Annotated in this window: 107 protein-coding genes; 59 read left to right on the top strand and 48 right to left on the bottom strand. The window is 72.4% G+C overall.

Annotation, left to right across the window (positions count from 1 at the left end):
- The first annotated feature begins 109 nt into the window (after window positions 1-109).
- The 3 genes from ispG (at window position 110) to AB0B72_RS27630 (ending at window position 3,924) form a co-directional block, all read left to right on the top strand.
- A complete protein-coding gene (gene ispG / locus AB0B72_RS27640; RefSeq protein WP_367741948.1) occupies window positions 110-1,276 on the top strand; it encodes a flavodoxin-dependent (E)-4-hydroxy-3-methylbut-2-enyl-diphosphate synthase in 1,167 nt (388 codons plus the stop codon).
- Window positions 1,277-1,408: 132 nt separating this feature from the next.
- Entirely contained in the window at window positions 1,409-3,043 is a 1,635-nt protein-coding gene (locus tag AB0B72_RS27635) for an alpha/beta hydrolase (protein WP_367741947.1), read from the top strand.
- A 38-nt stretch (window positions 3,044-3,081) separates the two neighbouring features.
- Window positions 3,082-3,924 (top strand): GNAT family N-acetyltransferase, encoded by an 843-nt coding sequence (locus AB0B72_RS27630; protein WP_367741963.1) that lies wholly within the window; start codon window positions 3,082-3,084, stop codon window positions 3,922-3,924.
- Here the strand turns inward: AB0B72_RS27630 and AB0B72_RS27625 are convergent.
- The 4 genes from AB0B72_RS27625 to AB0B72_RS27610 all read right to left on the bottom strand — a co-directional run bounded on the left by AB0B72_RS27625 (window position 3,905) and on the right by AB0B72_RS27610 (window position 9,179).
- Window positions 3,905-4,294: a DUF3037 domain-containing protein gene (locus tag AB0B72_RS27625; RefSeq protein ID WP_367741945.1), complete on the bottom strand. Its 390-nt coding sequence runs from the start codon at window positions 4,292-4,294 to the stop codon at window positions 3,905-3,907. The genes AB0B72_RS27630 and AB0B72_RS27625 overlap by 20 nt on opposite strands.
- Before the next feature lie 2 nt (window positions 4,295-4,296).
- The gene (locus AB0B72_RS27620; RefSeq protein ID WP_367741944.1) at window positions 4,297-5,121 is read right to left on the bottom strand and encodes a HipA family kinase; all 825 of its coding nucleotides are present in this window, start codon (window positions 5,119-5,121) and stop codon (window positions 4,297-4,299) included.
- A gap of 57 nt (window positions 5,122-5,178) precedes the next feature.
- Window positions 5,179-6,501: an alkyl sulfatase dimerization domain-containing protein gene (locus AB0B72_RS27615; protein WP_367741943.1), complete on the bottom strand. Its 1,323-nt coding sequence runs from the start codon at window positions 6,499-6,501 to the stop codon at window positions 5,179-5,181.
- Between the two features lie 71 nt (window positions 6,502-6,572).
- Window positions 6,573-9,179: an AAA family ATPase gene (locus AB0B72_RS27610; RefSeq protein WP_367741942.1), complete on the bottom strand. Its 2,607-nt coding sequence runs from the start codon at window positions 9,177-9,179 to the stop codon at window positions 6,573-6,575.
- Between the two features lie 281 nt (window positions 9,180-9,460).
- Between AB0B72_RS27610 and AB0B72_RS27605 the strand changes: the two genes are divergently transcribed.
- Window positions 9,461-10,375: an SDR family oxidoreductase gene (locus AB0B72_RS27605; protein ID WP_367741941.1), complete on the top strand. Its 915-nt coding sequence runs from the start codon at window positions 9,461-9,463 to the stop codon at window positions 10,373-10,375.
- On the opposite strand, the gene AB0B72_RS27600 is transcribed toward AB0B72_RS27605, so the two are convergent.
- Both AB0B72_RS27600 and AB0B72_RS27595 read right to left on the bottom strand, forming a co-directional pair.
- Entirely contained in the window at window positions 10,366-11,352 is a 987-nt protein-coding gene (locus tag AB0B72_RS27600; protein ID WP_367741940.1) for a helix-turn-helix transcriptional regulator, read from the bottom strand. The two genes, AB0B72_RS27605 and AB0B72_RS27600, sit on opposite strands and share 10 nt — an antisense overlap.
- A gap of 88 nt (window positions 11,353-11,440) precedes the next feature.
- Window positions 11,441-11,788 carry a hypothetical protein gene (locus AB0B72_RS27595; RefSeq protein WP_367741939.1) on the bottom strand — a complete coding sequence of 116 codons (348 nt, stop codon included), beginning with the start codon at window positions 11,786-11,788 and terminating at the stop codon, window positions 11,441-11,443.
- Between the two features lie 65 nt (window positions 11,789-11,853).
- Between AB0B72_RS27595 and AB0B72_RS27590 the strand changes: the two genes are divergently transcribed.
- Window positions 11,854-12,450, top strand: coding sequence for a PaaI family thioesterase (locus AB0B72_RS27590; protein WP_367741937.1), 597 nt, complete (start codon window positions 11,854-11,856; stop codon window positions 12,448-12,450).
- Window positions 12,451-12,484: 34 nt separating this feature from the next.
- On the opposite strand, the gene AB0B72_RS27585 is transcribed toward AB0B72_RS27590, so the two are convergent.
- Complete coding sequence (locus tag AB0B72_RS27585) at window positions 12,485-14,806, bottom strand: protein kinase (protein ID WP_367741936.1); 2,322 nt, start codon at window positions 14,804-14,806, stop codon at window positions 12,485-12,487.
- A gap of 172 nt (window positions 14,807-14,978) precedes the next feature.
- Window positions 14,979-16,298 carry an amidohydrolase family protein gene (locus AB0B72_RS27580; protein WP_367741934.1) on the bottom strand — a complete coding sequence of 440 codons (1,320 nt, stop codon included), beginning with the start codon at window positions 16,296-16,298 and terminating at the stop codon, window positions 14,979-14,981.
- A 73-nt stretch (window positions 16,299-16,371) separates the two neighbouring features.
- Here AB0B72_RS27580 and AB0B72_RS27575 point away from each other — a divergent pair, with 73 nt between their 5' ends.
- The gene (locus tag AB0B72_RS27575; RefSeq protein WP_367741931.1) at window positions 16,372-16,878 is read left to right on the top strand and encodes a MarR family winged helix-turn-helix transcriptional regulator; all 507 of its coding nucleotides are present in this window, start codon (window positions 16,372-16,374) and stop codon (window positions 16,876-16,878) included.
- A gap of 30 nt (window positions 16,879-16,908) precedes the next feature.
- Here the strand turns inward: AB0B72_RS27575 and AB0B72_RS27570 are convergent, their stop codons facing one another.
- From AB0B72_RS27570 to AB0B72_RS27550, 5 genes are read right to left on the bottom strand one after another with little or no spacing between them, the layout of a single operon-like run.
- Window positions 16,909-17,541, bottom strand: coding sequence for a MerR family transcriptional regulator (locus AB0B72_RS27570; RefSeq protein ID WP_367741929.1), 633 nt, complete (start codon window positions 17,539-17,541; stop codon window positions 16,909-16,911).
- Window positions 17,542-17,563: 22 nt separating this feature from the next.
- Window positions 17,564-18,358 carry an SIS domain-containing protein gene (locus tag AB0B72_RS27565; protein WP_367741962.1) on the bottom strand — a complete coding sequence of 265 codons (795 nt, stop codon included), beginning with the start codon at window positions 18,356-18,358 and terminating at the stop codon, window positions 17,564-17,566.
- Between the two features lie 3 nt (window positions 18,359-18,361).
- Window positions 18,362-18,532, bottom strand: a complete 171-nt coding sequence (locus AB0B72_RS27560; protein ID WP_367741927.1) for a hypothetical protein — start codon at window positions 18,530-18,532, stop codon at window positions 18,362-18,364.
- Between the two features lie 18 nt (window positions 18,533-18,550).
- Window positions 18,551-19,660, bottom strand: coding sequence for a hypothetical protein (locus AB0B72_RS27555; RefSeq protein ID WP_367741926.1), 1,110 nt, complete (start codon window positions 19,658-19,660; stop codon window positions 18,551-18,553).
- On the bottom strand, window positions 19,657-20,268 hold the full coding sequence (locus tag AB0B72_RS27550) for a TetR/AcrR family transcriptional regulator (RefSeq protein WP_367741924.1): 612 nt from the start codon (window positions 20,266-20,268) through the stop codon (window positions 19,657-19,659). The genes AB0B72_RS27555 and AB0B72_RS27550 overlap by 4 nt, the downstream gene beginning before the upstream one ends.
- A gap of 104 nt (window positions 20,269-20,372) precedes the next feature.
- Here AB0B72_RS27550 and AB0B72_RS27545 point away from each other — a divergent pair, with 104 nt between their 5' ends.
- Window positions 20,373-21,647, top strand: a complete 1,275-nt coding sequence (locus AB0B72_RS27545) for a glycosyltransferase (RefSeq protein WP_367741922.1) — start codon at window positions 20,373-20,375, stop codon at window positions 21,645-21,647.
- Window positions 21,644-23,041 (top strand): aldehyde dehydrogenase family protein, encoded by a 1,398-nt coding sequence (locus AB0B72_RS27540; RefSeq protein WP_367741920.1) that lies wholly within the window; start codon window positions 21,644-21,646, stop codon window positions 23,039-23,041. Before AB0B72_RS27545 ends, AB0B72_RS27540 begins: the two co-directional genes overlap by 4 nt.
- A gap of 7 nt (window positions 23,042-23,048) precedes the next feature.
- Here AB0B72_RS27540 and AB0B72_RS27535 read toward each other — a convergent pair whose 3' ends face one another.
- On the bottom strand, window positions 23,049-23,729 hold the full coding sequence (locus AB0B72_RS27535) for a DNA alkylation repair protein (protein ID WP_367741919.1): 681 nt from the start codon (window positions 23,727-23,729) through the stop codon (window positions 23,049-23,051).
- Entirely contained in the window at window positions 23,726-24,391 is a 666-nt protein-coding gene (locus tag AB0B72_RS27530; protein ID WP_367741918.1) for a TetR/AcrR family transcriptional regulator, read from the bottom strand. The genes AB0B72_RS27535 and AB0B72_RS27530 overlap by 4 nt, the downstream gene beginning before the upstream one ends.
- A gap of 73 nt (window positions 24,392-24,464) precedes the next feature.
- Here AB0B72_RS27530 and AB0B72_RS27525 point away from each other — a divergent pair, with 73 nt between their 5' ends.
- The 3 genes from AB0B72_RS27525 (at window position 24,465) to AB0B72_RS27515 (ending at window position 28,327) form a co-directional block, all read left to right on the top strand.
- Entirely contained in the window at window positions 24,465-25,841 is a 1,377-nt protein-coding gene (locus AB0B72_RS27525) for an alkaline phosphatase (RefSeq protein ID WP_367741915.1), read from the top strand.
- Between the two features lie 98 nt (window positions 25,842-25,939).
- Window positions 25,940-27,433 (top strand): glycoside hydrolase family 3 protein, encoded by a 1,494-nt coding sequence (locus AB0B72_RS27520; protein WP_367741913.1) that lies wholly within the window; start codon window positions 25,940-25,942, stop codon window positions 27,431-27,433.
- 75 nt (window positions 27,434-27,508) lie between these two features.
- Window positions 27,509-28,327, top strand: coding sequence for a RimK family alpha-L-glutamate ligase (locus AB0B72_RS27515; RefSeq protein WP_367741911.1), 819 nt, complete (start codon window positions 27,509-27,511; stop codon window positions 28,325-28,327).
- Window positions 28,328-28,336: 9 nt separating this feature from the next.
- Here the strand turns inward: AB0B72_RS27515 and AB0B72_RS27510 are convergent, their stop codons facing one another.
- From AB0B72_RS27510 to AB0B72_RS27495, 4 genes are all read right to left on the bottom strand, one after another.
- Entirely contained in the window at window positions 28,337-28,822 is a 486-nt protein-coding gene (locus AB0B72_RS27510) for a TIGR00725 family protein (RefSeq protein ID WP_367741909.1), read from the bottom strand.
- Between the two features lie 49 nt (window positions 28,823-28,871).
- Window positions 28,872-29,633 (bottom strand): SDR family oxidoreductase, encoded by a 762-nt coding sequence (locus AB0B72_RS27505; RefSeq protein ID WP_367741908.1) that lies wholly within the window; start codon window positions 29,631-29,633, stop codon window positions 28,872-28,874.
- A 91-nt stretch (window positions 29,634-29,724) separates the two neighbouring features.
- A complete protein-coding gene (locus AB0B72_RS27500; RefSeq protein ID WP_367741906.1) occupies window positions 29,725-30,258 on the bottom strand; it encodes a flavin reductase family protein in 534 nt (177 codons plus the stop codon).
- Between the two features lie 389 nt (window positions 30,259-30,647).
- The gene (locus AB0B72_RS27495) at window positions 30,648-30,971 is read right to left on the bottom strand and encodes a hypothetical protein (RefSeq protein ID WP_367741904.1); all 324 of its coding nucleotides are present in this window, start codon (window positions 30,969-30,971) and stop codon (window positions 30,648-30,650) included.
- 136 nt (window positions 30,972-31,107) lie between these two features.
- Between AB0B72_RS27495 and AB0B72_RS27490 the strand changes: the two genes are divergently transcribed.
- The 3 genes from AB0B72_RS27490 to AB0B72_RS27480 all read left to right on the top strand — a co-directional run bounded on the left by AB0B72_RS27490 (window position 31,108) and on the right by AB0B72_RS27480 (window position 33,585).
- Entirely contained in the window at window positions 31,108-31,860 is a 753-nt protein-coding gene (locus AB0B72_RS27490; RefSeq protein ID WP_367741902.1) for a GntR family transcriptional regulator, read from the top strand.
- A 327-nt stretch (window positions 31,861-32,187) separates the two neighbouring features.
- Window positions 32,188-32,853, top strand: coding sequence for a GNAT family N-acetyltransferase (locus tag AB0B72_RS27485; protein WP_367741900.1), 666 nt, complete (start codon window positions 32,188-32,190; stop codon window positions 32,851-32,853).
- Between the two features lie 51 nt (window positions 32,854-32,904).
- Complete coding sequence (locus tag AB0B72_RS27480; RefSeq protein ID WP_367741899.1) at window positions 32,905-33,585, top strand: copper homeostasis protein CutC; 681 nt, start codon at window positions 32,905-32,907, stop codon at window positions 33,583-33,585.
- Window positions 33,586-33,617: 32 nt separating this feature from the next.
- On the opposite strand, the gene AB0B72_RS27475 is transcribed toward AB0B72_RS27480, so the two are convergent.
- The gene (locus tag AB0B72_RS27475) at window positions 33,618-34,796 is read right to left on the bottom strand and encodes an aldolase (RefSeq protein ID WP_367741897.1); all 1,179 of its coding nucleotides are present in this window, start codon (window positions 34,794-34,796) and stop codon (window positions 33,618-33,620) included.
- Window positions 34,797-34,989: 193 nt separating this feature from the next.
- Between AB0B72_RS27475 and AB0B72_RS27470 the strand changes: the two genes are divergently transcribed.
- Complete coding sequence (locus AB0B72_RS27470) at window positions 34,990-35,634, top strand: NYN domain-containing protein (RefSeq protein ID WP_367741896.1); 645 nt, start codon at window positions 34,990-34,992, stop codon at window positions 35,632-35,634.
- 51 nt (window positions 35,635-35,685) lie between these two features.
- Here AB0B72_RS27470 and AB0B72_RS27465 read toward each other — a convergent pair whose 3' ends face one another.
- Window positions 35,686-37,023 carry an FAD-dependent oxidoreductase gene (locus AB0B72_RS27465; protein ID WP_367741895.1) on the bottom strand — a complete coding sequence of 446 codons (1,338 nt, stop codon included), beginning with the start codon at window positions 37,021-37,023 and terminating at the stop codon, window positions 35,686-35,688.
- 218 nt (window positions 37,024-37,241) lie between these two features.
- On the opposite strand from AB0B72_RS27465, the gene AB0B72_RS27460 reads away from it, so the two are divergent.
- The 3 genes from AB0B72_RS27460 to AB0B72_RS27450 all read left to right on the top strand — a co-directional run bounded on the left by AB0B72_RS27460 (window position 37,242) and on the right by AB0B72_RS27450 (window position 40,693).
- Window positions 37,242-37,907: a hypothetical protein gene (locus AB0B72_RS27460; protein WP_367741893.1), complete on the top strand. Its 666-nt coding sequence runs from the start codon at window positions 37,242-37,244 to the stop codon at window positions 37,905-37,907.
- Between the two features lie 269 nt (window positions 37,908-38,176).
- Complete coding sequence (locus AB0B72_RS27455) at window positions 38,177-38,800, top strand: hypothetical protein (RefSeq protein ID WP_367741892.1); 624 nt, start codon at window positions 38,177-38,179, stop codon at window positions 38,798-38,800.
- 150 nt (window positions 38,801-38,950) lie between these two features.
- The gene (locus tag AB0B72_RS27450) at window positions 38,951-40,693 is read left to right on the top strand and encodes a proline--tRNA ligase (protein ID WP_367741890.1); all 1,743 of its coding nucleotides are present in this window, start codon (window positions 38,951-38,953) and stop codon (window positions 40,691-40,693) included.
- Between the two features lie 102 nt (window positions 40,694-40,795).
- Here the strand turns inward: AB0B72_RS27450 and AB0B72_RS27445 are convergent, their stop codons facing one another.
- Window positions 40,796-41,380 carry a ferritin-like domain-containing protein gene (locus tag AB0B72_RS27445; RefSeq protein ID WP_367741889.1) on the bottom strand — a complete coding sequence of 195 codons (585 nt, stop codon included), beginning with the start codon at window positions 41,378-41,380 and terminating at the stop codon, window positions 40,796-40,798.
- On the bottom strand, window positions 41,373-41,915 hold the full coding sequence (locus AB0B72_RS27440) for a hypothetical protein (protein WP_367741888.1): 543 nt from the start codon (window positions 41,913-41,915) through the stop codon (window positions 41,373-41,375). Before AB0B72_RS27440 ends, AB0B72_RS27445 begins: the two co-directional genes overlap by 8 nt.
- 158 nt (window positions 41,916-42,073) lie before the next feature.
- Between AB0B72_RS27440 and rimP the strand changes: the two genes are divergently transcribed.
- The 14 genes from rimP (at window position 42,074) to AB0B72_RS27370 (ending at window position 57,149) form a co-directional block, all read left to right on the top strand.
- Window positions 42,074-42,613 carry a ribosome maturation factor RimP gene (gene rimP / locus AB0B72_RS27435; protein ID WP_367741887.1) on the top strand — a complete coding sequence of 180 codons (540 nt, stop codon included), beginning with the start codon at window positions 42,074-42,076 and terminating at the stop codon, window positions 42,611-42,613.
- A 23-nt stretch (window positions 42,614-42,636) separates the two neighbouring features.
- A complete protein-coding gene (nusA, locus tag AB0B72_RS27430; protein WP_367741961.1) occupies window positions 42,637-43,626 on the top strand; it encodes a transcription termination factor NusA in 990 nt (329 codons plus the stop codon).
- Entirely contained in the window at window positions 43,610-43,912 is a 303-nt protein-coding gene (locus AB0B72_RS27425; protein ID WP_367741885.1) for a YlxR family protein, read from the top strand. The genes nusA and AB0B72_RS27425 overlap by 17 nt, the downstream gene beginning before the upstream one ends.
- Before the next feature lie 177 nt (window positions 43,913-44,089).
- Window positions 44,090-47,290 (top strand): translation initiation factor IF-2, encoded by a 3,201-nt coding sequence (infB, locus tag AB0B72_RS27420; protein WP_367741884.1) that lies wholly within the window; start codon window positions 44,090-44,092, stop codon window positions 47,288-47,290.
- Window positions 47,291-47,354: 64 nt separating this feature from the next.
- Window positions 47,355-47,654: a DUF503 domain-containing protein gene (locus AB0B72_RS27415; RefSeq protein WP_367741960.1), complete on the top strand. Its 300-nt coding sequence runs from the start codon at window positions 47,355-47,357 to the stop codon at window positions 47,652-47,654.
- A gap of 48 nt (window positions 47,655-47,702) precedes the next feature.
- Window positions 47,703-48,203, top strand: a complete 501-nt coding sequence (gene rbfA / locus AB0B72_RS27410; RefSeq protein ID WP_367741883.1) for a 30S ribosome-binding factor RbfA — start codon at window positions 47,703-47,705, stop codon at window positions 48,201-48,203.
- Entirely contained in the window at window positions 48,200-49,210 is a 1,011-nt protein-coding gene (locus tag AB0B72_RS27405) for a bifunctional oligoribonuclease/PAP phosphatase NrnA (RefSeq protein ID WP_367741882.1), read from the top strand. Before rbfA ends, AB0B72_RS27405 begins: the two co-directional genes overlap by 4 nt.
- A 42-nt stretch (window positions 49,211-49,252) precedes the next feature.
- Window positions 49,253-50,149, top strand: a complete 897-nt coding sequence (truB, locus tag AB0B72_RS27400; protein WP_367741881.1) for a tRNA pseudouridine(55) synthase TruB — start codon at window positions 49,253-49,255, stop codon at window positions 50,147-50,149.
- An 88-nt stretch (window positions 50,150-50,237) separates the two neighbouring features.
- The gene (locus AB0B72_RS27395) at window positions 50,238-51,182 is read left to right on the top strand and encodes a bifunctional riboflavin kinase/FAD synthetase (protein WP_367741880.1); all 945 of its coding nucleotides are present in this window, start codon (window positions 50,238-50,240) and stop codon (window positions 51,180-51,182) included.
- A 190-nt stretch (window positions 51,183-51,372) separates the two neighbouring features.
- A complete protein-coding gene (gene rpsO / locus AB0B72_RS27390; RefSeq protein WP_367741879.1) occupies window positions 51,373-51,642 on the top strand; it encodes a 30S ribosomal protein S15 in 270 nt (89 codons plus the stop codon).
- 363 nt (window positions 51,643-52,005) lie between these two features.
- The gene (locus AB0B72_RS27385; RefSeq protein ID WP_367741878.1) at window positions 52,006-54,342 is read left to right on the top strand and encodes a polyribonucleotide nucleotidyltransferase; all 2,337 of its coding nucleotides are present in this window, start codon (window positions 52,006-52,008) and stop codon (window positions 54,340-54,342) included.
- Window positions 54,339-55,649, top strand: coding sequence for a M16 family metallopeptidase (locus tag AB0B72_RS27380; RefSeq protein ID WP_367741877.1), 1,311 nt, complete (start codon window positions 54,339-54,341; stop codon window positions 55,647-55,649). The genes AB0B72_RS27385 and AB0B72_RS27380 overlap by 4 nt, the downstream gene beginning before the upstream one ends.
- A gap of 107 nt (window positions 55,650-55,756) precedes the next feature.
- Window positions 55,757-56,494 (top strand): 4-hydroxy-tetrahydrodipicolinate reductase, encoded by a 738-nt coding sequence (dapB, locus tag AB0B72_RS27375; protein ID WP_367741876.1) that lies wholly within the window; start codon window positions 55,757-55,759, stop codon window positions 56,492-56,494.
- 133 nt (window positions 56,495-56,627) lie between these two features.
- Window positions 56,628-57,149 (top strand): hypothetical protein, encoded by a 522-nt coding sequence (locus AB0B72_RS27370; RefSeq protein ID WP_367741874.1) that lies wholly within the window; start codon window positions 56,628-56,630, stop codon window positions 57,147-57,149.
- An 82-nt stretch (window positions 57,150-57,231) separates the two neighbouring features.
- Here the strand turns inward: AB0B72_RS27370 and AB0B72_RS27365 are convergent, their stop codons facing one another.
- From AB0B72_RS27365 to AB0B72_RS27350, 4 genes are all read right to left on the bottom strand, one after another.
- Window positions 57,232-58,101 carry a 1,4-dihydroxy-2-naphthoate polyprenyltransferase gene (locus AB0B72_RS27365; protein WP_367741872.1) on the bottom strand — a complete coding sequence of 290 codons (870 nt, stop codon included), beginning with the start codon at window positions 58,099-58,101 and terminating at the stop codon, window positions 57,232-57,234.
- A gap of 238 nt (window positions 58,102-58,339) precedes the next feature.
- Window positions 58,340-58,942 (bottom strand): N-acetyltransferase family protein, encoded by a 603-nt coding sequence (locus AB0B72_RS27360; protein WP_367741871.1) that lies wholly within the window; start codon window positions 58,940-58,942, stop codon window positions 58,340-58,342.
- A 38-nt stretch (window positions 58,943-58,980) separates the two neighbouring features.
- The gene (locus AB0B72_RS27355; protein WP_367741870.1) at window positions 58,981-59,526 is read right to left on the bottom strand and encodes a CGNR zinc finger domain-containing protein; all 546 of its coding nucleotides are present in this window, start codon (window positions 59,524-59,526) and stop codon (window positions 58,981-58,983) included.
- A gap of 230 nt (window positions 59,527-59,756) precedes the next feature.
- On the bottom strand, window positions 59,757-61,151 hold the full coding sequence (locus AB0B72_RS27350; RefSeq protein ID WP_367741869.1) for a PLP-dependent aminotransferase family protein: 1,395 nt from the start codon (window positions 61,149-61,151) through the stop codon (window positions 59,757-59,759).
- Here AB0B72_RS27350 and AB0B72_RS27345 point away from each other — a divergent pair.
- On the top strand, window positions 61,150-62,127 hold the full coding sequence (locus AB0B72_RS27345) for a DMT family transporter (RefSeq protein ID WP_367741867.1): 978 nt from the start codon (window positions 61,150-61,152) through the stop codon (window positions 62,125-62,127). The genes AB0B72_RS27350 and AB0B72_RS27345 overlap by 2 nt on opposite strands.
- 10 nt (window positions 62,128-62,137) lie before the next feature.
- On the opposite strand, the gene AB0B72_RS27340 is transcribed toward AB0B72_RS27345, so the two are convergent.
- Window positions 62,138-63,106 carry a zinc-binding alcohol dehydrogenase family protein gene (locus tag AB0B72_RS27340; protein WP_367741866.1) on the bottom strand — a complete coding sequence of 323 codons (969 nt, stop codon included), beginning with the start codon at window positions 63,104-63,106 and terminating at the stop codon, window positions 62,138-62,140.
- A gap of 97 nt (window positions 63,107-63,203) precedes the next feature.
- Here AB0B72_RS27340 and AB0B72_RS27335 point away from each other — a divergent pair, with 97 nt between their 5' ends.
- Together AB0B72_RS27335 and AB0B72_RS27330 are read left to right on the top strand one after the other, a co-directional pair.
- Window positions 63,204-63,806, top strand: a complete 603-nt coding sequence (locus AB0B72_RS27335; protein ID WP_367741865.1) for a TetR/AcrR family transcriptional regulator — start codon at window positions 63,204-63,206, stop codon at window positions 63,804-63,806.
- Between the two features lie 35 nt (window positions 63,807-63,841).
- Window positions 63,842-64,897 carry a hypothetical protein gene (locus AB0B72_RS27330; protein WP_367741864.1) on the top strand — a complete coding sequence of 352 codons (1,056 nt, stop codon included), beginning with the start codon at window positions 63,842-63,844 and terminating at the stop codon, window positions 64,895-64,897.
- A gap of 61 nt (window positions 64,898-64,958) precedes the next feature.
- Here the strand turns inward: AB0B72_RS27330 and AB0B72_RS27325 are convergent, their stop codons facing one another.
- The 8 genes from AB0B72_RS27325 to AB0B72_RS27290 form a co-directional block, all read right to left on the bottom strand.
- The gene (locus tag AB0B72_RS27325; RefSeq protein WP_367741863.1) at window positions 64,959-66,611 is read right to left on the bottom strand and encodes a pyruvate, phosphate dikinase; all 1,653 of its coding nucleotides are present in this window, start codon (window positions 66,609-66,611) and stop codon (window positions 64,959-64,961) included.
- 10 nt (window positions 66,612-66,621) lie between these two features.
- Window positions 66,622-67,269 carry a transcriptional regulator gene (locus AB0B72_RS27320; RefSeq protein WP_367741862.1) on the bottom strand — a complete coding sequence of 216 codons (648 nt, stop codon included), beginning with the start codon at window positions 67,267-67,269 and terminating at the stop codon, window positions 66,622-66,624.
- A 23-nt stretch (window positions 67,270-67,292) separates the two neighbouring features.
- Window positions 67,293-68,387 (bottom strand): TetR/AcrR family transcriptional regulator, encoded by a 1,095-nt coding sequence (locus AB0B72_RS27315; RefSeq protein WP_367741861.1) that lies wholly within the window; start codon window positions 68,385-68,387, stop codon window positions 67,293-67,295.
- Window positions 68,388-68,527: 140 nt separating this feature from the next.
- Window positions 68,528-69,031 carry an NUDIX domain-containing protein gene (locus AB0B72_RS27310; RefSeq protein WP_367741860.1) on the bottom strand — a complete coding sequence of 168 codons (504 nt, stop codon included), beginning with the start codon at window positions 69,029-69,031 and terminating at the stop codon, window positions 68,528-68,530.
- Between the two features lie 64 nt (window positions 69,032-69,095).
- Complete coding sequence (locus tag AB0B72_RS27305; protein ID WP_367741859.1) at window positions 69,096-69,575, bottom strand: GntR family transcriptional regulator; 480 nt, start codon at window positions 69,573-69,575, stop codon at window positions 69,096-69,098.
- A gap of 43 nt (window positions 69,576-69,618) precedes the next feature.
- Window positions 69,619-70,101, bottom strand: a complete 483-nt coding sequence (locus tag AB0B72_RS27300; RefSeq protein WP_367741858.1) for a GntR family transcriptional regulator — start codon at window positions 70,099-70,101, stop codon at window positions 69,619-69,621.
- A gap of 103 nt (window positions 70,102-70,204) precedes the next feature.
- Window positions 70,205-70,879 carry a RadC family protein gene (locus tag AB0B72_RS27295; RefSeq protein WP_367741856.1) on the bottom strand — a complete coding sequence of 225 codons (675 nt, stop codon included), beginning with the start codon at window positions 70,877-70,879 and terminating at the stop codon, window positions 70,205-70,207.
- A 52-nt stretch (window positions 70,880-70,931) separates the two neighbouring features.
- Window positions 70,932-71,669 carry a GntR family transcriptional regulator gene (locus tag AB0B72_RS27290; RefSeq protein ID WP_367741855.1) on the bottom strand — a complete coding sequence of 246 codons (738 nt, stop codon included), beginning with the start codon at window positions 71,667-71,669 and terminating at the stop codon, window positions 70,932-70,934.
- Window positions 71,670-71,807: 138 nt separating this feature from the next.
- Between AB0B72_RS27290 and AB0B72_RS27285 the strand changes: the two genes are divergently transcribed.
- The 4 genes from AB0B72_RS27285 (at window position 71,808) to AB0B72_RS27270 (ending at window position 75,657) form a co-directional block, all read left to right on the top strand.
- Window positions 71,808-72,107, top strand: coding sequence for a hypothetical protein (locus AB0B72_RS27285; protein WP_367741854.1), 300 nt, complete (start codon window positions 71,808-71,810; stop codon window positions 72,105-72,107).
- A 271-nt stretch (window positions 72,108-72,378) separates the two neighbouring features.
- Entirely contained in the window at window positions 72,379-73,296 is a 918-nt protein-coding gene (gene dapA / locus AB0B72_RS27280) for a 4-hydroxy-tetrahydrodipicolinate synthase (RefSeq protein ID WP_367741853.1), read from the top strand.
- A 76-nt stretch (window positions 73,297-73,372) separates the two neighbouring features.
- Window positions 73,373-75,058 carry a ribonuclease J gene (locus AB0B72_RS27275; RefSeq protein WP_367741851.1) on the top strand — a complete coding sequence of 562 codons (1,686 nt, stop codon included), beginning with the start codon at window positions 73,373-73,375 and terminating at the stop codon, window positions 75,056-75,058.
- 56 nt (window positions 75,059-75,114) lie between these two features.
- Complete coding sequence (locus AB0B72_RS27270) at window positions 75,115-75,657, top strand: DUF402 domain-containing protein (RefSeq protein WP_367741850.1); 543 nt, start codon at window positions 75,115-75,117, stop codon at window positions 75,655-75,657.
- A gap of 35 nt (window positions 75,658-75,692) precedes the next feature.
- Here AB0B72_RS27270 and AB0B72_RS27265 read toward each other — a convergent pair whose 3' ends face one another.
- From AB0B72_RS27265 to AB0B72_RS27245, 5 genes are read right to left on the bottom strand one after another with little or no spacing between them, the layout of a single operon-like run.
- The gene (locus AB0B72_RS27265; RefSeq protein WP_367741849.1) at window positions 75,693-77,255 is read right to left on the bottom strand and encodes a DHA2 family efflux MFS transporter permease subunit; all 1,563 of its coding nucleotides are present in this window, start codon (window positions 77,253-77,255) and stop codon (window positions 75,693-75,695) included.
- Between the two features lie 30 nt (window positions 77,256-77,285).
- Entirely contained in the window at window positions 77,286-80,492 is a 3,207-nt protein-coding gene (locus tag AB0B72_RS27260; RefSeq protein ID WP_367741847.1) for a BTAD domain-containing putative transcriptional regulator, read from the bottom strand.
- Between the two features lie 47 nt (window positions 80,493-80,539).
- A complete protein-coding gene (locus AB0B72_RS27255; protein WP_367741846.1) occupies window positions 80,540-81,661 on the bottom strand; it encodes a hypothetical protein in 1,122 nt (373 codons plus the stop codon).
- The gene (locus AB0B72_RS27250; protein WP_367741845.1) at window positions 81,658-82,917 is read right to left on the bottom strand and encodes a glucarate dehydratase family protein; all 1,260 of its coding nucleotides are present in this window, start codon (window positions 82,915-82,917) and stop codon (window positions 81,658-81,660) included. The genes AB0B72_RS27255 and AB0B72_RS27250 overlap by 4 nt, the downstream gene beginning before the upstream one ends.
- Window positions 82,911-83,816, bottom strand: a complete 906-nt coding sequence (locus AB0B72_RS27245; RefSeq protein ID WP_367741844.1) for a 5-dehydro-4-deoxyglucarate dehydratase — start codon at window positions 83,814-83,816, stop codon at window positions 82,911-82,913. Before AB0B72_RS27245 ends, AB0B72_RS27250 begins: the two co-directional genes overlap by 7 nt.
- 251 nt (window positions 83,817-84,067) lie before the next feature.
- Here AB0B72_RS27245 and AB0B72_RS27240 point away from each other — a divergent pair, with 251 nt between their 5' ends.
- The 4 genes from AB0B72_RS27240 (at window position 84,068) to AB0B72_RS27225 (ending at window position 88,060) form a co-directional block, all read left to right on the top strand.
- A complete protein-coding gene (locus AB0B72_RS27240; protein ID WP_367741843.1) occupies window positions 84,068-84,868 on the top strand; it encodes an NAD-dependent epimerase/dehydratase family protein in 801 nt (266 codons plus the stop codon).
- Window positions 84,869-86,332 (top strand): aldehyde dehydrogenase (NADP(+)), encoded by a 1,464-nt coding sequence (locus AB0B72_RS27235; RefSeq protein WP_367741842.1) that lies wholly within the window; start codon window positions 84,869-84,871, stop codon window positions 86,330-86,332.
- A gap of 115 nt (window positions 86,333-86,447) precedes the next feature.
- Window positions 86,448-86,915 (top strand): hypothetical protein, encoded by a 468-nt coding sequence (locus AB0B72_RS27230; RefSeq protein WP_367741839.1) that lies wholly within the window; start codon window positions 86,448-86,450, stop codon window positions 86,913-86,915.
- Window positions 86,912-88,060: an epoxide hydrolase family protein gene (locus AB0B72_RS27225; protein WP_367741838.1), complete on the top strand. Its 1,149-nt coding sequence runs from the start codon at window positions 86,912-86,914 to the stop codon at window positions 88,058-88,060. The genes AB0B72_RS27230 and AB0B72_RS27225 overlap by 4 nt, the downstream gene beginning before the upstream one ends.
- Before the next feature lie 56 nt (window positions 88,061-88,116).
- Here AB0B72_RS27225 and AB0B72_RS27220 read toward each other — a convergent pair whose 3' ends face one another.
- On the bottom strand, window positions 88,117-89,406 hold the full coding sequence (locus AB0B72_RS27220; RefSeq protein WP_367741837.1) for a polysaccharide lyase family 1 protein: 1,290 nt from the start codon (window positions 89,404-89,406) through the stop codon (window positions 88,117-88,119).
- 75 nt (window positions 89,407-89,481) lie between these two features.
- The gene (locus AB0B72_RS27215) at window positions 89,482-89,637 is read right to left on the bottom strand and encodes a hypothetical protein (protein WP_367741836.1); all 156 of its coding nucleotides are present in this window, start codon (window positions 89,635-89,637) and stop codon (window positions 89,482-89,484) included.
- A 277-nt stretch (window positions 89,638-89,914) separates the two neighbouring features.
- Between AB0B72_RS27215 and AB0B72_RS27210 the strand changes: the two genes are divergently transcribed.
- The 6 genes from AB0B72_RS27210 (at window position 89,915) to AB0B72_RS27185 (ending at window position 97,794) form a co-directional block, all read left to right on the top strand.
- Window positions 89,915-90,772: a carbohydrate ABC transporter permease gene (locus tag AB0B72_RS27210; protein ID WP_367741959.1), complete on the top strand. Its 858-nt coding sequence runs from the start codon at window positions 89,915-89,917 to the stop codon at window positions 90,770-90,772.
- A gap of 40 nt (window positions 90,773-90,812) precedes the next feature.
- A complete protein-coding gene (locus tag AB0B72_RS27205; protein WP_367741835.1) occupies window positions 90,813-91,691 on the top strand; it encodes a carbohydrate ABC transporter permease in 879 nt (292 codons plus the stop codon).
- 19 nt (window positions 91,692-91,710) lie between these two features.
- Complete coding sequence (locus tag AB0B72_RS27200) at window positions 91,711-92,997, top strand: sugar ABC transporter substrate-binding protein (protein WP_367741834.1); 1,287 nt, start codon at window positions 91,711-91,713, stop codon at window positions 92,995-92,997.
- Window positions 92,973-94,253 carry an enolase C-terminal domain-like protein gene (locus tag AB0B72_RS27195; protein WP_367741833.1) on the top strand — a complete coding sequence of 427 codons (1,281 nt, stop codon included), beginning with the start codon at window positions 92,973-92,975 and terminating at the stop codon, window positions 94,251-94,253. Before AB0B72_RS27200 ends, AB0B72_RS27195 begins: the two co-directional genes overlap by 25 nt.
- Before the next feature lie 68 nt (window positions 94,254-94,321).
- On the top strand, window positions 94,322-95,095 hold the full coding sequence (locus tag AB0B72_RS27190; protein ID WP_367741832.1) for an IclR family transcriptional regulator: 774 nt from the start codon (window positions 94,322-94,324) through the stop codon (window positions 95,093-95,095).
- Window positions 95,096-95,214: 119 nt separating this feature from the next.
- The gene (locus tag AB0B72_RS27185) at window positions 95,215-97,794 is read left to right on the top strand and encodes a DNA translocase FtsK 4TM domain-containing protein (RefSeq protein WP_367741831.1); all 2,580 of its coding nucleotides are present in this window, start codon (window positions 95,215-95,217) and stop codon (window positions 97,792-97,794) included.
- Window positions 97,795-97,806: 12 nt separating this feature from the next.
- Here AB0B72_RS27185 and AB0B72_RS27180 read toward each other — a convergent pair whose 3' ends face one another.
- Window positions 97,807-99,312, bottom strand: coding sequence for a PucR family transcriptional regulator (locus AB0B72_RS27180; protein ID WP_367741830.1), 1,506 nt, complete (start codon window positions 99,310-99,312; stop codon window positions 97,807-97,809).
- A 94-nt stretch (window positions 99,313-99,406) separates the two neighbouring features.
- Here AB0B72_RS27180 and AB0B72_RS27175 point away from each other — a divergent pair, with 94 nt between their 5' ends.
- The 8 genes from AB0B72_RS27175 to AB0B72_RS27140 all read left to right on the top strand — a co-directional run bounded on the left by AB0B72_RS27175 (window position 99,407) and on the right by AB0B72_RS27140 (window position 106,344).
- A complete protein-coding gene (locus AB0B72_RS27175; RefSeq protein ID WP_367741829.1) occupies window positions 99,407-99,871 on the top strand; it encodes a nucleoside deaminase in 465 nt (154 codons plus the stop codon).
- Window positions 99,868-100,824 carry an isopenicillin N synthase family dioxygenase gene (locus tag AB0B72_RS27170; RefSeq protein WP_367741828.1) on the top strand — a complete coding sequence of 319 codons (957 nt, stop codon included), beginning with the start codon at window positions 99,868-99,870 and terminating at the stop codon, window positions 100,822-100,824. The genes AB0B72_RS27175 and AB0B72_RS27170 overlap by 4 nt, the downstream gene beginning before the upstream one ends.
- Entirely contained in the window at window positions 100,821-102,209 is a 1,389-nt protein-coding gene (locus AB0B72_RS27165) for a cytosine permease (RefSeq protein ID WP_367741827.1), read from the top strand. The genes AB0B72_RS27170 and AB0B72_RS27165 overlap by 4 nt, the downstream gene beginning before the upstream one ends.
- Window positions 102,210-102,333: 124 nt before the next feature.
- Entirely contained in the window at window positions 102,334-103,065 is a 732-nt protein-coding gene (locus AB0B72_RS27160; protein ID WP_367741826.1) for a helix-turn-helix domain-containing protein, read from the top strand.
- A gap of 29 nt (window positions 103,066-103,094) precedes the next feature.
- Entirely contained in the window at window positions 103,095-104,507 is a 1,413-nt protein-coding gene (gene rimO / locus AB0B72_RS27155; protein ID WP_367741825.1) for a 30S ribosomal protein S12 methylthiotransferase RimO, read from the top strand.
- Window positions 104,504-105,232 carry a CDP-diacylglycerol--glycerol-3-phosphate 3-phosphatidyltransferase gene (pgsA, locus tag AB0B72_RS27150; RefSeq protein WP_367741824.1) on the top strand — a complete coding sequence of 243 codons (729 nt, stop codon included), beginning with the start codon at window positions 104,504-104,506 and terminating at the stop codon, window positions 105,230-105,232. Before rimO ends, pgsA begins: the two co-directional genes overlap by 4 nt.
- A 7-nt stretch (window positions 105,233-105,239) precedes the next feature.
- A complete protein-coding gene (locus AB0B72_RS27145) occupies window positions 105,240-105,734 on the top strand; it encodes a CinA family protein (protein WP_367741823.1) in 495 nt (164 codons plus the stop codon).
- Window positions 105,735-105,987: 253 nt separating this feature from the next.
- A complete protein-coding gene (locus AB0B72_RS27140; RefSeq protein WP_367741822.1) occupies window positions 105,988-106,344 on the top strand; it encodes a helix-turn-helix domain-containing protein in 357 nt (118 codons plus the stop codon).
- Here AB0B72_RS27140 and AB0B72_RS27135 read toward each other — a convergent pair.
- Together AB0B72_RS27135 and AB0B72_RS27130 are read right to left on the bottom strand one after the other, a co-directional pair.
- Entirely contained in the window at window positions 106,341-107,171 is an 831-nt protein-coding gene (locus AB0B72_RS27135; protein ID WP_367741821.1) for a DNA-formamidopyrimidine glycosylase family protein, read from the bottom strand. The two genes, AB0B72_RS27140 and AB0B72_RS27135, sit on opposite strands and share 4 nt — an antisense overlap.
- Before the next feature lie 7 nt (window positions 107,172-107,178).
- Window positions 107,179-107,643, bottom strand: coding sequence for an Rrf2 family transcriptional regulator (locus tag AB0B72_RS27130; RefSeq protein WP_367741819.1), 465 nt, complete (start codon window positions 107,641-107,643; stop codon window positions 107,179-107,181).
- Between the two features lie 99 nt (window positions 107,644-107,742).
- On the opposite strand from AB0B72_RS27130, the gene AB0B72_RS27125 reads away from it, so the two are divergent.
- On the top strand, window positions 107,743-109,218 hold the full coding sequence (locus tag AB0B72_RS27125) for a cryptochrome/photolyase family protein (RefSeq protein WP_367741817.1): 1,476 nt from the start codon (window positions 107,743-107,745) through the stop codon (window positions 109,216-109,218).
- 193 nt (window positions 109,219-109,411) lie between these two features.
- Window positions 109,412-110,590, top strand: a complete 1,179-nt coding sequence (locus tag AB0B72_RS27120; protein WP_367741958.1) for an ROK family protein — start codon at window positions 109,412-109,414, stop codon at window positions 110,588-110,590.
- 49 nt (window positions 110,591-110,639) lie between these two features.
- Here AB0B72_RS27120 and AB0B72_RS27115 read toward each other — a convergent pair whose 3' ends face one another.
- Window positions 110,640-111,665: a multicopper oxidase domain-containing protein gene (locus AB0B72_RS27115; protein WP_367741815.1), complete on the bottom strand. Its 1,026-nt coding sequence runs from the start codon at window positions 111,663-111,665 to the stop codon at window positions 110,640-110,642.
- A gap of 160 nt (window positions 111,666-111,825) precedes the next feature.
- Window positions 111,826-112,027 (bottom strand): hypothetical protein (locus AB0B72_RS27110; RefSeq protein ID WP_367741813.1); only part of this gene is annotated, 202 nt, incomplete at its 5' end.

Genomic DNA, 112,027 nt, shown 5'->3' with positions numbered 1-112,027 from the left:
GACGGCGTGTGCGAGGCGGCTGAAACCTTCATCGCCCGGGAGTTCCGGGCGGGGTGGTATCCGCACTGCCTAGACTGGGGACGTCCTCTCGCCACCACTAAGGACCGCAATGCCTGTTGATCTCGGGATCCCCTCCGTCAAGTCTCAGCCGATCGCCCGCCGGCGGGTGTCGCGGCAGATCATGGTGGGCTCGGTCCCCGTCGGAGGGGACGCGCCGGTCTCGGTGCAGTCCATGACCACCACGCTGACCGCCGACGTCAACGCCACGCTGCAGCAGATCGCCGAGCTCACCGCCACCGGCTGCCAGATCGTCCGCGTCGCCGTCCCCTCGCAGGACGACGCCGACGCGCTGCCGGCCATCGCCAGGAAGTCGCAGATCCCGGTGATCGCCGACATCCATTTCCAGCCCAAGTACGTCTTCGCGGCCATCGACGCCGGCTGCGCGGCGGTCCGGGTGAACCCCGGCAACATCAAGAAGTTCGACGACAAGGTCGGCGAGATCGCCCGCGCCGCCTCCGCCGCCGGGGTCCCGATCCGCATCGGCGTCAACGCCGGCTCGCTCGACCCCCGCCTGCTGCAGAAGTACGGCAAGGCCACCCCCGAGGCGCTGGTCGAGTCGGCCCTGTGGGAGTGCTCGCTGTTCGAGGAGCACGGCTTCCGCGACATCAAGATCTCGGTCAAGCACAACGACCCGGTCGTGATGGTGCAGGCCTACCGGCTGCTGGCCCAGCGCTGCGACTACCCCCTGCACCTCGGCGTCACCGAGGCAGGCCCCGCCTTCCAGGGCACGATCAAGTCGGCGGTCGCGTTCGGCGCGCTGCTGGCCGAGGGCATCGGCGACACGATCCGCGTCTCGCTGTCCGCGCCTCCCGTGGAGGAGGTCAAGGTCGGCACCGCCATCCTGGAGTCGCTCGGCCTGCGCGAGCGCGGCCTGGAGATCGTCTCCTGCCCCTCCTGCGGCCGCGCCCAGGTGGACGTCTACACCCTCGCCGAGCAGGTCCAGGCCGGCCTCGAAGGGCTGAAGGTGCCGCTGCGCGTCGCGGTCATGGGCTGCGTCGTCAACGGTCCCGGCGAGGCCAGGGAGGCCGACCTCGGCGTCGCCTCCGGCAACGGCAAGGGCCAGATCTTCGTCAAGGGCGAGGTCGTCAAGACCGTCCCCGAGTCGCAGATCGTGGAGACCCTCATCGAGGAGGCGCTGCGCATCGCCGAGGAGATGGGCGTCGACGTGGACCTGGACGACGACGAGGCCGCCGGCCCGCAGGTCGTCGTCTCCTGACCGGCCCCGGACGCCGCTTACACAAAGCAATGGTGTGACTACACAATGGCAATGAACGGGTCGAGCGTGCGGTAGCCGCACGATCACCCGGCGAAGCTTGCCTCTGCCGTTTGAAAGCAGAGGAGCGTGCCGGTGAAGCGGGTCGTCGGGGTCGTCGCGAGCGTCGTGATGCTGGGTGCCGGGCTGGTCGGGCCCGGAGGGGCGCAGGCCGCCCCCAGGCGCGGCGTCGCCTGGGGGCCGTGCGAGGGATCGCAGAGCTCGGCGGGATCCCTCCTCGCTCCCGCGCAGGCCGAGACCTCCGCGCAGGCCGCGGCCCACGCCTCGGCGCAGGGGCAGGCCCGCCGCCGGGGGAGCGCGCGGGAGCCGGGCACGGTGGAGTGCGCGAGCGTCCGGGTGCCGCTCGACCCGGCCGAGCCGTACGGCCAGCAGATCACGCTGGCGCTGAACCGGGTGCGCGGGACGACGGCCCGGGACGCCGACCACCTCGGCGTTCTGCTGGTCAACCCGGGCGGTCCCGGCGGCTCGGGGCTGGGCCTGGCGCGCTACGTCGCCGCCACCCTGCCCCCGGACGTCGCCGCCCGGTTCGACGTGGTGGGCTTCGCCCCGCGCGGGGTCGCCCCCAGCCGGCCGGCCGTCTCGTGCGTCGACCCGGCGCGCTTCTACGCCCCGCCCCGGCCCGACAACGTGCCGCACGGCCAGGCCGAGGAGGACCGGCTCGTCGAGCGGGCCCGCGAGTACGCCGACGGCTGCGGCAACCGGTGGTCGTGGTTCCTGCCGTACCTCAACACGGAGAACACGGCCAGGGACATGGACGCCATCCGCGCCGCACTGGGCGAGGACAAGATCAGCTACCTGGGCTACTCGTACGGCACCTACCTGGGGGCCGTCTACGCCACGCTGTTCCCCAAGCGGGTGCGCCGGCTCGTCCTCGACAGCGTCGTCGACCCCGACGGGATCTGGTACGACGTGAACATCGCCCAGGACCACAGCTTCGACCGCCGCCACCGCGACTTCCTCGCCTGGGTGGCCAGGCACGACGACGTGTACCGGCTGGGCGGCACGCAGGCGGCCGTGTCGTTCGCGTGGTACTCCATGCGCTCCCGCCTTCGCGGCCGGCCGGCCGGGGGGATCGTCGGCCCCAGCGAGCTGGACGACGTCTACTCCAACGGCGCCTACTCCAACCGGCTGTGGCCGGAGCTCGGCGCGGCCTTCTCCTCCTACGTGCGCCGCGGCGACGTGGCCGGCCTGGTGCGGCTGTACGCCACCCAGGCCAAGGTCGACGCCAAGGAGGAGAACGCCTACGCCGTCTACCTGGGCGTGGAGTGCCGGGACGCCGCCTGGCCGCGGTCCTGGGCCCGGTGGCACGCCGACACCGTCAAGGCGCACGCCGACGCGCCGTTCATGGCGTGGCCGAACGCCGTCTACAACGCGCCCTGCGCGTTCTGGCCGGAGCGCGGCGGGACGCCCGTCAAGGTCGGGTCCGCCGCCCTGCCGCCGGTGCTGCTGATCCAGGCGGAGCGTGACGCCGCCACGCCGTACGTGGGGGCGCTGCACCTGCGCCGGCTGTTCCCGACGGCGCGCATGATCAGCGAGGGGGGCGGCAACCACGGGGTGTCGCTCGCCGGCAACCCCTGCGTGGACCGCCATCTGGCCGCCTACCTGCGGGACGCGACCCTGCTGCCGCAGCGCCGGTCGCGCCGGGGGGCGGACGCGAGCTGCCCGGCCCAGCCGGATCCGCGGCCGGCCTCGCCCACGCCGGGGCGGTAACTCCAAAAAACGAGGTGTTCGCGTAGGCTTGGCGCGTGATGCTGCGTACATCGGCGTCGCGCGTGCTCGACGACAGTGATCGTGACGAGGTCCTCGCGCTCCTCGACTCCGATCCGGTCGCCAACGTATTCGTCGCCTCCCGCGTCAGGGCCGTCGGGCTCAGCCCTTCACGGCTGGGCGGCCAGATGTGGGGATACGGCCCGCGCGGCGGCCTCATGTCCCTCTGCTACGCCGGCGCGAACCTGGTGCCGGTCAACGCCTCGCGCGAGGCCGTGCACGTGTTCGCCGACCGGGCGCGCAAGCAGGGCCGCCGGTGCTCCTCCATCGTCGGCCCCGCCGGCGCGGTCGAGCAGTTGTGGGAGCGGCTCCAGCCGCACTGGGGGAACGCCCGCGCGATCCGCTGGGCGCAGCCCGTCATGGCGACCGGGACCGCCCCCGCCGTCGACCCCGACCCGCTCGTACGGAGGGTCCGCCCCGAGGAGTTCGGCATCGTGCTGCCCGCCTGCGTGGCGATGTTCACCGAGGAGGTGGGCGTCTCCCCGGACAACGGGGACGGCGGCGCGCTCTACCGGTCACGGGTCGCCGAGCTCATCCGCATCGGGCGGTCCTACGCCCGCATCGACGACGGCCAGGTCGTCTTCAAGGCCGAGATCGGCGCGGTGACCCCGCAGGCGTGCCAGATCCAGGGCGTCTGGGTGCATCCGGACCTGCGGGGCCGGGGCCACGCCGCCGCGGGGATGGCCGCGGTCGTCGAGCAGGCGCTGAAGTACTTCGCGCCCCTGGTCACCCTCTACGTGAACGACTTCAACCTCCCGGCCAGGGCCGCCTACCGCAAGGTGGGATTCGAGGAGGTCGACACGTTCATGTCCGTGCTGTTCTGACCAGCCGCTCCAGCAGGCGCTCCACCTCGGCCGCCGGGTCGAGGGTGAGCCCCGCGTGGACCGGGCCCGTCCGCACGACCGTGCTTCTCGGGGCGGTCAGCCACCGGAACCGGCTGCCGGGCGATTCCGCGCCCAGCGGCCCCGCCTCCTCGCCGCAGGCCAGCTCGTAGGCGGTCAGCGCGTGGCGGACACCGGGCAGGTCGACGGGGCAGCCCAGCGCGAGCAGCCGCCCCTCGTCCAGCTCCACCCGTGCGCACAGATAGCCGCGGGGCTGGCAGTAGACGATGACCCCGGCGTTGACCAGCTCACCCCGCTCGACGCTCGGCATCACCAGGATGACCGCGTACTCATAGACGTCCCTGCCGGTCATGCTCATCCCGCCTCACCCCGGCCCGCGCGCCAGAAGCCGCCGATCGTGCCGCCCTCCCGGCGCGGCGCGGGGGAGACCTCGGCGGGGCCGGGAAGCCAGTCCCGCGGCCCGGCCGCCCGGGCGAGCAGGTGCTCGACGTAGGCCAGCCGTACGGCCGCCGCGCCGTCGAAGCCCGGCTCGCCGTCGAGCCACTCGTCGGGCACGAGGGCCGTCACCTCCTCGAGCAGCTCGCGGGTGACCCGCCCGGCCAGCTCGGCGTCGGCCCGCGCCAGCTCCGTCGCGTACGGCCCGAGCACGTGGTCACGGCCGTCGAACCGGCGCCGGGGGTCGGCCGTGGGCCAGTTGTGGTGGAACCACAGGGCCGCCCCGTGGTCGATCAGCCACACCCCGCCGTGCCAGACGAGCAGGTTGGGGTTGCGCCAGCTGCGGTCCACGTTGTGGATGAGCGCGTCGAACCACAGCACCCGGGAGGCGAACCCGGCGTCGGGCTCCCAGCCCAGCGGGTCGAAGCCGAGCGCGCCGGGGAGGAAGTCGATCGCCAGGTTGAGGCCGGCACTGGCGGCGAGCAGGTCCTGGATCTCCTCGTCCGGCTCGCGCGCGCCGAGCTGGGGGTCGAGGTCGATCACCTTGAGCTCGGGGGTGGCGAAGCCCAGCCGCCGGGCGAGCTCCGCGCAGACGATCTCCGCGACGAGCACCCGGCGCCCCTGCCCCGCACCACGAAATTTCACGACATAGGTGCCGAGGTCGTCGGCTTCGAGGACGCCGGGCAACGACCCCCCTTCGCGGAGGGGCGCGACGTACCGCGTGGCCGTGATCTGTTCCAGCACGACAGGAAGGCTACCGGGGTCCGGCGGGCGCTCCCCTCCTCGCGTCCGCCGGACCGCTCAGCGGGTGGAGCTGGGTAGCCACCACATCCGGCCGCCCGCGACCTCGTGGTAGACGTCGAGGAGGTCCAGCCCGGTGATCTTGCTTCGAGACTCCGCCGCGGCCCAGGCGAACACCCCTCGCGCGATCGCGCCGGGCTCCTGCTGCACGCGCATCGCGTAGACCAGCGCCCTGATCTCGTGGACCTTGTGGTCTTCGGGGTCGGCCTGCGCCGCAAGCTCGGCGAGCTGGCAGGCCAGCCGGAGGTCGCCGTCGGCGGCTGCGGTCACCGCCTTCCCGGATATCGACGCCGGGCCCGCCGTCAGCTCGGCCACCGCGCGGGCGAAGACCGCGTCCGGAGCGGGCTTGAGGTGCGCCGGGTTGCCGTCGTGCCAGCCGCCGTGCAGCCGCCAGATGTTGCGGACGATGAACTCCGGCTCGTCGTAGTGGGGGCGCAGGTAGGCCCGGCCGGCCAGCTCCGGCGGCGCCTGCACGGCCTGAAGGACCTCGTCGAGGCGCGCCCCCGCGTTCATCAGGTCGAGCGTCTGCTCCACCAGGCTGTCGAGGTAGTCGGCGGTGTCGGTGAGGGCCTGCCGTACGCGGCCGGGTCCCACGACGGGCAGCCCGTGACCCGGCAGGAGCAGCTCCGCGTCGAGCGCCGCCATCGCGCGCAGCGCGACGGCCCACTCGTCGGGATAGCGCTGGACCTTGTGCGGGCCGCCGGCGCCCGGGGCCGTCCAGGCGAACAGGTCGCCGGTCAGCAGCACCCCCCGCTCGGGCAGGAAGGCCCAGGTGGCGTCGTCGGTCTCGCCCCGCGCGTGGCTGAGCTGGAAGGTGACGTCCCCGAGCGACAGCTCCAGATCGTCCCGGTAGGTCAGGTCCGCCCGCCGGGGGGAGGCCGGCCATCCCATGCAGAGGAAGCCCAGCTCCCGCAGGCCGTTCACCGAGTTGTGCCCGGCCATCCTGGCGTAACGGGCGAACCTGCGGGACATGGCCTCGTGCGCGACCACGACCGGCCGCGGGCCGGGCTCGCCGTCGAACGCGTCCATGCCCGCGATGTGGTCGAGGTGGCCGTGGGAGAAAACGGCGTACCTGACCTGCTCGTCGGACCAGTGCCTGACAGCCCGGTACATGGCGGGGGCGTCGGCGGCGTTGCCGGTGTCGAACAGCGCCAGGCCGTCCGCGCTCCGGATGGCGTAGACGTTGCCGCACGCGGGCCACATCGCCACGCCGTAGGCGATCTCCTGGGCACCGTCGCGGCGCAGCTCCCCGAAGGGCACGTCGCCAGGGAGCACGGAGCCGCGCCACAGGCTGTCGGCGCATTCCAGGATCGGTGACTGCATGGTGTCGAGCTTGTACGCGAGCGGTCCCCGCGCCCAGTAGGGAGGTCCCTAAACCGGGGGCGCGGGGCGCGTCACAGCTCGCCCCGCTCCACGGCGAGGGCCAGCTCGACGCGGGACCGCAGCCCTGTCTTGGCGTAGACCCTGGTGAGATAGACCTCGACGGTCTTGCGGCTGTAGTGCAGCTCCTCGGCGATCTGCGGGTTGCTGAGCCCGCCGGCGACGAGCCGGATCACCCGCCGCTCGCTGGGCGTGAGCCCGCCCGTCTGCTCCACCGCGCGGCCCGCCGCGCGCAGGTGGCGCTCGGCCGACGCCCGCCACGGCTCGGCCCCCAGCCGGGTGAAGATCGCATGGGCGCGGTCGAGCTGCGCGCCGTCGCCGGCGACGCCGAGGACGAGCCGGGCCCTGGCCTCCTCGAACGGCAGGCCGTCGGCCCGTGCCCGTTCCAGTGCCGCCCCCGCCCGGGAGCGGTCGCGGAACGTCCACCCCATCACCAGGTCCGCGACGAGCAGGGCACGCGGCGTGCCGCCCCGCGACCGCTCGTCCAGCGCGACGGCGGCTGTGCGGCACGCCTCCGTGTCGCCGATCGCGGCGTGCATCATCACCTGTACGGCGAGGGCCCGGAGTATCACCTCGGGCACGTCGCACATGAGCGCCGTCTCCAGCGCCCGCCGGGTCGCCCCGCGGTCGCCGAGGCTGAGGGCGAGGCGGGCCCGCGCGACGGCCCGCAGCCCGATCTGCAGGGCGCAGCCGGGAGGTGGATCGGAGATGACCCGGGCGGCCTCCTTGAACTTGCCCTGGTCGATCAGGATGTCGAGCTGGATGTTGCGCAGCAGTGCGAGGTTCTCCAGAAGACCGGCCTCGGCCAGCGCACCGGCGTCGCTGTCGATGTCGAGCAGCGCCTGATCCCATTCCCCGCCGAGCCGCCGGACGACCGACATGGTCCGCACGTGCTGCCCGGCGATGTCGTGCCAGCCCAGCCCGCGGTGGATCTGCTCGGCCTGGGCGAGCAGCTCCACCGGCTGCGAGCGCTGGCCCGCGATCGACAGCACGTGGGCGGCCGTCTCCAGGGAGGCCAGCCGGGCGCCGGGCGGCAGGGCCGCGGCGAAGCCCAGCATGTCGTCCACGGCGCGCCGGGTCTCCTCCCAGTCGCCCTGGATGAGGGCGTGGACCGCCAGGGAGCCCAGGGTGATGACGCGGTCCTCCGGCGGGCATCCGGCCAGCCCGGCCCACGCGCGGCGGGCCAGCTCGCCCGTCGGGTGCCCCATCGCCGCGTTGATCAGCGCCTGCTGCGCGAGCAGCGCCGCGGGGTCGTCGGCCTCGGGCATCCGGCGGCGGGCGATGTCGAGCGCCACCTCGTACCACCCCATCGCGTGCGCGGCGCCGACGGCGGTGTACGCGCTGCGCGTGGCCCGGCGGCCGGGAGGCAGCACGGCCAGAGCCCGCTGCGCGCTGTTCAGCGCCAACGCCGGCCGGGAGCCCTTCCAGTAGGCCATCGCCTGCCTGGCCAGCAGCTCGCCGTTGTCGGGGCAGATCTCGGCCGCCTTGCCGTACCAGTGGGCTGCCGACAGCGGCGCCGTCCAGCGGGTCAGCTCCGCGGCGCGCAGCACGGCGGGCAGCGCCTGGCCGGGCGAGCCGCCCTCGGCCATGTGCGTGGCCCACTCCAGGATGCGCTGCGTGCCGGTCAGCCCCTCCCGCTCCAGCAGCCCGCCGATCCGGGCGTGCACCTCCCGCCGCCCCTCCTGGCCCAGGTCCTCGTAGAGCGCCTCCGCGACGAGTGGGTGCGTCAGGGCGTATCCGTCACCGGATCGGGTGACGATGCCGTCGCGCACCAGGCCGTCGAAGGCGCGATCGGCCTCCGGCAGGCCGAGGCCGGCCAGCTCGGCGAGGACCGGCAGCCGGGCCGTCTCCCTGGTCCGCGACAGGGCGGCGAGCACCCGCGCGAGGTCGCGCCCGCCCTGGTCGCGCTGGAACAGCCGGCTCAGGATCGCGCCGCGCCGTGCGCCGGGGTCGGCCGACCGGACGGCGCCGCCCTGCACCAGCGTCAGCACGGCCTCCTGCACGAACCAGGGGTTGCCGCGGCTCACCGCGTGGATGCGCTGCAACACCGCGTCGCTGGGCGTGCGGCCCAGCAGGGCCGTCACGAGCCCCTCCACCTCGTCCAGGGTCAGCGGCTCCAGCCGGACGGCCAGGTCCACGTCGAGGGCGGGCGGGTGGCGGGCCGTACCGAGGATCGCGATGTGCGGGAAGCGGCGCGACACGGAGCGCAGCACGCTGAGGGTGTCGGCGTCCGCGAGATGCAGGTCGTCCAGGGCGATCAGCGTGGGGCCGGGCAGCGACTCCAGGAGCTGGGCCGCGAGCCCGGCCGCCGACCGCCCGAGCCCTGTGACCGGAGCCTGTTCGAAGGCGTCTTCCAGCTCTTTCAGCGCGCCGGCGCGATCCTCCCGCAGCGCCATGAACACGGCGTTCAACGGTGCGTAGGCGCGGCCGCCGTCGAGCTCGCGTGCCTGCCCGCGCAGCACCCGGAAGCCGGGCAGCCGGGCCGCCACCTCGCCGAGCAGGTGGGTCTTCCCGATGCCGGGCTCGCCGCAGACCAGCACGGTTCGCGGTGGCCCGGAAAGGGCCGCGATCACCCGATCGAGGATTTCGGCCCGTCCGATCGTGACCGCCGAGGATTCCACGGCTGGCGGTCACCCCCTTCTCATCCGTCCCGACGATGTGACATAAGGACGCGGCACAAAGGTTGAACGTTCACACGGAATGTGACGCGGTATGCGGGCGAGCGCAAGGGATTCGGAAATGTTCTCACAGGGCGGTCCTCCGCCGGCCCCCGTCTTCCGCGCCGCGCCCCGGCGGCGGCCGCGCCGAGACGGCCACGACGTCCCCTTGCCGGGCGAGCAGATCCTGATCCGCCGGGAAAAGCCGACGCCGATTGTCAGCCTTCGCTGCGAGCATGGCCGGCATGACGAACTCACTGGCAGGAAAGGTCGCGCTGGTCGCCGGGGCGACGCGGGGAGCCGGCCGAGGCATCGCGGTGGAGCTGGGCGCGGCGGGGGCCACGGTGTACGTGACAGGTCGCAGCACCCGGGAGCGGCGGTCGGAGATGAACCGCCCGGAGACGATCGAGGAGACGGCCCGGCTGGTCACGGCCGCGGGCGGGCGGGGGATCGCCGTACCCGCCGACCACCTCGACCCCGCCCAGGTCAGCGCGCTGGTCGACCGGATCGACGCCGAGCAGGGCCGCCTCGACGTGCTGGTCAACGACATCTGGGGCGGCGAGCTGCTGTTCAGCTGGACCGACCGGCTGTGGGAGCACTCGCTCGACGACGGCCTGCGGATCCTGCGGCTCGCCGTGGACACGCACATCATCACGAGTCATTTCGCGCTGCCGCTGCTGATCCGGCGGCCCGGCGGCGTGGTTGTCGAGGTGACCGACGGCACGGCCGAGTACAACGCGGCCAACTACCGCGTCTCGTTCTTCTACGACCTGGCGAAGGTCTCGGTGAACCGGATCGCGTTCAGTCAGGCCAAGGAGCTCGCGCCGTACGGGGCGACGGCCGTGTCGCTCACGCCCGGCTGGCTCCGCTCGGAGATCATGCTGGGGCACTTCGGCGTGACGGAGGCCACCTGGCGGGACGCTCTGGCGGTACAGCCGCACTTCGCGATCTCCGAGACGCCGGCGTTCACGGGGCGGGCGGTCGCGGCCCTGGCCGCCGATCCGGAGGTGAGCCGCTGGAACGGGCGGTCCCTGTCGAGCGGGCAGCTCGCCCAGGTTTACGGCTTCACCGACGTCGACGGCAGCCGGCCGGACGCCTGGCGGTATCTCGTCGAGGTCCAGGACGCCGGTAAGCCCGCCGACGTCACCGGCTACCGCTGATCTCCGCGCCTGTCCGGGCCGTACATCCCCGCCAGCCGGCCGGCGGCCTCGGCCATCCGCGCGCGCAGCGACGGGGGACCGAGCACCTCCACCTCGGGCCCGAGACGCAGCATCTGGCCGAAGGCCACCTCCAGCGACTCGACCGGCAGGCGGGTCACCACCCAGCCGTCGCCGTCAGAGCCCCCGGCCGCCTCCCCGGCCCGCCGTACGGCCGGCGGTTCCGCGACGAACCGCAGCGCGCGCAGGCCGGTCGGGCTCAGCCGTACCGAGACGGACTCGGTGAGCAGCGACTCCACGAAGCCGGCCGCCGTCTCCGCCCAGAACGCCGGCAGGTCGAAGGCCTCGTCGCGGGTGAACGTCGCGCCATCGGGGTCGGCGGCGACCACCCGGTCCACACGGTAGGTCCGGTAGTCGCCGTGGACGCGCCCCACCAGGTACCAGACGCCCGCCTTCAGGACCAGTCCGTACGGCTCCACCGTGCGGACGACCTCCTCCCGCCGCCGGTAGCGCAGCCGTACGGTCCGGTCCTCCCAGGCGGCGCCGGCCAGGGCCGCCAGCATGGGCGGCGGATCGGTCGTGGCGAACCAGCCGGGCACGTCGAGATGGAAACGCCGCCCGGTCCTCGTGGCGGCGTCCCGGAGACCGGGTGGCAGGGCGGCGATCAGCTTCAGCCGGGCCGAGGCGGCGACGTCGGCGAGGCCGAGCTGCCCGGCCGGACCGTCCAGCCCGGCCAGGAAGAGCGCCTCGGCCTCGGCCCGGCTCAGGCCGGTGAGCCGGGTCCGGTAGCCGTCCATCAACCGGTAGCCGCCCCGCCGGCCGCGGTCGGCGTACACGGGGATGCCCGCGGCCGACAGGGCCAGGACGTCTCGGTAGACGGTCCGGTCCGACACCTCCAGCTCGCGGGCGAGATCCGCGGCGGTCATCGTCCCGCGCGACTGGAGCAGCAGCACCAAGGAGATCAGTCGAGAGGCACGCATCCCTTCGATCATGGCCTTTGAGGGCCGCCTCCGGAAACCGGGTCCGGATCCGGATCCGGATTCGCCTCGCCGGGATCGCCGGCGGTCGTCAGCGCCTGCCCGGTGACGGCGGGAGAAGGGCGACCTGGTACCGGTCGCGATAGGCCACCCGGGAGCCGGAGGCGTTCTTGATGCGGATCACCCGTACGGTGTGGCCTGCCTCACGCAGCTCGGCCCGGTGGGCCCGGCCGTACACGCGCCAGCCCTCCTCGGTGTACCAGAACCGGACGCGGCGGTTACTCAACGGCGGCATGCGAAGCCCGTCCAGCGAGGAGCACGGACCGCCCGACGCCCACGCCCCGCGCAGGCGCGTGCCCGAGGGCCGGTCGCCGTCGTGTCGGGGGATGTCCGCGTCCACCTGGCTCGTGATCGCGTCCGCCAGGATCCGATAGAGCATGCCGCCATTGTCGTCCACGTCCTGCTCGGCGATCGAGAGTTAGAACTTGTTCTAGGATTCGCGTCATGACGACCGACCTCGAGGCGCGGCTCGCGGCGCAGGCCGTCCTGTCGCAGCAGGCCAGGGAACTGGTGGACGCCGTCGTGCTGACAGATGTGGACGAGGGCGAGATGGCGGCGGTGGCCGCCGAGCTCGTGGCCCTCACCGAGCGGCTCGGGGCGGTGCGCCGCGACGGGCCGCGGCCGCACGAGCTCGGGCCCGACGGAATGTTCCGCCACCTCGGCAACGCGGTCGTCGGCGCGTGCAACCCGCACGCCCTGCCGCTGGTGGTGCGCCGGACCGCCGACGGAGTGAAGGCCGACGTGATGTTCCGCCCGTCACACGAGGGGCCGCCGGCGTCGGTGCACGGAGGCGTCAGCGCGATGATCCTCGACCACCTGCTCGGAGAGGCCGTGGCCGCGTCGGGCCGGGCCGGCATGACCGGCACGCTCACCCTCCGCTACCTGCGTCCGGTGCCGTACGGCGAGCCGCTCGCCGGGACGGCCGCCGTCACCCGGACCGAGGGACGCAAGACCTGGGCCGAGGGGGCGATCACCCTCCCGGACGGCACGCGGCTGGCCGAGGCCACCGGCCTGTTCGTCACCCCCGCCCTGTGGCGGTGAGCCGCGCCGGCACGGGCCCGGCCGGTCGAGGCGGTCAGCGGACCTTCGTATCCCCCGGGGGAGGGCTCGTGGAGGGGTCGTCGTCCGGCTCAGGACAGGGCGGCCCCTGGACGGTCACGGTGTCGGAGGCCGACGCGCCTCCCGGCGAGGCGGTGACGGTCACCGTGCGCACGTCGGTGAAGCCGCACTTGGGCTGCCTGAACTCGGCGCCGAACGACCGGGTGTAGTCCTTGGCGCCCGACAGGGTGTCCTTGCCGGAGTCCTCGAACGTCAGCGTCTGCTCGGCGTACGTCAGCCGCTGGGTGAAGGCGACCGAGAGGCTGACCGGGGCGGTCGAGCCGGTCTTCACACCGACCGTGACCGTGGTGCCGTTCCACGAGCCGATGGAGACCGTCGGGGGCGGGCACCGCGGCCCCGGCACGCGGATCTCCCGGGTCTGCGGGCCGCCGGGGGCGGCCGGGTCGGTGGAGACGCGGACGCCGAGGACGGCGACCTCGCCGCAGGCGACCGGGCCGATGCCGCTCTTCACGGTGAAGGCGTAGGACCGCTTGCCCGTCAGCGTGCGCGTGTCGTCCCCGGCGGCCTCGCCGTCCCGGGTGAAACGGGTGGACACCTTCACCGGGCCGGTGCCGCCGGCCCCGACGGCGACCGCGGCGGACGCTCCGTCCCAGCGCGAGATGGCCAGGGACTCCACGGCGGGCGGCGGGCAGGGCGGACCGGCGACCTTGACCAGCTTCCCGCGGGCGCCGCCGGCCGCCGCGGGGACCGTCTCGATCCGGACCTCGCGGTAGACGGTCGTGCCGCAGGCCGGTGTGGCGAAGCCGTACTGCAGGCCCGTGTTGTAGGTTCGCGCGCCTTCCAGGGCGATCGTCTCCGGCGGGCGGGCGGTGAGGCTGCCGGGTGACGGCCCGTCGGAGAACCGGGCGGTGAGCAGGACCCTGGCCGTGGTGCTGGCCGCGACCCGGAACTCCGCCGCCCGGCCGTCGAACCGCGTGATGCCGAGAGCGGTGACCGCGAGCGGCCGGGGAGAGGGCGGCGGAGGAGAGGGCGGCGGGGTGTGCGGCGGGGTGTGCGGGGGCGGGGTGGTGACCGTGCCAGACGTCGCTCCGGTCGTGGGACTGGTGGGCCCGGCACCTGTCCCGCCTCCGTGCCCGTCGGTGGGCTCGCTCGTGGGATCGGTGACGGGCTCGTCGGTGGGATCGGTTGTCGCCTCATCGGGAGGCCGTACCGTGCTCGGCTCCGCGGAGTCGCCGGGATCGGTGCCGGACGGCGTGCCGGCCGTCGGGGCGGCGCTCTGGCTGTGCGGCGGCGGGGTGAGCAGCGTGTTCTGGGCGACCGGGGTCTGCCGGTTGGCGGCGATCAGCGCGGCGACGACCACGGCGGACAGCACGACCCCGCCCAGGGCGAACCGGGGGGCGAAGTGCGCCATCCGGTCGGCCAGCACCGTCCTGGCGAGCGACGTGGAGACCTCGACCGGCTCGGCCGGGGTCGCCAGGGGAAACGTGAGCGCGAGCAGGGTGGCCAGCTCCGCCAGGTGGCGGCGGCCGCGCTGCTCCCAGTCGGGGCCGTGGGCCGCGACCGCCGCGGCCTCCAGATCGGCGATGAAGGCCCGTGCCGTCGGCGGCCGGTCGGCCGGGTTCTTGGCCAGCCCCCGCAGCACCAGCCCCCGCACCGAGCCCGGCACCTCCAGCGCGGGGATCGGCGCGCTCTGGTGCTGGTGCCGCAGCCCCGCCGGGTGGTCCGCGCGGTACGGCCGGTGCCCGGTGAGGCACTCGAAGAACACGCAGGTGGCAGCGTAGACGTCGGTGGCGGGGCCGGCGGGGCTGCCGGTCCACTGCTCGGGCGCCATGTACGGCGGGGTGCCCGCGGGCGTGTCCGGGCTGCCGCTGGGAGTCGCGATGCCGAAGTCGGACAGCTTGCTCGCGCCGTCCGCCTGGATCAGCACGTTCTCCGGCTTGTAGTCCCGGTGGACGATTCCGGAGGCGTGCGCGCTCGACAGCCCGGCGAGGGAGCCCTTCAGCACGACCAGGGCCGCCTCCGGGCTGGTCGAGCCGTGCTCGGTGAGGATCCGGCGCAGCGGGACCCCGTCGACCAGCTCCATGACGATCGCCGCGCCGTCGCGGGCCTCGACGTACTCGTAGAGCCGCACCACGTTGGGGTCGTTGAGCTCCACCATGACGCGGGCCTCGCGCCGGAACCCGGCCAGGAAGCGAGGGTCGCGCCGCAGCTCCTCACGCAGGTACTTGATCGCGACGTAGGCGCCGGTGGTCGAGTAGGTCGCCAGCACGACGCGTCCGGCGCCGCCCGCGCCGAGCTCGCGCACCTCCCGGTATCCCGGAACCGACCAGGCGTTCATGACGCCGCCCCCTCGGATAGCCCTGAACCAAGGTCTCACCCGAAAGGGCGGTTGTCACCGGAAGAAAATGTCACCTCAGGGATGTAATCCGGCCGTGCGCCCGCCACGTCCGACCCGCGTCCGACTCGCGCCGGGCCCCTGGGGCGGCCCCCGCATCGAAGCCGGACGCGCGTCAGAGGCGCGCCAGGCGCTCCGCCGACCGCGCCGCGAGCTCCCGCGCCCGGCCCGTGCCCGTATTTGGGCCCGTATTTGGGCCCGTACTTGTGCCCGTACTTGTGCCCGTTCCCAGGAGCCGGCCGCCGCGCTTGACGGCGCGCCCGGCGACGAACACGGTGTCCACGGCGGCCGGGCCCGCTCCCACCACCGCCGCGACCGGGTCGTGCACCGGCGCCAGACCGGCCGCCTCCCCGTCGAGCAGGACGATGTCGGCCTGCTTACCCGGCCGCAGCGAGCCGATCCGGTCGTCCATCCCGATCGCCGCGGCGCCCTCGATCGTGGCCATCCGCAGCACGTCCGCCGTCGTGAGCCGGGGTGCGTCCCCCCGCCCGGGCCGGGAGTTCTCGGCGGCGAGGGCGGCACGCATGGCGGAGAACAGGTCGCCCGGCACGACCGTCACCGTGTCGGCCCCGAGCCCGGTGGCGACGCCGGCTGCCCGCAGCCGGCCCGTCTCGGGCAGGCCGTGCCCCATCCGGCACTCGACCTCCGGGGTCACCGACGCCGTCCCGCCGGTGCCGGCGATGAGCTTCAGCCCGTCGTCCGGGACGCCGTTGACGTGGACGAACAGCACGTCGGGGCCGAGCAGCCCCATCTCGTGCAACCGTTCCACCGGGCCCTCGCCCATGGCGTGCAGGCTGATCCGCAGGTCCAGCTCCCGGGCCAGCAGCCAGTCCTCCCGCGCCGCCTCCGGCGGCCCGAAGACCGGCCCCCAGGCGGCGAAGGCGGGGGTGACCAGGCCCGGCTCTCCGGCGGGGAAATGCTTCTCCCGCATCCGCCGCACCGCGCCCGGGTCGCGCCCGGCGTCGTCCGTCCCCGGGTGGCCGTACGCGAAGACCGCGCGGACTCCCGACTCGCGCAGGGCCGCCACCTCCGCGTCGGTGTGGTCCGGCGTGAGCTGGACGTGGGACCAGTCGAAGACGGTGGTGACGCCCGCGTCGAGCGCCTCCAGCGCCCCCCACAGGACGCCCGCGTACACGTCGCCGGGGTCGTACGCGGGGGCGAGCCGCCCGAGGACCAGCGTCAGGTACTCGCCGAGGGTCCGGTCGGCGCAGACTCCGCGCAGGACGGCCTGCCAGAGGTGCCGGTGAGTGTCGACGAGGCCGGGCATGACGATGCGGCCGGTCGCGTCGACGACCTCTGCCCCGGGCTCGGGCGGGCCGGGGTCCGGGCCGACGGAGACGATCACGCCGTCCTCGATGACGACGACCGCTCCCGGGAGGGCGTGCGGCTCCGGCTCGGTGTCGACCACGGTGCCGCCGGTGATGTACGTACGCATGTGTTTTCCTTCCAAGAAAGCTTTAGCAAAAGCTTTTCGAAAAGCTATCAGGGAAGCGAGCTAGGCTCAAGCCATGAGTGACCGGGACCGCGTGGACGAGCTGATGGACGGATGGCGTGCGGAGCTGCCCGCGGCGGCGACCGTCCAGCTTGAGATCGTCAAGCGGGTGGGCCGGTTGAAGGGCCGGATCGAGGAGACCACCCAGGCCGTCCTCGGCCGGCGCGGCCTGACGTACGCCGAGTTCGACGTGCTGACCACTCTGCGGCGGTCCGGCGCCCCCTACCGGCTCAAGCCCAGTGCGCTGGCCTCCCGGGCGATGCTGACCAGCGGGGGGACGAGCAACATCCTCCAGCGGCTCACGGGAGCCGGGCTCGTCGAGCGGGAGCCCGACCCCGCCGACGGGCGCAGCTCCTGGGTCCGGCTCACCCCGCTCGGCGTGGCGAGGTGCGAGGAGATGTCGCTGGCGACGACGGAGGCCCACCGTGCCCTGTTCGCGGGCGTCTCGGAGCCGGCCGCGCGGGCCCTCGCCGACCTGCTGCGCGAGACCCTGCTCGCGCTCGGGGACCGGGCCGAGGACTGACCCGCGGGCCCTGCGCCGGTGCGATGGCCCTCAGGCGCCGAGGATCCGGGCGGACTCCGACTCCTCGGCGAGCCGGCGGAAGACGTCGAGCACCCTGCCGTAGAGCACCGTGCAGACGACCAGCGTCTCGACGGCGACCTCCCTGGGCCCGTCGAACGGGATCTTGCTCATCTCGTGCTCGGTGGCGAGCCGCATCGCGGCCGTGGCGTACGGCAGGAGGTCGGAACGCTCGGCGGCCATGCCCAGGCGCTTGAGCGTGACCAGCGTCTGGGCGAGCTCGTCGCGGGTGGGCGCGAACGGGGTCACCTGCCAGCCGAGCTCGGCCAGCAGCTCGTCGACCGTCTCCCGGGCCTCGCGCCAGTCCTCGTCGCCGGGTTGCGGCTCCACCTGTGCGCCGATGGCGTAGTGGGCGGTCCCGAGCATCTCGTGCACGCCCCGGTCCTCGTCCTCGACGGCCTCGATGACCTTCCGGATCGAGGCCACCGGCAGCCGCCCGACCTCAAGCAGCGCCCGGATGAGGCGCAGACGGCGCAGGTGCGCCGGGCCGTACTCCGCCCGGGTCGCCGAGGTCTGCTGGCCCTGTGGGAGCAGGCCCTCGCGCAGGTAGTACTTGATCGTGGGGATGGAGACCCCGGATTCGGCGCTGAGCTCGGAGATCCGCATACGGGCGATGTTACTGGATAGCTCAGCTATCCAGGTGTCGGCGCGCCCACAGGGTCGCGGCGACGAGCTCGGCCACCAGCGTCTCGGTGAGCAGTGCGACGCCCGGGTCGTCGTCGTGCCGGTACCGGATCGCCCCGGCCTGGCCCTCGGCCTCGCCGCCGACCGTCACGAGGGTCGAGCCGCGCCGCCTGATCCATTCCATGGCCTGGTCGTCGTAGCGCGACCCGGGGAACAGCAGCGCGCGGTAGTCGCGGGTCTTCGTCAGGTACACGTCCACGTGGGCCCAGTCGCCCGTCTCGCAGGCGTCCGCCTGGCGGCGCGGCCCCTCGCGGAACATCAGCGCCGACTGCTCGGCCGACGACAGCCGCTCCACGGGAGCGATCGCGTACACGCCGTCGGGCCCGTCGAGCAGGCCGGCCGTCTCCGCCAGCCACTCGCCGCGCCGGTCGAGCAGGTCGGCGCTCGCCTCCGCCGCCCGTCGCACAAGGGCCGCGACGCCATCGGGTGCCGCGCCGCCGGGGGCCCCGAGGGTGAGGAGCAGGGCGAGGGTGTGCTGGAAGGTGCGGCACGCCACGCCGCCGCGCTCCTCGCCCGCCGCCATCGGCACGACGAGGTCGGCCCCTTCGGCGACCGGCGACTCGGGCCGGTTGGTCAGCGCCACGACGAACGACCTGCCCCTGTGACGGGCCAGCGCGTCGAGCGTCTCCCGGCTGCCGCCCGAGGCCGAGATGGCCACCGCGACCGTGCCGGGGCCGGGCGGCGTGCCGTACGCGGCCGAGGCGTATTCGGCGACCGCGTCGACCCCGGCCGCCCGCAGCCGCTAGGCCGCCACGCCCGCCGCGTACCGCGAGCTGCCCATGCCGAGGAAGACGATCCGCTCGAAGCCGTCCGGCAGCCCCTCGAACGGGTCGCCCCGCTCCAGCAGCAGGGCGAGCCCCTCCAGCGCCTCCGGCTTGGCCTCGAGATCCGCCAGGAACAGCTCGGCGTCCACGTCCACCCCTCGTTCAGGTCAGTCGTACCAAGACCGCAGCACGCCCATCGGGGCGTACCGCCAGCGCGGCAGGTGCCGCGCCGCGTAGATCAGCTCGCGGCACTCCTGCTCGACCTCGAACGGCCGCAGCAGCGACCGGTCGAGCAGCTCCGGCCGGCCCGCCCGGGACAGCGCGTCCGCGTAGGCGCCGTCCAGCGCGGCCCGGGCGGCCCCCGCCCACGCGGCCATGGCGGCGGGGTCGGCCGACCGCCTCCGCACCGCGATCCGTCCCACGTGATCGAGGCTGGTGGCGAGCTGCGCCAGGTCGCGGGCCGCCGGCTGGAAGGCGTCCGCCTCGGCGACCGTGGGGTTGCCGTCGAAGTCGACCACGGCGTAGCCGCCCGTCCACCGCAGGATCTGGCCGACATGCAGGTCGCCGTGCACGCGGATCAACGGCGTGGGCGCGGAAGAGGCGAGCGGCGCGAGCTCCCGCCGCAGGTCCTCCTCGTGCCCGGCGAGCCATCGGCCGTCCTCGCCGCCGGTCAGCTCCAGCGCCTCCCGCAGCGCCTCGCCGGCCCGCGCCGCCCAGGCGCCGGGGGGCGACAGCCGTACGGGATCGGGGAAGCCGGCGGACGGCGCCGCCATCGCGAGGTGGAGCTCCGCGGCGAGGCGGCCGATCTCGCCGGCGAACGCCGTGCGGCCGGCGACCGCCTCGTCCACGCACCACTCCCAGCCGTCGCGCGCGCCCGGCAGGTACGCCGTCACCAGAGCGACGAGCGCGTCCTCCCAGAAGATCGCGGCGTACGGCCTGGCTGTGCGGGGGAAAGCGGCGAGATGGGAGAGCAGGGCGGGGGCCGGATGCGGCGCACGCGACGGCCGGGGGAACCACTTCACCACCACCGTCTCGCCGGCGATGACCGAGTGGTTGGTCTGGTCTGCCGTGATGGCCCGCTCCCCGGGAGGCACGGCGGGCAGCGGCGCCCAGGAGCGCACCGAGAACGGCGGCGGAGGGGCGGCCCCCTCGGCGAGAGCGCGCACGACGGCGGAGGTGACGCCCTCCCCGGCCTTCACCGCGAGCGCGCCGTCCGGTGCGCAGGACACGCGGGGCCACTCCCCGGCACCCGCGCCTGCGCCCACCCGGTCGTTCATGGGGCGTCCTGTGAGAGCGGGTTGCCGGTGGCGAGGCGGGCGTAGTCGAGGATCAGCCCGGCCGCCGTCTCGGGGTCGATCGAATGGTGCCGGGCGACGATGCGGTAGCCGTACGCGTCTTCGAGGGCGACGAGGGTGCGGCCGATCGTCTCGCAGTCCTGCGCGGGCGTGAAGACGCCCTGGGCCGAGCCGGTCTCGAGGATCGCCTGGTACATCGCCACCTGCCGGTCGAACAGCGTGGTGAGCAGCGTGGCGTACACGCGGTTGCGGCCGGCCGCGCCCCCGAGCTCGCACAGCAGCCGCACACCCGGGTCGTCGGGCCCGTCGGGCAGCCCCGAGCGGATGGTGACGACGAGCTTGCGGGCCGGGTCGGCGATGCCGCCGACCTTCTTGACCCGCTGCTCGTAGAACCGCTCCATCCCCGCGTGGTGCGCCTCCATGAGCAGCTCGCGCAGGTCCGGGTAGTGGTAGAGCACCGCGCCGGAGGTGAGGCCGGCCTCCTCGGCCACCTGGTTGAGGTGGACGCCCTCCCCGTGCTGGAGCATGGCCCGCCGCGCGGCCGCGATGAGGTCGGCGCGCCGGGCCGCCCTGTTCTTGCGCTGAGTCATTGCACCCCGCTTCATCTCACGCCGCCTCATGATGTCGCAGCTATTGACGGGTTCGCCAGTCAAGCATTTGAATCGCGATTCAACTAGTTTCCGAGGAGCCCCCGATGCCGGACAAACCGCTGACGATCCTGTTCATGCCGGAGAGCGCCTATGGGCCGACCAACAACTGCGTCGGCATCGGGGACGTCCTGCGCCGCCGGGGCCACCGCGTGGTGTTCGCCGCGGAGGCGTCCTGGAAGGGGAAGCTGGAGGCGCTGGGCTTCGAGGAGGAGCTGGTCGACCTGGCGCCGCCCGCCGAGGAGGAGCAGGACCCCGGGCAGTTCTGGAAGGACTTCATCCGCGACACGGCGCCGGAATACCGCAAGAGCACGCTTGAGCAGCTGGAGACGGTGACCAAGCCCATCTGGGAGGCGCTGATCGACGGCGCCAGGCACTGCGAGCCCCAGCTCAGGTCGATCATCGAGCGGGTCGGGCCCGACGTGATCGTGGAGGACAACGTCATCGCGTTCCCCGCTCTGGTGACGGCCGGGGTCCCGTTCGTGCGGATCGTGTCGTGCAACCCGCTGGAGGTGAAGGGCCCGGGCGTCGCGCCGCCGTTCTCCGGGCTGGCCGCCGACGGGGCCGGCTGGGCCGAGTTCCGCGCGGAGTACGACCGGACGCACCGCGAGGTGTGGAGCGCCTTCAACGCGTGGGTGACCGAGCAGGGCGCTCCCGCGCTGCCCGACCTGGAGTTCATCCACGAGGGAGACGCCAACCTGTACGTGTATCCCGAGATCGTCGACTACACCGCGGACCGCCCGCTGGGCGCCTCCTGGACGCGGCTCGACTCCTCGGTACGCGAGACCGACGAGGAGTTCACCCTCCCCGACATCCCGGGGGAGGGGGCGCTGGTCTACTTCTCGCTGGGCTCGCTCGGCTCGGCCGACGTGGACCTGATGCGCCGGGTGATCTCCGTGCTCGCCCGGACGCCGCACCGCTTCATCGTCAGCAAGGGGCCGCTCCACGAGGAGATCGAGCTCGCCCCCAACATGTGGGGCGCGGAGTTCGTCCCCCAGACGAAGATCATCCCGCTGGTCGACCTCGTCATCACCCACGGCGGCAACAACACCACGACCGAGGCGCTGCACTTCGGCAAGCCGATGATCGCGCTGCCGCTGTTCTGGGACCAGTACGACAACGCCCAGCGGATCCACGAGACCGGCGTCGGCGTCCGCCTCGACACCTACCGGTTCACCGACGACGAGCTCACCGGGGCCCTCGACCGGCTGCTCGGCGACCGTGGGCTGCGCGCCCGGCTTGAGGAGGCGGGCGAGGAGATCCGCCGCCGCGACGGCCTGCGCCTGGCCGCCGACGTCATCGAGAAGATCGCGGCGCCGTGACGACATTGATCAACCCCGCCGACGGGCGGGCCCTCGCCGAGATGCCGGACACGCCGGTGGCCTCGGTGGCCTCCGCCGTACGGGCCGCGCGTGAGGCCTTCGAGCAGTGGCGGGAGACGACGCCGGGGGAGCGGGCCCGCGTGCTGCTGCGCCTGGCCGACCTCGTGGAGGAGGACGCCGAGGAGCTGACCCGGCTGGAGGTCGAGGAGACCGGCAAGCCCGCCGCGGTCTTCAGGGACGGCGAGCTGCCGTTCGCCGCCGACAACCTGCGGTTCTTCGCCGGGGCCGCGAGGTCGCTGGAGGGCACGGGCGCGGGCGTGCTCAGCGCCGGTTACACCTCCCTGCTGCTCCGGCGGCCGATCGGGGTCGTCGGGTCGATCACGCCGTGGAACTTCCCGTTCGTCATGGCGGTGTGGAAGATCGGGCCGGCCGTCGCGGCGGGCAACGCCGTGGTGATCAAGCCGGCGCCGCGCACGCCCCGCACCACGCTGCGGCTGGCCGCGCTCGTCGCGCGGGCCGGTGCGCCCGAGAGCCTGGTGCAGGTCGTGACCGGCGGCGCCGACGTGGGGGAGGCGCTGGTGGCCGATCCCGGGGTCGACATGGTCAGCGTCACCGGCTCCACCGAGACCGGCCGCGCCGTCATGCGGGGCGCGGTCGCCGGGCCGAAGCGGGTCCATCTGGAGCTGGGCGGCAAGGCCCCCGCGCTGGTCTTCGCCGACGCGGCCCTGGAGGACATGGCGGCCGGCGTCGTGATGGGCGCCACGTACAACACCGGGCAGGACTGCACCGCCGCCACCCGCGTCTACGTCGAGCGGTCCCGGTACGGCGAGGCCGTCGAGGCGCTCCGGGAGGCGCTGGCTCGCGTGCGTCCCGGCGACCCCTGGTCGGCGGGCGCCGACATCGGGCCGCTCATCTCGGCCGAGCACCGCGACCGGGTCCACGGCTTCGTCTCCCGGGCGTCCGGGCGGGTGGTGCACGGCGGCCGGCCGGTCGACGGGCCCGGCTTCTACTACGCGCCCACGCTCATCGCGGACGCCGAGCAGTCGAGCGAGATCGTGCAGGGCGAGGTCTTCGGCCCGGTGCTGGTGGCGCTGCCATTCGAGGGGGAGGACGAGGCGGTGCGCCTGGCCAACGGCACGCCGTACGGCCTGGCCTCGTCGGTGTGGTCCTCGGACGTGTCACGGGCGCTGCGCGTGTCGCACCGCCTGGACGTGGGCGTGACCTGGGTCAACGACCACCTGCCCATCGCCTCGGAGGCGCCGCACGGCGGCGTCAAGGGCAGCGGTTTCGGCAAGGACATGAGCCACGAGGCCGTCCTGGAGTACTCGGCGACCCGGCATCTGATGATCAAGCATGCCGCGCCCCGGGAGCGTGACTCCTTCCGCCCGGCCTGACCACCCCTCAGGCTCCGGGGACGTTCTTGAGCGCCTCCCGGCGGCTCAGCCCGGAGATGCCCTGGTGGTTGACGTACTTGACCACCTCGTCGGGGTTGGTCTTGGCGTACTCGCGCAGCGCCCAGCCGATGGCCTTGCGGGCGAAGAAGCCGGTGTCGGACAGGCTCGGCTCGATGCACGCGTAGAGCAACCCGACGTCGGTCTTCTCCTTGAAGGCGTTCTGGCTGAGGATCGCCGACCGCCGCTTCCACAGGTCGGAGTCGCGCGCCCACTCCAGCATGAGCGGGCGCATGGTCTCGGGGTACAGGCGCAGCAGCGTGCCGATCCGGTGCACGGCGATCTCGTCCACCAGGTCCCACCAGGCGCCGGTGACGATCATCTCCTCGTACATCGGGACCGTGTAGAGCGTCTGCCAGGGCCGGTAGAACCGGTGCGCCGACAGCTCGATCGCGGCGTACCGCTCCTCGCGGTACTCGGCCTCCCGCCACAGCGCCAGCACGGCCTTGCGCCACTCCGGAGCGCTGTCCAGGCGATGCTCGGCGAACACCTTGCGCAGCGCGGCCCGGCGCGGCACGGCGGTCACCCCGAGGAAGGGCATCTCCGACTTCATGTACGCCCGCATCGCCGCGGCGCGGGCGGGGTCCGCCGCCTCGGACAGCGCGAAGCGCACCGCCTTGAGTAGCGTCATGAGTGCCGGCGCCCCGTCGCGAGGCCGTCGAACACGACCTTGACGAAGTGGTCGGCGATCGTCGTGGTGTCGAGCCGCCCGTTGGGGCGGAACCAGCGCACGGTGACCCAGATCGTGTCGCGCATCATGCGGTAGGTCAGCTTGGGGTCGACGTCGGCGCGGAACTGGCCGACGGCCTGACCGCGCTTTATCTGCTCCATCCACATGCGCTCGATCTCGTCCTCCGCCCGCACCAGGTAGTCGAAGCGGTCCCCGGGCAGCGAGCGCAGGTAGTTCCAGTCGTTCTGCATCACGGTGATGGCGGCGCGGTGCACCTCCAGCGTCCCGAACCCGATCCGCACCATCTCCGACAGCACCGCGCGCGGGTCGTCCTCGCTGGCGAGCGCCGCCCGGTAGCGGGCCGTCACGTCCTCCAGGAAGGTGCGGAGCACCTCGTCGACGATCGTCTCCTTGGAGTCGAAGTGGTGGTAGAGGCTCCCGGAGAGGATGCCGGCCTCCAGGGCGATCTCCCGCACCGTCGTCGCCTGGAAGCCCTTGCGCGCGAACAGCTCGGCGGCGAGCTTGACCAGGTGCTCCCGCCGCTCCGACGGCGATCCCGTGGCGGCGGCCCTTTTCGCCTTCACCGGAGCGGCTGTGCCGCCGGAGTCCTTACGCTGATTCACGGACCCATTATGGCCGTCGAGCAAGAGCTTGTTCACCCTGCCGTCACTCCCGCCCTAGGGCAGGATCGAACCTATGGCGAAATTGGGCTATCCGTTCACGTTGGGGGTGGCTTCTGGGGAACCGTTACCCGACGGGGTGATTCTCTGGACCCGCCTCGCCCCGGAGCCGCTCCATCCGGCGCAGACCGGGGGCATGCCGGGCCGGGCCGTGGGCGTCGCCTGGCAGGTCGCCGAGGACGAGGCGTTCTCCCGCGTGGTCCAGTCCGGCACGGCGCAGGCGCAGCCCGACTGGGCCCACAGCGTCCACGTCAAGGTGGCGGGCCTGCGCGCGGGCGCCGACTACTTCTACCGGTTCTCGCTGGAGGGCCACGTCAGCCCGGTGGGCCGCACGAGGACCGCTCCGGCCTCCGCCTCCACCGACCCCGTCAGGTTCGCGTTCGTCTCCTGCCAGCGCTACGAGCACGGCCACTTCACCGCCCTGCGCCACCTCGCCGCCGAGCGTCCCGACGTGATCCTCCACCTCGGCGACTACATCTACGAGTACGGCAAGCCGGCCAACCCCGGCGCCGGGCGCTACGTGCGCCCGCTGGAGTCGACGGCCGAGTGCAAGACGCTGGGGGCCTACCGCAACCGGTACGCCCGCTACCGCATGGACGCCGATCTGCAGGCCGCCCACGCCGCCGCGCCGTGGATCGCCATTCCGGACGACCACGAGGTCAGGGACAACTGGGGCGGCGCGCTCCCCGGTGACGGCAGCGGCTCCGCCGCGTTCCTCAAGCGGAGGGCCGCCGCCTTCAAGGCGTACTACGAGCACCTGCCGTTGCGGATCCGTCCCACCGGGGCGAGCCTGCAGAACTACCGCTGGCGGCCGTACGGGCGGGTGGCCGACTTCCTCCTCGCGGACGCGCGGCAGTACCGGCAGGGCTCCGACATGCTGGGCGCCGCGCAGGAGCGGTGGCTCACCGCCAGGCTCACGGGCTCGACGGCCCGGTGGAAGGTGCTGGCGCAGGCGGTGTTCTTCGCCCAGCGGCGCTTCCCGCTGGAGCCCTCGAGCTCCGACGCGTGGGACGGCTTCCCCGGCTCCCGCGCGCGGGTGCTCGCCGCGGCGCCGGACGGGCTGGTCGTGATCAGCGGAGACGTGCACGCCGGGTGGGCGAGTGACCTGAGGGCGGACTGGGCCGACGCCACGTCGAAGGCGCTCGGCGTCGAGTTCGTGGGCCCCTCGGTCACCAGCATGCCGCCCATCACCGACGCGAGCGCCATCCTGGCGATCAACCCGCACATCGCCTTCTTCGACAGCCGGCACGGCTACGTCTCCTGTACGGCGAGCATGGACGGCCTGCGGGCCGACTACCGGGCGGTGAGCTTCGTGGACCGGCCCGGGGCCCCGATCGCGACGATCGCCGGTTTCGAGGTGAAGGACAACAGGCTGCACCGGCTCGACGTGTGAGAACCCAGGCGTGTCCTCTAGTAAATAGGAAACTTTCCTATTAGATTGCCGGACATGCCTGAGCGCTATGTCGCGGGTGCCGGCCTCGGGGGCGCCACGTGAAGCGAAGCCCTGACCTGCTCCGTCTCGCCGACGCCGTCCTCCTGCCCGGCTTCGCGGGGACCTCCGCCCCCGGCTGGGTGCGGCGCCGGCTCGCCGGCGGGATGGCCGGCGTGGTGCTGTTCTCCCGCAACGTCGGCACCCCCGCCGAGCTGGCCGCCCTCACCGCCGAGCTGCGCGCCGACAGTCCCGGCATCCTGATCGGCATCGACGAGGAGGCCGGGGACGTCACCCGGCTCGAAGCGCGCACCGGCAGCTCCCGGCCGGGCAACTACGCCCTCGGCGTGGTGGACGACGAGGGGCTGACCGAGCAGGTGGCCCGCGACATCGGCCGCGACCTGCGGGCGGCCGGGGTCAACCTCGACTTCGCCCCCGCCGCGGACGTCAACTCCAACCCCGGCAACCCGGTGATCGGCCTCAGGTCGTTCGGGGCCGACCCCCTGCTGGCCGCCCGGCACACCGCCGCGTGGATCCGCGGCCTGCAGTCGACCGGCGTGGCCGCCTGCGCCAAGCACTTCCCCGGGCACGGCGACACCACGGTGGACTCCCATCACGGCGTGCCGAGGGTGACGGTCACACGGGAGGAGCTGGCCGAGGTCGAGCTGCCGCCCTTCCGGGCGGCCATCCGGGAGGGCGTACGGTCGATCATGACGGGCCACCTCCTCGTCACCGCGTACGACCGGGAGCTGCCGGCCACGCTCAGCCCGCGCGTCCTCACGGGCCTGCTCAGGGAGGAGCTCGGCTTCCAGGGAATGATCGTCACCGACGCCATCGAGATGGCCGCCGTCTCCGGCCCGTACGGCATCGGCGGCGCGAGCGCCCGGGCCGTCGCCGCCGGCGCGGACGCCGTCTGCGTGGGCGGCGAGAACGCCGACGAGGCGACCGTCGACCTCATCCGCGAGGCCGTCGCCGACGCCGTCACCCAAGGACGGCTGCCCGAGGAACGCCTGGCGGACGCCGCGGCCCGCGTGCGGGCGGTCACCGCGTGGGAGCCGGGCGGCCACGACACCGCGCCGCCGGGGGCGATCGGCCTCGCCGCCGCCCGCCGGGCCGTGCGGATCACCCACCGCGACGGCACGGGCGGCGTCCTCCCGCTCCCGGCCGCCCCTCATGTGGTCGAGCTGACCCCGGAGACCAACCTCGCCATCGACAAGGGCATGCCCTGGGGGGCGGGCGAGCCGCTGCGCGCGCTGCTGCCGGGCACCACGGTCGTCCGGCTGGGCGAGCGGGACGCCGTCGACGGCCTGCCCGGCGCCGCCCTCCACCAGGCCGGCGGCCGGCCCCTCGTGATCGTGGTGAGGGACGCCCACCGCCATCCGTGGCAGATGCGCGCCCTGGAGCGGATGCTCGCCGCCCGGCCGGACGGCGTCGTCGTGGAGATGGGCCTGCCGGGCCGTACCGACCTGGGCGCGGTGCACATCGCCACGCACGGCGCCGCCCGGGTCTGCGGGCAGGCGGCGGCCGAGGTGCTCGCCGGGATCGTCCCCGCCTGAGCCCCGCGGGGGGCGGGGGACCGGCGCCTTCGGGCCGTCCCTACGATTGGTCGCTGAAACTCGAGGGGGAGCTCCATGAAGGTCGCGTACGTCACAACCGCCCACCCCGTCGCCAGGAACGACGACGAGCGCGAGGTGGCGCTCGCCGCCTGGCTGGGCGCCGGGATCGAGGGCTCACCCGTGGCGTGGGACGACCCGGAGGCGGACTGGGCGTCGTTCGACGCCGCGGTGGTCCGCTCGGCGTGGAACTACGTGGACCGCAGGGACGAGTTCCTCGCCTGGACGCGCCGCGCGCAGGCCGCCACCCGGCTGTTCAACCCGGCGTCCGTGCTGGAGTGGAACACGGACAAGACCTACCTGCGCGAGCTCGGCGTGCCGATCGTGCCCACTCACTGGGCGGAGCCGGGAGGCGAGCTGCCGGACTGGGACGAGTACGTCGTCAAGCCCACGGTCTCGGCCTCCGCCAGGGGCGTCGTGCGGACCGCCGACAGGCAGGCCGCCGCCGGTCACGTCGCCAAGCTGGCCGGCGAGGGCCACGCCGTCATGGTCCAGCCCTACATCGAGGCCGTGGAGCGGGAGGGGGAGCTCTCGCTGATGTACTTCGGCGGAGAGTTCAGCCACGCCGTGCGGCGGCATCCGATGCTCACCGGGGTCGCCATCGACGTGGACAACCGGGCGACGCTGCGCGACCCGGACGACGACCAGTTCGCCCTCGCCGAGCGCGTCCTCGCCACGGTCAAGGAGCCCCTGCTCTACGCCCGGGTCGATGTGGTCCGGATGCCCGACGGGGAGCCGGTGCTCATGGAGCTGGAGCTGGCCGAGCCGTACCTGTTCCTCCGCTACGAGCTGGCCGCCCCCGACATGTTCGCCCAGGCGCTCGCCGGCCTGCTCTGAGGACGCGGCCTAGCCCGCCTCGGCACCCGCCTCGGCCGTCAGGGCCAGCCGCACGGCGTCGGCGGGCCCGCCGGCGGGGACGGGCCCGGGGACGGGACGGCCCGCCGCGTCGACCACCCGCCAGCCCCCGAGCGTGATCACCGGGGTGCCGGTCCGCCGGGCCAGGGCCAGCTCCGACAGCGTGCCCCAGGACCCGCCCACGACGATCACCGCGTCGGCGGCCCGCACGATCAGCGCGTTGCGCGCCTCGCCAAGGCCCGTCGGGAGGGCCACGGTGAGGTCCGGGCTCGCTCCCGCGCGGTCGCGGCCCGGCAACAGCCCGACCACGATGCCGCCGGCCTCCCGGGCGCCCGCCGCGGCGGCGCCCATCACCCCGCCGTAGCCGCCGCACAGCACGACCGCGCCGGCCTCGGCCAGGAGGCGGCCCACCGCCTCGGCGGCCCCGGCCTCCTCGGGAGTGCACTCACCCGGCCCGCACACCGCGACCTGCGCCATGCGCGGAAGTCTAAACGGCCCGTCTGAACGGCCCCTCTAAACGGCGGGCTCAGCCGTGCGTGCTGATCCCGCCGTCGACGGGGATGACCGCGCCGGTGAGGTAGGAGCCGGCCCGGGAGGCGAGGAAGATGGCCGCGCCCGCCATGTCGTCGGGCCTGCCGATCCGGCGGAGCGGGACGCTGCTCTCGATCGCGCCGCGCATGCCCGGATCGTCCAGCGCGAAAGCCATCATCTTCGACTCGAACGGGCCCGGCGCGATGGCGTTGACCGTGATGGACTCCGGGGCGAGCTGGTGGGCGAGGTGCCGGGTCAGCATGTGCACGCCCGCCTTCGCGGCGGAGTAGGCGTAGTTCTCCATGAACGGCACGCGGAGCCCGTCGATCGAGCCGATGTTGATCACGCGGGCCGGGTCGCCGGGCGAGGCGGCCGCGCGCAGCAGCGGGAGGAAGCGCCGCGTCAGGAAGAAGACGCCCTTCACGTTGATGTCCCAGAGCTTGTCGAAGGCGTGCTCCGGATACTCCTCCAGAGGCGCGCCCCAGCTCGCGCCCGCGTTGTTGACGAGCACGTCGAGCCGGGTCTCCGTGGCGGAGACCGCCTCCACCAGGGCCTCCACGCCCGCGGCCGTGGACAGGTCGGCCTGGACGGCAGGGCAGCCGAGCTCGGCGGCCGTGGCCTCCAGCTCGTCCTTCTTCCGCGAGGAGATGTAGACGGTGGCGCCCGCGTCGAGGAAGCCCCGCGCGATCATCTTGCCGATCCCGCGGGAGCCGCCCGTCACGACGACCGTCTTGCCTTCCACAGAGAACAGAGTCATGCGGGCAGCATACCGACCGGTCGGTGTCCGCGTATGCCGGGACGACCGGGGGAAAGGAGGGACGGGAGCGGACCGGGGCCGGGGGCGGCGGTCAGGGCTGGAAGCCGCCGTACGCGCCGCGGAAGAACACGAGCGGGCCGCCGTCGTGATGCTTGTCGAGCCGGTGGACGCGGGCCACGACGATCACGTGGTCGCCCGCGACGTGCTCGTTCTCCACGGTGCAGTCGATCCAGGCGAGCGCCCCGTCGAGCACCGGGCCGCCGCCCGGGGACAGCGACCATGACAGCCCGGCGAACTTGTCGCCCCCTCGGGCCGCGAGCTGCGCGCACGCCCGCTGCTGATGGTCGGCGAGCACGTTGACGCACAGGCCGCCCGCCGCCTTGAGGCGCGGCCACGTCGTGCTGTCGTGGGAGACGCAGAACGCCACCAGCGGCGGGTCGAGGCTGACCGAGGTGAAGGAGTTGACCGCCAGGCCGTAGGGCTCCCCGTCGGCCGGGTCGATCGCCGTCACCGCCACCACGCCGGTGGCGAACCTGCCGAGCACGTTCCTGAAGTGGTGGGAGTGCACTGCCGGGATCGAACGGGCGCCGTCATGGCCGACCCTCCGCGACACGGGGACGCTCATCCTGCACGGGCCTCCTCAGTCGCGGTGTGCCGCTGCTGCCGCCATGAATCTACCCGGACGGCAGAAGACCTCCCAAGTAAGTGTCAATGCGCCCCTCGGTACGCACATTCCCCAAAGCTGTTAACAGTAAGTTTCTTCGCAATCTGGACAGAGGGCGGTGGCCGCCGAGGGGCCGGGAGCGCGGCGTCCGGTGATGCCGGCCGGATACGCGGAAGCGCGAGCCGGGGGCGGAGGCGCGGAAGGGCGAAGCGGAGGCGGCGGGGGGCCGTGCCCGGCGGGGGCGGCAGGTGTAACGACAACGCGTCCTGGCGGGCGTGGGGGACCCGCCAGGACGCGTCGCGCCCCGGCGAGAGATCTCGACCCCGGCGAGGGTTGGGGTCGAGACCTCGTTAACCGCGCGGAGTCTGCGGGGAGCCTGCGTCCTCGTCGGACGGCCGCTCCGGCGTGCGGTAGTGCCGCATGATGAGACGTGTCGCGCCGTCCGGGTCGTCGGCCGGATGGGTGATCACGAGATCGCCCTCGTGCCAGACGAACGACCCGTTCTTGCACCAGACGGTGAGATCGGTAGATACCGACAGCACAGACATGCCGTTCCCGTTGCTCTGATAGGTGTGGGTGAACCCCTGCTTGTGCAGGGCGTAGCGCAGCAGGCGCGTCGCCTCGCAGGGATCGCGCCACGGCAGGTACGGCGTACCCGCACGGACTGCTAGCACCCGTCCCCACCCCCATTGGATGGATTTGTACCAACGTTTGGATAATGCGCGGAGCCGGGGGCTCCGGTCAAGGGGTTGTTTCCCGTTAGACCGAGATCCTCTAGATTTGTTGGAACAAAAGGGTGGATTGAGGAAGATGGCACGTTCGTCGCTCTACCAGCAGGTGGCCGCCGAGGTTCGCAGGGCCATCTACACGGGCGAACTCGCGCCGGGCGACCAGATCCCGACCGAGACCGACCTCATGGAGGCGCACGGCGTCAGTCGTAACACTGTACGGCTGGCCCTCGGCGAGCTGGAGAACGAGGGCCTCATCCTGCGGATGCGCCGGCGCGGGACCTTCGTACGCGAGCGCCGCCCCTTCCTGATGCGCCCCCAGGACGAGTTCCTCCCCCTGGACCAGAGCGAGCCGCGCTTCGACTCGTTCGTTCACGCGGTCACCGCGGAGGGCCGCACGGCTGATCAGAGGATCGAGGTCTCCATCGTGGAGCCTCCCGAGGACGTGGCCATCCGCCTCGCCCTCGCCGACGGCGCCCCCGCCGTCGTCCGCCGCCGGCTGCGGTTCGTGGACGGCCAGCCGTACAACACCTTCGACTCGTACTTCCCGCTGGAGTTCGTCGCGGGCTCCGAGATCGCCAGGCCGGGAGACATCACGCGCGGCGCCAACCGCGTGCTGGAGGAGCTCGGGCACGTCCAAGTCAGGGTTGTCGACGACATCTCAGCACGAATGCCGACCTCGGATGAGTCCTTGCGGCTCCAGCTCGAACCGGGCACGCCAGTTGTCGTTTATGTCCGAGTCGGTTACGACGCGGAGGACACGCCCGTGCGTGTCGCCGTGTCGGTGCTCCCCGCCGACAAGCACCTGATCCGATACGAGCTGGAACGTCATTGACGCGGCCAGGACGCTCCCTCGTCTGAGGGGGCGTCCCCGGCCGGCCACCTCTGTTCGGAGGGGCGGTTCCCCTTCCCCTGCCCGCTGCGATCCGCATGCCCGGCGGGATCACCGCCCCCGTGATCACCGTGCCCGCGATCAAGGCGCCAACTCTGATCGCCCCGCCGTGGCCGCCGCATGCGCCCGGCCTGATCGATCCCCGCGCCGCGCCCGGGCCCCCTGACGCCTCTCAGGCCCGGCCGTAGCGGCCCGGCGCGCCACGATACGGCGTCATGCCGTCACTCTTCGTGTTCACTCCAACGCCCTCAGCATCGAAAGGACTCTTCCATGCCTGCGACCACCCTGGATCTCGCCACAGAACTCACGCTCCGCCGCGCCACGCCGGAGGACCTGCCCGCCGTGCTCGCCCTCCTCGCGGAGGCCGCGCACTGGCTGGACGCCCTGGGGGTACGGCAGTGGCCGGCGGGGGGTTTTCCGGCGCACCGCATCGAGCCGCTGATCGCCGAGGGTGTCGTTTACCTGCTCGGCGGCGCCGGGCGGCCGCCCGCCGCCACGGTCGCCGTCGACGGCCATGCCGACCCGGAGTTCTGGCGCCCGTCCGACCGCCCCGGCGACGCGCTGTACGTCCACAAGCTCGCGGTGAGCAGGGGCTACTCGGGACAGGGGCTGGGCGAGACGCTGCTCGACTGGGCCGGGCTGCGGGCCGGCGCCCAGGGCCGGCGCTGGCTGCGTCTCGACTGCTCCAAGGACAACGCCCGGCTGCAGTCCTACTACAGCGGGGCCGGCTTCCGGCACGTCCGGACCGTCGACCTGCCGCACCGGGCCTCCGGGGCGCTCTTCGAGCGGCCGGCCTCCTACGGTGCGCCGGATCCGCAGCACGCCGGAGGGCGGCTCCTGGAGCGGTCCGGAGCGGCCGCCCCGCACCCTGTCCGCACCCGCCGGCCGCGGAACGTTCTTGACATCACCACCCACAAGGAGTTGATCGAGTGCTGAACAGGGCGGATGCCGTACGGCACCGCAAAGGGACCCGATACTGTTCACTTCATGACGGGATCTCTCCTTGAAGTGATCGCGCTTGACGTTCGTGACGCCGTGGCCGCCGAGGAGGGGGGCGCGGACCGCCTGGAGATCGTGTCCGATATGGGCTCGGGCGGGCTCACCCCCTCGGCGGACCTCGTCGCCGCGATCGCGGGGGAGTCCGCGCTGCCCCAGATGGTCATGCTGCGGTGCAACGCCGGTTTCACCGTGACGGCGGAGGAGCTCGACCGGCTCCGGCGCGACGTCAAGGAGCTGTCCGAGGCGGGGGCGGCCGGGTTCGTCTTCGGGTTCCTCCTGGAGGACGGGTCGGTGGACCGGGCCGCGACCGACGCGCTGATCCACGCGGTCTCGCCGCTGCCCTGGACGTTCCACCGCGCCGTGGACCACGCCGCGAACGTGCAGGCGGCCTGGCGTGCCGTACGGCTCCTGCCCAACCTCGCCACCGTGCTCACGTCCGGCTCGTCGCAGGGAGTGGGCGCAGGCCTGGGTGTGTTGCGCACACGGGCGGAGGCCGGGGACGCCCCCCTCGTGCTCGCGGGGGGCGGCCTCAGGAAGGAGCACGTGCCCGTGCTGCTCGACTACGGCGTGCGGGCCTTCCACGTCGGCAGCGCCGTACGGGGAAGGTGGAGCGACCCGGTCGACCCGGCGCTGGTCAACGACTGGCGTCAGGCCGTCGACCAGATCTGAGGCCGCCCGGCGCCAAGCGGGCCCGTGCCCCGTCAGGCGAGGGCCTGGTCGGTGCGGGCGATGGCGGCGGCCAGCGTCCTGATCGTGGCCGGCTCGTCAAGGACGCCTCCGGCCGCGTCCCGCCGCTCCTCCCACGCGCGGACCCGCTCGACGTGGTCCTCGTAACGGGCGAGGTGGAAGGCGTAGACGGTGGTGAACCGGCTGACCAGGTGGGACGGGTGCATGTCCCAGCCCTGGTAGAAGCCGTTGGACATCGAATGCCGCACCAGTTCGGCGTGCCTCCGCAGCAGCCGCCGCACGTCGGCGGGCGAGTCCGACGCCGGAGCGGCGGCCAGCGAGCCGTCCGACAGCTCCACGCCGGTCCCGGCGAGCGCGGTCTGCATGACATGGCGGGCGTGATCGCAGGCGGGATGGTCGAGCCGCTGCTCGCCAGGCGGCAGCCCGAGGGACGCGGTGTAGTCGAACACCCCGAGGTGCGCCGCCGCCAGTCGCCCCCCGAGCGACGGCACCAGGTCCGCCGACCGCTGGAGCATCAGCACGGTCTGCGGGGCCTCCACCTGCATCTCGAACCGCAGCGTCCCCGGCGCCAGGCGTGAGGACGCCTCCAGCGCCTCCAGGCAGCGCGTGAACTGCCCCAGATAGGCCTCCATCAGCACCTTGGGAAACGTCACGGTGAACCCGCCGGGCAGCCCTCCCGCGCGCCGGATCACCTCGGTGACGAAGCCGTCGAGCGTCCGCACGGAGCGCCGCGGGTCGCCGTCGGCGAACGACTTGACCCGCAGCCCCCACCGCCGGGGGAGCGCGCTCGCCTCGTGCATCGCCGCCACGGCCGCCGCCGCGCTCTCGACGTGCCGGTCCTCCTCTTCGGACGGGCGCACGCCGTACCCGTCCTCGAAGTCGACGCGCAGGTCCTCGATGGGCTCGGCGGCGAGCTTGCGGCGCACCCGGTCGTGGACGGGCAGGGCGAGCTCGGGGTCGAGCTCGAACACGGCGGCGAGGTCGCCCGGTGTGAAGCAGAGGCGGTTCAGCAGCCCGGTGGCCGCGTGCCGCCATTCGGAGACCACCTCGGCGGTCACCTTGTCTGCCGGAACGTAGACGGTGTGCACCGGCTGCCACGGTGCCGCCGCGGCGGGGAAGCGGGTGAGCTGCTCGCGGTGCGTCTCGGCGAATCCGTCCAGGAGGCCGTCCAGGCCCGTCAGCGTCGTCTCCATGCCGACGATCCTCGCACCGGCCGTCCACTCGCGACAAAACGGATGATTACCGATCGTGGCCACGGGAGCGCGGAGCGTTGGCTATCCTGTTCATCGAACAGGTGAACGAAAAAGAAACGGCCCCCTTGCGGGGGCCGTAGAGCCAGAGGACGTAGCCCCTGGCGCGGTGACTCCATGTTAGGACGTGATGCCGATGCGCGACAACCCCATTGCCGCATCCGTGCGCGTCGGCGTGTATGTGGACGGGTTCAACCTCTACTACGGGCTCCGCTTCCTCGGGGGACGGCGCTACCTGTGGCTGGATCTCCATGCCCTGGCGGACCGGCTGCTCAAGCCGGCGCAGGCGCTCACCGTGGTCCGTTACTTCACCGCACCCGTCCGGGGTGAGCCGCGCGCGCTCGCCCGCCAGCAGACGTATCAGGCGGCTCTGCAGAGCCGGGGGGTGGACGTCGTGCTCGGGCGATTCCAGGAGCAGTGGGCCCGCTGCCGCAGGTGCGGCCAGTCGTGGCGCACGTACGAGGAGAAGCAGTCCGACGCGGCGCTGGCGGCGTCGATCGTCGCCGACGTCGCGCTTGGTCTGGTCGACGTGGTGCTGCTGGTCTCCGCGGACTCCGACCTGTGCGCGGCGATGGAGGCCGTCCGGATGGTGGACGCCCGGACGGGTGTCAAGACGCGGCTGGTCACCGTGTTCCCCCCGGGCAGGCGTTCGGACGGGCTGCGCCGGGCGAGCGACGCCTGGTTCCCCCTCGGCGAGGCGCTCATCCGGCAGTCGCAGCTGCCCGCCCTGGTGCCCGGCCGGGACGGCGCCGTCTACCACCGGCCCGCTCACTGGAGCTGAGCCGCCCTCCCGTCACGGCCACGAGGCCGTCCAGGCCGCCGCGCCTCCGGGTCAGGACGACGGCGCCTCCGGCGCTTCGGATGCCCGCCTGGCGACGCGGCCGCAGGCCGTCAGCATCGCGTCCCGGCCGACGAGCTTGACCCGCTCCCCCCGCTTGAGGCCGGCCGCCAGCTCCGCCTCGGCCGCCTCGATGGACAGCCAGTCCTTGTACGTCACCGCGCAGACGCCCCGGGCGTTCAGCAGGTCGTCGAGCCGTGCCGTCGCCGTGCCGGGAACGGCCTCGGCCAGCAGCGTACGCACGGTCTCGGCGGCGTCGGACTTGTTGGTGCCGATCACCCCCGTGGGGCCGCGCTTGAGCCAGCCCGCGACGAACTGCCGGTCCGACACCTTCCCCGCCACGTTGGGCACGGTCATCGAGGCGCTGTCGAACGGCACGCCGGGGAGCGCGACGCTCTGGTAGCCCACCGACCGCATGACCATGTCGGCCGGGATCGTCTCGAACTCGCCGGTTCCCGTGACGCGCCCGTCCTCCAGGCGGGTCCGCTCCAGCCGCACGCCCTCCACGTGGGAGACCCCGAGGATCTCCACCGGGCGCAGCCAGAAGCGCACCTCCAGCCGCCGCGGCCGGTCGGCCGGCGGCCGGGACGACCACGACCGCAGCACGTCGACGTTGCCCCTGACCTGCCGCGAGAGCGCCGTCAGGTCCCCCACCTCGACCTCGTCGGGAAACGTCAGGACGTCAGCGTTCAGCAGGTCGCCCAGCTCACGCAGCTCCTTCAGGGTGAACTTGGCGTGCTCGGCCCCCCGGCGCCCCACCATGTGGATGCGCTTGACCCGTGAGGCCGCGAGCCGCTCCAGCACCTCCTCCGGCACGTCGGTGCCGCGCAGCTCGTCGGCCGTCTTCGCCATGATGCGCACGACGTCCACGGCGACGTTGCCGACGCCGATGACCACGATCTCCTCGGCGTCCAGCGAGAACGTCTCCGGCGGGACGTCCGGATGCCCGCAGTACCAGTTGACGAAGTCGGTCGCGGCGACGCTTCCCGGCAGGTCCTCCCCGGGGACGCCGAGCCGCCGGTCGACCATCGCCCCGGTGCAGTAGACCACCGCGTCGTAGCAGGAGAGCAGATCGCCGGCCGAGACGTCCGAGCCCAGTTCGAGCCCGCCGAGGAAGCGCACGCCCGGGGTCTCCAGGACGCGCTGGAGGTAGCCGGCGATCGACTTGATCGACGTGTGGTCGGGCGCCACGCCGTACCGGACGAGGCCGTACGGGGTGGGCAGCCGCTCAAGCACGTCGACCTCGACCGGCCCCTCCGACTGCTTGGTCAGCGCTTCAGCCGTGTAGATCCCGGCTGGGCCCGACCCGACGATCGCCACGCGCAATGTCACCCTGTCCACCTTGTCCCCACCAAGCGGCGGCGTCCTTGAAACCGATTGTTCATCATCGGGCCCCGTGCTGTCAGCGGGGAAGACGGGACATGCCGATCGAATGGATCAAGGCTTGCGTGGATCGCCCCGGCGCGATCAAAGTGATGCCCGTGGCCTCTGGTGCTAAAAGACGGGGAAACCCGAAGACGAGACGGCGCCGCGGTGGGACCCTCCCAGACATGAGGGCATTCCGCGGGGGGCGGGACGAGCCCGGCGCCGCGCTCGGCATGGAGCGTGGTCCCGGGCACGGCACCGGAGAAGATCGGCCCGGCGCGCCACCGGGCGCCGTTTTCACAGCTGAGGTGGGTGAAGGCCTACGCGCCGTCAATGGTCCGCCGGGCCACGGGAGGCCGTACGGCGGGCCGCGTGAAGAGGCCCATGGCGGCGCGCCCGGCGGCGCCCGCACGCCGCACGCGCGGTGCTACGAGGCGCTGGGCCGGGTGATGGCCGCCATGTCCGGCGAGGCGGAGGTGCTCGAGGCCTGCCGCGACCTCGCCTGGTGGCAGGGGAACGACCAGTCCTGGCACCTGGAGTGGCGCGAAGGCCCGTACGCGTCGGAGGTCGCCACGCTCCTGGCCGAGCGGATGGGGGAGCCCGCCGGGCCGCTCGGCGCCCCGGACGGCCCCGCGACCGCGTCGAGCGCGTCGCTGGAAGTGATGGGCGTGAGCATCGTGCTGCGGGCGATCGACCCCTCGGGCATGGAACGGCTGCGCGACCGCCCGGGGCTGTGGCGCCTGTCCGCCGCGCTGGACGGCACGGCGGGAGGCGCGGCGGGCGGCCGCGATCGGGGGGCCTCCGGCCGGGGCGCCTCCCGGCAGCACTGGGAGGAGTTGCTCGGCGGATGAGCGCCGGGTCGTTCACCGGGCCGTTCCCCGCCCGGCTCCGCCGCGCGGGGCGCGCCACTGGAGAACGGCCCCACTGGAAAACCGCGCTATTGGAGAACAGGGCGCCGTTCGGACCGTAAGCCGACGTCAGAGGCCGCGCCGAGGTGGAGACCCCTCCGCCTTGGCGCGGCCTTTGCCGGATACGGCTGCCGAATATGGGCTATTTGACATACATATACACTGGTTGTAGTCGTCAATGTGATCCATATACAGATGGCCGCGGTTTGAATGTGAAATCCCTCGATACCTTTGACCCCTCCCCGGTCGACTTCGAGTGTCTGGACCGGAGGGAGCGCCTGATCCAGCGGCAGCTGCTGCTGTGCCTGATCACGGGCATCCTGCTCGGCGCCGTCGCCCCCGCCCCCACCGCCGGGCCCATGGCTCCGCTCGCGGGGCCGCTCCTTCTCGTCGTGATGCTGGTCGTCGGCCGCGTGTCGCTCGGGGTCGGCTGGGCCGCCGTCAACACCGGCCTGACCGTCGCCGGCCTGGCGTGCGGTCGTCTCGTCACGGTGACAGCCCGCGGGCAGTCCCTCCTGGACGTCCCGGGAAGCGACCGGATGCTGCTCCTCCTGGTGCTCGCCGGCGTGCTGGCCCAGATCGCGCGGCACGTGAGCCCGCGCGGAGACGCGGCGGCCGCCGTGCTCGCCATGGTGCTCGCGGCCGGCGTGCTGGACGACACGGGGCCGTGGACCGCGGGCTACGTGCCGCCGGCCTGGCCGTGGGGCTCGGCCGCCGCCTTCGGCTTCGGCCTGCTCTGCGTCGCCATGCTGCGCCGCAGGGCGGCGGCCGACCTGGGGGAGTCGTGCACGGCGGGCGCCGTCACCGCCGCCCACAGCTTGGCCGGCCGTTCCTGAGCCGCGGCCCGGGGCTCGCCACAGCGGCGCGGCCATAAGGGAGGGCGGCGGGCGGCCCGGAGTCGATAGCCTGGGGGTCACATCGTCGTCCCGTGTCCACGCCGTCTCCGAGGAGACACCGCGCGCGACCATCACGAGCAAGGAGTAGCCGTGCTACTGCGTATGTCGACCCTGTTCCTGCGCACCCTGCGTGAGGATCCGGCGGACGCGGAAGTGCCGAGCCACAAGCTGCTCGTCCGCGCCGGGTACGTCCGCCGCGTCGCGCCCGGCATCTACTCCTGGCTGCCCCTCGGCAAGATCGTGCTGGAGAACGTGGCCCGCGTCGTGCGTGAGGAGATGGACCGGATCGGCGCCCAGGAGGTGCTGTTCCCCGCCCTGCTGCCCCGCGACTTCTACGAGACGACCGGCCGCTGGACCGAGTACGGCGACACGCTCTTCCGCCTCAAGGACCGCAAGGGCGCCGACTACCTGCTCGGGCCGACCCACGAGGAGATGTTCACCGACATGGTCAAGGGGGAGTACTCCTCCTACAAGGACTACCCGGTGACCCTCTACCAGATCCAGACGAAGTACCGCGACGAGGCCCGTCCCCGGGCCGGCATCCTGCGCGGCCGCGAGTTCGTCATGAAGGACTCCTACTCCTTCGACCTCGACGACGACGGTCTCAAGCGCTCCTACGAGCAGCACCGGGACGCCTACATCCGGATCTTCGACCGGCTCGGCATCGACTACCGGATCTGCTTCGCCATGTCCGGGGCCATGGGCGGCTCCGCCTCGGAGGAGTTCCTCGCGCCCTGCGCGACCGGTGAGGACACGTTCGTCGCCTGCCACAACTGCGGCTACGCCGCCAACGCCGAGGCCGTCGTGACGCCCGCGCCGGCCGCGATCACGGTGGAGCACCCGCCCGTCGAGGTCCTCGACACGCCGGACACGCCCACGATCCAGTCGCTGGTCGACCACGTCAACGAGCATTACGGCCTCGGCGTGAGCGCCGCCGACACGCTCAAGAACATCGTGGTGAAAGTGCGCACGCCCGGCTCGGACGAGGCCGAGACGCTGATCATCGGCCTGCCCGGCGACCGCGAGGTCGACTTCAAGCGCCTGGAGGCGGCCCTCGCCCCCGGCGTGCCCGAGATCTTCGAGGCCGAGGACTTCGCCCGTCATCCCGGCCTGGTGCGCGGCTACATCGGCCCCCAGGTGCTGAAGTCGCTCGGCATCCGCTACCTGGTCGACCCCCGCGTCGTGACCGGCTCGTCCTGGGTGACCGGCGCCAACGAGCCGGGCAGGCACGCCGCCAACGTCGTCTCCGGCCGCGACTTCCACCCCGACGGCACGATCGAGGCGGCCGAGGTAAGGGCGGGCGACTCCTGCCCCCGCTGCGCCCACCCGCTGTCGATCGACCGTGGCATCGAGATCGGCCACATCTTCCAGCTCGGCCGCAAGTACGCCGACGCCGCCGGGCTCGACGCGCTCGGCCCCGACGGCAAGCCGATCCGCATCACCATGGGCTCGTACGGCGTCGGCGTGTCCCGGGCGGTGGCGGTGCTGGCCGAGCAGCGGCACGACGAGCTGGGTCTGCTGTGGCCCCGGGAGGTCGCGCCTGCCGACGTCCACATCGTCGGAACCGGCAAGGACAACCAGATCGAGGTGGCCAGCCGGCTCGCCGAGACGCTGGAGTCGCGTGGCCTGCGGGTCCTCGTCGACGACCGCGCCGGCGTCTCGCCGGGCGTCAAGTTCAAGGACGCCGAGCTGCTCGGCCTGCCGACCGTCCTGATCGTCGGGCGGGGCCTGGCCCAGGGCGTCGTGGAGCTGCGGGACCGCGTGACGGGGACCAAGGAGGAGATCCCGCTCGACGAGGCGGCCGACCGCGTCTTCGCGGCCTGCCGGCCCTGACCTCGAAGGCCGCCGCGGCCTCACGGCCACGGCGGCCCTCAACGGCCGCTGCGACCGCGACGGCCCGCTATGGGCCTCAGGTCCCGGCGGTGGAGTGGCCGGTCACTGGCCGCCCCCGTCCACCGTGGCCCCGGCGTCTGTGGGAGCCTCGCTGTCCGGCGGAGCCTGGCTGTCAGACGGAGCCTCGCTGTCAGACGGAGCCTGGTCGTCCGGCGAAACGCCGGGGCCGGCGGTCGCGGGCTCGGCCGTCGCCGGTGAGGGGGAGGCGCCCGCCGGCTGCGGCATGCCGGGGAACGCGTTCACGACCGGCTGCCAGCCGTACGCCCGGGTCGCGCACTCCTGCGCGGCCGCGGCGGCGAGCCGCCGCAGCGCGGGATCCCGGTCGGCGGCCAGCTCCAGGTAGGCGGTGGTGAGACGCTCCTCCACGATCACGGCGAGCCGTACGGCGTCGGCCGTGGTGCGCACCTCGAACGGCAGCCGGTACATCGGGCCGGGCTCGGCCGGCCGGCCGCCCCGCTGCTCGATCAGCGTGCGGAGCCGGTCGCGGCGCGCCCGGTGGGCGTCGAAGGCCGACGTGGCCCGGGCGCGGAGCCGTCCCGACGTCCTGCCGCCGACCACCCCGTAGGCGTACACGGCGGCGTGCTCGGCGGACAGGGCCTTGGCGAGAGCGTCGGCCGCCTCACCCACGCACCCTCCCGAGCGCCACGACGTGCACGGCCTCGCAGGCGCCGACGCTGACCAGCAGCTGGGCGAGGGCCGGGGAGGCGCCGGCCGTCTGCGCGGGCCGCGCGGCGGACGCCTTGCGCTCCGCGTCGCGGAGCCCGCTCAGGGACACCCCCTCAGCCGAGGGCGAAGCCGAGACCGTAGGGGAGAGGCCGGAAACGGAGGGCGTGGCCGCCGCCTCTTTGGGCAGCAGCGCCCGCAGGGCGGCGAGATGGGCGACGTGGCGCTGCCGGAACGGCTCCAGAGCGCCGGCGAGCCGGGCCTGCGACAGCGCCGCGCGCTGGTAGAGCTCGATCATCTGCTCCTTGCCCGCGATCAGCGATCTCAGCAGGACGGTCTGGGGATCCGGCGGCTTGGGCCTGCGAGGTTCCGCTGTACGGGAGGAGCAGCCGGCGACCAGACCGGCCGCCGCGACACCCCCGACGGTGCCCCCTATGGCGCCCCCGGCAGTGCGCAGGACCAGGCGCCTGGTCACCCGTGCTCCGCCGGTCGTCTCCACGACATAGCATCGTACGGCGCGCCGCCCAGTAGTCACCGCTTCGTGACGTTGGTCGTGCTCGTGTCGGCTCGCCGTCCGGCTGTGCGCTGATCCGCATCGCGGTGTCGATAGGCTGTTGGCACATCGGACGAGGTACCCGGCGAAATGGGAGGTCGGCAATGGGCAGCGACGCTCGACGCGGCCGCCTGGTGGAGCTTCTCGGGCCGGTGGTCGCCGCCGAGGGGTTCGACCTGGAGGACGTGACGGTCACCCCGGCGGGCCGGCGACGGCTCGTGCGCGTGGTGGTCGACCGCGACGGCGGCGTGAGCCTGGACGACGTGGCCGACGTGAGCCACGCGATCTCCAAGCACCTCGACGACGCCGACGTGCTGGGCGGCAGCCCGTACGTCCTGGAGGTCACCTCCCCCGGGGTCGACAGGCCGCTCACGGAGCCGCGCCACTGGCGCAGGGCGCGGGGCAGGCTGGTCAAGGCCGAGCTGCTCGACGGCGCCTCCGTGGAGGGACGCGTGACCGGCGCCGACGAGTCCGGCGTGGAGCTGGACGGCGCCCGCCGCCTCCCGTACGGCGAGCTGGTCAGGGGCAGGGTGCAGGTCGAGTTCAACCGCGCCGGGGACGAGGGGCTCGATGACGAGCTGGATGATGGTCTTGATGAGGACGTCGAGGCCGGCGATGGCGCCGGCGTCGGCGACGAGGGCTAAGGGGGAGCCTTGTGGACATTGACATGAGCGTCCTGCGCAGCCTCGAACGGGAGAAGGACATCTCCTTCGACCTGGTCGTCAAGGCGATCGAGGACGCACTGCTGATCGCGTACTTCCGCACGGAGGGCGCGGCGCAGAAGGCCCGTGCCGAGCTCGACCGGGTCTCGGGCCACGTGACGATCCTGGCCGCCGAGCTGGACGAGGGCGGCGAGGTCGTCAGGGAGTACGACGACACCCCGGGCAACTTCAGCCGGATCGCCGCGACCACCGCCAAGCAGGTGATCCTGCAGCAGCTCAGGGACGCCGAGGACGAGATCAACTTCGGCGAGTTCGCCAGCCGCGAGGGCGAGCTGGTCGCCGGGATCATCCAGCAGGGCAAGGACCCGCGGATGGTGCTGGTGGACCTTGGCAAGATCGAGGCGATCCTCCCGCACAACGAGCAGGTCCCCGGCGAGGAGTACACGCACGGCGAGCGCATCCGCTGCTACGTGGTGCAGGTGAAGAAGGGGCCCAAGGGCCCGTCGGTGACGCTGTCGCGCACGCACCCCAACCTCGTGAAGAAGCTCTTCGCGCTTGAGGTCCCCGAGATCGCCGACGGCACCGTCGAGATCGCGGCCATCGCCCGCGAGGCCGGACACCGCACCAAGATCGCCGTGAGGTCCCGCAAGCCCGGGGTCAACCCCAAGGGCGCGTGCATCGGCCCGATGGGCGCCCGGGTGCGCAACGTGATGACCGAGCTGCACGGCGAGAAGATCGACATCATCGACTGGTCCGACGACCCCGCCGAGTTCGTGGGGAATGCGCTGTCCCCGGCCCGTGTTTCCCGTGTCGACGTCGTCGACGCGGACGGCCGCATGGCCCGGGTCATCGTGCCCGACTACCAGCTGTCCCTCGCGATCGGCAAGGAAGGGCAGAACGCCCGCCTCGCCAACCGGCTGACCGGATGGCGCATCGACATCAGGCCGGACACCGAGGAGGCACCGGCTGATCCCGCTGATGCGTCGGCAAGGTAAGCTGGAACACGGTCACCAGGCGACCCCGCTGAGAACGTGTGTGGGTTGCCGGGTTCGCACGGTAAAGTCCGAGTTGCTCCGCCTGGTAGTGGTCGAGGGCGTCATCGTCCCCGATCCACGAGGACGGCTCCCGGGACGTGGTGCGTCGTTGCACCCGTCCACGCGCTGTCTGGAGCTCGCAGAACGTCGCCGCGCGTTTACCCGCGCGTTTCGCGCGCAGGGGACGCTTGACGTGGCGGTCTTGCGCGCTCACCTCGAGGGGTTGACGCACGGACGGTCCGGGTGAAGGGTTACCGCTGGCCCCTGGATCAGCCCGGGGCCAGGGCACGGAAATGTCATGTAGGACGCCGAGTTGATGGGCGGAGTCAGATTGCTATGAGCGCCTGATGAGCACGCGGCGATGAGTACGTTCAGGTAGCGACGGTCCGGCGGCACTGCCTCCCGGGCCGAGTTAGGGAGTGCAGTGGCGAAGGTCCGGGTGTACGAGCTCGCCAAGGAGTTCGGAGTCGAGAGCAAGGTCGTGATGGCCAAGCTCACCGAGATGGGCGAGTTCGTGAGGTCGGCGTCATCGACGATAGAGGCGCCGGTCGTCCGTAAGCTCACAGAGGCGTTCAACAAGGGTGACGCCTCCAGGGGCGGGGGCAAACCCGCCCGTCAGGCGCAGCCGCACAGGCCGGCGCCAAGGCCGGCGGAGAGCCAGGCCAACGGGGGCGTCCCGCAGGCGCCCGTTTCCCAGTCGGCCGACGCAGGAGTGAGGCCGGGCCCGAAGCCGGGTCCCCGTCCCGCACCGCGTCCGGTCCCCATGCCTCATCCGCCGGCGGCCCAGCCGGACGTGGCGCGCCCCGAGGCCGCCCGTCCGCAGCAGGCCCCGCGGCCCGAGGTGCGTCCAGAGGCACGGCCCGAGGCGGCGCGCGCTGATGCACGTCCGGAGGCGCGGCCCGAGGTCCGTGCCGAGGCGCCCCGTCCGCAGATGGGCGGTCAGCGTCCCGCCGGGCCCGGCCCGAAGCCCGGTCCGCGACCGGCTCCGGCTCCGGCCGCCCGTGCGGGCGGCCCGGCTCCTGGAGCGCCGGCCGGTGCCGGCGCGCCCGCCGGAGGCGGTTCACGCCCCGGTGCCGGCGGTCCCAAGCCGGGCCCTCGTGGCCCGCGCCCGGGTAACAACCCGTTCTCGTCGAACGCCAGCGGCATGGGCCAGCGGCCCGCGCGTCCCGGTGCCCGTGACGGCGCGCCAGGGCGTCCGGATCGGGGCGACCGCCCCGCCGACGGTCCTCGTGAGCCTCGCCGTGACGGCGGCCGGGACGCGGGCATGCCCCGTCCGCCCGCCGCTCGCGGTGGCGCGCCGGGTGCCGGCGGCCCGCGTCCCGGTCCCGGCGGGCCTCGTCCCGCTCCGGGCATGGGCGGTCCGCGTCCCGGTCCCGGCGCCGGTGGCCCGCGTCCCGGCGGCCCGCGTCCCAACCCGTCGATGATGCCCCAGGGCCGTCCGGCGGGTCCGGGCGGCGGTCCCGGTGGCGGCGGTCGTCCGGGTGGCGGCGGTGGCCGTCCCGGTGGTCCCGGTGGCGGTGGCGGTCGTCCCGGTGGCGGTGGCGGCGGTGGCCGTCCCGGTGGCGGCGGCTTCGGCGGTCCCCGCACGGGTGCCGCGGGCGCAGGCCGTCCCGGCGGCGCCGGTGGCGGTCCCGGTGGCGGTGGCGGCGGTTTCGCCGGTCGTCCCGGTGGCGCCGGCGGCCGTGGCCGCGGTGGCGGTACGGCGGGTGCCTTCGGGCGTCCCGGCGGCCGTCCGACCCGTGGCCGCAAGTCCAAGCGCCAGAGGCGCCAGGAGTTCGACAACATGCAGGCGCCGTCGATCGGCGGCGTGCAGGTCCAGCGGGGCGGCGGGCAGACGATCCGCCTTCCGCGCGGGGCCTCCCTGTCGGACTTCGCCGACCGCATCGGCGCGAACCCCGCCTCGCTCGTGCAGATCATGCTGCACCTCGGCGAGATGGTGACCGCGACGCAGTCGGTCAACGAGGAGACGTTGCAGCTCCTCGGCGCCGAGCTGGACTACGTCGTCCAGGTCGTCAGCCCGGAGGAGGAGGACCGAGAGCTCCTCGAGTCCTTCAAGATCGAGTTCGGTGAGGACGAGGGCGACGAGGCCGACCTCGCGCCGCGCCCGCCGGTCGTGACCGTCATGGGCCACGTCGACCACGGTAAGACGAAGCTGCTGGACGCGATCCGCCACACCAACGTGGTGGCCCGCGAGGCCGGCGGCATCACGCAGCACATCGGCGCCTACCAGGTGGCGACGGTGCACGAGGACCAAGAGCGGAAGATCACCTTCATCGACACCCCGGGTCACGAGGCGTTCACCGCCATGCGTGCCCGTGGTGCGCAGGCCACCGACATCGCTGTGCTGGTGGTCGCGGCCGACGACGGTGTGAAGCCGCAGACGATCGAGGCCCTCAACCACGCCCAGGCCGCCGACGTGCCCGTCGTGGTGGCGGTCAACAAGATCGACAAGGAGGGCGCGGACCCGACCAAGGTCAGGGCCCAGCTCACCGAGTACGGCCTGGTGGCCGAGGAGTTCGGCGGCTCCACGATGTTCGTGGACATCTCCGCCAAGCAGGGCCTGGGCATCGAGAACCTGCTCGAGGCCATCCTGCTGACCGCGGACGCCGAGCTCGACCTGCGGGCGAACCCGGACATGGACGCTCAGGGTCTCGCGATCGAGGCGCACCTGGACAAGGGCCGCGGCCCGGTGGCGACCGTGCTCGTGCAGCGCGGCACGCTCCGGGTGGGCGACTCGATCGTCTGTGGCGAGGCCTTCGGCCGCGTCCGGGCGATGCTGGACGACAACGGGGACACGGTCGAAGAGGCCGACCCGTCGCGTCCGGTCCTGGTGCTCGGCCTGACCGCCGTCCCGCGTGCCGGTGACAACTTCATCGTCGTCACCGACGACCGGATGGCGCGCCAGATCGCCCAGCAGCGGGCCGCGCGGCAGCGGATCGCCGACATGGCGAAGTCCGGCCGCCGCCGCACTCTCGAGGAGCTGTTCAAGGACCTCGAGAAGGGCCAGGTCGACGAGCTCAAGCTCATCATCAAGGGTGACGTCTCCGGTTCCGTCGAGGCCCTGGAGGACGCCCTGCTCAAGATCGACGTGGGCGAGGAGGTCAACCTCCGCGTGCTGCACCGCGCGGTCGGCGCCATCACGGAGTACGACGTCAACCTCGCGATCGCCGACGACAACGCGGTGATCATCGGCTTCAACGTGCGTCCCGAGGTGCGGGCGCGCGACCTGGCCGAGCGCGAGGGCGTCGACATCCGGTACTACTCGGTCATCTACCAGGCGATCGAGGAGATCGAGGCGGCCCTCAAGGGCATGCTCAAGCCGGAGTTCGAGGAGGTCCGCACCGGCACCGCCGAGGTGCGCGAGATCTTCAAGGTCCCGAAGATCGGCAACATCGCCGGTACGATGGTCCGCTCGGGCACGATCACCCGCAACAGCAAGGCACGGATCATCCGCGACGGCGTCGTGGTGGCCGACAACCTCACCGTTTCGTCGCTGCGTCGCTTCAAGGACGACGCGACCGAGGTCCGCGAGGGCTTCGAGTGCGGTATCGGGGTCGGCTACAACGACCTGAAGATCGAAGACGTCATCGAGACGTACGAGATGCAGGAGAAGCCGCGCGCCTGACGCCCGACGCCGCCGCCCCCGTCCGGGGGCGGCGGCTCGGCGTCACCTCAGCGGTGTGACCTTCATGTACATAGGCGCCCTTACCCTGGACATCCTGCTCGGCGACGTGCAGTCGCTGAAGCAGAAGCGTTCCTTGATCCGCCCGCTCGTCGCCGAGATACAGCGGCGGTTCCCCGGTGTCGCCGTGGCCGAGACGGGCCACCTCGACCTGCACCGCCGCGCGGAGATCGCCGTCGCCGTCGTGTCGGCCTCGGCGGCCAACTGCGACGAGGTGCTCGAGGCGTGTGAACGCGTGGTGGCCTTCCACCCGGAGATCGAGTTGCTGTCGGCGCGGCAGCGGCTCTTCAACGACCACGAGGAATAGACGGCCCGGCCCGCGCGTCAGCCGTACATCGAACGAGGGAGCGTGAGCATGGACGCAGCGCGCGCCAGAAAGCTGGCCGATCGCATCCAGCAGGTCGTCGCGGAGATGCTGGAGCGGCGGATCAAGGATCCCCGCCTCGGCTTCGTCACGGTGACCGACGCCAAGATCACCGCCGATCTGGGCGACGCGACGGTCTACTACACCGTCTTCGGCTCCGAGGCCGAGCGTGCCGACACGGCCGCCGCCCTGGAGAGCGCCAAGGGGATCATCCGGTCCGAGGTCGGCCGCCAGACCGGGCTGCGGCACACGCCGACGCTCGCCTTCGTCCACGACCCGCTGCCGGACAGCGCCCGCCACATGGACGATCTGTTCGCCGTGGCCCGGGCCAAGGACGAGGAGATCGCCAAGAAGGCCCAGGGGGCCACGTTCGCCGGCGACGCCGACCCGTACCGGTTCGAGGACGACCTTGAGGGCGACCTGGAGCTGGAGACGACCGGCGAGGCGGGCGAGGACGAGACCTCCGACCGGGCGGGGCGCCGCGCGAGGTGACCGCCACGAACGGTGCCCCCATCGCCGAGGCGGACTGGGAGCAGGTGGTCGAGCTGATCCGCGGCGCCGGCTCGCCGGCGCTCGCGTGCCACGTGTCCCCCGACGGCGACGCCCTCGGCGCCATGCTGGGCTTCGGCCTCGCGCTCGCGCGGGCCGGCAAGAAGGTGACCGCGTCGTTCGGCGACCGCGCGTTCTCCGTCCCCCGTCTCCTGCGGTTCCTGCCCGGCCAGGAGCTGCTGGTGGAACCCTCGGCGTACCCGGCCGAGCCCTCCCTGATGATCACTTTCGACGCGTCCACCATGGAACGGCTCGGCCTGCTCGCCCCCTACGCGGGCAAGGCGGGCGAGCTCGTGGTGATCGACCATCACGTGTCGAACACGCGCTTCGGGTCGGTCCACCTGGTCGACCCCTCGGCCGCCGCGACCACGATGGTCGTGGAGGAGCTCATCGGCAGGCTCGGGCTCACGATCGACCGCGACGTCGCCACCTGCCTTTACACCGGGCTCGTCACCGACACCGGGTCGTTCAGGCACTCGGCGGCGACTCCGGCGGCCCACGCCATGGCCGGGCGGCTGATCGCCGCAGGGCTCCATCCGGCCGAGATCGCCCGGGAGCTGTGGGACCGCTCGCCGTTCGGCTACCTGCCGGTCCTCGGCGCGGCGCTCGGCCGGGTCAGGCTGGAGCCGTCCGAGGCGGCCGGCCACGGGCTGGTGTGGACCTACGTCAGCCGGGCCGACCGCGCGCCGCACGGCCTGCCGTACGACGAGGTGGAGGGCGTCATCGACGTCGTGCGCCGGGTCGACGAGGCCGACGTGGCGGTCGTGCTGAAGGAGGACGACGAGGGCACCTGGAACGTCTCCACCCGGTCCAAGGGCGCCGTGGACGTGAGCCGCGCCTGCGGCGCTCTCGGCGGTGGCGGCCACGCCCGCGCCGCCGGCTTCTCCTCCTCGCTTCCGCCGGAGGAGACAATCGCGGCCCTTCGCCCCCTCCTCACCGGCGCCGGCTGACCCGCCCGGGCCGGCCCGGCCCGCAACGACATTGGACGACTCATGAGCACGCCCAGAGCCAGACGCACACCGCCGCCGAGCGGGCTGATCATCGTGGACAAGCCCGCCGGGTGGACGTCCCACGATGTCGTCAGCAAGATGCGCGGCGTCGCCGGCACGCGCAAGGTCGGCCACGCCGGCACCCTCGACCCCATGGCGACCGGCGTCCTCGTGGTCGGAGTGGAGAAGGCGACCCGCCTGCTGGGGCACCTCGCGCTGACCGAGAAGGTCTACGAGGCCACCATCCGGCTCGGCGTCACGACGAACACCGACGACGCGGAGGGTGAGGTGACCGCCGTGGTCGCCGCCGGGCACGTGCCCGACGAGGGCGTCCACGAGGGGATCGCGGCACTCACCGGCCCCATCCTCCAGGTCCCGCCCCAGGTGAGCGCCATCAAGGTGAACGGCGAGCGGGCCTACAAGCGGGCCCGCGCCGGTGAGGAGGTCGAGCTCGCCGCCCGGCCCGTCACCGTCAGCGGCTTCGAGGTCACCGCCATCCGGCGCTCCGCCGAGACCGTCGACGTCGACGCGACGATCACCTGCTCCAGCGGCACCTACATCCGTTCCCTGGCCCGCGATCTCGGCGCCGCCCTCGGCGTCGGAGGCCATCTGACCGCCCTGCGGCGCACCCGCGTCGGGCCGTACGGGATCGACGCGGCCCGCACGATCGACGAGCTCGCGCGCGAATGCGTCATCATGCCGATCGCCGACGCCGTGGCCGCCGCGTTCCCCCGCAGGGACGTGACGGAGGAGGAGGCGCGGCTGGTCGCGCACGGCGGGCGGCTGCCCGCCGCGGGCGTGGGGCCCGGCCCGGTGGGCGTCTTCGCCCCTGACGGCGCGCTGCTCGCGCTCGCCGAGGAACGCGCGGGCGCGGCCAGGCCGCTGGTGGTCTTCGCCTGAGGACCCCGGCCGGGGGCTGGGTCCTCCGTACGGCCGGGGGCATGGCAGGCTTGTCTACTGCGCGAGAGCTAGAGGAATCGAGGTCGAGGTGCAGAGCTGGCACGGGCTGGGCGACGTCCCGGAGGACTGGGGCAGGTCCGTCGTCACGATCGGCGTGTTCGACGGCGTGCACCTCGGCCACCAGCAGATGGTGGCCCGCGCGGTCGGCATGGCCCGCGACCTGGGGCTGCCCGCCGTCGTCGTCACCTTCGACCCGCACCCCGACGAGGTCGTGCGGCCCGGCCCGCACACGCCCCGGCTCACGACCCCGCGCCGCAGGACGGAGCTGCTGGTGTCGCTCGGCGTCGAGGCGGTGTGCGTTCTGCCGTTCACGCTGGAGTTCTCCCGGATGTCGCCCGACGAGTTCGTCCAGACCGCGCTGGTCGACCGCCTCCACGCGGCCGGCGTCGTGGTCGGGGAGAACTTCCGCTTCGGCCACAAGGCCTCAGGCGACGTGGAGACACTGCGGACGCTGGGGGAGAAGTACGACTTCGCGGCCGTGGGAGTCCCCCTCGTCAGCAACGGCGAGGCGATCTCCTCGACGCTGATCCGGGAGCGGCTCGACACCGGTGACGTGGCGGGGGCCGCCGTCATGCTCGGCCGGCCGCATCGCGTGGAGGGCGTGGTGGTCCGGGGCGCCCAGCGCGGCCGGGCGCTCGGCTTCCCCACCGCCAACGTCGAGTCGCCGCCGGACACCGCCATCCCCGCCGACGGCGTGTACGCGGGCTGGCTGCAGTGCCTCCAGGCGCCCTCGCCGTACGAGGGGGAGCGCTGGCCGGCCGCCATCTCGATCGGCACGAACCCGACGTTCGACGGGGTGGAGCGCACGGTGGAGGCGTACGCGCTGGACCGCGACGACCTCGACCTCTACGGGGCGCACGTCGCGGTGGACTTCGCCGAGCGGCTGCGGGACACGCTGAGGTTCGACTCGATCGAGGCGCTGATCGAGCAGATGCACGGCGACGTCGCCCGGGCACGCGAGGTCACCGCCTGAACGGGCAGCTTCCGTACGTGGCCGGCCGGTGACTGTGCGAGTCACCCGGGCGCGATGGTAGCCTTGTTTGTCAGCCCTGTTGTGGTGGCGTCGCACGTCACCCGGCTGTCCTGTCACGGCGACTGTAGGCACGCACGGTCGTTCGCGGGCTCGAAGTTGTTGCGCGTGCCTCCCACACGAAGGAGAAGCAGTGTCGCTTGACGCCGCTACCACCAAGTCGATCGTCACCGAGTACGGCACCGTAGAGGGCGACACCGGGTCCCCGGAGGTCCAGATCGCGCTGCTGAGCAAGCGCATCAGCGACCTGACCGAGCACCTGAAGGTCCACAAGCACGACCACCACAGCCGGCGCGGGCTGCTCCTGCTGGTCGGCCGCCGCCGGCGGCTCCTGAAGTACCTGCAGGCCAAGGACATCACGCGCTACCGCTCCCTGATCGAGCGGCTCGGTCTGCGCCGATAGTGTAAGAAGGGAGCGGCGATGCTTCGCCGCTCCCTTCTCGTAACGGGCCGCGACGGCCCGGGACGGAAAGGGCCCGTGGCCGCCGGAAGGCGGCGCGGGCGGCTCGTACAACTGAACAGCCGAGAGGGAGAGGGAGCCGGGAGGCCGACTCGACCCGACAGACATGTGCCCCGCGTCCGCAAGCAAAGCAGCACGCGCGATCCCGCGGCGTGAGAGGGCCGGTCCTCGGTAGTGGCCCCCGGTCGGCACGGCGACAGCCGTACAGACGGAACCGGGCGCTTCGATCGAAGACCGGCACTGCACCTGAACGGGGAGCCCGGCATACGCACGGACGCGGGAGACCGACCACCAAGGAGGTCCCCCGTGGAGGGTGTCCACAGCACGGAAGCCGTCATCGACAACGGCTCATTCGGCACGCGCACGATCCGGTTCGAGACCGGTCGCCTCGCGCGCCAGGCGGCGGGAAGCGCCGTCGCCTATCTCGACGACGAGACGATGGTCCTCTCCGCGACCACCGCCTCGAAGAACCCCAAGGAGAACCTCGACTTCTTCCCGCTCACGGTGGACGTCGAGGAGCGGATGTACGCCGCGGGCCGGATCCCCGGCTCGTTCTTCCGCCGTGAGGGCCGGCCGTCGGAGGACGCCATCCTCACCTGCCGCCTGATCGACCGCCCGCTGCGCCCGTCCTTCGTCAAGGGCCTGCGCAACGAGATCCAGGTCGTCGCCACGATCATGGCGCTGAACCCGGACCACCTGTACGACGTGGTCGCGATCAACGCGGCCAGCCTGTCGACGCAGCTCGCCGGGCTGCCGTTCTCCGGCCCGATCGGCGGCGTCCGCGTCGCGCTGATCGACGGCCAGTGGGTGGCGTTCCCGGCCCACTCCGAGCTGGAGAGGGCCACGTTCGACATGGTCGTCGCCGGCCGGGTCCTGCCCGACGGCGACGTCGCGATCATGATGGTCGAGGCCGAGTCGACCCGCGACACCCTCAAGCTCGTCGCCGAGGGCGCGGTCGCGCCCACCGAGGACACCGTGGCCCAGGGCCTCGACGCCGCCAAGCCGTTCATCAAGGTGCTGTGCGAGGCGCAGGCCAAGGTGGCGGAGGTCGCCGCGAAGGAGACCGCCGAGTACCCGGTCTTCCTGGACTACCAGGAGGACGCGCTCGAGGCCGTCACCGGCGCGGTCCGCAGCGAGCTGGCCTCCGCGCTGACCATCGCGGGCAAGCAGGAGCGCGAGCTCGAGATCGACCGGGTCAAGGCGCTGGCGGCGGAGAAGCTGCTGCCCGACTTCGAGGGCCGCGAGAAGGAGATCGGCGCCGCGTTCCGCTCGCTGACCAAGAAGCTGATGCGCGAGCGCGTCATCAAGGAGGGCGTGCGCATCGACGGGCGCGGCCCCAAGGACATCCGGCAGCTCAACGCCGAGGTCCACGTGGTGCCGCGGGTGCACGGCTCGGCCCTGTTCGAGCGCGGCGAGACCCAGATCCTGGGCATCACCACGCTGAACATGCTGCGCATGGAGCAGATGATCGACACGCTCAATCCCGAGCGGACCAAGCGCTACATGCACAACTACAACTTCCCGCCGTACTCCACCGGTGAGACGGGCCGCGTGGGCTCGCCCAAGCGGCGCGAGATCGGTCACGGCGCGCTGGCCGAGCGGGCGCTCGTGCCCGTCCTGCCGTCGCGCGAGGAGTTCCCGTACGCCATCCGGCAGGTGTCGGAGGCGCTCGGCTCCAACGGCTCGACCTCCATGGGGTCGGTCTGCGCCTCGACGATGGCCCTGCTCGACGCGGGTGTCCCGCTCAAGGAGATGGTCGCCGGCATCGCGATGGGCCTCATCGGCGAGGGCGACCAGTACGTCACGCTGACCGACATCCTCGGGGCCGAGGACGCCATGGGCGACATGGACTTCAAGGTCGCCGGCACCAAGGACGTCATCACCGCGCTGCAGCTGGACACCAAGCTGGACGGCATCCCGGCCAGCGTGCTGGCCGCCGCGCTCAAGCAGGCCAGAGGCGCCCGGCTCGCGATCCTCGACGTGATGCAGGAGGCGATCGACTCCCCGGCGGAGATGAACCCGACCGCGCCGCGCATCATCACGATCAAGGTCCCGGTAGACAAGATCGGCGAGGTCATCGGCCCGAAGGGCAAGATGATCAACCAGATCCAGGACGACACGGGCGCCGAGATCACCATCGAGGACGACGGCACGATCTACATCGGCGCCGTCGACGGGCCGTCGGCCGAAGCCGCTCGCACGATCATCAACGGCATCGCGAACCCGCACATGCCCGAGGTCGGCGAGCGCTACCTGGGGACGGTCGTCAAGATCGCCGCCTTCGGCGCGTTCGTCTCGCTGCTGCCCGGCAAGGACGGCCTGCTGCACGTCTCGCAGATCCGCAAGCTGCACGGCGGCCGCAGGATCGAGAACGTCGAGGACGTCATGAACGTCGGCGAGAAGATCCAGGTGGAGATCGCCGAGATCGACTCGCGCGGCAAGCTCTCCCTGGTGCCGGTCGAGGTCGTCGAGAAGGAGGCCGCCGAGAAGGCCGCCACCGGCTCGAACGGCTCCGCCCCCGCCGGTGCGGGCGACGCGACGCCGGACGTGCCCGCCGAGGCCGCGGCCGACTCCGCCGACGAGCGCGGCGCCCGTCCGCGCCGCAGCCGTACCCGCGGCGGACGGGACGAGCGCAACTCGTGACGACCACCACCTTGTACCCGGGCAAGGACGGTGCGGGGGCGATCCGCCGTACCGTCCTCCCCGGAGGACTCCGCGTGGTGACCGAGGAGATGCCGACCGTCCGCAGCGTGGCGGTCGGCATGTGGGTCGGGATCGGGTCGCGTGACGAGGCGCCCGAGCACATGGGCGCGACCCACTTCCTCGAGCACCTGCTCTTCAAGGGCACGGCGACGAGGGACGCCATGGAGATCTCCGCGTCCATCGAGGGCATCGGCGGTGAGATCAACGCGTTCACCGCCAAGGAGTACACCTGCTACTACGCCCGCGTGCTGGACGAGGACCTCCCGCTCGCGATCGACGTGCTGGCCGACGTCGTGACCTCCTCGCTGATCACTGACGACGACGTGGAGTCCGAGCGCGGCGTGATCCTTGAGGAGATCGCCATGCACGACGACGACCCGTCGGACGTCGTGCACGAGCAGTTCTCCGCCGAGCTGTACGGCGACACGCCGATCGGCCGCCCGATCCTCGGCAACGAGGAGTCGATCAACGCGCTCAGCCGTGACCGCATCCGCGAGTACTACCAGCGCTTCTACCTGCCGCCCCGCACGGTCGTGTCGGTGGCGGGCAACGTGGACCACGAGCGGGTGGTCGCGCTGGTGGCGGCCGCGTATGAGCGGGCCGGCGCGCTGGGCGGCACGGCGGAGCCCGCGGTGCCGCGCATCGGCGGCCCCGGGGTCGCCAGCCGCTCCGGCGTGCGAGTGGTGGACCGGCCGACCGAGCAGGCCAACCTCGTGCTCGGCACCACCGGCGTCTCGCGCACCGACGACCGCCGTTTCGCGCTCGGCGTGCTGAACGCCGCGCTCGGCGGCGGCATGTCGTCCCGGCTGTTCCAGGAGATCCGGGAGAAGCGCGGCCTGGCCTACAGCACCTACAGCTACACCTCCCAGTACGCGGACACCGGCCAGTTCGGCATCTACGTCGGCTGCCTGCCGTCGAAGGTCGACGACGTGCTGAAGATCTGCCGTGACGAGGTAGCCCGGGTCGTGACCGACGGCATCACCGCCGAGGAGATCGTCCGGGGCAAGGGCCAGATGCGCGGCGGGCTCGTGCTGGGCTTGGAGGACACCGGCTCCCGCATGTCGCGGATCGGCAAGAGCGAGCTCGTCTACGAGCAGCTCATGTCGGTCGACGAGGTGCTCGCCCGGATCGAGGCCGTCACGCCCGACGACATCGAGCAGGTCGCCCAGGACATCCTCAACCGGCCGCTCACGCTCGCCGTGATCGGCCCCTACCCCGACAAGGACTTCGGCTTCGCCATCGCCTGAGCCCGCGTTCTGGGATCGCTCCGGGCTCCCCGGATGACTCCCGCCGAGCCGCGCGCGCCCTTCCGGGTTCGCGCGGCTCCGTCATGCCGGGGCTATAACCTTGGGCCGTGATTAAGGTCGGTGTGCTTGGCGCCCGAGGGCGCGTGGGTGTCGAAGTCTGCAAGGCCGTGGACGCGGCCGATGATCTGGAGCTCGTGGCGGCGGTCGACAAGGACGACCCGCTCGACCCGCTGGCCGGGGCCGAGGTGGTGGTGGACTTCACCCATCCCGACGTGGTGATGGGCAACCTGGAGTGGTGCATCGGCCACGGCCTTCACACGGTGGTCGGCACGACCGGGTTCGACGCCGCCAGGCTGGAGACGGTGCGGGGCTGGCTCGCTGCCCGCCCCGGGACCAACGCCCTCATCGCGCCCAACTTCGGCATCGCGGCCGTGCTGATGATGCACTTCGCCCAGCAGGCCGCCAAGTACTTCGAGTCGGTCGAGATCGTGGAGCTGCACCACCCCCACAAGGCCGACGCGCCCTCCGGCACGGCGCGCAGGACCGCCGAGCTGGTTGCCGAGGCCCGCGGCAAGGCCGGGCTCGGTGCCTCTCCCGACGCGACCACCTCCGAGCTCGACGGCGCCCGTGGCGCCTCCGTCGACGGCGTGCACGTCCACGCCGTACGGCTGGCCGGGCTGATCGCCCACCAGGAGGTCATCCTCGGCGGTGAGGGGGAGATCCTCACGATCCGGCACGACACCATGAACCGGTCCTCGTTCACGCCCGGAGTCCTGCTGGGCGTCCGCCGGGTCCGCGAGCTCGGCGGCCTCACGGTTGGGCTGGACCGCCTGCTGGACCTATAAACCTCAACCTCCGGGATCGATTCTCTGCACGGGACATATCGCCCCAGGTAGCGGGGGGTGCGCGAAGTCGGCCAAGGTTGGTCCGGGCCGCCACGCGGGCGGCCTGTCTGCCGACACCCCCCAGGAGAAAGGCATGAGCATCATGGCCGGCATGGAGTTCGAGGACCGCTTCGCCCCGATCGAGATGGACATGCAGTCCGTCAAGATCCTTCTCGGTAGCGTCGACAACAAGGTGGAGCGGGCTCGGCTGGACATCCAGCGGGCGCAGGGCGGCAACACCCGGATGATCCAGGCGCTCCGCGACGACATGTCCGAGTTCCGTGCGGAGGTCCAGAGCCGATTCATTCACATGGACCAGCGGTTCGACTCGATGGACGACCGCTTCACCGCGATGGAGGACCGGTTCATCGCCGTCGACGAGCGCTTCGCCGCGGTCGATGCCCGGTTCGCCGAAGTGGACGCGCGGTTCGATCAGATCGATGAGCGCTTCGCCGCGGTCGATGCCCGGTTCGCGGCGGTGGACGCGCGGTTCGATCAGGTCGACGCTCGTTTCGACGCGGTCGAGTCCCGGCTGGACCGGATGGACACCCGGTTCGACGAGGTGATCGACCTCATCAGGGGCATCGCGGGCAGCGTCGCCCCGGCGGGGGCCTGACAGGCGCCGACCGTCATGTGACGTGACGGCCGCCGCCCGAACCCGGGTGGCGGCCGTACTCGTTGTCAGGGCCGGAAGGGTGTCACAGGGCCAGGCCGATGGCGAAGAGGGCGCCGAAGACCAGCTGGAGGCGGCCCGTCTGCTGCAGGGTGGCGATGAGCGCCGGGCCCGTCGCCCCGGCACGGACGGCCTTCACCGGCGCGAGCGCCAGCGGCAGGGCGAGCAGGGCGAGCACCGAGAACGGGCGTGCCGGCGCGAGCACGAGCGCGAAGGCGAACGGCAGGAGGAGCGCCAGCGAGTAGAGCGTCCGGGTCCGGCGGTCACCCAGCACCACGGCCAGCGTGCGCTTGCCGGACGTCCCGTCCGTGCCGATGTCCCGGAGGTTGTTGACGACCAGCAGGGCGCAGGCGAGCAGGCCCACCGGCACGGCGGCGGCCACGGAGAGCCACGTCAGGCGCTCGGCCTGCACGTACGCCGTCCCGGCCACCGCCACCAGGCCGAAGAACACGAAGACCGAGATCTCGCCCAGCGCGCGGTAGCCGTACGGTCGGGAGCCTCCGGTGTAGAACCAGGCGGCGAGGATGGCGGCGAGCCCGACGAGCAGGAGCCACCACGCGCGGGTGGCCACCACCAGCACCAGCCCGGCGACCGCCGCCGCGAGGAAGCAGCCCAGGGCCGCGGCCAGCACCTGCCGGGGCGCGGCGGCGCCGGAGCCGACGAGCCGCATGGGGCCCACCCGCTCCCTGTCGGTGCCCTTCACTCCGTCGCTGTAGTCGTTGGCGTAGTTGACGCCGATCTGCAGGGCCAGTGCGACGAACAGCGCGAGCAGGGCCCGCCACCAGACGGCGCCGCCCTCAGAGACCGCCACGCCGGTGCCGACGGCGACCGGGACGACGGCGGCGGGCAGCGTACGGGGGCGTGCGCCCGCGAGCCATTGTGCTGGGGTAGCCACTTGTCTCCCTATTTCCTACCTTCCAGGGCCGTCGAGGGACATGTCGGGGCCTCGGAAGGACGTGCGGCTGAAACGTAATGCACCGGATGTTCGTGGGTCAAAAGCGCGAAGACGCGACGACACCGCCCAGGTCACACGCGATGCGATCCTCCACAGGGAACGGTCTCCCGCCGGCTCGACGCCACGCACGGCCGCGTTCGTCTGCGTTCGTCTGCGTTCGTCTGGAGTCCGGCCGCGTTCAGCTGATGTCGGTGCTGAGGCGCATCATGCGGATGGGCCGTCCCATGTCGAGGACGCGCTCGGCCTCGTCCTCGCCCCAGCCGGTCGACTCCAGGAAGCCCAGCATCGGGTGGTTGTCGGCGAAGACCCACGTCACGATCGTGCTGTAGCCGTCCTCGCGGAGGTGGTCCACCGTGGCGTTGAGGAGGCGGCTCGCGTGCCCCCGCCTGATGTGGTTGGGGTCGACGAGCAGCGTCAGCAGCTCCGCGGTGGTGGAGGGATCCAGGTCGGGATCCTCGGCCGGGCCGTGCGAGGCCAGACCCACGACCCGGTCCGACGCGCGCTGCGCCGCGGTCGCGAGGATCCCCCCGGGGCCGAGGGCGGTGAAGGCATCGGTGTCGGGCACGACCCGTTCCACCGCCACCAGCACACGGTGGAGCCGTGTGGGCGGCGCGAGGATGGCCTCCTCCCACTGCCGGCGCCACATCTTCTCCGCGGCCGGGCCGGTCATCTGCTCCAGTGGGCCGGGAGGCAGGAAGTCTCGATAAGCGGCCTTCCACGCCCGGATCTGGGTGCTCGTCACCGCGTCGACATCCTCGAGGCGGGCAGCTCTAACACCCATTCGGCCGGCTCCTTTCTTCGCCTGTAACACCGTACTGGTCAGGAAGGGCTCGGCGTACCTTCTGCTTGGCGTCGTGCCCGATATGCCCGTGTTTTCGTGCGGTTTCCGCAGACTCGCATCGAGCACCAGGAGCGCGAGCGGTTCTTGGAGGAGTCGATGAACGCCCACTGGCAGGTGCTCTCGGCGCACACCTTGAGCCGGGGCCAGGTCCCGTCCGTGTGCGCGACGGAGATCGCCGCCGCTATCCGCGCCAGGCCGCCCGCGACTCCGGAGGCCGCCGGCTCCAGGCCGGGGACCCCGCCGGTGAGCGTCACCCGCACCGGCAGCGCCGCCAGGGCCACGCCAAGATCCTCCGGGGTCTCGTACGGCCCGCCGTCGTGGTTGCGCAGCAGCGCGAGCCGCAGACCCTCACGCAGGCGCGCCGCGAGGGCGAGGTCGTCGTCGAACGCGCGGTCGCCGTCGCCGGTCAGCCCCCGCTCGCGCAGCCACACCGACAGCTCGGCCGGTGAGGCCAGCTCGTCGGCGTCCGACTCGACGTCGTAGGTGTTGACGAAGTCGCGGAGCAGCTCCGCAGGGCCCGCCATGATCGATCACCTCTCGTGACCACTGTACGGCAATAGGAGGTTGTGCAATAATCGACACCGTCATAAGCATTTAGATGGTGTCGGCATTCCGCCGGCCGTGTCCGAGGAGGACTCATGCACGTGAGCTACCTGGCCTATCTCGCCATGCAGCAGAAGAACCGCCGCGAGCGCCGGCTCGCCGAATCCAAGCGGAAGCGCGGCTGACCGCGACGCGCCCGTGTCAAAGGCGTTCACGAGGTGAGGACGGCACCGAGACGGCGGATCCCCTCGTCGAGCTCGGCCAGGTTGTCCGGGGCCGTGTGGGTGAGCCGCAGCCGGGGGCCCGGCGGCTCGGACGGGTAGTAGATCCGCCCCGGGCTCACCAGCACACCGCCGAGCCGGGCCGCCTCCACCACGGCGCCCTCGTCCGTGCCGGGCGGCAGCCGTACCCACACGTGCATCCCGCCCCCGGGGACCAGTCCGACGACGGCCGACGGCGCGTGCCGTGCCAGGCCGGCGAGGAGCGCCGCCTGGCGGGTGGCGATCTCCTGCCGCACGGCGCCGAGATGGCGGCGCCAGGCGGGGGAGCCGACGAGCTCCAGCGCCGTCTCCTGCAGCGGGCGGGCGACGAAGAACGACTCGACCACCTGTACGGCACGCAGCCGGTGCGCGGCGGGCCCCCGGGCGATCAGGCCGGCCACCCGCAGGCTCGGTGAGGAGATCTTGCTCAGCGACAGGATGTGCACGACGGTGCCGTGCGGGTCCATCGCGACCATCGGCGGCGCCACCGGCCCGGTCGTGAGGTACCGCGCGAAGTCGTCCTCGATCACGAACGCTCCGGCGGCCCTGGCGACGGCCAGCACCTGGTCCCTGCGCTCGCGGGTGAGCGTCGCCCCTGTCGGGTTGTGCAGGGTCGGCTGGCAGTAGAACACCCGGGCCCCGGTGACGGCGAAGGCCTCGGCCAGCAGGTCGGGGCGTACGCCGCCGGAGTCGACGGGCACGGCTGTCGCCCGCAGCCCCGCCGCGCCCGCCGCGGCCAGCGCCCCCGGATAGGTGGGAGTCTCCACGAGCACCGGCGCGCCGGGGGCCGCCAGCGCGCGGAAGGCGTGCGTGAGCGCGGCCTGGCCGCCGCTGACCACCAGCACGTCGTTCTGCGTCACCGTGCCGCCCACCTCGCCCGCGAACCATCTGCGCAGCTCCGCCAGGCCGTTCAGGGGCGGCATCGCCCAGGTGTCCGGCCGGCGCACGGCTCTGGCCGCAGCGGCGGCCAGAGCTTTCACCGGCCGGAGCGCGGGATTGAGATATCCGCCGGTCAAGGGGACGACGCCGTCGGCCGGCCGGGCCAGCAGGCTCACCACCCCCCGGTCGTCCACCATCCGGTCCCCGAGCGCGACCGTCTGCCAGGAGGGGTCGGGGGCCTCGGCGATCGGCTCGCGCACCGGCGCGACGAACACGCCGCTGCCGGGCCTTGTCACCACCCGTCCCTCGGCGGCGAGCAGGGCGATGGCCCGGGAGACCGTCACCGGGCTGACGCCGAGCCGGCGCATCAGGTCCCTGCTCGACGGCAGCTTGTCGCCCGGCCTGGCCCGCTGGGTCTCCTCCCTGAGCATCGCGGCCAGGCGAGCGATACTGCTATCGTCATCCATGAGATTGCAGAATAGCGCTATCCAGCCGATGCCGATAGCGGCATCCACGGAGACCGGCCGGGCGCGGGCTTGGCGGGGGAGCCTCCTGGCGGGCGTGGGTGTGATCGCGTTCTCCGGCTCGTTCCCCGCGACCGAGTTCGCGATGCGAGGGCTCGATCCGTACCTGGTGGCGATCGGCCGTGCGGCCCTGGCCGCGCTCGTCGCCGCCGTGTGCCTGAAGGCGGCCGGCGCGCCGCTTCTGCCGCCCAGGGAGCACCTGCGGTCGTACGGCCTGATCGTGCTGGGCGTCGTACTCGGCTTTCCGCTGTTCAGCGGCCTGGCTCTGCACGCCGGCGCGGGCACCGCCCATTCGGCGGTGGTGATCGGGCTGCTCCCCGCCGCGACGGCGGCCTTCGCCGTCCTGCGTGCGGGAGAGCGGCCGCGACCCCTGTTCTGGGCGGCGTGCGTCGCCGGGGCGCTGTCGATCACCGCGTTCACCCTCACGCGCGGGACCGGCAGGTTCGCCGCCGCCGACCTGCTCCTCGTGCTCGCCCTGCTGGCCGCCGCCGTCGGCTACACCGAGGGCGGCCGGCTGTCCCGCGGAGCCCCGGGCTGGCGCGTCATCTCGTACGCCGTGGTCCTGGCCGCGCCGGTGACGGTCCCGGTCACGGCCGTGCTCGCGCTGACGACGCACCCCGAGCTCTCCGCCGTGTCGCTGGCGGGGTTCGCGTACGCCGGCCTGGTGTCCATGTTCCTCGGCTTCATCCCGTGGTACGCCGGACTGGCGATGGGCGGGATCGCCCGCGCCGGGCAGATCCAGCTCGCCCAGCCACTGCTGACGCTGGTCTGGGCCTGGTGGCTGCTGGGGGAGCGGTTCGGGGTGGCCACAGTGGCGGCGGCTCTCGCCGTGCTGGTGTGCGTCGCCGTGACACAGGGCAGTCGCAGGGTCCCTGAGCCCCGGCGGGCCGGAGCCCCCGGGAATGCCGGAGGCGTATGAGCCGCGGAGACTAGGGGACCAGAACGATCTTGCCGATGGCCGCCCGTTCCTCGATGCGGCGATGCGCCGTCGCGGCGTCGGCCAGGGGGAGCACGCTGTCGACCTGCGGGCGCAGCCGGCCGTCGGCCACCATGTCCAGGACCTCCGCCCGCGCGTCCTGGACATGCCGCCCCCATGCGGCGAGCCCGCCGCACCCGGCGAGGGTGAGGCCCCGATGGAGCAGATCGACCGGGGTGACCTCCGGAGGCCCGTCCAGCAGGCCGTAGAACATCATCCTCCCGCCGCCGGGCGTCATCGCGTCGAGGAGCCGCCGGGCCGACGCCCCGCCGATGGCCTCGAAGACGACGTCCACGGTGCCTCCCGCCTCCCGGACCTGATCCGGCCAGGAGGGGTCGGTGTGGTCGAGGACCAGGTCCGCCCCGAGGTCCCGGGCCCGGCGCCGCTTGACCTCGCTGCCGGCCGTGGCGAGCACCCGGCCCGCGCCGAAGCCGCGGACGAGTTGGGTGAGATAGCCCCCGACGCCTCCTCCCGCGACCTCGATGAGCACGGTCTGCCCGTCCTCCAGGGCCGCCGCGCGCAGGAGGGTGAGCGCGACGGCGCCCTGGACGGCGGTGGCCACCGCGTCCGCCGCCGAGACGCCGGCGGGGACGAGTGTGAGGGCGTCCGCGCCGGCCGCCACGTACTCGGCGTAGGTTCCCCCCGTCCCGCCGAGCTTCATCACCGTCACCCGGCGGCCGAGGAGAGCGGCGTCGGCGCCCTCTCCGACCTCGGTCACCGTGCCGGCCGCCTCGAAGCCGAAGACGGCCGGCAGCGGGGCGGGGAAGGGGAAGACGCCGGCGCGGAGCGGGGTCTCGTAATAGCTCACGCCGACGGCCTCGGTCCGCACGAGCACCTCCCCGGGGCCGGGGACGGGTGGGGGGACCTCTTCCAGTCGCAGGACCTCAGGCCCTCCAGTCTCACGCAGCACGATCGCACGCATGCCGGTACTCCTTCTAAGTGGACCACTGGTCAAGTTCGCTCCGTCGTACTATATGGACCCGTGGTTCAGTTGTCACGTCCGGTTTGGAGGGGTCGGGATGGAGGAGCGACGCGAGCGCGCCGACGCGGCCCGCAACCGGCGGGCGATCCTGGCGGCCGCCGAGGAGCTGCTGCGGCGGAACGATCCGGACCAGGTGTCGATCGAGGACGTCGCCGCCGCGGCCGGAGTGGGGAAGGGCACGGTCTTCCATCGCTTCGGCAGCCGTGCCGGGCTGATGCGCGCGCTGATGGAGGAACGGGTGCTCGCTCTGCACGAGGCGATCGCGTCCGGGCCGCCTCCGCTCGGGCCGGGCGCGCCGCCCGGTGAGCGGCTGCAGGCGTTCCTCGACGCCGTCGTGCGGCACGTGGCGGGCAACATCGGCCTGCTGACGGCGCACGAGCACGCCCTCGCCACCCAGCGGCACGCCGAGGGGCGCCGCGAGGCCAACCCCGTCTACCTCTTCTGGCACGGCCACGTGTCGGCGTTGATCGCGGAGGCTCGCCCCGCCCTGGACGCGGATCTCCTCGCGCACGTCCTCCTCGGGTCCCTGCACGCCGACTCGGTCGTACGGATGCTCTGGCGGGGAGAGGCCGACCGGCTCGCCGCGGGGATGCGGGTGCTGGTGTCCGGCCTGCTCGGCCCTTCAGGCGGGGAGACTTGAATCGTGTGACGGCAGGGCACAGGATAGGGAGGTCGGTGTCATATTCACGCGTGGTGGGGCGGTGCGGGATGGCGGACGTCACGATCCCGGAGGGCGGGTTCTGGCCGGCGCCGGAGATCCCGCAGCCGAACATCTACCCGATGGAATGGCGGGTGGAGACCGACAAGCTCGCGGCCATCTACGAGAAGTCCAAGCGCATGGTGTGGAACCCGGCGGACCTGCCGTGGGATCTCCTCCACGCCGAGGACTTCACGCCCGAGCAGCGGCTGGGGATCATGTACTGGTTCTCGGTCCTGGCCAACTTCGACGCCTCGGGGCCCGCCGTCTTCGCCCGCGCCACGATCCAGGCGTTCGAGAAGCACGAGGAGGACCCAGTCCGCAAGTGCTTCTTCTCCATCACGCGCGACGAGATGAACCATGAGGAGTGCTGCCAGCGCGCCATCGCGAGGCTCTGGCCCGGCGGCCCGCTGAGCTGGGAGCCCGCGACCGACCTGGAGCGCGCCGCCCACAACAACATCGGCTGGCTCTATCACAACGGCGGGCGGTACTGGAACGGCTACAACGCGGCCGTGGGGAAGTACTCGCTGGCCGTGCTGTTCACCAGCTTCATGATGGGTGAGATGGCGGCCTCGACGCTGTTTCGCGGCATGGCGTCCGGGACGTCGCATCCCTTGTTCTCCGACATGTTCCACAAGATCGGCCGGGACGAGTCGCGGCACCTGCAGATCTGCATGACGATCCTGGAGAACGAGTGGCCGGGGCTCACGGACGACGTGCGGAGCCTCATCACGCGGCAGCTCCGGGCCGGGTTCGTGTTCCTGTCGATGATCCTGTGGGAGCCCCCTGAGGGCTTCTGGGAGCTCCCGCCGTACTTCCTGCACAACCACCGGGTGCTGATGGACCACGCGCGGGACGCGGGCCTCGGCGTGCTGGCGTACGAGGAGCAGGCCGACAACTGGCGCGTGGCGATGGCCCGGGTCCGGGCGATCGTCGAGCGGTGGGGCATCGAGTTCCCCGCGATCCCCGAGCTCGACATCGAGGGCGTGCCGGTGGACTTCATCGATCCGGAAGAGATCATCCCCGTGTTCTGAGCGGCACCGCGTTCTCCGCTCACCGGCCTGGTCCCGCCGCCGGCGTCGCGAACCGGAGATGTCACCCCGCCGCTTCCTGGTGCGGCGGGTCGTGGTCGCGCCGCGCGTTGAGGACGGCGTGGGCGGCCGTCAGACGTTCCACCTCGTCGCGGCCGGAGTCGCCGCCGGAGACCTCGTCCGCCCATTCGAGCAGGCGGCGCAGGTGGGAGTCGGTCGCCGCCGTGACGATGCGAGGGCTGCCGACGACGACCTGTCCGCCGGTTCCGTCGACGGTGACGAGCGTGCCTTCCGGAAAGGTGCGTCCCCCGGCTCGTACGCAGGCCGCGACGGCGTCGACCGTGAGGTCCGCCGCTCCCACGACGGCGGGTTTGCCCATGGCCCGCGCGACGACGGCGGCGTGGCTGGCCGGGCCGCCGCGGGCGGTGACCACTCCCGCCGCGGCGGCCAGGCCGTGCATGTCGAGCGGGGAGGTGTGCGGGCGCATCAGGATGACCGGGCCGTCGGCGGACATCCGGGCCGCCTGGTCCGCGGTCGTCGCAACCCTGCCGGTCGCGACCCCCGGGCAGGCCCCCAGCCCCCGGGTGAGGACGTCCAGCGTGCCGGCGTTCTCCATCCGTGGCGTATGCGCGTATCGGAGATGCCCCGGACGGACCCGGAGCAGTGCCTCGCGGCGGCTGACGACGCCCTCGTCGGCCAGGTCGACGGCGACGCGGACGGCGGCGCGGCCGACAAGGCCGCCGGGCCGCACCTGCAGGAGCCACAGCCGGCCCGCCTCGAACGTGAACTCCACATGGCACACGTCGCGGAAGTGCTCTTCGAGCTGGTTCACGGCTTCCAGGAGGCCGGCCCACACCGCCGGCTCCCGTCCGGCAAGCTCGGCCAGCGGCCGGGTCGCCGACCTGCCGGAGACCACGTCCTCGCCCTGGCGGCCGAACAGGACATCACCGAACGGGGACCTCTCACCGGTGTTCGGGTCGCGGCTGAACGCGACACCGGTGCCACTGTGGTCGTCGCGGTTGCCGAACACCATGGCCTGCACGGTGACGGCCGTGCCGAGGTCATGCGGGATGTCGTGCAGCTCCCGGTAGGTCCTGGCCCGGGGTGTGTCCCATGACGAGAACACGGCCCTGATGGCCAGTTCCAGCTGCCGCATCGCGTCGTCGGGGACCGGTTCGCCGGTTCGTTCGAGGAAGAGGGCCTCGACGCCCCGGATCGCGGCGGCGAGACGCGTCTCCTCGCCGCCGCCTTCTCGCGCGACGGCTTCCAGATCCTCCGGGGCCTGGCCGGCGACCGCCGAGGCGAAGCTGGACAGGAACCGCAGGCGCGAGTCGAGCGCGAACCGCAGGTCACCTGTCTCGGCTGCCAATCCCGCCGTGGCCTCGGTGGTGAGACCGAGATTGAGGATCGTGCTCATCATGCCGGGCATCGACACGCCGGCGCCCGAGCGGACCGAGACCGCCAGCGGCCGCTCCGGTCCGCCGAGGCGCCGTCGCGTGGCGGCCTCCAGATCGGAGACGGCGGCGGCCAGCTCGGCGCAGAGGCCGCCGGGAAGCCGCCCGTCGCGGAGAAAGGCGCGGCACGCCGCGGTGCCGATGACGAACGCGGGGGGCACGGGAAGCCCGAGACGGTGTAACACGACAAGGCCGCTCGCCTTGCCGCCGAGGACGCTCGCGGTCGCCTCGGCCTCCGCCGAAAGCGGATGAATCCAGGTCATCGGCTGCCGTTCAGTGTCGCGGGATGCCCAGTGTGACGAGCAGATCCTCATGCAGCTGGAACCACACGCTGTGGTACGACGCCAGGTCGTCCGTCACGTAGTCCAGCGCGCCGGATCTGACACGCGCGAGAGCTTCGGTGAGCCGGGTCCGATACCGCTGGAATCGGGGCAGGGCCGCGGACAGGCGCGCGCAGACGGCGCCGGCACGCCGGTCGAGGTCGGTGAACCGGCCCAGGACCCGGGAGTCGTAGGCGGGGTCGGTGTGGTCGTTGGGTGCCGCGACACCGTCGACCGACCGCATCTGCCATGCCGTGCAGAGATCGAGCACCTCCGGGTTGAGCACGAGAAAGTCGTCGTACGCCTCGGTCACCGCGCGCCGGGCGCCGGCCGCGTCCAGCTCCTCGCAGATCCACCGGGCGTCCGCGGCCCGGCCGGCCTCGGTGAGACCCCACCCACCGAAGTCGCCCGGCACGCGGGTGACGAGGCCGGCCACCGCAAGGTCGATCAGCTCGGACTCCGCGTCCGGCTCAGGAAGCCCCGTCGCCTCGGACACGCGGGCGAGGCCGGAGAAGCCGATGCAGCGAAGGGTGTGGAGCACCAGCAGTTCGGTGCTGGTCGTCTGGGGGGAGCTCGGCACGTCGGCAGGCCTTCCGTCCATGGGTTTCCCGTCGGCCAGGTGAGTCATCGTCCGGCCTCGCCGGACCGCGTGGTGGTCGAGTCGCCCGCCGCCGCCACGGCGAGGGCGGCGCCTCGTCCGCCGGCCCGGGCGACGATCTTGCCCGCCCGGACGCGCACCGCGGCCTCCGTGGCGTCGCCGGCGTCAGCGACTCCCGCCGCCGACGCGACGAGGGCGTCGTCGTCGAGGACGAGGCGAAGGCCCGGCCAGGCGGCCGGCGGGAACACACGTCGCAGACAGCCGGTGATGTCGCCGATCCTGAGCCGCAGGGCACGCCCGATCTCGGCTGGGTCGCCCGTCACCACGGCCACCGTGATCCGGTCGCCGGGACGGGCGGCGCGTACGGCTTCCTCGGCCGCCTCCAGCCGGCCGGAGCCGAGGACGGCGATCACGCCGTCCGCGCCGAACCCGGCGCCGTGACCGGTGATCTGGTCGGGCAACTCGGCGGGCGGCTCCCAGGCGTCCTGGACAAGTCGCGCGGGGCCGATGTACGGCAGGTGCGGCGGATCCCACGTGTCGGCGAGGTCGAGCCCGGCCAGGTGCCGGCAGGCGTGCGCCACGTCGAAGGGGTCGCCGAATCCGGGCGCCGTGTCGGCCAGATGGCCGGCTCCGTTCAGCGTCGTCAGGACCAGCTCGGCCAGCCGCACCCGCCGCGCCTGGTGCGGTGTGGCGGACTCCAGCGCGAGGCCGAGCAGCAGCGCCTCCAGCCTGGTCACCTGCGCCAGCGCGGTACGGCCCGGCTCGTCGTCGAACAATCCGGTGAGCGAGCGCGACCGCAGCCTGCCGACGGCGGTCGGGTCGCCCGTCATCGGCAGCCGTTCGAGCCAGACGCGGGCGAACGCGCCCAGCGCATCGGCCAGGCCGCCGGTGGGCGCGTCCACCGCGTCCGGTTGCCCGGTCGAGCCGACCAGGACCGCCAGGTACAGCGCACGCTTGCTCGGGAAGTTCGAGTACACCGCGCCACGGGTGAGCTCGGCCCGCTCGGCGATCCGATCGACCTTGGCGTCGGTGTATCCGCGCTCGGCGAACTCCTCCCGCGCCGCGGCCAGCACCGCCGCGCGGGTCCGTTCCTGCTGCTGTGCCCGGCTCAGCCGGACCATCGTATGGCTCCGCTCATGGGATCAGGATACGTAGAACATCCGAATGTTTTCATCATCCGGGTGCGCGTGCCTGTCTCCGGCTCGTGCTCTTCCCCGCCGATGGCGTGGTCTCCGTCCGGCGAGCAGTGATCCCGCCGTCCTCAACCGGCCGGGCGGCGGCCGTCCTCCAGCGAGAGGGCCTCGCCCGAGCCGAGCGCGTCGAGGCAGCCCGCGATCCGGCGGGCGAGCGACGCGGGCGTCCGCGCGCCCACCTCGTCCGGGTGGACGAAGGCGACAGAGGCGATCTCCTCCGGCTGCCGGACGATGGACGCGATCTCGGCGTCGGTCAGCACCCCGCCGTCGTACACGATCATCAGGCCGTCGGGCAGCTCCGCGGTCGAGGGGACCCAGTCGATCGCCAGCAGCCGTCCGGCGGGCCGGTCGAGGCCGAGCTCCTCAAGCACCTCCCGGCGGCAGGCGGCGGTGGGGGACTCCCCGGCCTCGACCATCCCACCGGGGAGGTCCCATTCCGGTTTGTACGTCGGCTCGACGAGCAGCACCCGTCCTGCGGAGTCGCGGAACAGTGCCCCGGCGGCGACGCGCCTGCGGGGGAGGGACGCGACGAACCCCACGTGCCATGGCGCCGCCGACCGGCCGGAACTCACGCGGCGAGGGTATCGGGTCCGCATCGGCTTCAGGCGGTCGCCGCTGGCCGCGCTCGCCGGGCGGTCAGTCCTCCGGCCAGTCTTCCTTCGGTGAGACGTAGGTGCCGCGGTAGGGGACGGTGAACACCCAGCCCTGCTTACGGAGGTATGCCACCGCCTGGCGGACCGTCGCCTTGGCGACGCCGTACTCCTTCATGAGTGCCTTCTCGCTGGGGATCGGGCGGTTGACGACCAGATCGCCCGAACGGATGCGCCGCACGGTATCGGCCGCGATGCGGTGGTAGACGGGTGTGCGCTCAGCGGACTTGGGTGTGCCTGGATGGCCGACGAAGGTGCCCTTGCCCTGGACGGTATAGGCGAGGCCCCGCTCGCGCAGCTCGCGCGCCACCCGGCGGGCCGTCATCCGTGCGATGCCGTATTCCGCTTCCAACTCGGCTTCGCTCGGCACCACGTCACCCGGGACGAGGTCGCCATGGTCGATCTGCTCACGGATGATCTCCGCGATCTGCTTGTAGATCGGCACTGGTCCATCTCGGTCAAGCATGTGTTCGACACTAGGACGCCGCTGTACGCCTACAGGGTTGCGCTCAGGCCTGGGGCCACATCTCTTCCGAACTGACGAAGCTGCCGCGTTGCGGCACGGTGTAGACCCACCCTTGTTCCCGCAGAAGAGCCACCGCTCGCCGGACCGTCTCCCGGGCTACGTCGTACTGCTGCACGAGGGTGGTCTCACTGGGGATGGGACGTCGCGGGTGGAGTTCCCCGGTGCGGATCCTGTCGACCACGTCATTGGCGATCTGCTGATACCGCGGCGTCTTGCGAGACTCTCGCGGCGCCTGGCCAGGGCTGCCGACGAACGTGCCCTCGCCTTGCACGGTGTAGATCAAGCCCTCGTCACGCAGTATGTGGAACGCGCGGCGGGCGGTCGTGCGAGCCACTCCGAATTCGCTCTGGATGGCGGCTTCACTGGGCACGGCGTTTCCGGGAGCCAGATCACCTCGCCGGATCTGGTCCCGAAGGATGTCTGCAATCTGCACATACAGATGTGTATCGCCATCATGGTCGAGCACAACCGAACGATAGGCGAGGGCTATCGTGGTCCTTCGTCTCGCTATGACTTAGTAGAGACATGCCGTCGGATTAGACGTGAGAGAACAACTAGACGTATGCTTCTCAAGTGTCGGTAGAGGCACCGGAGGGAACGCGGCGCCAGGCGGTGTCGGTGACGATCACGTGGTCGAGGAAGCGGAGGCCGACGGCGTCGGCGGCCTCGTGGACGCGGGCGGTGACCTCGATGTCGGCCGAGCTGGGCGTGAGTGAGCCGCTGGGGTGGTTGTGGGCGAGGCCGAAGGCGGCCCCGCCGGAGACGAGGACGGTGGTGACGATGTCGCGGACGGGCGCGGGAGTGGAGTCGCTCCCTCCCTCGCTGACGACGGCGCGGCGGAGCACCGAGCCGCGGGCGTCGCAGACCACCACGACCAGCCGCTCCCGGGGTTGCCCGTGGAGGAGCGGCGCCGCCGCCGCGGCGATGTCGGCCGAGCAGGTGATGCGGCTGCGCTCCGGCTCCGCCTGGGCCCGCCGTACGAGGTGGAAGGCCGCGGCGATGCGCGCCGCCTTGGCCGGCCCGACGCCCGGCACGGCGAGCAGCCGGTGGGCCTCGGACCGGGAGAGCTCGCCGAGGTCGCCGCAGTGGGCGATGAGCTGTGAGGCCAGCTCGACGGCGCTGACCCCCCTGCTGCCCGAGCCGAGCAGCAGGGCGAGCAACTCGCGGTCGGCCAGAGCGGCCGCGCCGGACGCCAGCAGCCGCTCACGCGGCTGGTCGGCCAGGGGCAGGTCCTTGACGCGCACGGGCACCTCCGGATGGGGGATCCGGAACGGTTCTACCAGCGGGCACCGACAGTCAGAGGGGGACGGGGATGCCGTAGACCAGGCGGAAGCTGTCGCCCGGGATCACGGCGTCGCTCGTCTCCACCGGCCGCCCGGCCGCCCAGTAGGTGCGCTCGACGTGCAGCACCTGGACGCCCGAGGGCAGCTCGAGCAGGTCGCTCTCTGTCGGCTGGGGCACCCGCACGTGGACCGTCTCGTTGATCTCGGTGACGGGGCTGCCGTTCGCCGTGGTGCGCGCGGCCGCGCTCCTGCGCTCGGAGCTGCCCTCCTCAGGGCCCTGGTGCTGGCCGAACTCGACCAGTTCGTACGACGTGACGAGCTGGACGGGACGGCCGTCCCCGCGGAAGACGGAGCGGATCCGGATGACCGGGCTCCACTGTCCGATCCGCAGGCGCTGGGCGATCTCGGGAGGGGCCTCCGCGAGCTCGCTCCGCCAGGTCCATGTCGGGTGGAGGCCGCCGGACTGCATGTCCGACGCGAAGCAGGCGAGCTGGTCGGGCAGGCGGCTGCGATGCAGAGGGATCAGCGTCGGCTGCTCCCGCACGCGGTGACCCGAACCCACACGGCCGATGATCAGGCCTTCCTGTGCGAGCACGCGGAGCGCGTGGCGGGCGGCCGTCTCTCCGACGCTGTACTTCCTGGTGATCTGGTGGCGCGAGGGAATCGGTGCTCCCGGTGGGAGCGTGCCGTCGACGATCTGACGGCGAAGGTCCTCCACTACGCGCAGGTAGACCGGATCAGAGTTGGCCATCAATCCATCCCTGGAGGGGGCGACGAGGTTTCCCAATCTTGGCGTATCCAAAGGGCAACCGAGAGTAACGGCCCACGCCTGTGACTCCAACTTTGCCTGGTGAAAGGTCACTTAATGCGCCAATCACCCGTTAAGGAGTTGCGTACGGATATTCCGCTTCCGCGGCCGTATCACGGGCTGCATGTCGCGCCCGCCCAGGCGGGATACGAGGAGATCAGGTGGCTGAGACCCACGTCGCGCAGTGACCGGGTCCGCGTCCGCCGGCACACCTGCGAGTGCAGGCCCACGGTCTACGAGCTGTGCGCGGCGGGCGGGCTGATGTTCGTCCGGCGCACCGTGGAGGCGAGGCGGGGTGTGCGGATCCACGAGACGGACCGGATCAATACCGCGGGTATGCGGGAGCTGTGGCGCAGGTTGATCCTCGGTCAGGCCCGCTGACCGGCCCTGGACGGATCATTCGGAAAATTCTCTCCACCAGGGTGTAACACCGGCGTAAGGCGCGGCGATTTCCGGTTAGAGGTCGCTGATGTGTGTACCCCCGAGCACATATCGGCGGCCTCTTCTGACGTCTTCCCACCCTTCCGGCGTGAGCCGCGCGAGGACCGCACACCGGCGGCCCGCGGCGCGCGGCCCCGGCAGTCCCGGCGACACGGGGCATATCGGGGTGGCGGAGTCCACCACCCTCGCGGATCCAGGTAGCGTTCCGTCTATGGCATCGCCAACTGGAACCTCCGACGCCCCCTTCGGTCGCATGCTGACCGCGATGGTCACGCCGTTCAGTTCTGACGGCGCCGTCGACTACGAAGGCGTCCAGCGGCTCGCCGCCTACCTGGTGGACGAGCAGCGCAACGACGGTGTCGTCGTGAGCGGCACGACAGGGGAGTCCCCCACCACCTCCGACGACGAGAAGGACCGCATCCTCCGCGCGGTCGTCGAGGCCGTGGGCGACCGGGCGGCCGTCGTCGCCGGGGCGGGGACCAACGACACGCACCACAGCGTCGAGCTCGCCCGCGCCGCCGAGCGCGCCGGGGCGCACGGCCTGCTGGTGGTGACCCCGTACTACAACAAGCCGCCGCAGGAGGGCCTGCTGCGGCACTTCACGACGGTCGCCGACGCGACCGGCCTTCCAGTGATGCTCTATGACATCCCGGGCCGCACCGGCGTGCCCATCGCGACCCCGACGCTGCTGCGTCTGGCGGAGCACCCGCGCATCGTCGCGGTCAAGGACGCCAAGGGCGACCTGTTCGCCGGCTCCCAGGTGATGGCCGCCACGGGCCTGACGTTCTACTCGGGTGACGACGCGTGCAACCTGCCGTGGCTGTCGGTCGGAGCGGCCGGCTTCGTGAGCGTCGTGGGCCACGTGGTGGGGGCCGAGCTCGCCTCCATGGCGGAGCTGTACCGCGCCGGCGACGTCGCCGGCGCCCTGGCCGTCCACCGGCAGCTCCTGCCGGTGGTGACGGCGATCATGACCCGCACCCAGGGTGCGATCATGGTGAAGGCGGCACTGAGGCTGGTGGGCCAGGACGGCGGCCGTGTACGGCTCCCGCTCGTCGACGCCACCGAGGACCAGGTCGCCGCATTGCGTGAGGACCTCATCGCGGGGGGTCTCAAACTTGTCGATAGCTAATCAGCAGATGGAGACGAATGAGCGAGCGAAATACAGCGATCAGCGGTAACCGCCCCGGTACGGGAAGGGGGCTCGCGTGAGCCATCCCCATCCCGAGCTCGGGCCGCCTCCCCCGCTGCCGGACAACGGCCTGCGCATCGTCGCGCTGGGAGGGCTGGGAGAGATCGGCCGCAACATGGCGGTCTTCGAGTACGACGGGCGGCTGCTCGTCGTCGACTGCGGTGTGCTGTTCCCCGAGCCGGACCAGCCGGGCGTCGATCTCATCCTGCCCGACTTCGACTACATCCGGGGCCGGCTGGGCGACATCGAGGCGGTCGTGCTCACGCACGCCCACGAGGACCACATCGGCGCGGTGCCGTACCTGCTGCGCGAGCGGCGGGACATCCCGCTGATCGGGTCGAGGCTGACGCTGGGACTGATCGAGAGCAAGCTGACCGAGCACCGGATCCAGCCGGTGAAGGTCGAGGTCGTGGAGGGGGAGCGGCGCACGTTCGGGCCGTTCGAGTGCGAGTTCATCGCGGTGAACCACTCGATCCCCGACGCCCTGGCCGTGGCCATCAGGACGCCGGCCGGCATCGTGCTGCACACCGGCGACTTCAAGATGGACCAGCTCCCGCTGGACGGGCGGCTCACCGACCTCGGGGCGTTCGCCCGGCTGGGGTCGGAGGGCGTCGACCTGCTGATGTCGGACTCGACCAACTCCGAGGTACCCGGCTTCGTCGTCAGCGAGCGCGAGATCGCGCCGGTCATCGACGACGTCTTCCGCACCGCCGAGAAGCGGATCATCGTCGCCAGCTTCGCCTCGCACATCCACCGGGTGCAGCAGATCATGGACGCCGCCGAGAAGCACGGCCGGAAGGTCGCGCTGATCGGGCGCTCCATGGTCAGGAACATGGGCGTCGCGCGGGACCTCGGTTACCTCAAGGTGCCCGCCGGCCTGCTGGTCGACGGCCGGGAGATCGAGGAGTGGCCGCCGGAGGACGTGGTGCTGATCTGCACCGGCTCCCAGGGCGAGCCGATGGCGGCGCTGTCCCGCATGGCCAACCGCGACCATCCGATCCGCATCGCGGAGGGCGACACCGTCCTGCTGGCGTCCTCGCTGGTGCCGGGCAACGAGACGGCGGTCAACAAGGTCATCAACGGCCTCAACCGCTGGGGCGCCCGCGTCATCCACAAGGGCAACGCCCGGGTGCACGTGTCGGGCCACGCGGCGGCGGGCGAGCTGCTCTACGTGCTCAACCTGACCAAGCCGTCCAACTTCATGCCGGTCCACGGCGAGTGGCGGCACATGCGGGCCCACGCGCGCCTCGCCGGCCTGACGGGCGTCCCGGACGAGAACATCGTGATCGCCGAGGACGGCGTCGTGGTCGACCTGGTCGACGGCCACGCGAGCATCGCCGGCGCCGTGCCCTGCGGGTACGTCTTCGTCGACGGCACCTCGGTCGGCGACATCACCGACGTGGCGCTGAAGGACCGGCGGATACTGGGCGACGAGGGCTTCATCTCCATCGTCGTCGTCGTGGACTCCACGACCGGGAAGCTCACCGGCGGCCCGGAGATCACGGCACGCGGCTCGGGCATCGACTCGGAGGCGTTCGACGCGGTCCTGCCGATCATCGAGGCGGCCCTCCAGGAGACCGCCGCCGCGGGGGTCGCCGACACGATGCAGATCCGCCGCGCGATCCGCCGTACGGTGGGGCGCTGGGTGAGCGACACCTACCGCCGCCGCCCGATGATCATCCCGGTGGTCGTCGAGCTGTAGCCGGCGTACGGATAACCCGTTGTACTCGGATGCGGGCGTGACATAGCGTCCCGCCCGTGTCCGAGACGAGACCGGAGCTGATCTCCGAGGAGACGCCCCCGCCGTCCGAGGTGAGGGTCGTCTACCGAAAGTACGACGGATCGCTGCACTGGAACCATGGGGCGCGGCCGCTCGGTGAGGACGAGCACGGGGTGTGGGTGGGCTGCGCCTCCGGCACGGTCGCCCGGCGGGGTTACGAGCCACCCGTGGTCTGGGGACTGCCGTACGTGATGCTGTTCCCGCGCGACGCGTGGTGGACGGCGACCTTCAACGCGGAGCCGCACGAGACGGCGATCTACTGCGACATCACCACGGTGCCGGAGTGGCGCGACGGCGAGGTGACGATGGTCGACCTGGACCTCGACGTGCTGCGCTTCCGGGACGGCAGAGTGCACCTGGACGACGAGGACGAGTTCGCCGAGCACCAGGTGCGCTACGCCTACCCCGAGGACGTCATCAGCCGGGCGGAGCGGTCGGCCGCCTGGCTGATTGACGCGGTGGGCCGGGGCGCCGGCCCCTTCAACGGCGCCCACGGTCCCTGGCTGTCGCTCGTCACCTGAGCACACTCAGGCCGCGCGCCGTCACAGCCCGGCCGTCACAGCCTGGCCGTCACGGGGCCGCCGTCGGGGGCGGGCTCATCGGCCGGCTCCTCGTGCTCGGGGATCACCTTGGGCACACCGCGGAGCGCGAACAGGGTGGCGACGGCGAGGACGAGCAGAATCGCGGCCCCCGTGAGCACGGTGACGTGAGTGGCGTCGACGAAGGCCTGCTTGGCGGCCCTGCTGACCGCCTGTCCGGCGTCGCCGGGCAGTGAGGCGGCGGTCCGCAGCGCCACCGCGAGAGTGTCGCGGATGCCGGTCTCGGCCTCCGGCGGCAGCCCTCCGGGGAGCTCCAGGCTGTTGCGGTAGGAGCTGTTCATGACGCTGCCGAGCACGGCGATGCCGAGCGCGCCGCCCAGTTCGTGGGCGGTCTCCGAGATCGCGCCCGCCGCGCCCGCCCGCTCCTTCGGCACCGAGGCGAGCAGCGTGTCGTTGGTCACCCCGAACGCGAACCCCATTCCCATCCCCTGGATGACCATCGCGACGAGCATGTAGGGGTAGTCGGGGTCGACGCCGATCCGGCTGAACAGGAAGAAGCCGGTCGCGGTCAGCGCCAGGCCGAGGGCGACGACCGGCCCACGGCCCAGTCGTTGCACGAGCACCCCGCACAGGGCGCCCGCCACGCCTCCCGCCAGCCCTCCCGGCATCCCGGCGAGGCCCGAGACCAGCGGAGACCAGCCCAGCACGAGCTGGAAGTACTGAGCGAAGATCACTGACATGGCGAGCATCGCGAAGATCGCCACCAGCTCGGCCCCCACCGTTGCGGAGAAGGCGCGGCGGCGGAACAGCCGTACGTCGATGAGGGGCTCGGCGAGCGTCGTCTGCCGGCGGACGAAGACGACGATGGACACCAGCCCGATTACGGCGGAGACCAGTACCGTGGGCTGGGCGACGCCGCCGTCCGCTGCCTCCTTCAGCGCGTAGACCAGGCCCAGCACGCCGGCCGCCGACAACGGGACGCTGACGAGGTCGATCCGGCCGGGCCGGGGGTTGCGCGACTCGGGCAGCACGATCGCGCCGCCGACGAGGATGAGCGCGACGACGGGCACGTTGATCAGGAAGACCGATCCCCACCAGAAGTGGTCCAGCAGGACGCCGCCGACGATGGGCCCGAGGGCGAAGCCGACGGCGGTGACGCTGCTCCAGATCCCCACCGCCGTCGTGCGCTGCCGCGGATCGGTGAAGACATTGCGGATGAGGGACAGTGTGGAGGGCATGATCGTGGCCCCGGCCACGCCGAGCAGCGCCCGGGCCCCGATGAGCAGCTCGGCGCTGGGCGCGTACGCGGTCACCGCGGAGGCCGCGCCGAACGCGACGGTGCCGATGAGCAGCAGCCGCTTGCGGCCGATGCGGTCGCCGAGGTTGCCCATGGTCACCAGCAGGGCGGCCAGCGCGAAGCCGTAGATGTCGGCGATCCACAGCAACTGCGTGGCCGAGGGTCGCAGGTCCTCCACGAGCCTGGGAAGGGCCAGATGCAGGACGGTCATGTCGACGGAGAGCAGCAGGACGGCGACGCTCGCGATGGCGAGGGTGCCCCATTTCCGGGTGGCGTCGTTCATGGGACGAGCGTCGGGGGCGGCGCTGACGGCTCATCCACCGAACGCTGACAGGTGTCCCTCCAGGACGGTCAGCGCCGGTGGCGACGTCTCGTCCAGGCCGTCCATCTTCGCCCGGGTGGCGGCGGCGGCCTGCGCGTACACCTGTGCGTACGGCGCGTCGCCCAGGGCGGCCCGGCAGCGTGCGGAGACCCGGTCGTTGTCGGGGTCGCCGGGAAGCGGGGAGCCGCGCAGTGCGGAGCCCACCCCGAGCAGCCGCGCCGCACGCTCCGGGTCGCCCTCCAGCAGTGCGACCCCGGCGAGCCCGTCGGCGACCTCGGCGGTCGTGCCGAAGCTACGGTCGCTGTACCTGGTGGAGAGTGCGCGCCGGTGCCAGGCGAGCGCCTCGGCGGCGTCCCCGGCCGTTTCGGCGGCCCGGCCCAGGGCGACGTAGATCCGGGCCCGGATGTCCTGCGCGGTGAACCACTCGCCCTCGCACTCGGCCAGGGCGGCCTCGTAGAGCCGCCGGGCGTCGCCGGGCCGCCCGCCGAGCCTCGCCAGCTCGCCCAGCCCGAGGTAGGCCTCCGCGAGGATCTCCGGCGCGCCCACGCGGCGGGACAGTTCGGCCGCCCGCTCGTAGTCGGCGCGGGCGCCCGGCTCCGCGCCCGTCCTGGCGCGGGCTCTGGCCCGGCGGCACAGCGTCTCGGCCACGTCGATCGTCGCGCCGAGCCGCTCGGCCAGCTCGAGCGCCTCGTTGGCCAGCGCCTCGACTCTCGGGTGGTCCCCCCGGGACACGGCGACGTCGGCGAGCGCCGCCAGCATGAGCACCCGCGTCCACAGATCGCCCAGCGTCCGGGCCCGGGCGAGCCCTGTGGTGATCGCCTTCTCGGCCTCGGCGACGCGGCCGTCGAACAGCTTGAGGTATCCCACGCTGAACTCCGCCAGTGCCAGCGTCCACGGGTCCATCGTCAGGATCTCGTACCTGTCGGCGAGCGCGACCTGATCGGCCCGGTCCGGCGGGCCGCCGACTATGGCGCGCAGGACGAGGAGGAACGGCTGCCTGGGCACACTCTCGCCGGCGTCGATCGCGCGGATGGCTTCGTCCACCAGAGGGCGGAGGCCGGGGGCGTCCCCGGCGCCCCACGCCGTGAGGCAGACGCACAGGGCGTGCTCCTCCTCAAGCCCTTCGACCGGGTGAGGACCGGCCTCGTCGAGCAGGGGCCGGGCCAGCTCGCCGACCTCGCCGCGCAGCCCGCGCAGCAGCCAGTAGCCCACGGCCGCCGACAGCAGCCGCAGCCCCCGCTCCACGTCGCCGGCCTCGGTGGCCCGCCGTACGGCGGTGTGCAGGTTGTCGTGCTCCGCGTCGAGCCGGTTCAGCCACTCGATCTGCCCGGCCGCGCGCAGGTGCGGGTCGGCGGTCAGGGCCAGGTCGAGGAAGTACGCCCCGTGAGCCTCGCGGAACCGCTCCTCCTCGCCCGCCTCGGCGAGCTTGCCCGCGCAGAACGCCCTGATCGTCTCCAGCATCCGGTAGCGGTCGTCCACGAGCTCGACGAGGGACTTGTCGACCAGTGAGGCGAGCACGCCGTCGGTGTCCGGCAGCCCGCAGACCCGCTCGGCGGCCTCCAGCGTGGCCCCGCCGGCGAACACGGTGAGCCGGCGGGCGAGCGCCCGCTCGGCGTCGTCGAGGAGGTCCCAGCTCCACTCGACCACGGCCCGCAGCGTGCGGTGTCTCGGCTGTGCCGTACGGCTGCCGCGCGACAGCAGTGAGAAGCGGTCCGTGCCGGTGTCGCCGAGCCGGGCGGCGATCTCGGCCGCGGGCAGCGCCCTCAGGCGGGCGGCGGCCAGCTCGATCGCCAGCGGCAGCCCGTCGAGCGCCCGGCAGACGGCCAGCACGTCGGGAGTGGTCTCCGCGTCGAGCCGGAAACCGGGCCGCACCGCGCCGGCGCGCTCGGCGAACAGCCGCACCGCCGGATAGCCGAGCGCCTCGGCGGGAGGGGTGCCCGGCGGCGGGACCTCCAGCGGCGGCACCGGGTACAGCCGTTCGCCCGTTATGCCGAGCGCCTCGCGGCTCGTCGCCAGGATCCGCAGGGCCGGGCAGGCCCGCAGCAGGCGGTCGGCGAGCCCCGCCGCGTCGTCGATCACGTGCTCGCAGTTGTCGAGGACGAGCAGCGCCGCCCGCCCGGACAGGGCGGCGACCAGCCGGGCGAGCGGGTCGGGCGCGGCGCTGTGGCGCGCGCCGGGCGACGTCACGGGCAGGCCGCTCTCACGCAGCCCGAACGCCCCCAGGACGGCGCGGGCCACGTCGGCGCCTTGTTCCAGCGACGCCAGTTCGACCAGGCAGACCTCCCCGGGGCGGCGTGAGGCGGCCTCCAGTGCCAGCCGGGTCTTGCCGGTCCCGCCGGGACCGGTGAGCGTCACCAGCCGCGCCTCGGCGAGCAGCGCCCCGATCCGCTCCAGCTCGGCCACCCGGCCCACCAGGGGCGTGAGCTGGGTCGGCAGCGAGTGCCGGGAGGGGGAAGGGGGAGACAGCGAGGGGTCCGACCGGAGCACCGCGAGGTGGATGCCGGCCAGCTCGGCGGACGGGTCGGCGCCCAGCTCGTCGGCGAGCCGCCGCCTGGCGTCGTCGAACTCCGCCAGCGCGTCCGCCTGGCGGCCGGCTCCGTACAGCGCCCGGATGAGCTGGCCGCGCGACCGCTCCCGCAGGGGATGGGCGGTCACCCGGTCGCGCAGCTCCGCGAGGAGGTCCTGGTGCAGGCCGAGCGCGAGCCCGGCCTCGGCCAGGTCCTCCGCCGCCGCCAGGCGCAGCTCCTCCAGCCGGGCGGCCTGCGGGGGCGCGAACGGAGCCTCGGCGACGTCGGCCAGCGCGGGCCCCCGCCACAGGCCGAGCGCCTCCCGCAGGCGTGCCGCGGCGGTCGCGTGGTCACCGCTGCCGAGTGCCCTGCGCCCCTCGGCCGCCAGGCGCTCGAACCTCAGCGCGTCGACGTCGTCCGGTGCCACGTCGAGCCGGTAACCGGCGGGGACGCGCACCACCAGGTCGCCCAGATGCTGGCGGAGCCGGGAGACCTGGGCCTGCAGGGCGTTGGTCGCGCCGGCGGGCGGCTCGGCGCCGTAGAGGCCGTCGATCAGGCGTTCGATGGTGACGATCCGCCCGGCGTCGAGGGCGAGGAGCCCGAGCAGCGCGCGCACCCCCGGCCCGCCGACCGCGACCGGACGGTCACCGTCGGGCAGGGCCTGTGTGGGGCCGAGGATGCCGAAGCGCATGCGACCGATTGTCCCCCAGCGCGCGACCGGTTCAGCGTGCGACCGGTTCAGCGTGCGATCGCCTCCGCGATCGCCTCCAGCCGGGCGGGGGAGGCGAGGCCGCCGTGGTACCAGTGGATCTCGTCGGCGCCCGCGGCCGTGTACGCCTCGGCGAGCCACGACAGCGCCGCGCCGTCGGCCGGCCGCGGGGGAAGCGCGAGGACGTACGCGCCGACTCTCGGGCCGAGCCGGTGGAGCGCGCGCAGCCCGGCCTCGTCCACCTCGGGGGAGTTCCAGCAGTTGCCGACGAGGAGGTCGACGTCCACTCCGGCGGGAACGGTGGCGAAGGGGCCGGTCGCCCAGGGGTCGGCGCTGGCGTGCAGGGCGATCGGGATGCCGGCGCGCAGCGACCGGGCCTCGGCGACGAGCAGGTCGCGCAGCTTGCCCGCGAGGCCGGTACGCAGGCCGCGTACGGCGTCCGCGAGGTCACCGAGGGCGTCGTCCACCGACGCGGGGCGGCCGTCGACGCCCGCACGCACCCGGGCACGCAGCTCGGCCACGTCGATCCCGGCCGAGGCGTACCGCTCCTCGCAGGAGGCGCAGAAGCACAGGGAGAGCAGCGCGATCTGGGCCGGCGACCAGTCGGCGCCGTCGGTCTTCTCGTGGTGGCCGCCGTGCCGGAATCCCAGTGCCCCGCAGGCCTCCAGGATCAGCGCGTCGGGCTCGCCCAGCTCGACGATCTCGTGGACCAGCGTCCTGCAGTAGTCGCGCACCTCCGCCGCAGCCGGGCACAGCGCGTACGGGTAGAGCTCGCCGAAGGCGTTGCGTACGACCAGATCGGGGTTGGCCGCGCCGAGCAGGGTGTTATGTGTGAGGACCGTCCACGCGTGCACGGGCAGCCCGGCGGCGCGCAGCGCGTCACGGGCCTCGCCGAACGGGTCGTCGGACGCCACCCAGGTGGGTGTCCCCGGCACCAGGCGCCTGCCCTTCCACGCCTCCTCACGGACCGGCACGTAGCACGCCGCGTGCCGGGCGTCGACCAGCCGGTGGGCCGGGTGCCTGGGGGTGGCGGCCCGGGTCGTGTGGTACGACGCGGCCAGCGCCACGGCGCCGGCGCCGAGCGACGCGAGGCGTCCGGCGGCCGCGGGGTCGCCCACGAGGTCCCAGGGGTAGGCGTAGATGACGTTCACCAGCGTGGCCTCCGAGCGGAGAAGGACGGGACGACGGACCGCATGTACGTCGCGTCGTCGCGGGAGCGGATCCCGCACTTCTCATACTGCTCGTTCATCACCGCGAGGGCGTCCCGGTCCAGCTCGACGCCGAGGCCGGGGCCGGACGGCACCGGGACGGCGCCGTCGACGAAGCGCAGGGCGCCCGGGGCGACCACGTCCTGACCGTCCTGCCAGGGCGTGTGGGTGTCGCAGGCGTGGGTGATGGAGGGGGTGGCCGCCGCCAGATGGGTCATCGCCGCCAGGCTGACGCCCAGGTGACTGTTGGAGTGCATGGACAGCTCGATGCCGAACGTGTCGCACAGGGTGGCGAAGTGCGATGAGCGCACCAGCCCGCCCCAGTAGTGATGGTCGATCAGCAGGACCCCGATGGCGCGCTGCCGGACGGCCGGGGGAAGGTGCCGTGGGGAGACGACGCACATGTTCGTGGCGAGCGGCATGGGCACGTCCGCCGCCACCCTGGCCATGGCGTCGATGCCGTCGGCCGGGTCCTCCAGGTACTCCAGCACGCCGTCGAGCTCGCGGCCCACCCGGATCGAGGTCTCCGCGGTCCACACGGCGTTCGGGTCGAGGCGGAGGGGGTGCCCGGGGAAGGCCTCGCGCAGCGCGAGGATCGCCTCCACCTCGTCGGCGGGGGGGAGCACCCCGCCCTTGAGCTTGATCGAGCGGAAGCCGTACCGGTCGACGAACAGGCGGGCCTGCTCGACGAGCCCGGCGGGGTCGAGCGCGGCGCCGAAGCCGTCGTCGGGCCCGCCGGGGTGGCCGGCCCACTTGTAGAACAGATAGGCGCTGTACGGCACGGCGTCCCTGACCTTGCCTCCGAGAAGGTCGCAGACGGGCCGTCCGGCGGCCTTGCCCCGGATGTCGAGGCAGGCCACCTCGAAGGGCGAGAAGACGCGGTCAACGGTCTTCTCCTGGGTGGCCACGCCGGTCAGGCCGTGCATGTCGGCGACGACGTCCGTTCCGACGGACGCCGCCACGGCCGCGTACACGGCGTTGTGGTGGTAGACGTCGAGGCCGGTCAGCGCGGCGGCGGCGGCGCGCACCTGTTCCAGGTGGGGGAGGTCGCCGTAGGTCTCGCCGAGGCCGGTCAGCCCCTCGTCGGTCACCACCTCGACGATCGTGCGCAGCGCCCACGGCTGGTGCACCCCGGCGGCGTTCAGCAGGGGCGGGTCCCTGAAGGCGACCGGAGTGACGCGGATCTCCCGGATCAGCATCCGACGATCTCCAGCCCCCGGGCGATGAGCTTCTCCAGCCGGGCGACGTGCTCGGGGGCGGCGTCCAGCAGCGGCGGCCGTACGCCGCCCACGTCGAGGCCGCGCAGCGTCACCCCGGCCTTGATGAGCGCCACGGCGTAGCCCGGCACGAGGTCGCGCAGCTCGACCAGCGGCCGGTAGAACTCGGCCAGCAGCCGTGTGGTCAGGTCCTCGTCCCCGGCCGTGACCGCCTTGTGGAAGCCCATGGCGACCTCGGGCACGAAGCAGAAGACGGCCGAGGAGTAGAGGTTCACGCCGATGCCCCGGTAGGCCGGCACGGTCATCTCGGCGGTCGGCAGGCCGTTGAAGAAGGTGAACTCCTCGTCGGTCGCCCCGCGCACGGCGAGGATGATCCGCTGGAGGAGGTCGAGGTCGCCGAGCCCGTCCTTGAAGCCGATCACCCCCGGAAGGGCGGCGAGCTCCACGACCGCCTCGGGGGTGAACCTGGCGTTGCCGCGCTGGTAGACGATCGACGGCAGCCCGCTCGCCCCCGCCACCTCCTGGACGTACCGGACCAGGCCGCCGACGGGCGCGCTCACCAGGTACGGCGGGAGCAGCAGCAGCCCGTCGCCGCCCGCGCGCTCGGCGGCGCGCGCGCAGTCCCGGGCGAAGGGCAGCGCACCGCCCGCCCCGGACAGGACGGGGACGCGGCCGGCCGTGGCCTCGACGGAGATCCGGACCACCCGTTCGTACTCGTCCAGGCCGAGCGCGTTGAACTCGCCCGTCCCGCAGGCGGCGAAGACGCCGCCGGCCCCCGCGCTCACGCCCTGCTCCACATGCCGGCGCAGCGCGTCCTCGTCGAGTGTGCCGTCCGCTCTGAACGGGGTGACCGGGAAGAACAGAACACCATCGAGACGCATCTATCCACTCAATCTTGTTAGGCCCTGCGCCGTCCAGACGATCCGGGCCGGGCCGGCAGGGGCATCGGCCACCATTATTCACGAGTGTGGACGTGAGTCAGGATTGTGAACGGGCTGCGGCAACTGTAAGAATCGCTCCGAACCGTGTCAAGGTATGCGCAGCGGGCAGGCCACCGCACGTACGCGACACGCGGGCACGACCACGCGGACAGCAAGCGCGGCCGGCAGGCCGATGTCTGAACGGGAGAGACATGCGAATTCTCATCACCGGTGCCGCGGGCGGCGTGGGCACCCTGCTGCGGCCCAGGCTGGCCCGGGAGGGACGCGTGCTGCGCCTGCTCGACGTCACCCCCGTCGAGCCCGGCCCGGGCGAGGAGGCGGTGACGGCCGACATCACCGACCAGGACGCCATGGTGAAGGCGATGGACGGCGTCGACGCCGTGCTCCATCTCGGCGGACACAGCACCGAGCACCCGTGGGACGACATCCTCCAGGTCAACATCAACGGCACGTACGTGGTGCTGGAGGCCGCACGCAGGGCCGGGGTCCGCCACGTGGTGCTGGCCAGCAGCAACCACGCCGTCGGGTTCCACCCCCGCACCGGCGAGGCCCCCGACTACCTCTTCCCCCGCCCCGACACGTTCTACGGCGTCAGCAAGGTCACCAATGAGGCGCTCGGCTCCCTCTACCACGACAGGTACGGCCTGGCGGTGACCTGCCTGCGGATCGGCTCGTGCTTCGAGCGGCCCCGCGACACCCGCATGCTGTCCAGCTGGCTGTCCCCGGACGACTGCGCCAGGCTCGTGGAGGCGTCGATCGCCGCGGAGGGCTACCACGTGGTGTGGGGCGTGTCCGCCAACACCCGCCGCTGGTGGTCGCTGGAGGAGGGCAGGGCGATCGGCTTCGAGCCGCAGGACGACTCAGAGGTCTTCGCCGCCGAGCTCATCGCCCAGTACGGCGAGCCGGATCCGGGAACCCCGCCGCACTCCCTGCTGGGCGGCTCGTTCTGCGGCCCCCAGCTCGACGTCGACAACCTCACCCGGGAGCGCTGAATGACCGGCACCGATACCGGTATCGACGCGGTGGTGAACGAGGCCGTGGAGAGGGCGGCGGCGGCGGGTGCCCGGTGGCGGGCCACCCCGGCGTCCGAGCGCGCGGGAGTCCTGGACGCCCTCTCGGAGGCGCTGCTGAAGCACGCCGACGAGCTGTGGCCGGTCGCCGACGCCGAGACCCACCTCGGCGAGGCCCGGCTGCGCGGGGAGATCGCCCGTACGGCCGCGCAGTTCCGGCTGTTCGCCGAGGTCCTGCGGGACGGCGCGTACGCCGACGCCGTCATCGACCATCCCGACCCCGGCGCCACCCCGCCCCGCCCCGACGTGCGCCGGATGAACCACCCCCTCGGCGTCGTGGCCGTCTTCTCCGCCAGCAACTTTCCCTTCGCCTTCTCGGTGGGGGGCGGCGACACGGTGTCCGCCCTGGCCGCCGGGTGCCCGGTGGTGGTCAAGGCCCACGAGGGGCATCCGCGGACCTCCGACCTGACCGCCTCTGTCGTACGGCAGGCGTTGCCGGATCCGGACCTGCTCGGGATCGTCCACGGGTTCGAGGCGGGGGGCCCGCTGGTGCGGCACCCGCTCGTGACGGCGGTGGGCTTCACCGGCTCGCTCGCGGGCGGGAAGGCCGTCAAGGGGCTGATCGACGAGCGGCCCGACCCCATCCCCTTCTACGGCGAGCTGGGCAGCGTCAACCCCGTCGTCGTGCTGCCGTCGGCCGACCCGGCGGCGGTCGCCTCGGGGTTCGCCGCGTCGCTGACTCTGGGCGTGGGCCAGTTCTGCACCAACCCGGGCCTGGTCTTCGTGCCGGAGGCGGGCGAGGAGGGGGCGGAGTTCGAGCGGGCCATCGCGGAGGCGGTCGCCGCGACCACCGGCGGGCCCATGCTCACCGCCAAGATCCGGGAGGGCTACCTCCGCGCGTCCGGGCGCCTGGCCGAGCACGCCGAGGCAGGCGGCGGCCTCGCCGTGCTGGCGAGCGGCGCGGCGGGCGGCGCCGACGGCTCGGTGGCTCCTCGGGTGTTCGTCACGGATCTGGACACGTTCGCGGACGGCCTGCCGGAGCTGGGGGAGGAGTGCTTCGGCCCCGCCGCGATCGTGGTGCGGTACCGCGACCCGGCGGACCTTCCCGCGATCCTCGGGCGGCTGCCCGGTTCGCTGACGGCCACCGTCCACGCGGTGGACGCCGAGGAGGCCCGCGAGGTCGTGCCCGCCCTCCAGCGGCTCGCCGGGCGGCTCATCTGGAACGGCTGGCCCACCGGGGTCGCCGTCTGCTGGGCGATGCATCACGGCGGTCCGTGGCCCGCCTCCACCACCCCCGCCCACACCTCGGTCGGCGCGGCGTCCATCCGGCGCTGGCTCACCCCCGTGGCCTACCAGGACTGGCCGGACGAGCTGCTGCCGCCCGAGCTGCGCGACGGCAACCCCCTCGGGCTGCCCCGCCGGGTCGACGGCCGCCTCGAAGCCTGAGCCCCGCACGCACCGGGCCGGCCGGCGAACCCTCAGGTACGCCGGCCGCCCCGCGTTCATGATAGATCGTCAGGGAGGCTTGACGTCAGGGTGATCTGACGACGATGCTGACGGCATGACCTCTGTTATGCCGTCCTCAGACGAGTTGGAAAGCCAGGTGACCCTCCGGACGGCGGTCGCCCGTTTCGAGGAACTGCGGGCCCGTGAGACTTTCGCGGACCCGGGAGACGACGAGGACATCGAGGGCGTGGTCGGCGGCGGCCCTCCGGCCCTCAGCAGGGCCGAGGCGCTGGAGCTGCTCGCGCTCGGCGAGGTGATCGCCCGCAAGGCGAGGTACGGCCGGCAGTTGTCCGTCCGCACCGCGCGCCGGGCGGGGGCGTCGTGGACGCAGATCGGCCTCGCCCTCGGCACGAGCAAGCAGACCGCCTGGGAGACCCACAGCCGATGGATCGATCAGCAGGCGGGGGACCACGGGACCATCGGGCACGAGGGCTTCGACGCGGCCGACACCGCCCGCGCCCGCGCTTTGGCGGGCGCACCCGATCAGGATTCAGTAGATTCCGGCGGGCAGGACCCGGCGTGACGGCGGACGAGGTCCGGCCGTTTCGTCTTGAGGTGCCCGAGGACCGGCTTCAAGACCTGCGTGACCGGCTCGCCCGCACCCGCTGGCCGGAGGAGCCCGCCGGCGCGGGTTGGGCGTACGGCGTCCCCGCCGACCACCTGCGCGCCCTGGCCGAGCACTGGAAGAACGCCTACGATTGGCGCCGCCACGAGGCGGAGCTGAACGCCTATCCGCAGTTCACGACTGTGATCGACGGGGCCGTTGTGCACTTCCTGCATGTCCGCTCACCGGAGCCCGGCGCCCTGCCGCTGGTGATGACGCACGGCTGGCCCGGCTCGGTCGTCGAGTTCCTCGACGTCATCGGGCCGCTCACCGATCCGGGCGCCCACGGCGGCGATCCGGCCGATGCCTTCCATCTGGTGCTCCCGCACATCCCCGGCTTCGCGCTGTCGGGGCCCACGGCGGACACCGGATGGGACGTGCCCCGCGTCGCACGAGCCTGGGCCGAGCTGATGCGGCGGCTCGCTTACGGCCGGTACGGCGCGCAGGGCGGCGACTGGGGACACGCCATCACCAAGGAGCTCGCCGCGGCCTACCCGGAGCAGGTGATCGGCATTCACCTCAACACCCTCCTCACCCGGCCTCCCACGGACCCGGAGGAGGTGGCCGCCCTCAGCGAGGACGACCGGGCGCGGCTGGACCGCCTCGCCGAGGCCGAGCCGGAGATGTCCGGCTACGCGCATCTCCAGGGGACCCGGCCGCACACGCTCGCTTACGCACTGACCGACTCGCCGGTGGGACAGCTCGCGTGGATAGCGGAGAAGTTCCACGAGTGGTCGGATCCCGACATCGTCATCCCGCGCGACCGGTTGCTGACGAACGTAATGCTGTACTGGCTCACCGGCACGGCTGGATCGTCGGCGCGCATCTACTACGAGACCTTCCATCCGCCCACTTCGCCGCGAGCGGAGCGCGTCGAGGTGCCGACCGGGGTGGCCGTCTTCGCGCGGGACGTGGCGCGCCCGGTGCGGCGCCTCGCCGAGCGCGACCACGCCATCGCCCGCTGGACCGAGGTACCCCTCGGGGGGCACTTCGGCGCCCTTGAATGCCCGGGTCCGTTCAGCGAGGACCTGCGGGCGTTCTTCCGCGGGCTGCGGCGGGTCTGAGCGGCACGGCCGTATGGCGTGCCCGTGGGAGCACGCCGTACGGGACGGGGGCGGGGCTAGGAGATCTCACCCGCGCCGGCGTGGCGGGAGACCTCCCGCCGGACCGACGAGGCCGGGTCGATGCCGGTGTGCAAAGTCGGGGTCCATCCGGCGTCCGGGCCGAAATCGGGGTCGTGCGCCGCGTTGTAGGTGGCGACGAGGTCGATCGGGGTCTCCTTGCCGGCGACGCGCAGCAGGTTGCCCGTCGCGGTCAGGGCGGTGCCGCCCCAGTCGTAGAGCAGGCCCGCCGGGTCGACGGCGCGGCTCAGCCGGAAGTAGTTGTTCTGCGCCACGATCTGTGACCGCACGCCGACGCCCAGCGCGTAGACGAACGTGGAGGCGTCCGGGATCTCGTAGTAGTTGTTGTAGACGTGCACCTTGCCGAACCGTACGCGCGGCAGGCGCTGGAGCGTGTTCGAGAAGTGGTTGTGGTGCACGGTCACACTCAGCTTGCCGACGTCCGTCGCCGGGTTGTTGGTGGAGCCGATCAGCATGGTCTTGTCGTGGTCGGCGAACTCGTTCCATGACACGGTGGCGAAGTCCGACCCGCTGGTGATGTCCACCTGCCCGTCGTGCACCTGGTACGGCCGGCCGAAGTAGAGCGGTTGCGCGGAGTCCTGGTTGCCCGCGTCGGTGAACGAGTTGTGGTCCACCCACACGTGGGTCGAGCCGGTCACCGAGATGCTGTCGTACAGGGAGTTCCAGTTGCCCTCGTCGCCGTCCGTGGGGTCCCACTGGGGGAAGCAGTCGGCGGCGTCCTCGAACCGGATGTTGCGGATGATGACGTTGTCGGCCTTGTCGACGTGCAGGTTGATGTGCCGGACGACGGCCCCGGGGAGGCCGGCGATCGTCGTGTCCGACGGCACCTTCAGCTTCATGTACGCGGTCTGGGCGGCCGCCGAGGCGGCCCTGGCGTCTTCCAGCGGCCCGGACGGCTCGGCGTCGCGGCCCCACACCGCCGGGTCGTACGCCGCGAGGTAGCCGGCGAGCGTGTAGCCGCCGGTCGCGAAGTCGGCGCAGGTCCTGCCGGCGTCGACGGCGCCCTTGACGTAGACGATCCGCGGGCCGGGGGAGGCGAGGGCGGCGACCAGGCCCGCCCGGTCGGTGACGACGTGGACGTTGCCCGCCGGGGCCGCGGCGCCGCCGGTGGTCCCGGTGCCGGCCGAGGCCCAGCCGTCGCCGGCGGGCAGCGTCTGCCGGCCCAGCTCGGTGCCCCGCGATCCGGCCGAGGCGGGGGCGGCCGTCGCGAGGGCCGTGGCGGCCGCCGCGAGCGCGAGGACGGCCGGGATGAGGGCGTTGGTGCGCATGGCTGTCTCCGTTCACGCGGTCGCCCACCGGGGGTGAGATGGGGGGCGGGAGCCCGGGCCGTGGCTTCCGCGATCTCACGCCGGGTCCGGCGACCGCTCCAGGTCTTCGAGCAGGGCGAGGCCGCGGCCGATCGGCTCGGCGAGCCCGTTCAGGCGCTCGGGAGCCGGGCCGGCGAGCGGCCGGCGGACGGGTCCCGCGTCCAGACCACGCAGGCGCACCCCCGCCTTCACGCTCCTTCTCGCCGCACGGCGTGACGGGCAGCCCCTCGGACGTCACCGGCAGCTCCCGACACGTTTCTGAACTGGATTCATATTCATGAACAACCGGACGGTACGACTCGGCCCCGCCGTGGTCAAGATGTGGGACGAAACGGGAAAGGCCGGTGATTGTTTCGAAAGGGACACGAGTCCTTGACAACCACGCGTGCGGAACAGCACGGTTGAGCCGTCCACGCTTGTGAACCTGGTTCAGAAATATGTTTCGCGAGGAGGTGTCCCGGTGGCCACGATGCGCCGCAGAGCGGTGCCGTACCTGCTGATCTCCCCGACGGTGGCGCTGATCGCGGCGTTCCTCGTCTACCCCATCGGCAGCGTGGCTTACTACAGCCTGCAGCACCGCAATCTGACGCGGCCATGGGCCGACGGCTTCGCCGGCCTCGACAACTTCCGTCAGATGCTGTTCGAGGACGAGCTGTTCTGGCAAAGCCTGGGGTTCACCGCGAAATGGGTCATCGTGGAGATCGCCCTGCAGCTGCTGCTCGGGCTCGCGCTGGCGCTCATCGTCAATGAAAGTTTCATCGGCAGGGGGCTCGCGCGGTCGCTGGTGTTCTCCCCCTGGGCCGTCTCCGGAGTGCTGACGACCGGCATCTGGATCCTGCTCTACACGCCGGGCACGGGCGTGCTCCGCTTCCTCGGCCGGCCCGAGACGGCCGTGCTCGGCAATCCCGGCACGGTGTTCTCCGCCGTCGTGATCACGGAGCTGTGGCGTGGCGTGCCGTTCTTCGCCATCCTGCTGCTCGCCGGTCTCCAGGGCATCCCCGGGGAGCTGTACGAGGCCGCCGCCGTCGACGGGGCGAGCCGGCTGAGGCGGTTCCACCACGTGACGCTGCCCCACCTGCGGGACGCGATCGTGCTGGCCACGCTGCTCCGCTCGGTCTGGGAGTTCAACAACGTGGACCTGCTCTACACGCTCACGGGCGGCGGCCCCGCGCAGGTGACCACTACGCTGCCCCTCTACGTGGCGCAGCGCGCGGTGGACTCCAAGGACTTCGGGTACGGCTCCGCGCTGACCATGGCCGGGTTCGTGATCCTGCTGTTCTGCTCCCTGCTCTACCTCCGGATCAGCCGGTTCGGGGGAGAGCGGTGACCCCGGAGCCCGCGGCGAGACGAGGAGGGGAGCGGCGGACATGAGCGCCGACGTCATCAGCCGGCCGCGATCGCCCGCGCTTCCGGCCGGGACGCGCGGGCGGCCCAGGCGGGACCGCGGCCGGGTGCTGCGGCTCTACCTGCCCCTCGGGCTGTACCTCGTCTTCACCCTCGTGCCGTTCTACTGGATGCTCGTCTTCGCCCTGCGGCCCGCCGGCTCGACCACCCCGGTGCCGTGGCCGATCACCTTCGACCACTTCGCCACGGTGTGGAACGACCTCGGGTACGCCGTGTTCTTCCGCAACAGCGTGGTCGTGGGCCTGTGGTCGCTGTTCGTCACGACCGTGCTCGCGGTCATGGGCGGCTACGCGCTGTCGCGCTACCGGTTCCGCGGGCGGACGCTTTTCATGGTCGTGCTGCTCTGCACCCAGTTCATCCCCGGCGCCATGATGCTCATCCCGCTGTTCACGATCTTCAAGACGCTGCACCTGATCAACAGCCTGGGCAGCCTGATCGTGGCCGACACGGTGTTCAACCTGCCGCTGTCCATCATCTTGATGAGCGGGTTCGTCACCGCCGTGCCGTTCTCCGTGGAGGAGGCCGCCATGGTCGACGGCTGCACGCGGCTGCGGGCCTTCCTGGCCGTCGTGCTGCCCCAGCTGCGGCCGGGGCTGATCGCCGTGGGCTCGTTCGCCTTCATCCACACCTGGAACAACTTCCTGTTCGCGCTGATGTTCGTCAGCCGGCAGGACAGCTTCACCATCCCCGTCGGGCTCAGCTACACCATCGGGGAGTACAGCGCCGACTTCGGGGCTCTCGCGGCGGGGGGCGTCGTCGCCGCCCTGCCGGTGGTCTGCGTGTTCGCAGTGGTCCAGCGCTATCTCGTGCACGGCATCAGCGCCGGCGCGGTCAAGGGATAGCACCCCCCAGGAGGAACCCATGAAGATGAGAATGGCCGGGGCGGCGCTCGCCGCCCTCGCCCTGGCCGCCGCCGGCTGCGGATCGGGCTCCGGATCGGAGGAGTCCGGCAAGACCACGATCACGTTCTGGGACAACAACGGGGGCACCCGCACCCCGATCTACCAGGAGCTGATCAAGCGGTTCGAGAAGGCCAACCCCTCGATCCACGTCGAGTACGTCGGAGTGCCGATCGCCTCGGTGCAGCAGAAGTACGACACGGCCATCGCGGGCGGGGACACCCCCGACGTCGGCGGGGTGACGACCTCCTACCTGGCGAACCTGGTGGGCCAGCAGGCCCTCGAACCGGCCGACGACTGGCTGGGCAAGAGCGCGGTGAACGGCAAGCTCGCCACGCCCATGCTCGACTCGGTACGCAAGACCGTGCCCGACGGCAAGCTCTACGTCGTGCCGAACACCTCCAACATGGACGTCATCTGGTACCTCAAGGACAAGCTCAAGGAGCCGCCGAAGAGCTGGGACGAGTTCTTCACCGACGCCGACAGCCTCACCAAGGCCCCCGACGAGTACGGCTACACGATCCGCGGCGGGGCGGGCTCCATCTTCCAGATCCTGGCGGAGATGTACTCCTACTCCGGGCTCACCGAGTTCTTCGACTCCACGGGCAAGAGCACGGTCAACGACCCGAAGAACGTCGAGTTCCTCACCAGGATGGCCGGGCTGTACAAGAAGGACACGCCCGAGGCCGACGTGACCAACGACTTCCCGAAGATGGTCGCCCAGTTCGGCACCGGGAAGATCGCGATGATGCACCACAACCTGGGCTCGTACAACGACCACGTCGAGGCGCACGGCGCCGACAAGATCGGCGCGTTCGCGCTGCCGCCCGGCCCCACCGGCAAGCACACGGTGGTCGCCAACCCGGTCGACGGCTTCGCCGTCTTCAAGAGCAGCGAGCACAAGGACGCCGCCTGGAAGTTCGTCGAGTTCCTGGTCTCCCAGGAGAGCAACAGCTTCTGGAACTCCAAGACGGGCCAGATCCCGGCCAACACCGACGCCCAGAACGACTCGTGGGTGTCCGGGCTGCCGCACCTGAAGACGGCCGTGGAGACCCTCAACGACCCCGCCACCGCCGTGGTTTCGCCGCCCTACTACCTGCCGCAGTTCTCCTCCATCACCAAGGCCGACACCGAGCCGCTCTTCCAGAAGGTGCTGCTCGGCCAGATGAAGCCCCAGGAGTTCCTCGACACCCTGGCGCAGAAGCTGACCGACGCGCAGGCCGAGTGGAAGAAGGCGCACGGCGGCTGACCTCCCCGGACCGGGCCGGTGCGTTCCTGACCTCGCACCGGCCCTCCCGGACGGCGGCCCGGCAGCGGGCGGACAGCAGAAGGGACGAGCCGATGGCGGTCGTCGAACGCGTCAGCGTCACGGTCTTCACCACGGTCACCAGGTCGGTGGTGGACGGGCACGGGCACCGGCACCCCGGCCCGCCGAGACAGGTCCAGGAGGCCCTGCTCACGGTCACCGACAGCGACGGGGCGAGCGGCCACTGCCTCACCCAGCCGGACACCGTCCGGGAGACCGTGATCAGGGGGCACATCGGCCCGGCGCTGCTGGGCGAGGACGCCCTCGACCGTGAGCGCCTCTGGCACGCGATCGCCCGCCGCCAGCGCGGCGCCCAGGGCAACCTGTCCGACCGCGCGCTCAGCGCGGCCGACCAGGCGTTGCACGACCTCGCCGGGCGCAGGTTCGGCGTGCCCGTGTGGAAGCTGCTCGGCGGCGCCCGGTCGCGGGTGCCCGCGTACGCGAGCACCATGTGCGGCGACGACATCCCGGGCGGTCTCGCCACCGCCGAGGACTACGCCGCGTTCGCCAAGGAGCTGGTGTCGCGCGGCTACCGCGCCATCAAGCTGCACACCTGGATGCCGCCCATGCCGTACGGCGTGGCCCGCGACATCGAGGCCTGCGCGGCGGTCCGCGAGGCGGTCGGCCCGGACGTCGCGCTCATGCTCGACAGCAACCACTGGTACTCGCGCTCCGAGGCGCTCACACTGGGCCGCGCGCTCGACGAGCTCGCCTTCGCCTGGTACGAGGAGCCGATGGAGGAGGCGTCGGTGCAGTCGTACCGGTGGCTCGCCGACCAGCTGCGGACGCCGATCCTCGGCCCGGAGACCTCCTGGGGCAAGCACATGGCCCGCGCGGAGTGGGTGGCCGCGGGGGCGTGCGACATCCTGCGCGTCGGCGTCGTCGGCTCCGGAGGGATCATCCCGGCGCTCAAGGCCGTCCATCTGGCCGAGTCGTTCGGCATGGAGTGCGAGATCCACGGCAACGGGCCGGGCGCGCTCGCGGTGATCGGCGCCACCCGGTGCGGTCACTGGTACGAGCGCGGCCTGCTGCACCCGCACTCCGACTACGACACCCCGCCGCCGCATCTGCGGTCCATCGTGGACCCGCTGGCCGGCGGCATGGTCGCGATGCCGGAGCGGCCGGGCCTGGGCGACGATCTCGATCACGACTACATCGCCGCCCGGACGGCCGCCACCTGGGAAACAGGTCCACAATAGGAGCGGCTGCCCAGAGGGAAACCGGCTCACAATAGGAGGCGGAACAGGCGGGTCAGGGAGGTAACACCATGGCGGAACCCGTGCCGCACGTGAAGTCGGCACTGCGGACGGTCGAGCTGCTCGACTTCTTCGCGCAGTATCCCGGGCTGCACAGCCTCACCGACCTGCAGGGCAAGCTCGGCTATCCCAAGAGCAGCCTGCACGCACTGTTGCGCACCCTCGTCGACCTCGGCTGGATCGAGACCGACGTCACCGGGACGCTCTACCGGATCGGCATGCGGGCCCTGCTCGTCGGCGCCACCTACATCGACGGCGACCCCGTGGTGCAGCTCGCCCACGACGCCCTCGACTGGCTGGCCGAGGCCACAGGGGAGACCGTCCACCTCGCGCGGCTCGACCACTTCGACGTCGTCTACCTGGCCACCCGGGCCTCCCGCCACTACCTGCGGCCGTTCTCCCGGGTGGGCCGACGGCTGCCGGCCAGCACCACCTCCCTCGGCAAGGCGATCCTGGCCACGCGGGACGAGCAGGAGGTGCGGGCACTGCTGCCCCCCGAGCTGCCCTCGCTGACCCGGCACACGATCGTGGACGCCGACCAGCTCCTCGTCGACCTGCGGCGGGTGCGCAAGCGCGGCTACGCCGTCGACCGCGAGGAGAACACCGAGGGGCTGCGCTGCTTCGGCGTCGCCGTGCACATCAGCGACCCGCCCCGCGACGCCATCAGCTGCTCGGTGCCGATCCCGCGGCTCACGCCCGAGCGGGAGAGGGACATCGCCGCCTGCCTCCTGGAGGCCAGGGACCGGGTCGAGCGGTCGGCGATGCGGTCACGCCGCGCCTACTGAGCACACCTACTGAACACGCCTACTGAACACGCCCGCCGGCCTGTGGCGTACGGGCGGGGTATGGGCGGCTCCGGCGTGCCTACCCCATTTCGGCCCGCCTCCGGGGTAACTTCGCCATCATGGCCACCCGTACGTCCGGATCGGGGTCCGGTAAGCGCCCGACGCCGCGCTCCGGGTCCCGTCCGGCATCCGCGAAGCGCCCCCCCGCGGGCTCCCGGGGCAGGGCGACTCCCCGGCCTGCCTCCGGACGTTCCGCCGGGCGTCCCGCCAGGCGTCCCGTCGCGACCGGCCAGGATCCGATCAGCTGGGTCTTCCTGATGATCGGCAAGCTGGTCATCGGCCTGTGGCTGCTGCTCGCGCACGGCATCGGGGGAGCGGCACGCGCCCTCGGCCAGGGCGCGCGCGACCTCGACCCGGTGCACCGCCGCGATGGGATCGGCCTGTCGGTCCTCGCGGGCGGCATCGTGCTCGCCGCCATGACCTGGCGGGAGACCAAGACCGGCGTGGCCCAGTTCGTCGACGCCGTGGTGCGCGGCACGGTCGGGTCGCTGACCTGGGCCGTCCCCGTGTTCCTCGGGCTGCTGGCCTGGCGGCTGCTGCGGCATCCCGACGAGAACGCCGAGACCGGCCGCATGGGCATCGGCTGGACCGCGCTGCTCGCCGGCCTCCTCGGAGTCGTCCACGTGGCGCACGGCACGCCGTACCCGTCGGGCGGGCCGAACGACGGCATGACCGCCGTGTCGGCGGCCGGCGGGATGGTCGGGTTCATCGTCTCCGCGCCGCCGTCGAGCATCCTGCCGGCGTTCATCACGATCCCGCTGCTCCTGCTGCTTTCCGGGTTCGGCCTGCTGGTCATCACCGCGACCCCGGTCCACCGGATCCCCGAGCGCTTCGCCGAGATCAGGCAGATGCTGTTCCAGCGGCCGGAGGAGGGGCAGGGCGCCGCCGCGCCGCAGAAGAGCCCGCTCAGGAAGCGGCCGAAGAAGAAGGACGGCGCGGACGGCCGCGAGGTCGGCGACCACGTCAAGCCGTACGACACGCCCGTCCTGTCGGAGAAGGACCACTCGCCGGAGATCGTTCCCGGCCTGGTGGACGACCTCCCGGGCGACCCGGACGCGGTGCTCGACGCGCCGGTGCCGGACCCGGCGGAGGCGCCGTCCAAGGGGCCCCTCCAGCCGCCGCTGCCCACCCCGGCGCCGCGCAAGGTCGAGCAGCTCGTGCTGTCCGCGCAGTCCGGGCCGTACACGCTGCCCGACCTGAACGTGCTGCGGCCGGGCACCGCGCCCAAGCCGCAGACCAAGGCGAACACGATCGTGGTGAACGCGCTGACCAGCGTGCTGGAGCAGTTCGGCATCGACGCGCAGGTGATCGGGTTCACCCGGGGCCCGACGGTGACGCGCTACGAGATCGAGCTCGGCCCGGCGGTGAAGGTGGAGAAGGTCACCGCGCTGACCAGGAACATCGCCTACGCCGTGAAGTCGGCCGACGTGCGGATCCTGTCCCCGATCCCCGGGAAGTCGGCGATCGGGGTGGAGATCCCGAACACCGACAAGGACCTGGTCTCCCTCGGCGACGTCCTGCGGTCGCAGGTGGCGCAGGCCGACCACCACCCGATGATCGTGGGCCTCGGCAAGGACGTCGAAGGCCGCACGATAGTGGCCAACCTGGCCAAGATGCCGCACATACTGATCGCCGGCGCCACCGGCGCGGGCAAGTCGACCTGCATCAACGGGCTGATCTCCTCGATCCTCCTGCGGGCCACGCCCGACGAGGTCCGCATGGTGCTCGTGGACCCCAAGCGGGTCGAGCTCAACACCTACGAGGGCATCCCCCACCTGATCACCCCGATCATCACGAACCCGAAGAAGGCCGCCGAGGCCCTCGAATGGGTCGTGGGGGAGATGGACCGCCGCTACGACGACCTGGCGGCCAGCGGCTTCCGCCACGTGGACGACTTCAACAAGGCCGTACGCGCGGGGAAGCTGGTGCCCCCGCCCGGGAGTGAGCGCGTCTACCAGCCGTACCCGTACCTGCTGGTGATCGTCGACGAGCTGGCCGACCTGATGATGGTCGCGCCGCGCGACGTGGAGGACTCCATCGTCCGCATCACCCAGCTCGCCCGGGCCGCCGGAATCCACCTGGTCATCGCCACGCAGCGGCCGTCCGTCGACGTCGTGACCGGCCTCATCAAGGCGAACGTGCCGTCCCGGCTGGCGTTCGCGACCTCGTCGCTGGCCGACTCCCGGGTCATCCTCGACCAGCCGGGCGCCGAGAAGCTGGTGGGGCAGGGCGACGCGCTGTTCCTGCCGATGGGCGCGAGCAAGCCGATGCGCCTGCAGAACGCGTTCATCTCCGAGAAGGAGATCGCGGAGCTGGTCGCGCACTGCAAGGCCCAGATGCAGGCCGAGTACCGCGAGGACGTCGCCGCACCCGCCGCCGCCAAGCGGGAGGTCGACGAGGAGATCGGCGACGACCTCGACCTGATGATCCAGGCCGCCGAGCTGATCGTGTCGACGCAGTTCGGCTCGACCTCGATGCTCCAGCGCAAGCTGCGGGTGGGCTTCGCCAAGGCCGGGCGGCTGATGGACCTGCTGGAGAGCCGCCAGGTGGTCGGGCCGAGCGAGGGCTCCAAGGCCCGCGAGGTGCTGGTCAAGCCCGACGAGCTGCCCGGCCTGCTGGCCGACCTGCGCGGCGGCTGATCCCAGCGCCGGTCAGCGGGAGGAGACTCGGTGGGCCGCGGTGGCGAGCAGCAGCGCCGCGTGGACGTCCGGCTCGGTCACCGGGTAGCCCAGCAGCGCCTCGATCCGCTGCAGCCTCTGGTAGAACGACTGGCGGCCGAGGTGGAGCACGGCGGACGCCCGGGTCGCGCTGCATCCGTGCAGCAGGAAGACCTCCAGCGTGCCGGCCAGGTCGGTGCGGTGGGCGGCGTCCCAGTCGAGCAGCGGGCCGATGGTCCGGCGGGCCACCTCCGCCGCGTGCCTGCCGTCCCCCTGCCTGACCAGCTCCAGCTCCAGGGTGAGCGCGCGGGTGGTGACCAGGCGGGTGCCCTGGCGGAGCCCGAGGGCGGCCCGGGCGTCGCGCAGCGAGCCGCCCAGCTCGCCGAGGTCGGACGCCGGGTGCCCCACCGCGACCCGGATCTGCGGCGCGCTCAGCCGCTTCAGAGCCTCCTCCAGCGCCTGGGACGCCGCGCCGACCGCGTCGGCGACGGCCCTCGGCACGGCGAGCACGCCCAGCACCAGCCCCGACACCCGGCCGCGCAGGGCCGTGGTGTGGAGGATGTGGGCCGCCCGGTCGATGACGGCCAGCGCCGGCGCGGTCTCCAGCGAGTCCACCGCCACGCCGACGAGGAGGTGGCCGGGCCCGGGGTGGAAACCGGCGATCACCGCGCGGACCGGCGAGTCGGCCTCGGCAGCGCCCTCGATCAGGTCGCGCAGCAGGGCGGAGGCCTGATGGTCGCGCTCGCTGGGCGGGCTGCCGGTGCGGAGCATCGCCAGGGCGAGGGCGACCGCCGTCCGTTCGAGCGCCGTCGCCAGGTCCTCCTCGCGCAGCGCGGACCCGGGCCCGGCGACCAGGCGCCCCCAGGGCTGCCCGTGCAGGGTGACCGGGCAGTCGCAGGCGCCCCGCTCGGCGGCGCGCCAGGCGTCCCTGTCGCCGTCCACGCCGTGCGCGGCCACCAGCGCGCCGCTGTTCGACAGCAGCATCAGCGGGGCGCCGACGACCTCCGCGCCGGTGGCGAGGACGCCGGAGACTCCGGCCCCGGCTATGAGGGCCTCGTTGAGCGCACGGGTGGCCGAGTCGCCCAGCCGCAGCCGCCGCCCCGCGTAGTCGACGATGAGCGTGTTGACGTGCTCGGTGATCCGGATGAACGGCACGACCGCGTGCAGCGCGATGAACGGCAGCTCCTGCCTGCGGGCCTCCTCGACCAGCTCGCGCGGCGTCTCGGGGAACGTGCGGCCCAGCTCCAGCGCGACCCCCGCCACCCCTCGCCCGGCGATCTCCCTGAGGTAGTGGCGGCGCGCCCCGGCGTCCGTGCCGGCCAGCCCGAGCCCGGTCGTCAGCAGCAGCTCCCCGCCGGTGAGCAGCGGCCCGATCTCGTAGATCTCGCTGGAGTGCACCCAGCGGACCACCCGGTCCAGTGCCGCGTCCCCGGCGAGGATCTCGGGCCGGGCCTCCCTCAGCACGTCGAAGGAGAGCAGCTCGCGCAACGTCAGCGGCATCGGCGCACCCCTGTACGGATTGTCCGTCTGAGGTGGCCATAGTACGGACGTTCTGCCCGTTCCCGAAGACCCTCCCCGGCGAGATAGTGAGCGCATGACCAGCGACGTTGTCAGCGCCGTCACGATGCTCGAGGTGGCGCTGGAAGAGGCCAGGGCGGGGTACGCGGAGGGGGGCGTCCCGATCGGGGCGGCGCTGTTCTCGGCGGACGGCCGGCTGCTCGGCCGTGGGCGCAACCGACGCGTGCAGGACGGCGACCCGTCGCTCCACGGCGAGACGGCCGCCTTCAGGAACGCCGGCCGCCGGCCGGGGGGCTACCGCGACACGATCATGGTGACGACGCTGTCGCCGTGCTGGTACTGCAGCGGCCTGATCCGCCAGTTCGGCATCCCGCGGCTGGTCGTCGGCGAGTGCCGCACGTTCATGGGCCAGCACGACTGGCTGTCCGAGCACGGCGTGGACGTCCTGGTGCTCGACTCGGCCGAGTGCGTGGAGCTCATGACCGGGTTCATCGCCGCGAAGCCGTCCGTGTGGAACGAGGACATTGGAGATGAGGCATGAGATCCGTGCCAGTGGTCGATCTCGCCCCGTGGTTCGAAGCAGGCGCGGCCGGCCGGGCGGAGGTGGCCGCGCGGGTCGACGCGGCGCTGCGTGAGGTCGGCTTCCTGCTGGTCACCGGGCACGGTGTGCCCGAGGCTCTGCGGGAGGAGGTGCGCGCGGCGGCGAGGCGGTTCTTCGCGCTGCCGCCGCAGGTCAAGGACCGGTACGCCGCGACGGTGGGGGAGCGGGGCTGGCTGCCACCGGGCGTCGAGGCCAACGGCTACGCCGAGGGCACCCCGACGCCGCCCGACCTCAAGGAGACCTTCGCGGTCGGCGCGGACCTGCCGATCGGCCATCCGGAGATCGACGCCGAGTGGTTCCCGGCGAACGTGTGGCCCTCCGAGGTCCCCGAGCTGGAGCCGCTGCTCACCGGCTACCTCGCCCGGATGCGGGCGCTCGCCGACGAGCTGCTGGTGATCTGCGCGGCCGCCCTCGGCGTCGAGAGCGACTTCTTCACGTCCCGGGCCGACCACCCCTCGTACACGATGAACATCAACCGTTATCCGCCGTTGTCGCAGGTGGGGGAGCCGGAGCCGGGCCAGTTCCGGATCGGCCCGCACACCGACTTCGGCACCGTCACCGTGCTCGACCGCCAGATGGGCGTCGGCGGCCTTCAGGTGTTCACGCTGGACGGGGAGTGGATCGACGCCCCGTTCGTGCCCGGCTCCTTCACGATCAACATCGGGGACCTGCTGGCCCGCTGGACCGGCGACCGCTGGCGCTCGACGCGGCACCGGGTGCTGCCGCCCGATCCCTCGGCTCCCGACGAGGAGCTGATCTCCCTCATCTACTTCTACGAGTGCAACCCGCTCGCCGAGGTCGAGTCCCTCGGCCCGCCGATCGGGCGGGTCTCCTACGAGCCCGTACGCGCGTCCGACTACCTCCTCGACAAGCTGAAGGCGATCACGCTATGACAGTTCTGGAACCCCCCGACGTCGCCGTACGCGAGGGCCGGTACGGCGACAAGGTCGCCGCGGTGGAGCCCGGCGGCATCGAGTTCATCCCCCTCGGCGAGCGCCACGGCAGGCCGCGCCAGCTCTTCTGGACGTGGACCTCCCCCAACCTGGAATTCGCGACGATCTTCCTGGGGGTGCTCGCCGTCGGGGCGTTCGGCCTCGGCTTCTGGCAGGCGGTCCTCGCGGTGGTCCTGGGCACCGGCCTCGGCGCGGTCGCGCACGGCGTGCTGTCGGCGCGGGGGCCGTCGGCGGGCCTGCCGCAGATGGTCCTCGGCAGGCTCCCGTTCGGCTACTGGGGCAACGTCATCCCGTCGGCGTTCAACTCGGTCGCGGCGGGGGTCGGCTGGTTCGCCGTCAACAGCGTCAGCGGAGCGCTCGCGCTGAACACCCTGACCGGGCTGCCGGGCTGGGCCTGCCTGCTCATCGTGGTCGCCGTCATGGTCGCGCTCGGCTTCTTCGGGCACAACCTCGTGCAGGCTTTCGAACGGTACGCGTTCCCGGTGCTGGCGGTGATCTTCGCGGTCGCGTCGGTCATCATCCTGTCCAAGGCGCAGCCGGGGTTCGCCGGGACCGGCGGCGGCCTCGGCGGCTTCCTGCTCACCGTGGGCGCCACCTTCGGCTACGCCGCCGGGTGGAACCCGTACGCCGCCGACTACACCCGCTACCTGCCGCCGGACGCGAGCAAGCGGGCCGTGGGCCTGTCGGCCGGCCTGGGCGTCTTCGTGTCCTGCGTGATCCTGGAAGTCGTGGGCGCGGCCTCGGTGACCATCGCGGGCGGCGACGCCCTCGGGCAGCCCACGTCCGCGTTCACCGGGCATCTGCCCACGCTGGTGGCCGACTTCACGCTGCTCGCGATCGCGCTCGGCGCCGTCTCGGCCAACGCGCTCAACGTCTACTCGGGCGCGATGTCCCTGCTCGCCCTCGGCGTACGGCTGCCGCTGACCATGCGCAGGGCGATCACGGCGCTCGCCTGCGGCGTGGCGGGCTTCCTCGTCGCCCTGTCGGGCCTCGATGACGCCGGTCACAAGTACGAGGCGTTCCTCCTGGTCATCGCGTACTGGATCGGGCCCTGGCTGGGGGTCGTGCTGACCGACATGTGGCTGCGGCGGGGCCGCGACATCCGGGAGGCCGAGCCGCTGATGTTCGACCGGCGGCACGCCAACTGGGCGGGGCCGATCGCGATGGTCGTCGGCGTGGTGCTGTCGGTCTGGCTGTTCTCCAACCAGGAGCAGTATGTCGGGCTGGTCCCCGCGCGGGTTCCCCAGGTCGGCGACATCGCCTTCGAGGTGGGCTTCGTGATCTCAGCCGCTCTCTACCTGGCGCTGAAACCCCTGCGCCGCTAGGCCTCCCGGATTCTCCGTCGCTCTGAGTGGGCCCCCGGGTACCGTTCGTAGTCAGTTACTGATTGAATGTGACTAACTACGCAATGTGGGACGAGCGGAAGCTCGGACAGGGGGGCCTGACCAAATGAGCGTTGGCGCTGCATTGTCGGAGGCACGGCAGCGGGCTCAGCTGAGCGTCGCTCAGCTCAGTGACCGCACGCGGATCCGTGAAGCGATCATCGAGGGCATCGAGCGGGACGACTTCTCGGTGTGCGGGGGCGACTTCTACACGCGGGGGCACATCCGGGCCCTCGCCTCCTCGCTCGGCCTGGAGCCGGAGGCGGTGGTCCGGGAGTACGACGAGACGCACGGCGCCTCGCGGCCGCCGCTGCGGGCGGCCGCGGTCTTCGCGATCGACCCCGCCCTGCGCGGCCAGGGCCGCCGGACGCCCAACTGGATGAGGGTGGCGGCGGTCGCCCTGGCGCTCGTCGTGGTGTTCGTGCTCGTCCGGCTCATCGGGGGCTCCGGCGGCAAGGCCGACGAGACGGCGGTGAAGCTGCCGGTGGGCGTCCCGCACCACGCGAAGGCCAGGGACACGGAGGCCGCCCGGCCCGCGGCGGACCTCGTCGTTCTCAAGGTCTTCGCGCGGAAGCCGTCCTGGATCTACATCAAGGACGGCAAGGGCCACCCGCTGTTCCAGGGGACCCTGACGGAGGGGAAGACCACCACCTGGAAGGCGAAGAATCGGATGAAGGTGGTCTTCGGTGACGCGGGGGCCGTCCGGCTGGAGGTCAACGGAAAGGACCTCGGAATCCCGGGCAAGGACGGGCAGACGGTGCGGCGCACGTTCGCGGCCGGTGGCCCGAGTCCCCGTTAATCACCGACTGCCGATACCGTAGTCGCATCATGTCTTCTCGCCGAACCGTATCGCTGATCACGCTGGGTTGCGCTCGCAACGAGGTCGACTCCGAAGAGCTGGCCGCGCGGCTCGAGGCCGCCGGGTGGCGCACGGGCGACGACGACCCGGACGTCATCGTCGTCAACACCTGCGGCTTCATCGACTCGGCGAAGAAGGACTCGATCGACCAGCTGCTGGCGGCGGCCGACTCCGGCGCCAAGGTGGTGGCGGCGGGCTGCATGGCCGAGCGGTACGGCGGGCAGCTCGCCGACGCGCTGCCCGAGGCCACCGTGATCTCCTTCGACGACTACACGGAGATCGGGGAGCGTCTCGACGACGTGCTGGCGGGCCGCCCGCTGGCGCCGCACTCGCCGCGCGACCGCCGGACGCTGCTGCCGATCTCGCCGGTCGACCGGTCGGCCGCGCACGCCCACATCCCGGGCCACGGCACCGGCGACCGGCTTCCTGAGGGGATCGCGCCGGCCAGCGGGCCGCGGACGTTGCGCAAGCGGCTCACCGGGGGGCCGGTCGCCTCGCTCAAGCTCGCGTCCGGCTGCGACCGCCGCTGCACGTTCTGCGCCATCCCCTCATTCCGCGGCTCGTACGTCTCCCGGCGCCCTGAGGACCTGCTCGCCGAGGCCCGGTGGCTCGCCGGAGAGGGCGTCAAGGAGCTCGTGCTCGTCAGCGAGAACTCCACGTCGTACGGCAAGGACCTGGGCGACCTGCGGGCGCTTGAGGGCCTTCTGCCCGAGCTGGCCGCGACCGAGGGGATCGAGCGGGTCCGGGTGAGCTACCTGCAGCCGGCCGAGCTGCGCCCCGGCCTGCTCGACGTGATCGCCGCCACCGAGGGCGTCGCGCCGTACTTCGACCTGTCGTTCCAGCACGCGAGCGGGACGGTGCTGCGGCGGATGCGGCGCTTCGGCGACCCGCGGCGCTTCCTCGACCTGCTGGCCCAGATCCGTGAGCGGGCCCCCGAGGCTGGTGTGCGGTCCAACTTCATCGTCGGCTTCCCGGGGGAGACCGAGGCCGAGTTCGGCGAGCTGGTGGGCTTCATCCAGGAGGCCAGGCTCGACGTCGTCGGCGTCTTCGGCTACTCCGACGAGGACGGCACCGAGGCGTACGGCTTCGACGGCAAGCTCGACCAGGACACGATCGACGAGCGGGTCGCCACGCTGACCGAGCTCGCCGAGGAACTGACCGCCCAGCGGGCCGAGGAGCGCATCGGCGCCGTCCTGGACGTGCTCATCGAGGAGGACCTCGGTGACGGCGGCTACGAGGGCCGTGCGGCGCACCAGGGCCCCGAGGTGGACGGTTCGGTCACCGTCCAGGGGATCGGCCTGGTGCCCGGCCAGATCGTCCAGGCGGTCGCGGTCGACTCCGAGGGGGTCGACCTCATCGCGCGGATCAAGGCCGGCACATGACCGAGCGCGGCGAGCCCCAGATGGAGGCGGCGGCCGAGGTCGTGCAGGGCCCGCTGGCCCCGCCGGTCGCGACCGCGGCCGCCGGGCCCGCTGCCGGGACGGTCCCGCAGGCTCCACCGCCTCAGCCCGGCTCCGCCGCGCAGCAGGCCGTGGCGCGCGTGAGCACCTGGAACATCGCGAACGCGCTGACCATCGCCAGGCTGGCGATCGTCCCCGTCTTCACCGCCTTCCTGTTCGTGGACGGGACGAACTGGCGGATCGCCGCGCTGGGCGTCTTCCTGCTCGCGTCGCTCACCGACCAGCTCGACGGCTGGCTGGCCAGGAAGTACGGCCTGATCACCGACTTCGGCAAGATCGCCGACCCCATCGCGGACAAGGCGCTGATCGGCGCGGCGCTGGTCAGCCTGTCGTACCTCGGCGAGATCCCCTGGTGGGTCACCGTGACGATCCTCGCCCGCGAGGCGGGGGTCACGCTGCTGCGGTTCCTCGTGATCCGGCACGGGGTGATCCCGGCCAGCTACGGCGGCAAGGTCAAGACGGTCCTGCAGATCGCGGCGATCGCGTTCTACATGCTGCCGCCCATGCCCGAGCCGGTCAGATGGGTCGCCATGGGCCTGGCACTGATCGTCACGGTGGTCACGGGCCTCGACTACGTGGTCCGCGCTGTCCGGCTGAGGCAGGTCGCCATGAGGGCGCGGGCCGAACGACGGCCCGGCGGGGGGTGATCGGGCGATGAGGGGCGTCGCGGCGCACATCCTGTCGCTGCTGGTCCGCCAGGGATCGACGATGGCGGTGGCCGAGTCGCTCACGGGCGGGCTGATCGGCGCCACGATGACGGTCCCCATGGGGGCCTCGGCCGCCTTCCGCGGCGGCGTCGTCGCCTACGCGACCGACCTCAAGGCCAGCCTGCTGGACGTGCCGTCCGGCCTGCTGGACCGCGAGGGGGCGGTCCATCCGGACGTCGCCGCGGCGATGGCGGCCGGAGTGCGCGCCGTCACGAAGTCCGACTACGGCCTGGCGGTCACCGGCGTCGCCGGCCCCGACCCCCAGGACGGAAAGCCGGTCGGCACGGTCCATATCGCCGTCTGCGGGCCCGGTGACCGCCTCTGGCACCGCGACCTCAGCCTCACGGGAGACCGCGAGAAGATCAGGCGAGAGACGTGCGAGGAGGCTTTGGGCCTGCTGAGAGGTGTGCTGGAGGCAAATTTGGGGGAACATTCCGGGTGATTACCGCGTTACGTCCCCAGCGAACATGCTCGCCACGGTCTGCCGCGGTGTCGCCCTCTACAGGTACGGTGGAGCTGTGAGTGAGGTCCGTGAGCCATTGGCGAGGAGCAAGTCTGGCGCACGCCCGGCGAAGGGGCCGAGCGATCCAATGATGACGGCGAGGAGTATGTACGAAGGGCGTTCGAAGAAGGGGCGACAAGAGCCCACCGTGCGAGGCGTCGTGAAGGCGCCCCCATCGGGGAGGGAGCGACACATGATCCTGCTGCGTCAGCTGCTCGGTGACGTACTGCGGCGGCTGAGGGTGCGGCAGAATCGCACCCTTCGCGAAGTCTCCACCTTGGCACGCGTCTCACTCGGATACCTGTCCGAGGTGGAACGCGGTCAGAAGGAAGCCTCGTCCGAGCTGCTCGCCTCGATCTGCGGTGCGCTGGGCGTGCCGCTTTCACAGGTCCTGCGGGAGGTGTCCGACCAGTTCGCGCTCGCCGAGCTGCAGGCCGCCCCGGTGCTGGCCGACATGCCCGAACACGAGCGCATTCCCATCGCTGAGACCGTCCCGGCCGGCCCGGAGTTCGACGGTTTCCCCGAGGTCAAGGACATGGTCGCCGCCTAAGCCGGTTGGCACGAGCGGCACCAGTAGATCAGCCGTTCATACGGTTGTGCACCCATATCGCCACTACTGACAAGGGTTCCACAACGACGGCAGGGGCGGTGTGCCCTGCCGTACACCAGCAGTGAGCGCCCCGGGCGGGCGTCGCCCGTCGTGACCGGCATCGGGGCGTCCTTGCTCGCGTCCATGAGGTCGTGCGCCAGCGTGGCCAGGGCCTCCAGGTCCTCGCGCGGGATCGAGCCCACCGGCCGCCAGGGCGACATGCGCGCGGCGAAGAGCGTCTCGGCCCGCCAGATCGTGCCGATGCCCGCCAGATCGCGCTGGTCCAGCAGCGCCTCCCCGATGGTGCGCCCGCCGTTCGCCGCCAGGTTCCGCGCCGCGAGCGCCGGGTCCCAGTCGGGCCCGAGCAGATCCGGCCCCAGATGCCCGACGACCCGATCCTCGCGGTCCGTCCGCACCAGGTCCACCATTCCCAGCCTGATCCCGACCGCCTGCCACTCGGCGTTGGCGAGGATCAGCCGCACCACGTCGCCCCCGGCCCGCCGGCCGGCGTACCGGCCCGCGCTCTGGGCTGTGCTCCGGGCGGCGCCGTGGGCTGCGGGGCTCACCTGCCAGCTGCCGTCCATCCGCAGGTGCGTGTGCACCGTGAGGCCGCCCTCCACCCGGGTGAGCAGGTGCTTGCCACGGGAGAGCGTGGTCAGCACCTCCCGGCCTCGCAGGTCGGCGGTGGCGTGGCGGGGCACCCGGAAGTCGCTGCGCGTGAGCGTCCGGCCGTCGAGGGCCTTCCTCAGCCGCTTCGCGGTCCGGTAGACGGCGTCGCCTTCGGGCATGGGGCACTCAGACCGGCGTGTGCGAGTCCCACGCCGACGGGTCGGAGGACAGCTCGGTCACCCGGGGGGGCAGCTCGCCCTTGGCGATCTGCTCCAGGTTGACCTCCTCCAGGATGGCCCGCTCGCTCGCTCGCAGCGCGATCCACACCTGCTGGAGGGCCTGGGCGGCGCCGAGGTAGCCCACGTGCTCCGGGCGCTCGCCGCGCACGTTGGCCAGCGGGCCGTCGACCGCGCGGATGACGTCGGCCAGGGAGATCTGGCTGGCGGGCCGCGCGAGGACGTAGCCGCCCTCCGGCCCGCGCTGGCCGCGGACCAGGCCGGCCCGGCGCATCTGCAGCAGGATGTTCTCGAGGTATTTGGGGGGCATCTCCTGGCCCTTGGCCAGCTCCCCCACCGTGGTGGGTCCTTCACCCGCGGCGGCGAGCTCGGCGGCGGCACGGAGGGCGTAGTCGACGCGGGCAGAAAGTCGCATGTTGTCGATTATCCCGCCTGGTTGGCATTGGTATGACGGCTCTGTCAAACACGTGCCCCCACCTGTGGAGCCCACTCTCCCGCCGTCCGACAATCGAGTATGGGAGACGACCGGAGATGGCTGTTCGCCGACCAGCTCGGCGATCACTTCCTGGACGGCGACGACCAGCCCGTCGTGCTGGTCGAGGCCCGGTCGGTGCTGCGCCGGCGCCGTTTCCACCGGCAGAAGGCGCATCTGGTGCTCTCCGCGCTCCGGCACCGCGCGGCGGAGCTGGGGGACCGGGCCGTCTTCGTCCAGAGCGGCACCTACCGCGAGGCGCTGGACCGGGTCGCCGGGCCTCTCACCGTGTGCCACCCCACGAGCCAGGCGGCCGTCGCGTTCGTCCAGGGCCTGCCGGGGGTGGCGATGCTGCCCGCCAGGGGCTTCACCAGCACCCAGGAGGAGTTCGCCGCCTGGACGGTCGGGCGAGGCAGGCGGCGGCTGCTGATGGAGGACTTCTACCGCGACGCCCGGCGGCGCCTCGACGTGCTGATGGACGGCGACGAGCCGGCGGGCGGCCGGTGGAACTACGACCAGGAGAACCGCGAGCCGCCCCCCGGCGACCTCGGCCTTCCCCGCCCCTGGCGGCCGGAGGAGGACGAGATCGACGAGGAGGTGCGTCGCGACCTCGACCGCTGGGAGCGCGACGGCGGGATGAGGTTCGCGGGGCGCGACGCCCCGCGCGCCCACCCCGCCACCCGCGCCGAGGCGGCCGCGGCCCTGCGGGACTTCGTGCGGCACCGGCTGCCCTCCTTCGGCCCGTACCAGGACGCCATGCTCGCCGCCGACCCGGACATGGCGCACAGCAGGCTGTCTCCCGCGATCAACCTCGGCCTGCTGGACCCGATGATGTGCGTGCGCGCCGCCGAGGACGCCTACCGCGCCGGCCGGGCGCCGCTCGCGAGCGTCGAGGGCTACGTGCGCCAGCTCATCGGCTGGCGCGACTACATCTGGCACCTGTACTGGCACTTCGGCCCGGACTACCGGCACTCCAACGCGCTGGGCGCGCGCACGCCGCTGCCCCGGTGGTTCGCGGACCTGGACGCCGACGCGGTCGAGGCCCGCTGCCTGTCGTGGGCGCTGGCCCAGGTGCGCGACCACGGCTACGCCCACCACATCGTGCGGCTCATGGTGCTCGGCAACTACGCCCTGCAGAGGGGCTTCGACCCGGCCGAGCTGGCGGAGTGGTTCCACCGGTGCTTCGTGGACGGCTACGACTGGGTCATGATCCCCAACGTCGTGGGGATGTCCCAGCACGCCGACGGCGGGCGGCTCGCCACCAAGCCGTACGCCTCCGGCGGGGCCTACATCAACCGGATGAGCGACTTCTGCGGCGGGTGCCGCTACCGCCCGGCACGCCGTACGGGCGACGACGCGTGCCCCTTCACCTCCGGTTACTGGGCCTTCATCGCCCGCAACGAGGAGCTGCTGGCCGCCAACCCCCGCACCGCCCGGAGCGTGTACGGCATGCGCAGGCTGCCCGACCTCGGCGAGGTGTGCGAGCGGGAGGCCCTGCGCGGCGACGAGCCCCCGTGACGTCTCCCATCAGGCCGGGGCGCCGCCCGAGCCCGGCGACGCCAAGACAGGCGCCGGGGCGCCGCCGTGGCCAGGAGCCGCGGCGGAGGCGATCTCCCCTCGCGGGCTCGCTAAGCTAGCTGGAAAGTTTGCTGACCATTTCGCGGGCGGGGATCGCGAGAACGCGACGGGGGCGGCCATGGAAGGCAGGAGCATGGTGCGGCGTCCCGGCGTGCCCAGGCTGCTCCGGGAGATCAACGACCGGGCGGCCCTGGAGCTGCTGCTGGCCTCGGGTCCCCTGACACGCGGCCAGATCGGCGAGCTGACGGGGTTGTCCAAGGTCACGGCGTCCCAGACGCTGGCGCGCCTGGAGGAGCGGGGCCTCGTGGAGGTCGTGGGGGAGCAGGCGGGCAACCGCGGCCCCAACGCGGCGCTCTATGGCGTGATCGCCTCCTGCGCGTACGTCGCGGGTCTCGACGTCGGCCCCCAGACCGTCACCGCGGCGATCGCCGACATCAACGGCGACGTCGTCGCGGAGGTCACGGCCTCGCCGGACGACCACGACGACCCCGTCTCCCTGGTGCACACGGCCGTGGTGAAGGCCTGCCGTTCGGCGAAGGTGGCGCTGTCACGGCTGCGCGGCGTCGTGATCGGCACGCCCGGGGTGGTGGATCCGCGCACCGGCGACGTGCGGTTCTCCTTCGACTTACCGCACTGGCACGAGGGCGTCCACGAGGCCCTGGCGCGGGACCTGCGCCGCGACGTCACCATCGAGAACGACGTGAACCTGGCCGCACTCGCCGAGCAGGCGAAGGGCGCCGCCCAGGAGGTGGAGGACTTCGTTCTGGTCTGGGTGGGCCGGGGCATCGGCCTGGCCGTCGTGCTCGGCGGGCGGCTGCACCGGGGGCGGTCGGGCAGCGCCGGGGAGATCGGGTACCTGCCGGTGCCCGGCGTCCCCCTCGCCGAGGACGTCAAGGCCACGCCGGGACGGCTGCCCTCCCTCGCCGGCGGCCTGCAGTCGCTGGTCAGCTCAGAGGCGGTCACCGAGCTCGCCCTGGAGTACGGCTTCCGCGGCGCCGGCGCCGCCGGATGCGTGACCGCGGCGGTCGCCGCCGGTGCGAAGGGGGAGCCCTTCCTCGACGAGGTCGCCTCCCGGCTGGCGCTCGGCGTGGCGTCGGTGTGCGTGGTCCTCGATCCCGGCCTCGTGGTGCTCGCCGGAGAGGTGGGCCAGGCCGGGGGAGCCGCTCTCACCTCCCGCGTCGAGGAGGCCGTGGCCCGCATCTGCCCGATCCGCCCCGAGGTCGTCACCAGCCGGGTGGAGGGCAACCCGGTGCTGCGCGGCGCCGTCCTGGCCGCCCTCGACCAGGCCAGGGAAGAGATCTTCACGGCATAGGGAGTGCTTCCAGCCGACGCCCCCATTCGGACGGATGGGGGCGTCGCCGTTACGAGCCGTTCATGGAGTGGCCCGGCATGTCATCCATGGAGTGGCCTGACATGTCATCCATGGAGTGGCCCGGCACGTTCCCGTCCGCGTCGGTCACCGTGAACATCCCGGCCATTCCCATGTCGGAGTGGCTCTGCACGTGGCAGTGGTACATCCACATTCCGGGGCCGACGCGCTCACCGGCGATGACCTGGAAGCCGAACGACTCGGCGGGCCCTGTTGTCTTGGTGTCGATGATCCGGCTCGGGTCCTGCGGGCCTTTCAGCATGCCGGTGCGGTTGTCGGCCCAGCGGTGTCCGTGGATGTGGAACGTGTGGAAGAAGTTTCCGTGGGCGATGACGACGAACTCCACCCGCTCGCCGAGCTTGGCGGTGAAGTCGGGCGCCGGGGTGAGGTTGTTGGTCTTCATGTCGTTGAAGACGACGGTGAAGGTCTTGTCGGGGAGTATGTCGCCTGTGCGGCGTACCACCAGTGGCCCGTAGAGTCCGCGCAGGATGCCGCCCGTGCCGTGGTCGGTCCCCACGACGTGGTCGTGGTAGTGCCAGTAGCCCGCGCTGCCGGGTTCGACGGTGCCGTCCGGGCGGTCGGCCGGGATGTGGGTGCGCCAGGTGTAGACGTACCGGCCTCCCGGCTCCACCACGCTGTTGTTCATCCGCGTGCCGTCGCTGGTCGTTTCATAGTCGACTCCGTGCGCGTGCAGGCTGGCGGTGACGTCCGTGTTGTTGACCAGCTCGATCTCGAGGATCTCGCCCTCGATCATCTCGATGAGGGGGCCGGGGATCGTGGGCTTGCCGGGCTCCAGGCCGTAGCCCATCTGACCGTCCGGCAGGTTGTCCACGTAAAGGGTGATGCGGCGGACGTCGCCCGGCTCGCCGGCGGTCTTTCCTGTGGTCTTCTCGGGTGATTGCGCGGTTGCCTGGCTCGCCACGGCGAACGGCGCGATCACGGCGGCTGTCGCCGCGGTGGTGGCGAAGACGCGCCGGGACAGCAGGCGTCGCGTCACATCAGTGCTTTTCTCGGTCATGGTTCCCAATCGAGGACGGCGCTCACCTGGGCGAGGCGAGCGGGGGGTGGTCCGTGATGCCGACGGCGAGCCAGCGGATACGACCTGGGGGTCGAGGTCGAGGCGCGGCCGTGCCGATCCGGAGGAATTCACGTAGGAAAGAGGGAGCTTCGAAGCCGGGTCAGCCGCAGCTGGTCGCGGTGTAGTCGGCCTCGTAGGACGTGGTGACCTTCTTGCCGTTGATGAACGAGGTGCCCGTGACGGTGGCCTTGCCCGCGCCGATCTGCTTGGCCCGCGCGTTGAAGGACTGGTAGGCCTGCTTGCCCGGGGCCACGTCGGCCACGGTCCTGGAGCCGTACGGGGTGGTCAGCGTCACGGTCGCC

The sequence above is a fragment of the Microbispora sp. NPDC049125 genome (assembly GCF_040802045.1).
Classification (GTDB): Bacteria; Actinomycetota; Actinomycetes; order Streptosporangiales; family Streptosporangiaceae; genus Microbispora.
The sequence above is the reverse complement of the archived record's forward strand: the minus strand, read 5'-3'. Positions and strand labels throughout refer to the sequence as shown.

Excerpts from the sequence above, each read along its gene's own strand:
- AB0B72_RS27535 (WP_367741919.1), bottom strand. The coding sequence starts at position 23,729 with ATGACGCTACTCAAGGCGGTGCGCTTCGCGCTGTCCGAGGCGGCGGAC.
- AB0B72_RS27585 (WP_367741936.1), bottom strand. The coding sequence starts at position 14,806 with ATGAACGCCTGGTCGGTTCCGGGATACCGGGAGGTGCGCGAGCTCGGC.
- AB0B72_RS27235 (WP_367741842.1), top strand. The coding sequence starts at position 84,869 with ATGACCGGCACCGATACCGGTATCGACGCGGTGGTGAACGAGGCCGTG.
- AB0B72_RS27140 (WP_367741822.1), top strand. The coding sequence starts at position 105,988 with ATGATCCTGCTGCGTCAGCTGCTCGGTGACGTACTGCGGCGGCTGAGG.
- AB0B72_RS27580 (WP_367741934.1), bottom strand. The coding sequence starts at position 16,298 with ATGCGTACGTACATCACCGGCGGCACCGTGGTCGACACCGAGCCGGAG.
- AB0B72_RS27230 (WP_367741839.1), top strand. The coding sequence starts at position 86,448 with ATGACCTCTGTTATGCCGTCCTCAGACGAGTTGGAAAGCCAGGTGACC.
- nusA (WP_367741961.1), top strand. The coding sequence starts at position 42,637 with ATGAGCGTCCTGCGCAGCCTCGAACGGGAGAAGGACATCTCCTTCGAC.
- AB0B72_RS27370 (WP_367741874.1), top strand. The coding sequence starts at position 56,628 with ATGAGCATCATGGCCGGCATGGAGTTCGAGGACCGCTTCGCCCCGATC.
- AB0B72_RS27130 (WP_367741819.1), bottom strand. The coding sequence starts at position 107,643 with ATGCGACTTTCTGCCCGCGTCGACTACGCCCTCCGTGCCGCCGCCGAG.
- AB0B72_RS27470 (WP_367741896.1), top strand. The coding sequence starts at position 34,990 with ATGCGCGACAACCCCATTGCCGCATCCGTGCGCGTCGGCGTGTATGTG.
- AB0B72_RS27135 (WP_367741821.1), bottom strand. The coding sequence starts at position 107,171 with ATGCCCGAAGGCGACGCCGTCTACCGGACCGCGAAGCGGCTGAGGAAG.
- AB0B72_RS27305 (WP_367741859.1), bottom strand. The coding sequence starts at position 69,575 with ATGCTTGACCGAGATGGACCAGTGCCGATCTACAAGCAGATCGCGGAG.
- AB0B72_RS27325 (WP_367741863.1), bottom strand. The coding sequence starts at position 66,611 with ATGACCTGGATTCATCCGCTTTCGGCGGAGGCCGAGGCGACCGCGAGC.
- AB0B72_RS27425 (WP_367741885.1), top strand. The coding sequence starts at position 43,610 with ATGCGTCGGCAAGGTAAGCTGGAACACGGTCACCAGGCGACCCCGCTG.
- AB0B72_RS27240 (WP_367741843.1), top strand. The coding sequence starts at position 84,068 with ATGCGAATTCTCATCACCGGTGCCGCGGGCGGCGTGGGCACCCTGCTG.
- AB0B72_RS27595 (WP_367741939.1), bottom strand. The coding sequence starts at position 11,788 with ATGCTCTATCGGATCCTGGCGGACGCGATCACGAGCCAGGTGGACGCG.
- ispG (WP_367741948.1), top strand. The coding sequence starts at position 110 with ATGCCTGTTGATCTCGGGATCCCCTCCGTCAAGTCTCAGCCGATCGCC.
- AB0B72_RS27555 (WP_367741926.1), bottom strand. The coding sequence starts at position 19,660 with ATGAACGACCGGGTGGGCGCAGGCGCGGGTGCCGGGGAGTGGCCCCGC.
- rimO (WP_367741825.1), top strand. The coding sequence starts at position 103,095 with ATGTCTTCTCGCCGAACCGTATCGCTGATCACGCTGGGTTGCGCTCGC.
- AB0B72_RS27145 (WP_367741823.1), top strand. The coding sequence starts at position 105,240 with ATGAGGGGCGTCGCGGCGCACATCCTGTCGCTGCTGGTCCGCCAGGGA.
- AB0B72_RS27120 (WP_367741958.1), top strand. The coding sequence starts at position 109,412 with ATGGTGCGGCGTCCCGGCGTGCCCAGGCTGCTCCGGGAGATCAACGAC.
- AB0B72_RS27545 (WP_367741922.1), top strand. The coding sequence starts at position 20,373 with ATGCCGGACAAACCGCTGACGATCCTGTTCATGCCGGAGAGCGCCTAT.
- AB0B72_RS27165 (WP_367741827.1), top strand. The coding sequence starts at position 100,821 with ATGACAGTTCTGGAACCCCCCGACGTCGCCGTACGCGAGGGCCGGTAC.
- AB0B72_RS27340 (WP_367741866.1), bottom strand. The coding sequence starts at position 63,106 with ATGCGTGCGATCGTGCTGCGTGAGACTGGAGGGCCTGAGGTCCTGCGA.
- AB0B72_RS27265 (WP_367741849.1), bottom strand. The coding sequence starts at position 77,255 with ATGAACGACGCCACCCGGAAATGGGGCACCCTCGCCATCGCGAGCGTC.
- AB0B72_RS27550 (WP_367741924.1), bottom strand. The coding sequence starts at position 20,268 with ATGACTCAGCGCAAGAACAGGGCGGCCCGGCGCGCCGACCTCATCGCG.
- AB0B72_RS27475 (WP_367741897.1), bottom strand. The coding sequence starts at position 34,796 with ATGGAGACGACGCTGACGGGCCTGGACGGCCTCCTGGACGGATTCGCC.
- AB0B72_RS27160 (WP_367741826.1), top strand. The coding sequence starts at position 102,334 with ATGAGCGTTGGCGCTGCATTGTCGGAGGCACGGCAGCGGGCTCAGCTG.
- AB0B72_RS27220 (WP_367741837.1), bottom strand. The coding sequence starts at position 89,406 with ATGCGCACCAACGCCCTCATCCCGGCCGTCCTCGCGCTCGCGGCGGCC.
- rbfA (WP_367741883.1), top strand. The coding sequence starts at position 47,703 with ATGGACGCAGCGCGCGCCAGAAAGCTGGCCGATCGCATCCAGCAGGTC.
- AB0B72_RS27335 (WP_367741865.1), top strand. The coding sequence starts at position 63,204 with ATGGAGGAGCGACGCGAGCGCGCCGACGCGGCCCGCAACCGGCGGGCG.
- AB0B72_RS27205 (WP_367741835.1), top strand. The coding sequence starts at position 90,813 with ATGAGCGCCGACGTCATCAGCCGGCCGCGATCGCCCGCGCTTCCGGCC.
- rimP (WP_367741887.1), top strand. The coding sequence starts at position 42,074 with ATGGGCAGCGACGCTCGACGCGGCCGCCTGGTGGAGCTTCTCGGGCCG.
- AB0B72_RS27600 (WP_367741940.1), bottom strand. The coding sequence starts at position 11,352 with ATGCGTGCCTCTCGACTGATCTCCTTGGTGCTGCTGCTCCAGTCGCGC.
- AB0B72_RS27345 (WP_367741867.1), top strand. The coding sequence starts at position 61,150 with ATGAGATTGCAGAATAGCGCTATCCAGCCGATGCCGATAGCGGCATCC.
- AB0B72_RS27290 (WP_367741855.1), bottom strand. The coding sequence starts at position 71,669 with ATGGCCAACTCTGATCCGGTCTACCTGCGCGTAGTGGAGGACCTTCGC.
- AB0B72_RS27460 (WP_367741893.1), top strand. The coding sequence starts at position 37,242 with ATGAGGGCATTCCGCGGGGGGCGGGACGAGCCCGGCGCCGCGCTCGGC.
- pgsA (WP_367741824.1), top strand. The coding sequence starts at position 104,504 with ATGACCGAGCGCGGCGAGCCCCAGATGGAGGCGGCGGCCGAGGTCGTG.
- AB0B72_RS27630 (WP_367741963.1), top strand. The coding sequence starts at position 3,082 with ATGCTGCGTACATCGGCGTCGCGCGTGCTCGACGACAGTGATCGTGAC.
- AB0B72_RS27320 (WP_367741862.1), bottom strand. The coding sequence starts at position 67,269 with ATGGACGGAAGGCCTGCCGACGTGCCGAGCTCCCCCCAGACGACCAGC.
- AB0B72_RS27125 (WP_367741817.1), top strand. The coding sequence starts at position 107,743 with ATGGGAGACGACCGGAGATGGCTGTTCGCCGACCAGCTCGGCGATCAC.
- AB0B72_RS27625 (WP_367741945.1), bottom strand. The coding sequence starts at position 4,294 with ATGACCGGCAGGGACGTCTATGAGTACGCGGTCATCCTGGTGATGCCG.
- AB0B72_RS27185 (WP_367741831.1), top strand. The coding sequence starts at position 95,215 with ATGGCCACCCGTACGTCCGGATCGGGGTCCGGTAAGCGCCCGACGCCG.
- truB (WP_367741881.1), top strand. The coding sequence starts at position 49,253 with ATGAGCACGCCCAGAGCCAGACGCACACCGCCGCCGAGCGGGCTGATC.
- AB0B72_RS27250 (WP_367741845.1), bottom strand. The coding sequence starts at position 82,917 with ATGCTGATCCGGGAGATCCGCGTCACTCCGGTCGCCTTCAGGGACCCG.
- AB0B72_RS27170 (WP_367741828.1), top strand. The coding sequence starts at position 99,868 with ATGAGATCCGTGCCAGTGGTCGATCTCGCCCCGTGGTTCGAAGCAGGC.
- AB0B72_RS27615 (WP_367741943.1), bottom strand. The coding sequence starts at position 6,501 with ATGCAGTCACCGATCCTGGAATGCGCCGACAGCCTGTGGCGCGGCTCC.
- AB0B72_RS27490 (WP_367741902.1), top strand. The coding sequence starts at position 31,108 with ATGGCACGTTCGTCGCTCTACCAGCAGGTGGCCGCCGAGGTTCGCAGG.
- AB0B72_RS27590 (WP_367741937.1), top strand. The coding sequence starts at position 11,854 with ATGACGACCGACCTCGAGGCGCGGCTCGCGGCGCAGGCCGTCCTGTCG.
- AB0B72_RS27360 (WP_367741871.1), bottom strand. The coding sequence starts at position 58,942 with ATGGGTGTTAGAGCTGCCCGCCTCGAGGATGTCGACGCGGTGACGAGC.
- AB0B72_RS27525 (WP_367741915.1), top strand. The coding sequence starts at position 24,465 with ATGGCGAAATTGGGCTATCCGTTCACGTTGGGGGTGGCTTCTGGGGAA.
- AB0B72_RS27175 (WP_367741829.1), top strand. The coding sequence starts at position 99,407 with ATGACCAGCGACGTTGTCAGCGCCGTCACGATGCTCGAGGTGGCGCTG.
- dapA (WP_367741853.1), top strand. The coding sequence starts at position 72,379 with ATGGCATCGCCAACTGGAACCTCCGACGCCCCCTTCGGTCGCATGCTG.
- AB0B72_RS27260 (WP_367741847.1), bottom strand. The coding sequence starts at position 80,492 with ATGCGCTTCGGCATCCTCGGCCCCACACAGGCCCTGCCCGACGGTGAC.
- AB0B72_RS27570 (WP_367741929.1), bottom strand. The coding sequence starts at position 17,541 with ATGCGGATCTCCGAGCTCAGCGCCGAATCCGGGGTCTCCATCCCCACG.
- AB0B72_RS27245 (WP_367741844.1), bottom strand. The coding sequence starts at position 83,816 with ATGCGTCTCGATGGTGTTCTGTTCTTCCCGGTCACCCCGTTCAGAGCG.
- AB0B72_RS27210 (WP_367741959.1), top strand. The coding sequence starts at position 89,915 with ATGCGCCGCAGAGCGGTGCCGTACCTGCTGATCTCCCCGACGGTGGCG.
- AB0B72_RS27505 (WP_367741908.1), bottom strand. The coding sequence starts at position 29,633 with ATGACTCTGTTCTCTGTGGAAGGCAAGACGGTCGTCGTGACGGGCGGC.
- AB0B72_RS27515 (WP_367741911.1), top strand. The coding sequence starts at position 27,509 with ATGAAGGTCGCGTACGTCACAACCGCCCACCCCGTCGCCAGGAACGAC.
- AB0B72_RS27510 (WP_367741909.1), bottom strand. The coding sequence starts at position 28,822 with ATGGCGCAGGTCGCGGTGTGCGGGCCGGGTGAGTGCACTCCCGAGGAG.
- AB0B72_RS27115 (WP_367741815.1), bottom strand. The coding sequence starts at position 111,665 with ATGACCGAGAAAAGCACTGATGTGACGCGACGCCTGCTGTCCCGGCGC.
- AB0B72_RS27190 (WP_367741832.1), top strand. The coding sequence starts at position 94,322 with ATGGCGGAACCCGTGCCGCACGTGAAGTCGGCACTGCGGACGGTCGAG.
- AB0B72_RS27315 (WP_367741861.1), bottom strand. The coding sequence starts at position 68,387 with ATGGTCCGGCTGAGCCGGGCACAGCAGCAGGAACGGACCCGCGCGGCG.
- AB0B72_RS27485 (WP_367741900.1), top strand. The coding sequence starts at position 32,188 with ATGCCTGCGACCACCCTGGATCTCGCCACAGAACTCACGCTCCGCCGC.
- AB0B72_RS27480 (WP_367741899.1), top strand. The coding sequence starts at position 32,905 with ATGACGGGATCTCTCCTTGAAGTGATCGCGCTTGACGTTCGTGACGCC.
- AB0B72_RS27200 (WP_367741834.1), top strand. The coding sequence starts at position 91,711 with ATGAAGATGAGAATGGCCGGGGCGGCGCTCGCCGCCCTCGCCCTGGCC.
- AB0B72_RS27180 (WP_367741830.1), bottom strand. The coding sequence starts at position 99,312 with ATGCCGCTGACGTTGCGCGAGCTGCTCTCCTTCGACGTGCTGAGGGAG.
- AB0B72_RS27350 (WP_367741869.1), bottom strand. The coding sequence starts at position 61,151 with ATGGATGACGATAGCAGTATCGCTCGCCTGGCCGCGATGCTCAGGGAG.
- AB0B72_RS27605 (WP_367741941.1), top strand. The coding sequence starts at position 9,461 with ATGACGAACTCACTGGCAGGAAAGGTCGCGCTGGTCGCCGGGGCGACG.
- AB0B72_RS27500 (WP_367741906.1), bottom strand. The coding sequence starts at position 30,258 with ATGAGCGTCCCCGTGTCGCGGAGGGTCGGCCATGACGGCGCCCGTTCG.
- AB0B72_RS27355 (WP_367741870.1), bottom strand. The coding sequence starts at position 59,526 with ATGGCGGGCCCTGCGGAGCTGCTCCGCGACTTCGTCAACACCTACGAC.
- AB0B72_RS27575 (WP_367741931.1), top strand. The coding sequence starts at position 16,372 with ATGAGTGACCGGGACCGCGTGGACGAGCTGATGGACGGATGGCGTGCG.
- AB0B72_RS27415 (WP_367741960.1), top strand. The coding sequence starts at position 47,355 with ATGTACATAGGCGCCCTTACCCTGGACATCCTGCTCGGCGACGTGCAG.